The sequence below is a fragment of the Micromonospora sp. NPDC005257 genome (genome assembly GCF_042872445.1).
Classification (GTDB): domain Bacteria; phylum Actinomycetota; class Actinomycetes; order Mycobacteriales; family Micromonosporaceae; genus Micromonospora.
Genome location: NZ_JBIAKL010000015.1, coordinates 1 through 114,723 on the forward strand (window position 1 = coordinate 1; position 114,723 = coordinate 114,723).

The 114,723-nt window shown below is 72.5% G+C and carries 97 protein-coding genes and 1 riboswitch (1 of these 98 only partly in view); of the genes, 60 read left to right on the top strand and 37 right to left on the bottom strand.

All coding sequences use genetic code 11. From position 1 onward, the window contains the following. The first annotated feature begins 110 nt into the window (after positions 1–110). The 7 genes from ACFYO8_RS26280 to ACFYO8_RS26310 all read left to right on the top strand — a co-directional run bounded on the left by ACFYO8_RS26280 (position 111) and on the right by ACFYO8_RS26310 (position 9,295). Positions 111–1,187 (top strand): MBL fold metallo-hydrolase, encoded by a 1,077-nt coding sequence (locus ACFYO8_RS26280; protein ID WP_387257690.1) that lies wholly within the window; start codon positions 111–113, stop codon positions 1,185–1,187. Between the two features lie 210 nt (positions 1,188–1,397). After that, positions 1,398–1,691 carry a DUF1330 domain-containing protein gene (locus ACFYO8_RS26285; RefSeq protein WP_354872856.1) on the top strand — a complete coding sequence of 98 codons (294 nt, stop codon included), beginning with the start codon at positions 1,398–1,400 and terminating at the stop codon, positions 1,689–1,691. 781 nt (positions 1,692–2,472) lie between these two features. Further along, complete coding sequence (locus ACFYO8_RS26290) at positions 2,473–3,729, top strand: ABC transporter substrate-binding protein (RefSeq protein ID WP_354872858.1); 1,257 nt, start codon at positions 2,473–2,475, stop codon at positions 3,727–3,729. A 71-nt stretch (positions 3,730–3,800) separates the two neighbouring features. After that, positions 3,801–4,754 carry a sugar ABC transporter permease gene (locus tag ACFYO8_RS26295; protein ID WP_354873116.1) on the top strand — a complete coding sequence of 318 codons (954 nt, stop codon included), beginning with the start codon at positions 3,801–3,803 and terminating at the stop codon, positions 4,752–4,754. Then, complete coding sequence (locus ACFYO8_RS26300) at positions 4,751–5,620, top strand: carbohydrate ABC transporter permease (RefSeq protein WP_354872860.1); 870 nt, start codon at positions 4,751–4,753, stop codon at positions 5,618–5,620. The genes ACFYO8_RS26295 and ACFYO8_RS26300 overlap by 4 nt, the downstream gene beginning before the upstream one ends. After that, positions 5,617–7,233 carry a CocE/NonD family hydrolase gene (locus ACFYO8_RS26305; RefSeq protein WP_355094500.1) on the top strand — a complete coding sequence of 539 codons (1,617 nt, stop codon included), beginning with the start codon at positions 5,617–5,619 and terminating at the stop codon, positions 7,231–7,233. The genes ACFYO8_RS26300 and ACFYO8_RS26305 overlap by 4 nt, the downstream gene beginning before the upstream one ends. Positions 7,234–7,330: 97 nt before the next feature. Next, a complete protein-coding gene (locus ACFYO8_RS26310; RefSeq protein ID WP_354872865.1) occupies positions 7,331–9,295 on the top strand; it encodes a right-handed parallel beta-helix repeat-containing protein in 1,965 nt (654 codons plus the stop codon). Positions 9,296–9,406: 111 nt separating this feature from the next. On the opposite strand, the gene ACFYO8_RS26315 is transcribed toward ACFYO8_RS26310, so the two are convergent. The 8 genes from ACFYO8_RS26315 to ACFYO8_RS26350 all read right to left on the bottom strand — a co-directional run bounded on the left by ACFYO8_RS26315 (position 9,407) and on the right by ACFYO8_RS26350 (position 19,796). Beyond that, a complete protein-coding gene (locus tag ACFYO8_RS26315) occupies positions 9,407–11,809 on the bottom strand; it encodes a phosphoketolase family protein (RefSeq protein WP_354872867.1) in 2,403 nt (800 codons plus the stop codon). Positions 11,810–12,130: 321 nt separating this feature from the next. Next, on the bottom strand, positions 12,131–13,081 hold the full coding sequence (locus tag ACFYO8_RS26320) for an Acg family FMN-binding oxidoreductase (RefSeq protein ID WP_354872869.1): 951 nt from the start codon (positions 13,079–13,081) through the stop codon (positions 12,131–12,133). Then, a complete protein-coding gene (locus tag ACFYO8_RS26325) occupies positions 13,078–13,647 on the bottom strand; it encodes an SRPBCC family protein (RefSeq protein WP_354872871.1) in 570 nt (189 codons plus the stop codon). Before ACFYO8_RS26325 ends, ACFYO8_RS26320 begins: the two co-directional genes overlap by 4 nt. A 39-nt stretch (positions 13,648–13,686) precedes the next feature. After that, on the bottom strand, positions 13,687–16,320 hold the full coding sequence (adhE, locus tag ACFYO8_RS26330; protein WP_354873118.1) for a bifunctional acetaldehyde-CoA/alcohol dehydrogenase: 2,634 nt from the start codon (positions 16,318–16,320) through the stop codon (positions 13,687–13,689). A 106-nt stretch (positions 16,321–16,426) separates the two neighbouring features. After that, the gene (locus ACFYO8_RS26335; protein ID WP_354872873.1) at positions 16,427–17,239 is read right to left on the bottom strand and encodes an ABC transporter ATP-binding protein; all 813 of its coding nucleotides are present in this window, start codon (positions 17,237–17,239) and stop codon (positions 16,427–16,429) included. Further along, on the bottom strand, positions 17,232–18,047 hold the full coding sequence (locus ACFYO8_RS26340) for an ABC transporter permease (RefSeq protein ID WP_355094498.1): 816 nt from the start codon (positions 18,045–18,047) through the stop codon (positions 17,232–17,234). The genes ACFYO8_RS26335 and ACFYO8_RS26340 overlap by 8 nt, the downstream gene beginning before the upstream one ends. Next, positions 18,044–18,814, bottom strand: a complete 771-nt coding sequence (locus tag ACFYO8_RS26345) for an ABC transporter permease (RefSeq protein ID WP_355094496.1) — start codon at positions 18,812–18,814, stop codon at positions 18,044–18,046. The genes ACFYO8_RS26340 and ACFYO8_RS26345 overlap by 4 nt, the downstream gene beginning before the upstream one ends. Before the next feature lie 7 nt (positions 18,815–18,821). After that, a complete protein-coding gene (locus tag ACFYO8_RS26350; RefSeq protein WP_354872879.1) occupies positions 18,822–19,796 on the bottom strand; it encodes an ABC transporter substrate-binding protein in 975 nt (324 codons plus the stop codon). Positions 19,797–20,044: 248 nt separating this feature from the next. Here ACFYO8_RS26350 and ACFYO8_RS26355 point away from each other — a divergent pair, with 248 nt between their 5' ends. From ACFYO8_RS26355 to ACFYO8_RS26365, 3 genes are read left to right on the top strand one after another with little or no spacing between them, the layout of a single operon-like run. Beyond that, positions 20,045–21,274: a flavin-dependent oxidoreductase gene (locus tag ACFYO8_RS26355; protein ID WP_355094502.1), complete on the top strand. Its 1,230-nt coding sequence runs from the start codon at positions 20,045–20,047 to the stop codon at positions 21,272–21,274. Beyond that, entirely contained in the window at positions 21,271–21,738 is a 468-nt protein-coding gene (locus ACFYO8_RS26360) for a MarR family transcriptional regulator (protein WP_355094494.1), read from the top strand. The genes ACFYO8_RS26355 and ACFYO8_RS26360 overlap by 4 nt, the downstream gene beginning before the upstream one ends. Continuing rightward, a complete protein-coding gene (locus tag ACFYO8_RS26365; protein ID WP_354872885.1) occupies positions 21,735–22,232 on the top strand; it encodes a DUF3237 domain-containing protein in 498 nt (165 codons plus the stop codon). Before ACFYO8_RS26360 ends, ACFYO8_RS26365 begins: the two co-directional genes overlap by 4 nt. A gap of 17 nt (positions 22,233–22,249) precedes the next feature. Here the strand turns inward: ACFYO8_RS26365 and ACFYO8_RS26370 are convergent, their stop codons facing one another. The 3 genes from ACFYO8_RS26370 to ACFYO8_RS26380 are packed head-to-tail and all read right to left on the bottom strand — an operon-like array spanning position 22,250 to position 25,647. Beyond that, a complete protein-coding gene (locus ACFYO8_RS26370; RefSeq protein WP_354872887.1) occupies positions 22,250–22,666 on the bottom strand; it encodes a hypothetical protein in 417 nt (138 codons plus the stop codon). A gap of 13 nt (positions 22,667–22,679) precedes the next feature. Then, complete coding sequence (locus tag ACFYO8_RS26375; protein WP_355015264.1) at positions 22,680–24,113, bottom strand: fatty acid--CoA ligase family protein; 1,434 nt, start codon at positions 24,111–24,113, stop codon at positions 22,680–22,682. Further along, complete coding sequence (locus ACFYO8_RS26380; protein WP_355097343.1) at positions 24,103–25,647, bottom strand: NAD(P)-binding domain-containing protein; 1,545 nt, start codon at positions 25,645–25,647, stop codon at positions 24,103–24,105. The genes ACFYO8_RS26375 and ACFYO8_RS26380 overlap by 11 nt, the downstream gene beginning before the upstream one ends. Before the next feature lie 63 nt (positions 25,648–25,710). On the opposite strand from ACFYO8_RS26380, the gene ACFYO8_RS26385 reads away from it, so the two are divergent. The 8 genes from ACFYO8_RS26385 to ACFYO8_RS26420 all read left to right on the top strand — a co-directional run bounded on the left by ACFYO8_RS26385 (position 25,711) and on the right by ACFYO8_RS26420 (position 35,566). Then, positions 25,711–27,198: an aromatic amino acid ammonia-lyase gene (locus ACFYO8_RS26385; protein ID WP_354872895.1), complete on the top strand. Its 1,488-nt coding sequence runs from the start codon at positions 25,711–25,713 to the stop codon at positions 27,196–27,198. A 9-nt stretch (positions 27,199–27,207) separates the two neighbouring features. Beyond that, positions 27,208–28,773 carry an NAD(P)-binding domain-containing protein gene (locus tag ACFYO8_RS26390; protein WP_387189177.1) on the top strand — a complete coding sequence of 522 codons (1,566 nt, stop codon included), beginning with the start codon at positions 27,208–27,210 and terminating at the stop codon, positions 28,771–28,773. Position 28,774: 1 nt separating this feature from the next. Further along, complete coding sequence (locus ACFYO8_RS26395) at positions 28,775–29,881, top strand: alpha-hydroxy acid oxidase (protein ID WP_357710357.1); 1,107 nt, start codon at positions 28,775–28,777, stop codon at positions 29,879–29,881. Beyond that, positions 29,878–31,212, top strand: coding sequence for a cytochrome P450 (locus tag ACFYO8_RS26400; RefSeq protein ID WP_355096062.1), 1,335 nt, complete (start codon positions 29,878–29,880; stop codon positions 31,210–31,212). Before ACFYO8_RS26395 ends, ACFYO8_RS26400 begins: the two co-directional genes overlap by 4 nt. Continuing rightward, positions 31,209–32,477, top strand: coding sequence for a cation:proton antiporter (locus tag ACFYO8_RS26405; RefSeq protein WP_354872905.1), 1,269 nt, complete (start codon positions 31,209–31,211; stop codon positions 32,475–32,477). Before ACFYO8_RS26400 ends, ACFYO8_RS26405 begins: the two co-directional genes overlap by 4 nt. Positions 32,478–32,529: 52 nt before the next feature. Then, positions 32,530–33,201, top strand: coding sequence for a response regulator transcription factor (locus ACFYO8_RS26410; RefSeq protein WP_354872908.1), 672 nt, complete (start codon positions 32,530–32,532; stop codon positions 33,199–33,201). Then, on the top strand, positions 33,201–34,481 hold the full coding sequence (locus tag ACFYO8_RS26415) for a HAMP domain-containing sensor histidine kinase (protein ID WP_354872911.1): 1,281 nt from the start codon (positions 33,201–33,203) through the stop codon (positions 34,479–34,481). Before ACFYO8_RS26410 ends, ACFYO8_RS26415 begins: the two co-directional genes overlap by 1 nt. Positions 34,482–35,236: 755 nt before the next feature. Beyond that, the gene (locus ACFYO8_RS26420; protein WP_354872913.1) at positions 35,237–35,566 is read left to right on the top strand and encodes a hypothetical protein; all 330 of its coding nucleotides are present in this window, start codon (positions 35,237–35,239) and stop codon (positions 35,564–35,566) included. Between the two features lie 121 nt (positions 35,567–35,687). Here ACFYO8_RS26420 and ACFYO8_RS26425 read toward each other — a convergent pair whose 3' ends face one another. Continuing rightward, a complete protein-coding gene (locus ACFYO8_RS26425; RefSeq protein ID WP_354872916.1) occupies positions 35,688–36,794 on the bottom strand; it encodes a carboxypeptidase-like regulatory domain-containing protein in 1,107 nt (368 codons plus the stop codon). A gap of 215 nt (positions 36,795–37,009) precedes the next feature. Here ACFYO8_RS26425 and ACFYO8_RS26430 point away from each other — a divergent pair, with 215 nt between their 5' ends. The 8 genes from ACFYO8_RS26430 (at position 37,010) to ACFYO8_RS26465 (ending at position 46,471) form a co-directional block, all read left to right on the top strand. Next, positions 37,010–37,825, top strand: coding sequence for a TIGR02452 family protein (locus tag ACFYO8_RS26430; RefSeq protein ID WP_354872919.1), 816 nt, complete (start codon positions 37,010–37,012; stop codon positions 37,823–37,825). Further along, entirely contained in the window at positions 37,818–38,273 is a 456-nt protein-coding gene (locus ACFYO8_RS26435) for an OsmC family protein (protein ID WP_354872921.1), read from the top strand. Before ACFYO8_RS26430 ends, ACFYO8_RS26435 begins: the two co-directional genes overlap by 8 nt. A gap of 173 nt (positions 38,274–38,446) precedes the next feature. Continuing rightward, on the top strand, positions 38,447–39,886 hold the full coding sequence (locus ACFYO8_RS26440) for a family 43 glycosylhydrolase (protein WP_354872924.1): 1,440 nt from the start codon (positions 38,447–38,449) through the stop codon (positions 39,884–39,886). 25 nt (positions 39,887–39,911) lie between these two features. Next, positions 39,912–41,420 (top strand): family 43 glycosylhydrolase, encoded by a 1,509-nt coding sequence (locus ACFYO8_RS26445; protein ID WP_354872926.1) that lies wholly within the window; start codon positions 39,912–39,914, stop codon positions 41,418–41,420. Between the two features lie 341 nt (positions 41,421–41,761). Continuing rightward, positions 41,762–43,717 (top strand): GTP-binding protein, encoded by a 1,956-nt coding sequence (locus ACFYO8_RS26450; RefSeq protein ID WP_387257693.1) that lies wholly within the window; start codon positions 41,762–41,764, stop codon positions 43,715–43,717. A gap of 122 nt (positions 43,718–43,839) precedes the next feature. Continuing rightward, positions 43,840–44,655 (top strand): endonuclease/exonuclease/phosphatase family protein, encoded by an 816-nt coding sequence (locus ACFYO8_RS26455; protein ID WP_354872932.1) that lies wholly within the window; start codon positions 43,840–43,842, stop codon positions 44,653–44,655. 96 nt (positions 44,656–44,751) lie between these two features. Continuing rightward, positions 44,752–45,285 carry a SigE family RNA polymerase sigma factor gene (locus ACFYO8_RS26460; protein WP_354872934.1) on the top strand — a complete coding sequence of 178 codons (534 nt, stop codon included), beginning with the start codon at positions 44,752–44,754 and terminating at the stop codon, positions 45,283–45,285. Then, entirely contained in the window at positions 45,272–46,471 is a 1,200-nt protein-coding gene (locus ACFYO8_RS26465) for a hypothetical protein (protein WP_354872937.1), read from the top strand. The genes ACFYO8_RS26460 and ACFYO8_RS26465 overlap by 14 nt, the downstream gene beginning before the upstream one ends. A gap of 67 nt (positions 46,472–46,538) precedes the next feature. On the opposite strand, the gene ACFYO8_RS26470 is transcribed toward ACFYO8_RS26465, so the two are convergent. From ACFYO8_RS26470 to ACFYO8_RS26480, 3 genes are all read right to left on the bottom strand, one after another. Further along, a complete protein-coding gene (locus ACFYO8_RS26470) occupies positions 46,539–49,292 on the bottom strand; it encodes a beta-L-arabinofuranosidase domain-containing protein (protein ID WP_354872940.1) in 2,754 nt (917 codons plus the stop codon). 54 nt (positions 49,293–49,346) lie between these two features. Then, complete coding sequence (locus ACFYO8_RS26475; protein WP_354872942.1) at positions 49,347–50,729, bottom strand: glycoside hydrolase family 43 protein; 1,383 nt, start codon at positions 50,727–50,729, stop codon at positions 49,347–49,349. A gap of 199 nt (positions 50,730–50,928) precedes the next feature. After that, the gene (locus ACFYO8_RS26480) at positions 50,929–51,141 is read right to left on the bottom strand and encodes a hypothetical protein (protein ID WP_354872945.1); all 213 of its coding nucleotides are present in this window, start codon (positions 51,139–51,141) and stop codon (positions 50,929–50,931) included. A 168-nt stretch (positions 51,142–51,309) separates the two neighbouring features. Between ACFYO8_RS26480 and ACFYO8_RS26485 the strand changes: the two genes are divergently transcribed. Next, positions 51,310–52,536 (top strand): sensor domain-containing protein, encoded by a 1,227-nt coding sequence (locus ACFYO8_RS26485; protein ID WP_354872947.1) that lies wholly within the window; start codon positions 51,310–51,312, stop codon positions 52,534–52,536. Beyond that, a complete protein-coding gene (locus tag ACFYO8_RS26490; protein ID WP_354872950.1) occupies positions 52,524–53,177 on the top strand; it encodes a response regulator transcription factor in 654 nt (217 codons plus the stop codon). Before ACFYO8_RS26485 ends, ACFYO8_RS26490 begins: the two co-directional genes overlap by 13 nt. Positions 53,178–53,232: 55 nt before the next feature. Here the strand turns inward: ACFYO8_RS26490 and ACFYO8_RS26495 are convergent, their stop codons facing one another. Beyond that, positions 53,233–54,402: a serine hydrolase domain-containing protein gene (locus tag ACFYO8_RS26495; RefSeq protein WP_387257696.1), complete on the bottom strand. Its 1,170-nt coding sequence runs from the start codon at positions 54,400–54,402 to the stop codon at positions 53,233–53,235. Positions 54,403–54,634: 232 nt separating this feature from the next. On the opposite strand from ACFYO8_RS26495, the gene ACFYO8_RS26500 reads away from it, so the two are divergent. The 6 genes from ACFYO8_RS26500 (at position 54,635) to ACFYO8_RS26525 (ending at position 62,031) form a co-directional block, all read left to right on the top strand. Continuing rightward, positions 54,635–55,105 carry a hemerythrin domain-containing protein gene (locus ACFYO8_RS26500; protein ID WP_354872955.1) on the top strand — a complete coding sequence of 157 codons (471 nt, stop codon included), beginning with the start codon at positions 54,635–54,637 and terminating at the stop codon, positions 55,103–55,105. Positions 55,106–55,373: 268 nt separating this feature from the next. Continuing rightward, complete coding sequence (locus ACFYO8_RS26505; RefSeq protein ID WP_354872958.1) at positions 55,374–56,993, top strand: cellulose-binding domain-containing protein; 1,620 nt, start codon at positions 55,374–55,376, stop codon at positions 56,991–56,993. A gap of 155 nt (positions 56,994–57,148) precedes the next feature. Continuing rightward, positions 57,149–57,958 carry an ABC transporter ATP-binding protein gene (locus ACFYO8_RS26510; protein WP_387257708.1) on the top strand — a complete coding sequence of 270 codons (810 nt, stop codon included), beginning with the start codon at positions 57,149–57,151 and terminating at the stop codon, positions 57,956–57,958. Between the two features lie 27 nt (positions 57,959–57,985). After that, the gene (locus tag ACFYO8_RS26515; protein WP_357710335.1) at positions 57,986–58,975 is read left to right on the top strand and encodes an iron-siderophore ABC transporter substrate-binding protein; all 990 of its coding nucleotides are present in this window, start codon (positions 57,986–57,988) and stop codon (positions 58,973–58,975) included. Positions 58,976–58,980: 5 nt separating this feature from the next. Beyond that, entirely contained in the window at positions 58,981–61,083 is a 2,103-nt protein-coding gene (locus tag ACFYO8_RS26520; RefSeq protein WP_354873123.1) for an iron ABC transporter permease, read from the top strand. A gap of 45 nt (positions 61,084–61,128) precedes the next feature. Beyond that, complete coding sequence (locus tag ACFYO8_RS26525; protein ID WP_354872963.1) at positions 61,129–62,031, top strand: siderophore-interacting protein; 903 nt, start codon at positions 61,129–61,131, stop codon at positions 62,029–62,031. Positions 62,032–62,085: 54 nt separating this feature from the next. On the opposite strand, the gene ACFYO8_RS26530 is transcribed toward ACFYO8_RS26525, so the two are convergent. The 4 genes from ACFYO8_RS26530 to ACFYO8_RS26545 are packed head-to-tail and all read right to left on the bottom strand — an operon-like array spanning position 62,086 to position 67,308. Next, the gene (locus ACFYO8_RS26530; protein WP_355095465.1) at positions 62,086–63,870 is read right to left on the bottom strand and encodes an IucA/IucC family siderophore biosynthesis protein; all 1,785 of its coding nucleotides are present in this window, start codon (positions 63,868–63,870) and stop codon (positions 62,086–62,088) included. Further along, a complete protein-coding gene (locus ACFYO8_RS26535; protein WP_354873125.1) occupies positions 63,867–64,451 on the bottom strand; it encodes a GNAT family N-acetyltransferase in 585 nt (194 codons plus the stop codon). Before ACFYO8_RS26535 ends, ACFYO8_RS26530 begins: the two co-directional genes overlap by 4 nt. Before the next feature lie 17 nt (positions 64,452–64,468). Further along, a complete protein-coding gene (locus tag ACFYO8_RS26540; RefSeq protein ID WP_354872968.1) occupies positions 64,469–65,743 on the bottom strand; it encodes a lysine N(6)-hydroxylase/L-ornithine N(5)-oxygenase family protein in 1,275 nt (424 codons plus the stop codon). 23 nt (positions 65,744–65,766) lie between these two features. Next, on the bottom strand, positions 65,767–67,308 hold the full coding sequence (locus ACFYO8_RS26545) for an aspartate aminotransferase family protein (RefSeq protein WP_354872970.1): 1,542 nt from the start codon (positions 67,306–67,308) through the stop codon (positions 65,767–65,769). A gap of 225 nt (positions 67,309–67,533) precedes the next feature. Here ACFYO8_RS26545 and ACFYO8_RS26550 point away from each other — a divergent pair, with 225 nt between their 5' ends. The 3 genes from ACFYO8_RS26550 to ACFYO8_RS26560 are packed head-to-tail and all read left to right on the top strand — an operon-like array spanning position 67,534 to position 72,130. Beyond that, complete coding sequence (locus ACFYO8_RS26550) at positions 67,534–69,576, top strand: penicillin acylase family protein (RefSeq protein WP_355095467.1); 2,043 nt, start codon at positions 67,534–67,536, stop codon at positions 69,574–69,576. Next, positions 69,573–70,130, top strand: coding sequence for a GNAT family N-acetyltransferase (locus ACFYO8_RS26555; protein WP_354872974.1), 558 nt, complete (start codon positions 69,573–69,575; stop codon positions 70,128–70,130). The genes ACFYO8_RS26550 and ACFYO8_RS26555 overlap by 4 nt, the downstream gene beginning before the upstream one ends. After that, positions 70,127–72,130: a collagen-binding domain-containing protein gene (locus ACFYO8_RS26560; protein ID WP_387257697.1), complete on the top strand. Its 2,004-nt coding sequence runs from the start codon at positions 70,127–70,129 to the stop codon at positions 72,128–72,130. The genes ACFYO8_RS26555 and ACFYO8_RS26560 overlap by 4 nt, the downstream gene beginning before the upstream one ends. A 45-nt stretch (positions 72,131–72,175) precedes the next feature. Here the strand turns inward: ACFYO8_RS26560 and ACFYO8_RS26565 are convergent, their stop codons facing one another. Both ACFYO8_RS26565 and ACFYO8_RS26570 read right to left on the bottom strand, forming a co-directional pair. Continuing rightward, positions 72,176–73,141, bottom strand: coding sequence for an N-acetylmuramoyl-L-alanine amidase (locus tag ACFYO8_RS26565; RefSeq protein WP_354872977.1), 966 nt, complete (start codon positions 73,139–73,141; stop codon positions 72,176–72,178). Next, entirely contained in the window at positions 73,141–73,293 is a 153-nt protein-coding gene (locus ACFYO8_RS26570) for a hypothetical protein (RefSeq protein ID WP_354872980.1), read from the bottom strand. Before ACFYO8_RS26570 ends, ACFYO8_RS26565 begins: the two co-directional genes overlap by 1 nt. A 210-nt stretch (positions 73,294–73,503) precedes the next feature. Here ACFYO8_RS26570 and ACFYO8_RS26575 point away from each other — a divergent pair, with 210 nt between their 5' ends. Next, positions 73,504–74,763, top strand: coding sequence for a glycoside hydrolase domain-containing protein (locus ACFYO8_RS26575; RefSeq protein ID WP_387257699.1), 1,260 nt, complete (start codon positions 73,504–73,506; stop codon positions 74,761–74,763). A 56-nt stretch (positions 74,764–74,819) separates the two neighbouring features. Here the strand turns inward: ACFYO8_RS26575 and ACFYO8_RS26580 are convergent, their stop codons facing one another. Then, the gene (locus tag ACFYO8_RS26580) at positions 74,820–75,710 is read right to left on the bottom strand and encodes an SGNH/GDSL hydrolase family protein (RefSeq protein ID WP_387257700.1); all 891 of its coding nucleotides are present in this window, start codon (positions 75,708–75,710) and stop codon (positions 74,820–74,822) included. A 409-nt stretch (positions 75,711–76,119) separates the two neighbouring features. Between ACFYO8_RS26580 and ACFYO8_RS26585 the strand changes: the two genes are divergently transcribed. Beyond that, positions 76,120–77,151 (top strand): hypothetical protein, encoded by a 1,032-nt coding sequence (locus tag ACFYO8_RS26585; protein ID WP_387257702.1) that lies wholly within the window; start codon positions 76,120–76,122, stop codon positions 77,149–77,151. A 70-nt stretch (positions 77,152–77,221) separates the two neighbouring features. On the opposite strand, the gene ACFYO8_RS26590 is transcribed toward ACFYO8_RS26585, so the two are convergent. Together ACFYO8_RS26590 and ACFYO8_RS26595 are read right to left on the bottom strand one after the other, a co-directional pair. Then, a complete protein-coding gene (locus ACFYO8_RS26590; RefSeq protein WP_355097270.1) occupies positions 77,222–78,250 on the bottom strand; it encodes a ribonucleotide-diphosphate reductase subunit beta in 1,029 nt (342 codons plus the stop codon). Then, on the bottom strand, positions 78,241–80,637 hold the full coding sequence (locus ACFYO8_RS26595) for a ribonucleoside-diphosphate reductase subunit alpha (RefSeq protein ID WP_387188565.1): 2,397 nt from the start codon (positions 80,635–80,637) through the stop codon (positions 78,241–78,243). The genes ACFYO8_RS26590 and ACFYO8_RS26595 overlap by 10 nt, the downstream gene beginning before the upstream one ends. 112 nt (positions 80,638–80,749) lie before the next feature. Further along, positions 80,750–80,966, bottom strand: a riboswitch (cobalamin riboswitch). 121 nt (positions 80,967–81,087) lie between these two features. Here ACFYO8_RS26595 and ACFYO8_RS26600 point away from each other — a divergent pair. After that, positions 81,088–81,903, top strand: coding sequence for a PrsW family glutamic-type intramembrane protease (locus ACFYO8_RS26600; RefSeq protein WP_355047379.1), 816 nt, complete (start codon positions 81,088–81,090; stop codon positions 81,901–81,903). A gap of 166 nt (positions 81,904–82,069) precedes the next feature. Here ACFYO8_RS26600 and ACFYO8_RS26605 read toward each other — a convergent pair whose 3' ends face one another. Beyond that, entirely contained in the window at positions 82,070–82,657 is a 588-nt protein-coding gene (locus ACFYO8_RS26605; RefSeq protein WP_354872995.1) for a DM13 domain-containing protein, read from the bottom strand. 101 nt (positions 82,658–82,758) lie between these two features. Here ACFYO8_RS26605 and ACFYO8_RS26610 point away from each other — a divergent pair, with 101 nt between their 5' ends. After that, the gene (locus tag ACFYO8_RS26610; RefSeq protein WP_354872998.1) at positions 82,759–83,457 is read left to right on the top strand and encodes a response regulator transcription factor; all 699 of its coding nucleotides are present in this window, start codon (positions 82,759–82,761) and stop codon (positions 83,455–83,457) included. Then, positions 83,454–84,482, top strand: coding sequence for a HAMP domain-containing sensor histidine kinase (locus ACFYO8_RS26615; RefSeq protein ID WP_354873001.1), 1,029 nt, complete (start codon positions 83,454–83,456; stop codon positions 84,480–84,482). The genes ACFYO8_RS26610 and ACFYO8_RS26615 overlap by 4 nt, the downstream gene beginning before the upstream one ends. Before the next feature lie 14 nt (positions 84,483–84,496). Here the strand turns inward: ACFYO8_RS26615 and ACFYO8_RS26620 are convergent, their stop codons facing one another. Then, complete coding sequence (locus ACFYO8_RS26620) at positions 84,497–86,134, bottom strand: ABC-F family ATP-binding cassette domain-containing protein (RefSeq protein ID WP_354873003.1); 1,638 nt, start codon at positions 86,132–86,134, stop codon at positions 84,497–84,499. Between the two features lie 453 nt (positions 86,135–86,587). Between ACFYO8_RS26620 and ACFYO8_RS26625 the strand changes: the two genes are divergently transcribed. After that, positions 86,588–87,811: a multidrug effflux MFS transporter gene (locus ACFYO8_RS26625; protein WP_354873006.1), complete on the top strand. Its 1,224-nt coding sequence runs from the start codon at positions 86,588–86,590 to the stop codon at positions 87,809–87,811. 49 nt (positions 87,812–87,860) lie between these two features. Continuing rightward, entirely contained in the window at positions 87,861–88,418 is a 558-nt protein-coding gene (locus ACFYO8_RS26630) for an adenylate kinase (RefSeq protein WP_354873009.1), read from the top strand. Here the strand turns inward: ACFYO8_RS26630 and ACFYO8_RS26635 are convergent. The 3 genes from ACFYO8_RS26635 to ACFYO8_RS26645 are packed head-to-tail and all read right to left on the bottom strand — an operon-like array spanning position 88,415 to position 90,580. Further along, positions 88,415–89,374: an acyltransferase domain-containing protein gene (locus ACFYO8_RS26635; RefSeq protein WP_354873012.1), complete on the bottom strand. Its 960-nt coding sequence runs from the start codon at positions 89,372–89,374 to the stop codon at positions 88,415–88,417. The two genes, ACFYO8_RS26630 and ACFYO8_RS26635, sit on opposite strands and share 4 nt — an antisense overlap. A gap of 49 nt (positions 89,375–89,423) precedes the next feature. Further along, a complete protein-coding gene (locus ACFYO8_RS26640; RefSeq protein ID WP_354873014.1) occupies positions 89,424–89,738 on the bottom strand; it encodes a TraR/DksA family transcriptional regulator in 315 nt (104 codons plus the stop codon). Then, positions 89,735–90,580 carry a cell shape-determining protein MreB gene (locus tag ACFYO8_RS26645; protein ID WP_354873016.1) on the bottom strand — a complete coding sequence of 282 codons (846 nt, stop codon included), beginning with the start codon at positions 90,578–90,580 and terminating at the stop codon, positions 89,735–89,737. The genes ACFYO8_RS26640 and ACFYO8_RS26645 overlap by 4 nt, the downstream gene beginning before the upstream one ends. 448 nt (positions 90,581–91,028) lie before the next feature. Here ACFYO8_RS26645 and ACFYO8_RS26650 point away from each other — a divergent pair, with 448 nt between their 5' ends. Next, positions 91,029–91,259 carry a potassium transporter TrkA gene (locus ACFYO8_RS26650; protein ID WP_354873019.1) on the top strand — a complete coding sequence of 77 codons (231 nt, stop codon included), beginning with the start codon at positions 91,029–91,031 and terminating at the stop codon, positions 91,257–91,259. Positions 91,260–91,266: 7 nt separating this feature from the next. Here the strand turns inward: ACFYO8_RS26650 and ACFYO8_RS26655 are convergent, their stop codons facing one another. After that, positions 91,267–92,493 (bottom strand): helix-turn-helix domain-containing protein, encoded by a 1,227-nt coding sequence (locus ACFYO8_RS26655; RefSeq protein ID WP_354873022.1) that lies wholly within the window; start codon positions 92,491–92,493, stop codon positions 91,267–91,269. 115 nt (positions 92,494–92,608) lie between these two features. Continuing rightward, positions 92,609–93,568: a hypothetical protein gene (locus ACFYO8_RS26660; RefSeq protein WP_354873025.1), complete on the bottom strand. Its 960-nt coding sequence runs from the start codon at positions 93,566–93,568 to the stop codon at positions 92,609–92,611. A 182-nt stretch (positions 93,569–93,750) separates the two neighbouring features. On the opposite strand from ACFYO8_RS26660, the gene ACFYO8_RS26665 reads away from it, so the two are divergent. Genes ACFYO8_RS26665 through ACFYO8_RS26695 form a run of 7 tightly spaced genes read left to right on the top strand, consistent with a single transcriptional unit; the run spans position 93,751 to position 101,481 of the window. Then, positions 93,751–96,585: a Na+/H+ antiporter subunit A gene (locus ACFYO8_RS26665; RefSeq protein WP_387189184.1), complete on the top strand. Its 2,835-nt coding sequence runs from the start codon at positions 93,751–93,753 to the stop codon at positions 96,583–96,585. After that, entirely contained in the window at positions 96,582–97,040 is a 459-nt protein-coding gene (locus ACFYO8_RS26670) for a Na(+)/H(+) antiporter subunit C (RefSeq protein ID WP_354873030.1), read from the top strand. The genes ACFYO8_RS26665 and ACFYO8_RS26670 overlap by 4 nt, the downstream gene beginning before the upstream one ends. Continuing rightward, complete coding sequence (locus ACFYO8_RS26675) at positions 97,037–98,608, top strand: Na+/H+ antiporter subunit D (protein ID WP_354873033.1); 1,572 nt, start codon at positions 97,037–97,039, stop codon at positions 98,606–98,608. Before ACFYO8_RS26670 ends, ACFYO8_RS26675 begins: the two co-directional genes overlap by 4 nt. Further along, positions 98,605–99,207, top strand: coding sequence for a Na+/H+ antiporter subunit E (locus tag ACFYO8_RS26680; protein ID WP_354873036.1), 603 nt, complete (start codon positions 98,605–98,607; stop codon positions 99,205–99,207). The genes ACFYO8_RS26675 and ACFYO8_RS26680 overlap by 4 nt, the downstream gene beginning before the upstream one ends. Then, complete coding sequence (locus ACFYO8_RS26685) at positions 99,204–99,467, top strand: monovalent cation/H+ antiporter complex subunit F (protein WP_354873039.1); 264 nt, start codon at positions 99,204–99,206, stop codon at positions 99,465–99,467. Before ACFYO8_RS26680 ends, ACFYO8_RS26685 begins: the two co-directional genes overlap by 4 nt. Continuing rightward, positions 99,464–99,862 carry a monovalent cation/H(+) antiporter subunit G gene (mnhG, locus tag ACFYO8_RS26690; RefSeq protein ID WP_354873042.1) on the top strand — a complete coding sequence of 133 codons (399 nt, stop codon included), beginning with the start codon at positions 99,464–99,466 and terminating at the stop codon, positions 99,860–99,862. The genes ACFYO8_RS26685 and mnhG overlap by 4 nt, the downstream gene beginning before the upstream one ends. A gap of 29 nt (positions 99,863–99,891) precedes the next feature. Beyond that, positions 99,892–101,481, top strand: coding sequence for an amidohydrolase (locus ACFYO8_RS26695; protein WP_354873045.1), 1,590 nt, complete (start codon positions 99,892–99,894; stop codon positions 101,479–101,481). Positions 101,482–101,674: 193 nt separating this feature from the next. Here the strand turns inward: ACFYO8_RS26695 and ACFYO8_RS26700 are convergent, their stop codons facing one another. From ACFYO8_RS26700 to ACFYO8_RS26715, 4 genes are all read right to left on the bottom strand, one after another. Further along, the gene (locus ACFYO8_RS26700) at positions 101,675–102,673 is read right to left on the bottom strand and encodes a winged helix-turn-helix domain-containing protein (protein ID WP_354873048.1); all 999 of its coding nucleotides are present in this window, start codon (positions 102,671–102,673) and stop codon (positions 101,675–101,677) included. 114 nt (positions 102,674–102,787) lie between these two features. Continuing rightward, entirely contained in the window at positions 102,788–103,282 is a 495-nt protein-coding gene (locus ACFYO8_RS26705) for a hypothetical protein (protein ID WP_354873051.1), read from the bottom strand. A 59-nt stretch (positions 103,283–103,341) separates the two neighbouring features. After that, positions 103,342–104,304 (bottom strand): hypothetical protein, encoded by a 963-nt coding sequence (locus tag ACFYO8_RS26710; RefSeq protein ID WP_354873053.1) that lies wholly within the window; start codon positions 104,302–104,304, stop codon positions 103,342–103,344. Positions 104,305–104,427: 123 nt separating this feature from the next. After that, a complete protein-coding gene (locus ACFYO8_RS26715) occupies positions 104,428–105,159 on the bottom strand; it encodes an FCD domain-containing protein (RefSeq protein WP_354873056.1) in 732 nt (243 codons plus the stop codon). Between the two features lie 138 nt (positions 105,160–105,297). Between ACFYO8_RS26715 and ACFYO8_RS26720 the strand changes: the two genes are divergently transcribed. From ACFYO8_RS26720 to ACFYO8_RS26755, 8 genes are all read left to right on the top strand, one after another. After that, a complete protein-coding gene (locus ACFYO8_RS26720) occupies positions 105,298–106,923 on the top strand; it encodes an ABC transporter substrate-binding protein (protein WP_354873059.1) in 1,626 nt (541 codons plus the stop codon). A 102-nt stretch (positions 106,924–107,025) separates the two neighbouring features. Next, entirely contained in the window at positions 107,026–107,982 is a 957-nt protein-coding gene (locus tag ACFYO8_RS26725) for an ABC transporter permease (RefSeq protein WP_387257704.1), read from the top strand. Then, positions 107,982–109,940 carry a dipeptide/oligopeptide/nickel ABC transporter permease/ATP-binding protein gene (locus ACFYO8_RS26730; RefSeq protein WP_354873065.1) on the top strand — a complete coding sequence of 653 codons (1,959 nt, stop codon included), beginning with the start codon at positions 107,982–107,984 and terminating at the stop codon, positions 109,938–109,940. Before ACFYO8_RS26725 ends, ACFYO8_RS26730 begins: the two co-directional genes overlap by 1 nt. Continuing rightward, the gene (locus ACFYO8_RS26735) at positions 109,937–111,004 is read left to right on the top strand and encodes an ABC transporter ATP-binding protein (protein ID WP_354873068.1); all 1,068 of its coding nucleotides are present in this window, start codon (positions 109,937–109,939) and stop codon (positions 111,002–111,004) included. The genes ACFYO8_RS26730 and ACFYO8_RS26735 overlap by 4 nt, the downstream gene beginning before the upstream one ends. Further along, the gene (locus tag ACFYO8_RS26740; RefSeq protein WP_354873070.1) at positions 111,001–111,939 is read left to right on the top strand and encodes a dihydrodipicolinate synthase family protein; all 939 of its coding nucleotides are present in this window, start codon (positions 111,001–111,003) and stop codon (positions 111,937–111,939) included. Before ACFYO8_RS26735 ends, ACFYO8_RS26740 begins: the two co-directional genes overlap by 4 nt. A 2-nt stretch (positions 111,940–111,941) precedes the next feature. Beyond that, a complete protein-coding gene (locus tag ACFYO8_RS26745) occupies positions 111,942–112,871 on the top strand; it encodes an ROK family protein (protein WP_354873072.1) in 930 nt (309 codons plus the stop codon). Beyond that, complete coding sequence (locus ACFYO8_RS26750; protein ID WP_354873074.1) at positions 112,868–113,557, top strand: N-acetylmannosamine-6-phosphate 2-epimerase; 690 nt, start codon at positions 112,868–112,870, stop codon at positions 113,555–113,557. The genes ACFYO8_RS26745 and ACFYO8_RS26750 overlap by 4 nt, the downstream gene beginning before the upstream one ends. Beyond that, the gene (locus ACFYO8_RS26755) at positions 113,548–114,519 is read left to right on the top strand and encodes an acetylxylan esterase (RefSeq protein ID WP_354873076.1); all 972 of its coding nucleotides are present in this window, start codon (positions 113,548–113,550) and stop codon (positions 114,517–114,519) included. Before ACFYO8_RS26750 ends, ACFYO8_RS26755 begins: the two co-directional genes overlap by 10 nt. On the opposite strand, the gene ACFYO8_RS26760 is transcribed toward ACFYO8_RS26755, so the two are convergent. Then, positions 114,516–114,723, bottom strand: the 3' end of a protein-coding gene (locus ACFYO8_RS26760) for a polyprenyl synthetase family protein (RefSeq protein WP_354873078.1). Its footprint extends 836 nt past the window's final position; 208 of the gene's 1,044 nt are visible here — the last part of the coding sequence; its start codon lies off the right edge, out of view; it ends in the stop codon at positions 114,516–114,518. The two genes, ACFYO8_RS26755 and ACFYO8_RS26760, sit on opposite strands and share 4 nt — an antisense overlap.

Below are 114,723 nucleotides of genomic sequence, written 5' to 3' on the forward strand. Positions count from 1 at the left end.
AAGCGCCGATCTTCGAACTGGCCGACTACGGCGTGGTCGGCGACCTGTTCAAGATCGTCCCGCAGGCCGCCGAGGAGATCCGCAAGCGCAAGTGACTACTCTCGGCGATCATGCTCTGGATGGGAGGACGGCGGATGGTGGGTGCAGCAGCGATGCGGGTCGAGCCCGATGATGTGACGTCGGACTGGACGCGTCCGGGCGTGTTCGAGGTGGCCACCGGGGTGTATCGCATTCCGCTGCCGCTACCGCAGGACGGTCTGCGATCGGTGAACGTGTACGCCCTGGCGGGTGACGACGGCCTCGTGCTGGTCGACTCGGGCTGGGCCATCACGGCGGCCCGACAGGCATTGGATGCGGCCCTGGCTGCCCTGGGCGCGAGCCTTGCAGATGTACGTCGGTTTCTCGTGACGCATGTGCACCGCGACCACTACGCGATGGCGGTGGCCGTACGACGCGAGTTCGGCACGACAGTGAGCCTCGGCGAGGGCGAGGAACCCGCTATCCGCGCGCTGTCGACCCCCGGTCGTCGACCGATGTCCGAACACTGGCAGGCGCTGATCCGATGCGGCGCGGGCGAGATCGTCGAAGCGCTGCGCGCGCGGGCCGAGTCGGCGCCGCATGATCCGACGGACTGGGCGGCGCCGGACGACTGGTTGGCCGGGGGGACCGATGTCGTCCTACCGACCAGGACCCTGCGGGTGGTGGCGACCCCTGGACACACCCGTGGGCACGTCGTCTTCGTCGATCGCGACGCGCAGCTGATGTTCACCGGCGACCACGTTCTTCCCCAGATCACACCGTCCATCGGCTTCGAGGCGGTGGCCGCGGCACTGCCACTCGGGGATTACCTGGATTCGTTGCGGTTGGTCCGGTCCCTGCCCGACCAGCGGCTGCTGCCAGCGCACGGCCCGGTCGGCCCGAGTGTCCACGCGCGCGTCGACGAACTCCTGCACCATCATGCGAAGCGACTCGACCAGGCGTGCGGGGTCGTGCGTGACGCGATGACGGCTTACGAGGCGGCGGGTCGACTGACCTGGACCAGGCGTGAGCGTGCCTTTGCCGACCTGGACCTGTTCAACCAGATGCTCGCCGTCACCGAGACGGCCGCCCACCTCGACCTGCTCGTGGCGCAGGGGCGGCTGAAGGCTGCCGACGTCGATGGAGTGCGCCGCTACGCCCCGGCGTGACCGACGGGGACCTTCCGGTCGAAGCCGACCGTGGTATCCCGGAGCCCGGTCGTTGATCGAGGGGGTCTGCTGCACCGACAGGTGAGATCGTTGACCCCCGTGGAATTCGAGACCATCATGCACCCACCGGCCCGTCAGGCCGCGTGACTACACCTGTCACCTGCCGGTGCAGCAGACCCGTCGGCTTAGAGAAGGCTCACTGGAGGTTCCATGCCCAAGGGCTACTGGGTCAGCGTCTACCGCACCATTTCAGACCCGGAAAGGCTGGCTGCCTACAACAAGCTGGCCGCTGCGGCGGTCAAGGCCGCGGGCGGTCGGATCCTCGTCCGTGGCGGCCGGGTCGTGGCGCATGACGCCGGAATCGCCGAGCGCACCGTCCTGGTCGAGTTCGACAGCTTCGAGCAGGCCGTCGCGGCGCGCGAGAGTGAGGCCTACCAGGAGGCGTTGGTGGCCCTCTCCGACGGCGTCGAGCGCGACTTCCGCATCATCGAAGGCATCGACTGACCGACGTCCGGTCGGATCTTCACGGGGCCTCTTCGTCCTGCGTGGCGGTTGGCTTCGACGTGGTGCGGGACGCGGATGGCCTGCGCGATAGCGGTGGCGTGACCTGCAGGGCGATCTGCTCCAGCCGGTGAACCGGCGCGCTCCGGGGTGCTGCGCGGGTTCGGTTTCTCCTGCCCGCGAGGACGTTTCCTCACTCGACGGACGCTGTCATGCCGATGCGTCTCCCCGGTGCGGGCCAACCTCAGCGGCGCGGCCTCCCAGCCGGCCGCCGCCCACCGGGGACGCCTCTTGCCCGGCTCCGCCACGGCTCGAAACTCGGCTCCGCGCGGCTCCCATGGCATCCGCGTCTCCGCTCCCGTCCGACGCGCCGCCGGGACGGCGTTGACGCCGCCCATGCCAGGCCGAAACGCCGGCCTCAGGCCGCGGTCCGGGGAGGGGGTGAGCGGGCCGCCGGTGAGTGCCTTCTCGCGGAATCGCGCTCCTTGCTCCGAAACTTTCGGTGCCCTGTGAGTCAGGAAGCTCCCCTCCCGTTCGGTGATCTCCCTGGCAGCGATGTTGTTGACGGATGACGGGGCGCTTAGTAGCCTCAGCGCACTGGATCGTGACATGTAAATATCCCGATAAGTTTCGGGGGTGACGACCTCACCGTCGACGGGGCTACAGCTGACTCGTCGGTGAGGGCGCTCGTCGGCTTCTACCTGCGCGTCCCCGCTGGTGAACCGTCGCCCGGCTTGCCGCGGTCACTCGACCACCGCCGCTCACGATCACCGATGGAGGGCCGTTGAAACGCGTCCGGACCACCGCAGCCGTCATCGCCACCGTCGCGCTCCTCGTTGCCGGCTGTGGCGGATCAGATGGCAAGTCCGACTCGAAGACCTTCGAGTTCTGGTCGTTTGCCAACATCAACCAGAAGGGCGACGTCGACGTCTACACCAAGGCGCACCCGGATGTGCGCGTCAAGCTCACCGAGGTGGGCACCACGACCGAGACCGCGCAGGCGCTCACCGCCGCGCTGGCCGGTGGCAAGGTGCCCGACCTGGTGCTGATCCAGGCCGACGACCTGCCGAAGTTCATGCAGTCCCCGGACAACTTCGTCGACCTCACCACGCTGGGCGCGAACGACATCAAGGGGAACTACCTCGACTGGGTGATGGCGCAGTCGACGACCAAGGACAGCAAGATCATCGGTGTGCCGACCGACGTCGGCGGCCTGGCGGTGGCCTACCGCACGGATCTGTTCAAGGCTGCCGGCCTGCCCACCGACCGGGACGAGGTCTCCAAGCTCTGGCCGACGTGGGACGAGTTCATCAACGTCGGTAAGCAGTACGTCCAGAAGACCGGGAAGCCGTTCGTGGACAACACGCCGACCAGCGTGTTCTTCCAGGCGGTCAACCAGGGCAGTCAGCGCTACTACGACGCCGACCGCAAGCTGGACTACGACAACGAGCAGGTCAAGGCGGCGTTCGACGTGACGCTGAAGGCTTTCGACGCGGGCATCTCCGCCAAGCAGGGGTCGTTCTCGTCCGGCTGGACCGCGGCGATGAAGAAGGGCGACTACGCGGTGGTGTGCTCGCCGTCCTGGATGCTCAGCCAGATGAAGACGAACGCCCCCGAGACGAACGGCAAGTGGGACATCGCCACCATCCCCGGTCGCTCGGGGAACTGGGGCGGCAGCTTCCTCGCCATCCCCAAGCGCGCCAAGAACGCGAAGGCGGCGTGGAACTACATCTCCGAGATGCAGTCGCCGAAGGGGCAGCTGGACCACTTCCTGATGCAGGGGTCGCTGCCCACCACACCCTCGGTCTACACGGACCCGCAGCTGGTCGGAAAGACCGACCCGTTCTTCAGCAACGCGCCGATCGGCAAGATCTACACCCAGTCGGTGGTGGGGATCAAGCCCTTCTACTTCGGTCCGCAGGACGGACCCGTCGGCACCGAGTTCCTCAACACGCTCACCAGCGTCGAGCAGGGCAAGGTGAATCCGGCGAATGCCTGGGACACCGCGCTGAAAAACGTCAAGAACGCCGTACGCGAATGACGGAGGGCTGATGCGCGGCGGCCGGGCACCGCCCGGCCGCCGCCCATCGGAAGGGTGACGCTTTGACCACCATGCTCGGCCCGGCCACCGCCCCACCGGACATCCGGGGGCCCGTTCGCAACCGGCGGATCCGGCAGGGCGTACGGGAGTTCCTGGCGCCGTACGCGTACATCTCGCCGTTCTTCGTGCTGTTCCTGATCTTCGGCCTCTTCCCGTTGCTGTTCACCTTCTACATCTCCCTTTTCGACTGGGACCCCATCGGCGAGCACCGCTTCGTGGGGCTGGACAACTTCTCCGAACTCCTGCACGACCCGCGATTCTGGGGGGCGCTGCGGAACACGTTCAGCATCTGGGTGATGTCGACGGTGCCGCAGTTGCTCCTGGCGCTGGGCCTGGCGCACCTGCTCAACCACGCGCGGCTGCGGCTGGCCGGGTTGTTCCGGATGTCGGTGCTCGTTCCCTACGTCACCTCGGTGGCGGCCACGACCATCGTCTTCGCCCAGATGTTCGACCGGGACTACGGCATGATCAACTGGTTTCTCGGGTTGCTGGGCTTCGCGCACATCGACTTCACGGCGTCGCTGTGGGGCAGCCACATCATGATCGCCACGATGATCGCCTGGCGCTGGACCGGATACAACACACTGCTGTACCTCGCCGCGCTGCAGGCGGTTCCCCGGGAACTGTACGAGGCCGCCGCCGCCGACGGTGCGAACGGCTGGAGACAGTTCCTGCACATCAGCATCCCCTCGCTACGGCCGATCATCGCGTTCACCGTCGTGACGTCGACCATCGGCGGGCTGCAGGTCTTCACCGAGCCGCTGTTGGCCAACCCGGTGGGCGGACTCACCTGCGGGGCGGCACGGCAGTGCCAGACCGTCACCCTCTACCTCTACGAGCAGTCCTTCGGGCAGTTCCACTTCGGCTACGGCGCAGCGGTCGGCGTCGCGCTCTTCGTCATCGTGGTGGCCTTCTCCGGACTCAACTATCTGCTGACCACCCGCATCCGTTCGGAGCGCCCATGAAGCCCGTACCCCCGACCGCCGCGCCCAGGCGGGCCAGGCGGCGCCAGGCCAACCGCGTCCCGTTCCCGGTGTACGCGCTGCTGACGTTCATGGCCCTCGTCAGCGTCTTCCCGCTCTACTGGATGTTCGTGGTGGCGACGACGGACTCCGCCACCGCGACGACCCTCCCGCCGACGATCACCCCCGGCGGCAACTTCCTGCACCTGGCGGAGCTGGTCTTCACCATCGTGCCGTTCGTGCAGTCCCTGCTCAACAGCGTCATCGTCGCCACCACGATCGCCGTGGGCCAGGCGGTGCTCTGCGCGCTGGCCGGCTTCGCCTTCGCCAAGCTGTCCTTCCCCGGCCGCAACACGCTGTTCCTCATCGTCGTGCTGACCATGACGGTGCCGGCGCAGTTGGCCGTGGTGCCGCAGTACCTGATCATGTCCCAGTTGAACTGGGTGGACACTCTTCAGGCGGTGATCGTTCCCGGACTGGTCAGCGCGTTCGGCATCTTCTGGATGCGCCAGCACATCGGCAGCGTGATCAACGACGAGCTGATGCAGGCGGCGCGGGTGGACGGCGCGACCACCTGGCAGATCTTCTGGCGGATCGCCTTCCCGCTGGTCCGCCCGGCGGCATACGTGCTGGGGCTGTTCACGTTCGTCTACGCGTGGAACGACTTCCTGTGGCCGTTCATCGTCCTGAAGTCGCCGGAGAACTACACCGTCCAGATCGCCATCAAGGCGCTGCAGCAGAACCGGGACATCGATCTGGGCCTGGCCATGTCCGGCTCCTTCCTGGCCACCATTCCGCTGCTGGTGTTGTTCGTCTTCGTCGGGCGCCGTCTGGTGCAGGGGATCATGGAAGGCGCCTTCAAGGGGTGAGGTCCCCCCACGCGGCGCCGGTGCCCCCGTACGCCTTCGCGGTGCGGCGCGGGCTGCGCGTGCCGATGGACGACGGCGTCGAGCTGGTCGCCGACCTCTACCTGCCGGCCGGTCCGGTGGAGCCGCCGTTGCCCACGATCGTCGTCCGCTCGCCGTACGGCCGGCACGGCTCGCTCACCCACGCGCCGGCGCTGGCCGGCGAGGGGTTCACGGTGCTGGTGCAGAGCTGCCGTGGTACCGGTGGCTCCGGTGGCACCTTCCGACCTCAGCTCGACGAGCAGCGCGACGGCATGGCCACCCACCGGTGGGTACGCCGCCAGCAGTGGTTCACCGGCGCGGTCGCGACGTACGGGGAGAGCTACCTCGGCTACGCCCAGTGGGCCGTGGCGGGGCGGATGTGCCGTGACGATCCCGCCAACGCCCCCGACGCCCTGTGCCTGAACGTCACGATGGCCGACTTCGGCGCGGTCACCTGGAACAACGGCGTCTTCTCGCTGGGCGGCTCGCTCGGCTGGTCGCGCCTGATGGCCCTACGCGGCATGCGTGGCGTCCTGACCAGAGCGTGGCTCGCGCGGCGGCCGGACCGGAAGCTGGCCGAAGCCCTCGACGTCCTGCCGCTGTCCGCCGGCGACACCGCCGTGGCGGGCCACCCGATCAGCTGGTATCAGGACTGGCTGGCCCACGAGAGGCTCACCGACGACTACTGGACCCGGCAGTCGCACACCGCCTCGGTGCCCGACGTCACCGCGCCCGTGTACATGGCCACCGGCTGGTACGACATCTTCCTTCCCTGGCAGCTGCGCAACTACGCCCAACTCGCCGCGGCCGGTCGCCCGCCCCGGCTGACCATCGGCCCGTGGGGCCACCGCAGCGATCAGAGCCCGTTTCTCGCCGAGTCGATCGCGTTCCTCAAGGAACACTTCGCCGGCGCGCCCGCGGATCGGCCGGCGCCGGTGCGCGCCTTCCTCACCGGCGCGCAGCAGTGGCACGATCTGTCCGCGTGGCCCCCGCCGGACACCACTACGCGGCGGTGGCGCCTGTACCCCGCCGCTCCCGACGCGGGCACCACCCGCTACACCTACGATCCGAACCGGCCCACACCCGCGCTCGGTGGTCCCGGCCTGGGCCCGTCCTGCGGGCCGGTCGACAACGGCGCCCACGAACGCCGTACGGACGTGGCCGTCTTCCGCAGTGCGCCGCTGGAGCGCGCTGTCGTCCTCGCCGGGGAGCCGACCGCCCACATCCGGTTCCGCTCGACGGCAGCCAGCGCCGACGTCTTCGTCCGGATCTGCGACGTGCACCCCGACGGCCGCTCCATGAGTGTGTGCGACGGCATCCGCCGCATCGGCGGCGTCGGCACCGCGGCCACCGACCCGCTGCCCGACGAGGACGGTTTCGTCGAGCTGGAGGTGCCGCTGTGGCCCGCGTTCCACCGCTTCGCCGCCGGCCACCGCGTCGCCGTGCACGTCAGCTCCGGAGCGCATCCGCGCTACGCCCGTAATCCCGGCAGCGGCGAACCCGCAGTCACCGCGACCACCACCGTAAGGGCGCGGCAGGAGATCTCCCACGACGGCGCCCAGCCGTCCCGGATCGACCTGCCGGTGTGGACGTGAACGGCGCGAACGCGCCGGCCACCGCGGCGAGCGCCATCTACGCACATCCCCGTACACGTGCGGTCATCGGAACCGCTTGTCCAGGAGGGCTCCCCGGATGGCATCCGTATTCCATGTGGCGACAGGCGGTTCGGATCGCGCCGACGGCTGCGCCGAGCGGCCCTTCCGGACGATCAACCGGGCCGCGGGCGTCGCGCAGCCCGGTGACACGGTGGTGGTGCACGCGGGGGAGTACCGCGAGTGGGTGAAGCCACGCCACGGCGGTCTCAGCGACTCCCGCCGCATCACCTACGAGGCGGCGCCCGGCGAGCACGTGGTGATCAAAGGATCGGAACGCGTCACCGGATGGACGTCGCTCGGCGGGACGGTATGGCAGGCGGTCGTCGACAACGCGCTGTTCGGCTCGTTCAACCCGTACGCCGAGGAGGTGACCGGCGACTGGATCGTCTACCGCGAGGGCGCGCCACGCCGGCACCTCGGCGACGTCTATCTGAACGGGTTGAGTTTCTTCGAGGTGGGGAGCCGGGCAGAGGTCGACGATCCGCCCCGGCGCACCGAGGTCGTCGACGACTGGACCCGGGTGACCCGTCCGGTCGGTAATCCCGACCAGACCCGGCTCGTCTGGTACGCCGAGGTCGGCGAGCAGACGACGATCTGGGCCAACTTCCAGGGCGCCGACCCGAACGCGGAGCTGGTGGAGATCAACGTACGCCGCAGCGTCTTCTACCCGGCGCAGCCCCACCTGGACTACATCACCGTCCGTGGCTTCGAGCTGGCCCACGCGGCCAGCCCGTGGGCGCCGCCGACCGCCGACCAGCCGGGCCTGATCGGACCCGGCTGGGCGAAGGGGTGGGTCATCGAGGACAACGTGATCCATGACGCCAAGTGCTCGGCGATCTCGATCGGGAAGGAGGGCTCGACCGGGCAGAACTTCTCGGCTCTGCGCGGCGACAAGCCGGGCTACCAGTACCAGCTGGAGTCGGTCTTCGCGGCCCGCCAGATCGGGTGGGACCGGGAGCACATCGGCTCGCACGTGATCCGCCGCAACACGATCTACGACTGCGGCCAGAACGCGATCGTGGGTCACCTCGGGTGCGCGTTCTCCACGATCGAGGACAACCACATCCACCACGTCGGCGTGAAGCGTGAGTTCTACGGGTACGAGATCGCCGGCATCAAGCTGCACGCCGCCATCGACGTGGTGATCCGGCACAACCGGATCCACGGCTGCTCGCTCGGCACCTGGCTGGACTGGCAGGCGCAGGGCACCCGGCTCTCCCGCAACGTCTACCACGACAACTGCCGGGACCTCTTCGTCGAGGTCAGCCACGGCCCCTACCTGGTCGAGCACAACATCTTCGGCTCACCCGCCGCGCTGGAGCTGTTCAGCCAGGGCGGCGCCTTCGTCAACAACCTGGTCTGCGGCACGGTGCGGCTGGAGCCGGTGCTGGACCGCGCCACGCCGTACCACCGGCCGCACAGCACCCAGGTCGCCGGGTACGCGGTGATCTACGGCGGTGACGACAGGTACGTGGGCAACCTCTTCCTGGGCGGCGACCCGGGCGCGGCCTACGGCGCGGGCGCGGAGGGCGAGGGCCCGCCGCGAGCCGGCACCGCCGGATACGACGGCCATCCCGCGTCGTTCGCGGAGTACCTGGCCCGTCTCGACGACCAGCCGCCCAGCGACCAGCAGAAGTACGTCGACGTGAAGCAACCGGTGTACGCCCGCGCGAACGCCTACGCCGCGGGCGCCCGGCCGTTCGAGGGTGAGCGTGAGCCACGGGTGCTGGGTGCCGCGACGGCGGCGATTGTCGACGAGGGCGATGCGGTCTGGCTCGTCACCGACCTCCCCGAGGCGTTCGACGGGGCCCGTATCGGTCTCGTCACCGGCCGGGACCTGGAACGGGTCCGCTGCGCCGACGCGGAGTTCGAGGAGGCGGACGGCAGCCCCGCCGTCATGGCCGTCGACCTTACGGGCCAGCCCCGGCAGCCGGGACGAGAGGGCGCCGTCGGCCCGATCGCCGGCCTCCCATCCGGGGCGCAGCGTACGCGCGTCTTCTGACGGCGGACCCGTGCGTACGGCGCGATTACTCTGCCGGCCGCGGCGCGCGGCCGCCGTCCGAAGCGATGAGACGGTGGCGCCGACCGGCCGGCGCCACCGTCTCCGTCGCCCTCAGCCGCGTGCGGCCCAGTCGCCGAGGGTCCAGTCGCGGACCTCGGGCATGTCCTCCAGGTGCTCCACCACGTACGTCTCGTGGCGGTCGAGCTGGCTGCGGCACCACGCCTTGAGGTCCGCCGCCCCGCGCGGCAGGCGCTTGGCGTTGTTGATGGCGTCCATCACGAGGTGGTACCGGGACGCCTTGTTGCGCACCGTCATGTCGAACGGCGTGGTGGTCGTGCCCTGCTCGATGAAGCCGCGCACGCGGAACCGGTCCGCGTCCGGGCGGCCGTGCACGAGCTGGTGGATCGCGCCCGGGTAGCCGTGGAAGGAGAAGACCACGTCGACGTCGTCGGTGAACAGCTCGGTGAACAGGGTCTCGCTCATGCCGTGCGGGTGGTCCTTGGGCCGGACCAGGGTCATCAGGTTGACCACGTTGACCACGCGGACCTTCAGGCCGGGCAGCCGGTCGCGCAGGATCTGCGCCGCCGCGACCGTCTCCATGGTGACGACGTCGCCGGCGCAGGCGAGGACGATGTCGGGGTCGCTGGTGCCGTCGTCGGTGCCGGCCCACTGCCAGATCCCCGCGCCGCGGGCGCAGTGTTCGATCGCCTCGTCCATGGAGAGGTACTGCAGCTGCGGCTGCTTGTCGATGACGATCAGGTTGATGTACGAGCGCGACCGGAAGCAGTGGTCGGCCACCGACAGCAGGGTGTTGGCGTCCGGCGGCAGGTAGACCCGGGCGACGTCGCCGCGCTGGGTGAGCACCACCTGGATCAGGCCGGGACCCTGGTGGGAGAAGCCGTTGTGGTCGTTGCGCCACGCCGTCGAGGTCAGCAGGACGTTGAGGCTCGGCACCTTCGCGCGCCACGGCAGGTGCTTGGCCTCCTGCAACCACTTGCCGTGCTGCACGGTCTGCGAGGCGCTGACCATGGCGAACGCCTCGTACGTGGCGAACATGCCGTGCCGGCCGGTCAGGTTGTAGCCCTCCAGCCAACCGTGGCAGTTGTGCTCGCTGAGCACCTCCATGACCCGGCCGTCGCGGCTGATCGACACGTCCTCCGGTGTCACCCGCTCCATGAAGGCGCGGTCGGAGACGTCGAAGACGCTGCCGAGGCGGTTGCTGTTGGTCTCGTCCGGGCAGAACAACCGGAACCGGTCGGCGTTGCGGGTGTAGATGTCGCGCATCATCTCGCCCAGCTTGCGCGTCGACTCGGCCCGCTCCTGGGCCGGCTGCGGCACCTCGATCGCGTAGGAACGGAAGTCCGGCAGGTCCAGGTCCCGGGTCAGCAGCCCGCCGTTGGCGTGCGGGCTGGCGCTCATCCGCAGGTCGCCGTCGGGGGCCTGGTCCCGGATCAGCGCCACGGGCGCGCCGGCGGAATCGAACAGCTCCTCCGGACGGTACGACTTGAGCCAGCGCTCGAGCAGCGCGAGGTGCTCCGGGTTGTCCTTGACGCCGGACAGCGGCACCTGATGCGACCGCCAGGTCCCGGTGACGATGGTGCCGTCGACGGTGTCCGGGCCGGTCCAGCCCTTCGGCGACCGCAGGATGATCAGCGGCCAGGTCGGGCGGGTGCCGTCCCAGGAACCGTCACGGGCGGCGGTCTGGATGTCGCGGATCCTCGTCCAGGCGGTGGCCAGGGCGGCGGCGAAGCGGTGGTGCATGCCGGGCAGGTCGGAGCCCTCGACCTCGATGACGTCGTAACCGTGGCCGCGCAGGAGGTTGCGTACCTCCTCGGGGTCCTTGCGGCCCAGCACTGTGGGACCGGAGATCTTGGCGTCGTTGAGGTGCAGGATCGGCAGGACCGCGCCGTCGCGTGCGGGGTTGAGGAAGGACACGCCCTTCCAGGAGCCCTCCAGGGGCCCGGTCTCGGCCTCGCCGTCGCCCACCACGGCGATGGCCAGCAGGTCCGGGTTGTCCATCACCGCGCCGAACGCGTGGACCAGGACGTAGCCCAGCTCACCGCCCTCGTGGATGGAGCCGGGGGTGGTCACCGACACGTGCGACGGGATGCCGCCGGGGCTGGAGAACTGCCGGAACAGGCGCAGCATCCCGGCCTCGTCCTGGCTGACGTCCGGGTAGATCTCGCTGTAGGTGCCTTCCAGGTAACCGGCGGCCACCAGTGCCGGCCCGCCGTGACCCGGGCCGGCCAGGTAGATCGCCTGCTGGCCGGTGTGCCGGATCAGCCGGGAGGCGTGCGCGTAGATCAGCGACAGGCCGGGGCTGGTTCCCCAGTGGCCGAGCAGGCGCGGCTTGATGTGCTCAGCCGACAGCGGCTCGCGTAGCAGCGGATTGCCCTGCAGGTAGATCTGCCCGATGGTCAGGTAGTTGTTCGCCCGCCACCAGGCGTCCAGACGGGCTAGCTCGGCGTCGTCGAGCTCGGCGAGCGTGCGGAGTTCGGATACGACCGCGGTCACGGCGGTTCCTTTCACAGATCTCGTCTTGTCAGGACTTACGTTAGGCCCCGCCGCCGCCGACCGCCCGGGCCCGCAAGCCGCAAGCCACAGGACCTTCGGCCCTCGTACGCGGGAATCCGGTGCACCGGCGGTGGGTCGAAGATGCCGGAGTCGCGGCCGGGCGGCCCGTGCGTGGCGAGGCGTTCGCGCAGGACGGGCGCTCGTTCCGGCACGCCGACCTTGACCGGCCGGGCCGCCTCCGTCTGCCGGCCGGCATCAGGGCGGGATGCGCCGGGACGACCCTTCCGGCGCATCCGGAAGCGCGTCCGGATAGTGAGACGATCACCGGCCGCTGTCCAGGACTTCGGACAGCGGCCGGCGTGGCGTCACCGGAGCCTGCGGTGCGTGTCCGATCCGGATGATCATTTGTGCCTGGTGGCCCGCGGTGGTGCCGGCGAGCAGTTCCCGGGTCGCCGGCACCTCGATCGGTTGGCTGACGGGGGTGGTGGCCAGCCGCAGCCGGGTGGCCACCAGCAGGACGTGCTGCAACGCCTGGCCGGCGCGGACCCAGTCGTCCGGGCCGTCGCCGGGCGTCGCCAGCACGGCGATCGTCGGGTGCGCCTCGAGGAACTCGTTCGTCCGCCAGGGCTGCGGGTGGACGAGGCCGAAGTCCCGGACCGGCATCCGTTCGAGGGCGTCCCACGGTCCGACAGCGGCCGGCGGGATGCCGTCGTGCCGGCCCGGCGAGGGTCTCGTCCAGCGGTTCAGCTCGGCCCGGTAGCGGCCCTTCGTGCGCAGCTGGCGCTCGGCGTGGCGCCCGAGCTGCAGGATGGCGTTACGGGTGACCAGGCCGGCGATCGTGAGTACCGCCCCCTGGTCCGCGGCGGCCGATCCCAGCTCCTCGATCGCGTCGGCGGACACCACCGAATCGGTGAACGGCAACCGGTTGGTGTGGCGCCGGGCGATCGTTTCGGCCAGCGTCGTCACGGTTTCCGGTGGTGGATCCTCACGATCGAGCGTCACCCGGGCCACCAGGTCGGGCGACTCCGGTTCCGGGAGGACGGCGCACGTCGTCCGCCATCCCTGCGCACGCAGAGCCAGCCGCAGGGTGAACAGGGCCGCACCGACACTGATCAGGAGTTCGCGGCCGGACGCGTCCAGCGCGTCGAGCCGGCGGCTGTGGTCGGCGTACACCAGCACCTCGCGGCCGGTGATCCGGAAGCGCCACGGCTGGCTGTTGTGCAGCGAAGGGGCGAGCGTCGCCGCGGCCACGGCCCGGGTGAGCACGTTCATGACGCGCCCTCCGCCCGCTGCTTGATGCCCAGCAGCATCCGGCGCTCCATGATCAGACTGCCCGGTTCCATCACCAGGCGGTACGCGGCCCGGCCCGGCCCCGGGCGCGCCGCCAGGGCGATCCGGTTGCGGCTGATCAGCCGGGTGCCCGCGCCGTCCGGTCGCAGGTGGAAACCCCACACCCAGGCGCCGTCGGCGGACCGGAACACCAGCGTCCGCCGCGGGTCGAGGATCTCGACGCGCATGGCCGGCCCGCTCTTGCCGAGCGGCAGTTCGTCGCCGCCGGCGAGATGCTGGAACTGCGGCAGGATCTCGTCGGCGCTGTGCATGTCGAGCCCGAACAGGTTCTCGATCCAGTCGTAGGTGTAGGCGCCACCGCGACCGCTGCCCATCTGCACGAGCCAGGGCCAGACCGCCTCGGCTGGCGCGTCGACGGTGACCGCCCGGGTGGAGACGATGTCCGGATCGGCCAGGAACTCGTCACCGGGCAGCGTCGCGTCCACCTCGGCCGCCGTGGCTCCCCAGGTGAGCCACCGCCCGGGCCGTTGGAGCACTGTTCCCTGCATGACCTCTCCTTCCTGAGCGAAGCGGCGGTCCCCGCCGAGTCAGCCGGAGGTCGCCGTTCCGTAGTACGCGGCGCGCATCAGTTCCTGCATGTCGCCGAGCATCGGCATCCGGGGATTGGCCGGCGCGCACTGGTCCTCGTACGCGTTCAGCGCCTGTTGCGGCAGCGCCGCGAGGAAGGCCCGCTCGTCGACGCCGACGGCCGCGAATGACGGCTCGATGCCGACCTCGTCGCGCAGGCGTTCGATCGCCGTGGCCAGGGCTTCGACCGCTTCGGCGTCGGTCGCCGCGGGAAGCCCGAGGGTACGGGCGATGTCGGCGAAGCGTTGCGGAGCCCGGTACGTCTCGTACTTGGGCCAGCCGGTGAGCTTGCTCGGCACGGTGCCGTTGTACCGGATGACGTGCGGGAGCAGGATCGCGTTGGTGCGCCCGTGCGCGACGTGGAAGGTGGCACCCAGGGTGTGCGACATGGCGTGCACGATGCCGAGGAAGGCGCTGCCGAACGCCATGCCGGCGATCGTCCCGGCGTTGTGCATCTTCTCGCGGGCCACCGGGTCCGCGGCGCCCTGGTGGACGGCTCGGGCGAGGTTGCCGAAGATGAGCCGGACGGCGTGCAGGGCCAGACCGTCGGTGAAGTCGCTGGCGTAGACGGACACGTACGACTCGATCGCGTGGGTGAGCGCGTCGAAGCCGCTGTCCGCGGTGACCACCGCCGGCAGGTCGGCCGCCAGGACCGGGTCGACGATCGCCACGCTCGGCGTGAGGGCGTAGTCGGCGAGCGGGTACTTCTTGCCGGACGCGGTGTCGGTGATGACCGCGAACGGGGTGACCTCGGCCCCGGTGCCGGAGGTGGTCGGTATGCAGACGAGCTGGGCCAGCGCGCCGAGGGTGGGGAACTTGAAGGCGCGCTTGCGGATGTCGAAGAACTTCTCCCGGAGGTCGGCGAAGACCACCTCGGGGTGCTCGTAGCACAGCCACATCACCTTCGCCGCGTCCATCGCCGAACCGCCGCCCAGCGCGATGATGGTGTCCGGGCGGAACGAGCGCATCGACTCGGCGCCACGCTCGACGGTACGGACGCTGGGTTCCGGCTCGACGTCGTCGATGATCTGCAGGGCCACCTGCTCGCGGCGGCGGTGCAGCACGGAAAGGACGCGGTCCACGTACCCCAGCCTGGTCATGGTGTGGTCGGTCACCACCGTGACGCGGTGCACGTCGGGCATGTCGGCGAGGTAGCGGATCGCGTTCGGCTCGAAGTAGATCTTCGGCGGGACCTTGAACCACTGCAGATTGTTCGTACGCCGGGCGACCCGCTTGATGTTGACGAGGTCGACCGCCGTGACGTTGTGCGACACCGAGTTGTGGCCGTAGCTTCCGCAGCCCAGCGTCAGCGACGGCAGGAAGGCGTTGTACATGTCGCCGATGCCACCCTGCGAGGCCGGCGCGTTCCAGATGATCCGGACGGCCTTGATCCGGCGGCCGTACGCCTCGGCCAGATCGGCGTCCTGCGTGTGGATGACGGCGCTGTGGCCCAGACCGTCGAACTCGACCATCTGCTCGGCGTACCCGAAGGCCTGGTCGTGACCGGTGGCGGGCAACAGGGCGAGCACCGGGCAGAGCTTCTCCCGGGTCAGCGGCTCGGCCGGGCCGACCCGGTCGACCGGGACCAGGATGATCGAGGTGTCCGGGGCGACCGTGAAACCGGCGTGTTCGGCGATCCAGGCCACCGGCTGCCCGACCACGTCCGGGTTGAGCTTCCCGGAGCCGAAGAGCAGCTTCTCCAGCAGCGACTTCTCCTCCGGCGTCGCGATGTGGGCGTGCAGTCGCCGGAACTCGGCGAGGGCGGCCGGCCGGATCGCGTCGTCGATGATGACTGCCTGCTCGGAGGCGCAGATCATGCCGTTGTCGAACGACTTGGACAGCACCACGTCGTTGACCGCGCGGGCCACGTCGGCCGACGCCTCGACGTACGCGGGGACGTTGCCGGCGCCGACGCCGAGCGCCGGTTTGCCGGTGGAGTAGGCGGCCCGGACCATGGCGTTGCCGCCGGTCGCCAGGACCACCGAGACATCGGGATGCCGCATCAGCTCGTTCGTCGCGGCCACCGACGGCTCGTCGATCCACTGGATGCAGTGCTCCGGCGCGCCGGCGGCGACGGCGGCGTCGCGGACCGTGCGGGCCGCCTCCTCGCTGCAGCGTTGCGCCGACGGGTGGAAGGCGAAGATCACCGGGTTGCGGGTCTTGAGGGCCAGCAGCGCCTTGAAGACGGTGGTCGACGTCGGGTTCGTCACCGGCGTCACCGCGGCCACCACCCCCACCGGCTCGGCGATCTGCGTGATGCCCGTGATGTCGTCCTGGGCGATCACCCCGACCGTGCGGACGTCGGCCATGTGGTTTGTGACGTGCTCACAGGCGAAGATGTTCTTCACCGCCTTGTCCTCGAACACGCCGCGGCCGGTCTCCTCGACCGCCAGCATGGCGAGTTCGGCGTGTCGGCCGAGCGCGGCCACCGACGCCTTCTTCACGATGCCGTCGATCTGGTCCTGGCCGTAGGAGTCGTAGTCGGCCAACGCCTTGAGACCGTTCTCCACCAGGGTTCCGATCATGGCTTCCGCCCTCCATCGGTCCGTCGCCTCGACCGTAGATCCGCGGCGATCGATGCGGGCACGGCCGATGGACCCGTGAGGACGGGACCACCGGCCCGCACCCGTACGTCGCCGGTGGTGGGACGTGGGCGTGCCGGTGGCTACGTGATCCGTTGCCGGGGCCGGTGAGGTGCGGTCACGGCGCCGGGTGGGGCGCCGCGGCCGTCCCTCGCTTGGCCCGCTGGATCTGCTCGTAGACGTGGGTCCGCAGTTCGGTGAACCGGGGCAGGGCCCGGGTGGTGAGCTGGTCGCGTTCCCGCGGGAGGTCGACCACGAGGTCCTCCTGCACCCGGGTCGGTGCGTTCGACAGGACGAGGACGCGCTGGCCCAGATAGACCGACTCGTCGATGTCGTGCGTCACGAAGACGGTGGAGATCCCGCGGGTCAGGTGCAGGTCACGGACGAGATCCTCCAGGTCGGCGCGGGTCTGCGCATCCACCGCGGCGAACGGCTCGTCCATGATCAGCACTTCCGGCTGGTACGCGATGGCGCGTGCGATGGCCACCCGCTGCTGCATCCCGCCGGAGAGCTGCCACGGATGGCTCCGCGCCGACTGCGGCAGTCCGACCGCGTCGAGGGCGTCGGCGACCAACCGGCCGCGTGCGGCGCGGGAGAGTTTCTTGTGGCGAAGCGGGAGCTCCACGTTGCCCCGGACCGTCAGCCACGGGTAGAGGCTGCGGCCGTACTCCTGGAAGACCACCGCCATCGCCGGGCTCGGGCCCGTCACCGGTGATCCCTCCATCTCGACCAGGCCGCTGGTGGGCCGGAGCAACCCGGCCAGGCACTTCAGGAGGGTGGTCTTCCCGCAGCCAGAGGGACCGACGACGCACAGCAGCTCGCCGGCATCCATGGTGAAGCTGAGATCCCCGATCGCCTCGACCTCGCCCCGGCCGGAGGCGTAGACCTTCCGCAGGTGCTCGACCCGCAGCAGAGGGCTCCCGTCAGGCACGGGTGACCTCCTTCATTCCGTGGTACCAGCGCAGGACGCGGCGTTCGACGACACCGAAGACCACGGCGAGGACGACGCCGATGAGGCCGAGCAGGAGGATGCCGCTCCACATCTCGGCGATGAGGTAGTTCCGCTGGAAGTAGGCGATCCGGTATCCGAGGCCGGCGGACGACGCGAACATCTCCGAGATGACCATGAGGATCAGGGCCACCGAGAGCGCCTGCCGTACGCCGGTCATGACGCGCGGACTCGCCGCCGGGAGGATCAGCAGCCAGAGCCGGTCCCACCGGGAGATCCGGAAGGAGTACGCGGTCTCCAGCATCACGCTGTCGGTCGCCCGGACGCCCTCGATCGTGTTCAGCAGGATCGGCCAGATCGCGCCGGACACGATGACGACGACCTTCATGGTGTCGGTGATGCCGAGCAGGAGCATCGCGACCGGAATCAGCACGGGTGGCGGGATCGCGCGGAAGAACTCCAGCAGTGGTTCGAGGATCTCGCGTAGCGGGCGGAACCGGCCGATGACGACGCCGGCGGCGACGCCGAGGAGGACCGACGCGATCAGGCCGATCAGCAGCCGGTACACGCTCGGCAGCACGTCGTCGACGAACGCCGGGCCGATCCAGGTCTGCCGGAACGCGTCGAGGAGCGTCCGGGGGCCGACGAGGAACCGGTTCGTCGACCGGGTGGACCAGACGGCCCAGAGCCCCACGGCCAGGACGGGAAGCCCGACCGCGAACAGGACGTTCTGGGCGACCCGGACGCCGAGGCCGCGAGGGCCGGCCCTGCCCGCGCCGAGGGCGGTCATCGGGTTGCCTCGTCCGCGAGCACCGACTGGTGCCAGGCCATCGAGCGGCGTTCGGCGAAGCGGAACACGACGTTCACCAGCAGGCCGAGGAGCCCGGTGACCACGACGAGTCCGTACAGGCCGACGGCGTCCCCGGCGGAGCGGGACAGCTCGATCATGCGCCCGAGGCCGGGGTTGCCGATCACCATCTCCGCGGTGACGGCCAGGATGAGCGCGACGGCCGCGCCGAGACGCAGGCCGGTCATCAGGTACGGCAGAGCGGTCGGAAGGACGAGATACCGCAGCTGCTCGCGGCGGGTGAGGCCGAAGCTTCGCGCGGTGTCCCGGGCGACTGTGTCGACGTCGGCGACGCCGTAGATGACCTGCACGAACACCTGCCAGAACGCCGCGTAGACGATGATGACGAGCGCGGCGCGCATCTGCAGGCCGAACATCAGCACGGCGAGGGGGATCAGCGCGACCGACGGCACCGGCCGCAGGAACTCGACGGTCGTGTGCGTCGCGCGACGCAGGAACGGCACCAGCCCGACCACCGTCCCCAACGCGACCGCGGCGAGCGTCGCCACCGTCAGGCCGATCGCCCACGACGTCATGGTGAGCCGGAGCCGCCGCCAGAAGGCCAGGTCGCGGACCTCCTGGAACAGCCGCCCGAACACGTCTGTGGCGTACGGCAGGTAGTGCGGGTCGACCAGTCCCAGTGTCGGGAGCAGCTGCCAGACGGCGAGGAACCCCAGAAGGCCGGCGGCACCCAGCAGGACCTTGCGCATCGGCCGGCTACTGCTGCTGGACGAGGCGGTCGAAGTCGGGCCGCCGGTCGAGTACGCGGTACTTCTGGGCGAGCGTCGCCAGTTGCTCCAGGCCGGCCCGGTCGAGCTCCCACCCGAACGCCGGAAGCCGCACGGAGTCCGCCACCGCGTCCGGTAGTTCGAGGTTGTCCTTGATGGCCTGCCGCAGGGCCGTCTCGTTCGCCGGGTCCTTGGCCCAGGTGAGCGTCTTCTTCATCGCCGAGGAGAAGTCCGCGACCAGCGCGGCGTCGGAGTCCTTCAGCTTGCTCGACGTGATCGTGGTCAGGGTGGCGAGACCGGGGACCGTGGCCTGATACGGGGCGACCACGAGAACGTCACCGCGCTTGCGCATCTGGGTGATGAACGGTTCTGTCACCCAGGCGGCGTCGATGTTGCCGCCCTGGAGCTGCGCCGGGGCGTCCGGGAAGGCCACCTCGACGAACTTGACCTTGGTGGGATCGCCGCCGTCCTTCTCGACCGCCGCCATGATCGTGACATCGCCGGCGGCGCCCAGGCTGTTCACCGAGACCTTGCGCCCCGCGAGCTGGGCCGGCCGGGTGATGCCGGACTTCGCGGACGCCACGACCGCGTTGATGTCGTCACCGTCGGCGTAGGACGACGCGTAGTTTCCGATGATCGTCACACCGAGGTTCTGCAGATCGGCCCGGAACGGGCCGAACGGCTGCCCGATGGCGAAGTCGATGTCGCCGTTGATCAGGGCCGGGATGGCCTGTGCGCCACCCTGTGCGGGCACGACCTCCACATCGAGCCCCTGCTCCCGGAAGATGCCCGCCTTGATGCCGCCCCACAGCGCGGCGGTCTCGCTGATCGGCAGCGCCGCCACGCGGACCTTCCGCAGGTCGCCGCTCGCCCCGGGGGACGGATCGGTGGCATCGGAATCCGTGCAGCCGGTCAGGGCGATCACGACGCCGGCGAGGACAGCGAGGGCGGTGGCCTTCTTCATGGACGAGCCCTTCCGTGCGCAGCGCTTGTGCAACGTCGGGAGTGGGGCCGGTGGAGTGGGGTGAAGCATCCGACCGCGCCGATCAGCGTCATGCAGAAGCGATTGATTGTCAAGAATTCCGATAAGGCGGATCGCAAAGCGATCCGGGTAGCCCGGCACCGATGTGAATGCGTCTTGACGAGCGACGATTTTGTGACCAAACTGTGCGGTTGGTGGTGCGGCGGCGGAGGAGCGACTACTTGGCGATCGTGATCGTGGGCGCTGGGATCGGTGGCCTCACCACCGCGCTCAGCCTGCATCGGGCCGGCTTCCGTGAGATCACCCTCTACGAGCGCGCCGCCACGCTGCATCCGCTCGGCGTCGGGATCAATCTGCTCCCGCACGCCGTTCGTGAACTGACCGAACTGGGCCTCGGCGAACGCGTGGAAAGGCTGGGCGCCGCGCCTGGCACACTGGCCTACTACAACCGGCACGGTCAGCAGATCTGGAGCGAGCCGCGCGGGCTGGACGCCGGATATCGCTGGCCGCAGCTTTCCGTGCACCGCGGCCGGTTCCAGATGGAACTGCTCACCGTGGTGCGGGAACGGCTGGGGGCCGACGCCGTGCGCACCGGGCACCGGCTCGTCGACGTCCGCGACGGCGTCGCGCGCTTCGCGACGGCGGCGGGGGAGGTGAACGTCGCGGGCGACCTGATCGTCGGAGCGGACGGCATCCATTCCGCGCTGCGCCGCCAGCATCAGTCCCGCGAGGGAGCGCCGCTCTGGAACGGGCTGACGCTGTGGCGGGGGACGGCACGGGCACCCGGATTCCTGGACGGGCGGACCATGATCATGGCCGGGGACGCGGAACAGAAGTTCGTCGCGTACCCGATCGGCGCCGGCCTGATCAACGTCGTCGCCGAGCGGCGCGGGCCCGGTTTCGCCGGGCCGAACGCGGACTGGAACCGGGCGGTCGACCCCGCGCCGGTCGTCGCGCTCTTCGCGGACTGGCGCTTCCCGTGGCTCGACGTGCCGGAGCTGCTGGCCGCCGCGGACGAGATCCTCGAATACCCCATGGTGGACCGCGACCCGATCGACACGTGGACCCACGGGAACACGACTCTGCTCGGCGACGCCGCGCACCCGATGTATCCGAACGGTTCCAACGGGGCGTCGCAGGCGATCCTGGACGCACGTACCCTCGCCTTCCATCTTGCCAGCGAGCGGACGGTGCGGGCGGCGCTGGACGCCTACGAGGCGGACCGGCGGCCGGCGACCACCGCGCTCGTGCTGAGCAACCGGCGGCAGGGCCCGGAACAGGTGATGGTGCTCGCCCGCGAGCGCGCGCCGGGCGGATTCGCGCACATCCACGACGTCATCCCGCCGGAGGAGCTGACCGAGATCGCCACCGGGTACAAGAAGGCGGCCGGCTTCCTGCCCGCCGACCTCAACGAACGGGCCTCCCTGACGCCGACGGTCTTCTCGGGCGTTCTGCCGTGACCGGCCCGGAGACGACCGAGCTGGACGCGGCGCGACTGGCGTCGGTGATCTCACCGCTGCGCCGCATGCTGCTCGCCGCCGCTCGGGCCGCCGAGCACCTGCCGGAGATCCCGGACGCGCAGATCGAGATCGTGCGGGCGCTGCCCCGGGGCACGGTGGCCGGTCCGGGTGAGCTGGCCGAGCGGCTCCGTCTGAGCCGATCCACGGTCAGCAACCTGCTCACCACCATGGAGGGTAACGGTCTCGTCGAGCGCTGCCCCCGCCCCGGCAACCACCGCCACGTCGACGTCCTCGCCACCCCGAAGGCCCTCGACCTGTTCGACCGCTTCGACCTCGCGAGCGGAGACCTGGTCGCCCGCGCCGCGGCCACCCTGCCGGCGGCGGACCAGGCGGCCCTCGCCGCCGCGGTGCCCGCGTTGGAGCGCCTCCGCGACGCCCTCGCGCAGGACAAGGACACCCCATGAGTACGCGCCCGCCCGCCGGTCCGGGCTCGATGAGCGCCCTGCCGGTTCCCGGCCTGGAGGCCGCGTTCGAGGTGGAGGCCCGGCTCGGCGTGCTGGAGGACCACGGGGTGACCCGCGCCGGTCACCGCCGCGTCGTGCCGGTCGTCGGCGGCCGGGTCACCGGCCTCTTCGAGGCGGACATTCTGCCCGGCGGCGCCGACTGGCAGGTGGTCCGCCCCGACGGCGCGATCGAGATCGACACCCGCTATTCGGCGCGCACCGCGGACGGCGGCCACGTCTACCTCCGCACGTTCGGCGTCCGCAGTGGTCCTCCGGCGGTCCTCGAAGCGTTGCTGCGCGGCGACGCGGTCGACCCCGCCGCGTACTACTTCCGCCTGGGCGTACGACTGGAGACGTCGGTGCCCGCGCTGGCCGTGCTGGAGCAGTGCGTCTTCGTGGCGTCGGCGATCCGCGAGGCCGATCGGGTGCGCTACACCGCCTACCGCGTCACGTAGGTGTTCCCGGAGGGGCCTCAGGACTGCACGCCCGCGTAGATCCAGGGCACGATCAGCGCGTACACGAGGACAAGCGCGGCGACGGTGACGAATGGGGTGCTGACGAGCACCACGGCCGATGCCACGCGGACGCGGGTCCGCAGTCCCTCGTGCATCTCGGGGGTGCGCGCCAGCACGAGCAGCGCGGTGATCCACGTGGCGAGACCGACCGTGGCGACGATGCCGAGCCACGACAGCAGCACCGTGACGTTGGTGCCGAACCGGTCACCCCCGTCGCTGCCGTACTGCAGCAGGTACGGCCTGTTCCGCAGCCCGATCCAGAGGTTGACGCTCACGAACGCGGTGAGGGCGACGGACCACAGGGCGGCGAATCCGGCGGCGGTGCCCCGCAGGCGGGTACGGGTACGCTGCGCTGCCTCGTCGAGTACGGTCATGCACGGATGCTAGTCACCTGATCGCCGTGCGCTCCAGGGCGCGCTTGTCCGGCTTGCCGCTGGGCGCCACCGGCACCCGGTCGATCCACTGGATCGTCCGCGGGGCCGACGCTTCCCCCAGCGCCTCCGCGACCAGGGCACGCAGCCGTACGGCGTCCGGCACGCGACCCGCGGCCGGCACCACGTACGCGTGCACCGCCTCCCCGGTCACGTCGTCGGGATGGCCCACGACGTACGCCTCGGCGACGGCGGGATCCGCGGCGAGGACCCGCTCGATCGGGCCGGCGTACACCAGGTTGGCCTGCACGATGATGACGTCCCGGATCCGGCCGAGCAGGTGCAGGTAGCCGTCGGCGTCCAGGCGGGCCAGGTCACGGGTGCGGACCCAGCCGTCGACGAAGGTCTCGGCGGTCTCGACGGGATCGCTCCAGTAGGCGGCGGCCTGTGCCGGGGTCCGGACGAACAGTTCCCCCTCGGTGGCGGGACGGCCGTCGGCGTCCCGGATGGACAGCGTGGTCACCGGGGGAGGCCGGCCGACCGAGGCGAGCGCGGCCGGGTGTGCCAGCATCTCGGCCGGCGTCACCATCGTGATCATGCCGGTCTCGGTCTGGCCGTAGCCGTGGAAGACGACGGGCCCGAGCACGTCGAGCGCCTCGGTGAGCCGGCCGGGGGCGAGCGGCGAGCCGGAGACCAGCAGGGCCCGCAGGCTGCTCAGGTCGGCCGGGTCGGCGCGCTGGTCCTGTACGAGCTGGTTCAGCTTGCCCACCGTGATCACGCTCGCGGTCGCCCGGTGCCGGGCGATCATGCCGGGAAAACCCGGAGGCTGCGCCGCCACCAGGGTGCCGCCCGCGGCCAGGGTGAGGATGCCGTACTCCAGCATCACCTGGCTGCTCAGCGAACCGAAGACGAGATACCGCTGGAGCCGGGTGGCGAGATCGGCGATCGCCGGGGGCCAGCGGGCCGGATACGGCGCCCAGGCCGCGCTCATCGCCGCGTACGTCTGCGCGCAGCCCTTCGGGCTGCCGGTGCTGCCGCTGGTCCAGATGATCCGGGCGACGTCGTCCGGGCGTCCGGCGGCGATCAACCGCCTTCCGTCGTCCGGGGTGCGCGCCAGTTCGGCGACCCGGGCGTCGTCGAGCAGCAGCGTGTTCTCGCCGAGCTGCCAGGCGCGGTGCGCCGGGCTCAGGTCGGGGCGGACCCCGGAGACCCGGGCGCCCACCGCGAACGCCGCGATGATCGCCGCGAACGCCTCCGCTGTGACACCGAGGCGCAGGGCCACCCCGACGCCGGGGCCCGCCCCGGCGGCGCGCAGCCCGGCGGCGATGCGGCGCACCATCCGGTACATCTGGGCGGTGGTGACGGTCCGCTCACCCTCCTCGAAGGCGGGCCGGCCGTCGCCGGTGGCGATCAGGTCCAGTAAGGGCTGCGGCCAGACCTCAGCCGGCATCGGAGAGCACGCCCTTGAGGAAGAGGACGAGCGGCTGATGGTGCACGTCCGGCAGATTCCAGTGGTTCTCCAGGTTCTCTGCGAGGTGGTGCGCCGCGACGACCCGGCCGCCACTGTGGACCCGGACGACCGGGTGCAGGTAGCTGGCGTCGTGCGCGTGCGCGGCGTCGTTCTCGGCGATCCGCGGCACCGTGATGTCGAACGGGTCGACCTGGTCGTGGTCCGGCCCGTACTCCAACGTGACCACGAACGCGAACGGCTCCGGCCCCAGGCCGCCGTCGTGCAGGTACGCGACCGGCACCTCCTCGTGGTAGCGCGCGGTGTCGCCGGAGACCACGACGACGTCGCCGAGGACGGCGAACTGCTGCCACAGCGCCGAGGTGCGGTTGATCCGGGCGATGATCGCTTCGGCGATCGCCTCCGGGGTGACCTCCAGCGGTGTCCCCGGCCACGGCGTGCGGTGGTGGCGGGCGTCGAGGATCCGGTGCAGGGCCCGCACGCCGTACCGGAAACCGTGGATGAACCCGTTCGTGGAGCGCTTGAAGTCGCGCTGCTGGGTGAGCGTGCCGGCGAAGTACAGGCCGGGCACGTTCACCGACTCGTACGCGGAGGTCTGCTCGGGGAAGCGGTCGTCGATGACGAGCCGTGGCCGCGCGGACGGGTCGAAGATGCTCGCGTCGAACCGGAACCCGGTGCAGAGGATGATCCGGTCGTAGTCGATCCGCCGGGTCGCCTCGACGGTGCGGGCGTACCGGAAGTCGATCCGGTAGCCGCCGTCCTCGCGCCGGACGATCCGCTCGACGGTGCCGTCGAGGACCGCGTTCTGCGACTTGAGCTGGTACGTGTCGAGGAAGTTGTTGTTCACCGCACGCAGGTGCCCGACGTAGTGCGACTGCCACGCCAGCTTGATCGAGTGCGGGCCGGCGACGTGGATGACGGCTGCCGTCTCGACGAGCGCGTCGGCGGTCTCGAAGGCCGAGTTGCCCTTGCCGATGATGAGCACGCGCTGATCGGTGAAGTCGTCCGGGTCGACGCTGACCGTGTCGTACCGTTCGGCCAGCTCGGCGCCCTCGATCGGCGGGACGTACAGCTGGGACACGCCGGTGGCGACCACCACCCGCCGGGCGGTGACTGTGTCGTCGCCGGCGCGCACGGTGAACAGGTCGCCGTCACGGGCGACGCCGGTGACCCGGGTGTCGTATCTGACGCGCAGGCCGCGGGCGAAGTCGGCCAGGTAGCGCACCAGGTCCGCGGCGTCGGGGAAGTAGCGCCGGCTGTAGTTCTTGAACAGCAGCGCAGGATCGTCGGTCAGCAGTGAGTTCCAGTCCGCACGCAGGTTGAACTCCGGATCGTCGGAGCCGGTCCAGACCTTGTTGATCGAGATGAGCTGCCGGTGCCGGGGATAGGTGGTGAAGAACGTGCCCGGCGCCGGGCCGGCCTCCAGGACCAGATAGTCGCGCCCGTCGCGATCGAGCAGGTGAGCGAGCTGCAACCCGGCCGGTCCGGCTCCGATGATCAGATAGTCGAGCGTCATGCGACGCAACGTATCGACCCGATCTCAGAGCGCTCTGAGAACCCTTCTCTAGGGTCCGATCGCATGACGACAGAGGTCGACCTCGGGGTTCCACTTCGGATCGCCGACCTGCGCGCCGCCCGCGACCCGATCAAGGTCGTGGTCGGGCCGCAGGTCCGCGATCGGGTCACGGCCGCCCGTACCTTCCTGGCCACGGTGCTCGGCGACGACCGCGCGGTGTACGGCGCCACGACCGGCTTCGGCGCGCTCGTCGGGTACGCGGGCCGCGCCGACCTGCGCGACCAGGCCGACAACACGCTCGCCCACCTCGGCGCGGGCCAGGGCCCGGACCTCGATCCGGAGGTGGTCCGCGCGACCCTGCTGCTGCGGACCGCGTCGCTGGCCCGGGGCGCGTCGGGGGTCTCCCCGCACGTGATCGACGCCCTCGCGGCGATGCTCGCCACCACGTTCGTCCCCGCGATGCCCCGGCTGGGGTCGGTCGGCGCCAGCGGCGACCTGATTCCGCTGGGCGCGGCCGCGCAGGCGCTACGCGGCCGGGGCGACGCCTATCTGGACGGGGTACGCCTGCCGGCGGCCGAGGCGCTGAAGCGGGCCGGCCTGGAACCCCTGCCGCTGGACGGCCGGGACGCCCTCGCCCTGGTCAACGGCACCTCGCTGACCACCGCGGCGACGGCGCTGGCGCTGGACGCGGCCCGTGCCGCGCACCTGGCGGTCCAGGTGCTCACCTGCCTGCTCGCCGACCTGCTCGGCAGTGGCACGCAGTTCCTCGACGCCCGGCTGCTGCGCGCGTACGGGCATCCGGGCGCGATCGACGTGGGCGCACGGATGCGGCGGGTCGGCGCCGGACTCGTCGCGTCCGGCGCACGTCCGCTGCAGGAGCCGTACAGCATCCGGTGCACGCCGCAGCTGCTCGGCGCCGCCGAGGACGCCCTGCGCTACGTCGACGCCGTCGTGGCGGCCGACCTCGGGAGCGTCACCGACAATCCGCTGTTCTTTCCCGACGACGACCTCGTCGTGCACGGCGGCAACTTCTTCGGGCAGCCGGCCGCGTTCGCCGCCGACGTGCTGTCGATGGTCGTGGCGCAGGTCGGCAACCTCGCCGAACGGCAACTCGACCTGCTCGTCGACCCGAACCGCAACGGCGGCCTGCCGCCGATGCTGGCCGCCGGTCCGGGACAGCAGCACGGGCTCCAGGGCGTGCAACTGGCGGCGACCGCGTTGATCACCGAGATCCGGCGCGACGCCATGCCGGCGAGCATCCAGAGCGTGCCGACGAACCTGCACAACCAGGACGTCATCCCGCTCGGCACCCAGGCGGCGCTGCGGGTGCTGGACCAGGCCCGGCTGCTGCATCTCATCGTCGGGTCGCTCGCGTTGGGGCTGCGCCAGGCCGCGTACGTGGGTGCGCGTGCGCCGACCGCGCCCGGCTGCGCCGAGGTGCTGGCCGCGCTGGCCGCGGCCGTACCCCCGGTCGACCCGGACCGGCCGCTCGACGGTGACGTGCGGCGCGCGGCCGACGTGATCGCGGATCTCTCCGTTTCTCTTTCCTGAGGTGGACACATGACGCTTGACTACCTGATCGTGGGCGCCGGACCGGCCGGCCTGCAACTAGCAGCGCTGCTGGAGGCCGACGGCAGGCGCGACTATCTGGTCCTGGAACAGGCGGAGATCCCGGGGGCGTTCTTCGCCACCCATCCCCGCCACCGGCAACTGATCTCCATAAACAAGCCGCACACCGGCTCGGACGACCCGGAGCTGAACCTGCGGCTGGACTGGAACTCGCTGCTCAGCGACGACCCGGCGCTGCGGTTCACCGGCTACACCGAACGGTACTTCCCCGACGCCGACGTGATGGTCCGCTACCTGGCGGACTTCGCCGCGAAGACGGGGGCGCGCGTGCGGTACGGCGCCCGGGTGACGTCGGTCCGCAAGTCCGACGGCCTGTTCGAGGTCGACGCGGGGGAGGAGGTCTTCCGGGCGCGACGGCTGATCGTCGCCACCGGGGTCTCCCGGCCTTACCTGCCGGCGATCCCGGGGCTGGAACTGGCCGAGCAGTACGCGGACATGTCCGTCGACCCGCGCGACTACCTCGACCAGAAGGTGCTGATCATCGGCAAGGGGAACTCCGCGTTCGAGACGGCGGACAACCTGACGGAGACCACCACGCTGATCCACGTCGCCGGGCCGAGTTCGGTCCGGATGGCCTGGCGTACGCACTACGTGGGACACCTGCGCGCGGTGAACAACAACTTCCTGGACACCTACCAGCTGAAGTCGGCGAACGCGATCCTGGACGGCGACGTCAAGCGCATCGAACGCGACGGCGCCGGTTTCACCGTGACGTTCTCGTTCTCCCGCGCGAACGAGGTGGTCAAGGAGCTGTGGTACGACCGGGTGCTCGTCTGCACCGGGTTCGCCTTCGACGCGTCCATCTTCGACGACACGTGCCGCCCGGCGCTCGCGATCAGGGACCGCTTCCCGGCGCAGACCCCGGAGTGGGAATCGGTGAACGTCCCCGGCCTGTTCTTCGCCGGCACCATCAGCCAGGAACGGGACTTCAAGCGCTCGACGAGCGGCTTCATCCACGGCTTCCGGTACGGCGTGCGGGCGCTGCACCGGATCCTGGAGCGACGGTACGGGGACACGCCGTGGCCGGCGGAGAAGCTGGACGCCACAGCGGAGTCGATCGCCGACGCCGTCATCGCGCGGGTCAACCGCAGCTCCGCCCTGTGGCAGCAGTTCGGCTTCCTCGGTGACGTGGTCACGGTGGCCGGGTCCGACGCGCGCTACTACGACGAGGTGCCGGTCGAGTACTTCACCGGCACCGGCCTGCGCACCGCCGACCACGACTACACGGACGCGTTCGTCGTCACCCTGGAGTACGGCCCCGAGCACGACCGGGTGGACCCGTTCGACATCACCGTCAACCGGGTCGCCCAGGACGTGCCCGGCCAGGCCCACGACGCCGCGTACCTGCATCCGGTGGTCCGTCACCACCGGGCGGGCCGAGTCACCGCCACCCACCACCTGGCGGAGAACCTGGAGAACCGGTGGGACCGGCCGCAGACGCACGTCGCGCCGCTCGTCGCGTTCCTCGACCGCTGCCTGAGCAGTGCCGGGCGTTGAGATGCGCCGGCCGGAGGGCGCGGCGCCGCCCGGAACCGCGCTGGGCGGCGCCGCGCTGGACGGCCCGGCGCTGAACCTGGCCGAGCTGGCCGCCGACGCCCGGGCCCGCCTGGACCCGGTGCGCTGGGACTTCTTCTCCGGTGGGGCCGGCGAGGAGCGTACGGTCCGCGCCAACGAGGCGGCGTTCGGCAGGCGCTACCTGGTGCCCCGCGTCCTGCGCGGCGCGGGCCGGCGCGACCTGCGGATCTCGCTGCTCGGCAGCCGGATCTCGATGCCGGTGCTGATCGCGCCGACCGCGTTCCACCGGCTGGCCCACCCCGAGGGCGAGGTGGCCACCGCACGCGCCGCCGCCGAGGCGGGCACGGTGATGGTGGTCAGCATGGCCGCCACCCGGCCGGTCGAGGAGATCGCCGCGGCAGGCGGGCCGCTCTGGTTCCAGCTCTACCCGCAGGCGGACCTCGACTTCACCGCGTCAGTGGTACGGCGGGCGGAGAAGGCCGGCTGCACCGCCCTGGTCGTCACAGTCGACTCGCCCGTGTTCGGCCGGCGGGAACGCGATCTGCGGCACGGCTTCGTCGACCTGCCGCCCGGGCTGGTCTGCGAGAACATGCGCGACGCGACCGGCCGGGTGCGCGACATCGGCATGGACGCCGGGCTGGACTGGGAGCGGATCGCCTGGCTGCGCGGGATCACCACGCTGCCGATCCTGCTCAAGGGGGTGCTGCATCCGGCGGACGCGGCGCTGGCCGTCTCGTACGGCGTCGACGGTCTGCTGGTCTCCAACCACGGCGGCCGGCAGCTCGACGGCGCGCTCGCCACCCTCGACGCGTTGCCCGCCGTCGTCGAGGCCGTCGCGGGGCGGCTGCCGGTGCTGCTCGACGGCGGCGTCCGCCGGGGGACCGACGTGCTGGTGGCGCTGGCGCTCGGCGCGAGCGCGGTGCTGGTCGGCCGCCCGGTGCTCTGGGGGCTCGCGGTGGGCGGCGCCGCCGGGGTACGGCACGTGCTCGACCTGCTGCACGCCGACCTCGACCGGGCGCTGGCGCTGGTCGGCGCCATCGGGCCGGCGGACCTGTGCGGTGACCTGGTCGCCACGGTGGCAGCCGGATGAGCGGCCTGATCGTCCTGCCCGTCCTGGCGGGGATCGCGTGGACCGTTCCGTACTGGCTGCCCCGGACGGTGGTCCGCCTGCGCGAGTGGGTGTTCGTCACCGTCAACGGCGCCGAGGGCGTCCCGGTGCCGGGTCCGACCGTCGGCATGGAGCACTTCGAGCGGGTGTACTCCGATCCGGCGGCGGACGGGCGCAGCCGGGGCGCCGGGTTGTCGGACCTGTTCTGGTACTGGCTGGCGCCCGGGCCGCACATGCACCAGGAGCATCTGGAGCCGGGCGACCGCTACCGAACGGTGGCCGCCACCACCCGGCGGGTGCTCGCGGTACGCCGCCGGCGCTGCGACGACCTCGCGACCGCCGCCACCCGGCGGGTGCTCGACCGGTTACCGGCCGGCCGGACCAGCCACGTACGGCTGCGCGACCTGATGATGCCGGTCTGGGCCGAGGTCTACTACGAACTCGTCTTCGGCGAGGCGTGCCCCCCTGATGCCCGGGCGTTGATCGTCGCCAACGCCGACGACGTGGTCAACGGGCTCAAGTGCACCGGCCTGCGGCACATGCGGCGGCGCGACCGGCTGACCGGGTATCTGCACGACCGGATCGAGGCGGGGACCTGCCCGGTGACGCTGCCGCCGCCGTTCACCGCCCGGGAGACGGCCTGGTATCTCCAGGGCGCCTTCTTCAACACCGCCGTGGTGCAGATGTCCGAGGCGATGGCGCACGTGCTGCTCGCCCTCGCCACACGTCCCGACCTCCAGCGAGGACTCGACGACGACGAGGCGCTGGACCGGGTGATCGACGAGACGCTGCGGGTTCATCCGCTCTTCGGCGTGGCGCACCGGATCACGTCGGCGCCGATCACGCTGCCCACCGGCGTGTCCCTGCCGGCCGGAACGGTACTGCTCTTCAACTACCTGGCGTTCCACCGCGGCGGAGCCGCCGGCGACGACCGGTTCGACCCGGACCGGTGGCTGACGCTCAAGCGTGGCGACGCGCACTTCATCCCGTACGGGGTCACCGCGAACCGGGCCTGCCCGGCCCGCGGCGTCGCGCCGGTGATGATGCGTGCCGCGACCCGCGAGGTGCTGCGCCGGTACGTCCTGACCTCCTCGGCCTCACACACCCGCTCGCTGCCCAGCCGGGGCCCGGCGTATCTGACTCCGGCCGGGTGCACCGGCCCGGGGCGGCTGCGGCTGGCCGCGATGCGGTCGCGGGACCGGTGGGCCGACGTGGGCCGCAGCGTCCGGCAACTGGTGTTCGGCACCTGGATGGTGATCGACGCCCGCCGGCAGCGGTTGTGCACCGACTACTTCGAGAGGGCTGTCCGATGACACCAACGGAGCTGGCGCCACGCTTCTTCATCGCGGTCACGGTGATCCTGATCTTCTGCAAAGGGGTCGCCTGGCTGCTCGGCAAGGCGGGACAGCCGGCAGTGGTCAGCGAGATGCTCGCCGGCGTACTCCTCGGCCCGTCGCTGCTCGGGCTCCTCCTGCCGGACGTTCAGGACGCCCTGTTCCCGGCCCCCCTGCTGCCGGTCCTCTACGTCGTGGGTCAGGTCGGCCTGGTGCTGTTCATGTTCCAGGCCGGGTATGCGTTCAGCGCCCACCGGGTCACCGGGCTCGCCGGCACCGCCGGCGTGATCTCCCTGGCCGGGGTCACCGCGCCACTCCTCCTGGGGGTGCTGCTGGTCCCGGTGGCCGCCGGTGCCGTGCCGATCCAGGCCGAGGGGACGTCGCTCGGGGTCTCGGCCGCGTTCGTCGGCGTCGCCCTGGCCATCACCGCGTTCCCGATGCTGGCCCGGATCATCACCGAGCACGGGCACGCCGGCACCCGGCACGGCACCCTCTCCCTGGCCAGCGGCGCGATCGACGACGTTGTCGCCTGGATCATGCTGGCCGCCGTGCTGGCCTTCGCCTCCGGCCGGGCCGGTCCCGCGATCGTCACCGCGGGCGGGGCGATCCTCTTCGCCCTGGTGCTCTGGTTCGGCGGGCGTACGGTCACCTCCGCGCTGATGACCCACCGCGCCCTCAACGACCGCGCCCGGCTGCTCGGCACCGTGGCCCTGCTGTTCCTGGTCGCCTGGTACACCGACGAGATCGGGCTGTACGCGGTCTTCGGCGCGTTCGCGGTCGGCGTGGTGATGCCCCGCACCGACAACACCGACCGGGTCGTGGACACGCTCACCCCGGTCGCCGCGACGCTGTTCCTGCCGTTGTTCTTCACCTACTCGGGTCTGCGCACGGAGTTCGGGTTGCTCGGTTCCCTGCCGGTGCTGCTGTTCGCGCTGGCCTGTGTGGCGGTGGCGATCGCCGGCAAGTTCGGTGCCTGCTGGGCGGCGGCGAGGCTCCGCGGCGAGCCGCCGGGTGTGGCGCTGCGGGTCGGCGCGCTGATGAACGCCCGCGGCCTGATGCAGCTCATCGCGCTGAACGTGGGACTGGAGGCGGGCATCGTGAACCCGTCCCTGTTCACCGTGCTGGTGCTGGTCGCGCTGGTCACCACGCTGATGACGACGCCGGCGCTGAGCTGGATCGAGCGCCGGGAGGCGCAACGGCCCGACGACGTCCGCACGCCCGCGCTGGCGGTTTCAGATAGTTGAAGATGCAAATACCGATACTTCCATCGGTCGCCATCTATGGGATCGTTAACATATGCGGGGCGGAAGATCGAACCGGCTGCTGCTGGTCGAGGACGACGCGGATCTGACCGAGATGCTCACCGAGACGCTGGGTCACGAAGGCTACCTGGTCGACCGGGCCTTCGACGGCCAGCGCGGGCTGCATCTCGGGCTGACCCGCTCGTACGACGTGATGGTCATCGACCGGATGCTGCCGGCGCTCGACGGCCTCGACCTGGTCGCCCGGCTGCGCGCCCGGGCGGTCCCGTCCCGGACCCTGATGCTCACCGCGCTCGGCACCGTCGACGACCGGATCGCCGGGCTGGACGCGGGCGCCGACGACTACCTGGTCAAGCCCTTCGACCTCGACGAACTGAGCGCCCGGGTCCGGGCGCTGTGCCGGCGCACGTCCGAGTCGACGGACGTGCTGCCGATCGGCGCCGGGCAGCTCGACCTGGGGCAGCGGGACGCGGTGCTGGCCGACGGCACCCGCGTGGCGCTGTCCACGCGCGAATTCGAGCTGCTGCGGGTGCTGGCGGCCCGGCCGAGCACCGTGCATCCCCGGGCCGCGCTGCGTCAGAGGGTCTTCGCGGAGGCGGCGGGGGCGTCGGTGGTGGACACCTACGTCTACTACCTCCGCCGCAAGCTCGGCCGGTCGGTGGTACGCACCGTGCACGGGCTCGGCTACCGCCTGGGGACGCTCTGATGGAGGCGGCAGAGCAGGCGGTCCTCCGCCGGACCCGGCTGCGCATCGGCCTGCTCGTCGGCCTGACCATCGGCGCCCTGTTGCTGCTGGCCGGCGGCATCTCGTACACGCTCCTGGTCCGCAGCCAGGAGGCGCAGATCCAGCGCGAGCTGGAGTGGGGCACGGAACACGGCGCGATCGCCGGCCCGCCCGCGTGCAGTTGGATCTTCCTGTACGACGGCGTCACGGTGCGCACCGGCACGAACCCGCCGCCCCCGGGCTTCCCGTTGCGCGGGGCGCTGGACACCGTGGCGGCCACCCGGAACGCGGAGATCACTACCATCACGCGTAACGGCACCACCTATCACGTGCGCACCGAGGCGCGCGGCGACGAGGTGGTCCAGGCGGTGTTCGACGCCCGGTTCCAGCTGTCCGACCGCCGGCACCTGCTGCTCGCGTTCAGCCTCGCCGCGGCAGCCGGGCTGCTCGCCGCCATGCTCACCGGTGTGCTCGTCGGCCGCCGGGCCGTCGCACCGCTCGCGGAGGCGCTGACCCGGCAGCGCCGCTTCGTCGCGGACGCCAGCCACGAACTGCGCACCCCGATCGCCCAGGTGCACACCCGCGCACAGCTGATGGCGCGGCGGGCGCGCCATGACGGCGCCGTCACGAACCTGGAGGACCTGGACCGACTGGTCGGCACCACCCGCCGGCTCGGCGAGATCGTCGACGACCTGCTGCTCTCGGCCCGTCTCGCCGCCGCTCCAGCCGACCGGGAACCGGACCCGCCGGTCGACCTCACCTCGCTGATCGGCGCGACGCTCGCCGCCGAGGCCGAACGCGCCGCCGAGCGCCAGGTCACCCTCACCCTGGACACCCCCGCCGCCCCGCTGCCGGTGCCGGGTGTCGAATCGGCACTGCGCCGGGTCGTCGGTGAACTGCTCGCGAACGCCCTGGCCCACACCCCCGCGGGCGGCCGGATCGACGTGACGCTCCGGGCGGTCGAGAACGTCGCCGAGATCGTCATCGCCGACACCGGGAAGGGCTTCGACCAGGCGGACGCGCGGCGGATCTTCGACCGGTTCCACCGTGGCGCGGGCGCCGGCGACCGCCGCTTCGGCCTGGGACTGGCCCTGCTCCAGGAGGTCGTGACGAGTCACCACGGCACGATCGAGGCCGAGGGCCGGACAGGGCGGGGAGCCCGCTTCACGGTGCGCCTTCCCATGACACGGTCGCCGGGCCTGACGGGCAGGGCCGCGTGGATCGGGCACCGTCGGATGCGGCAACTCGGAGCCGGTACGTGAGCGCGGGCCCGCTGGGCCGTTGCCGCTGTCGTTCGTGAACCGGGCCCGGCGGTCCTGGTCAGCGCACCGCCGGACCGGCGACGGGCCGTCGTCGGTCTGCCCGGCGCCGTCGTCCTGCCTGGCGTCGTCGGCCCGGCCGGCGCCGTCGATGTGGTGGCGGACCACGAAGCTCAGCGCCCCCGCCGTCAGCAGAGTGGCCGCGATGAGGGTGAGCGCGCGCGGCAGGCCGAAGCCGTCGGCCAGGAAGCCGATCGTCGGGGGCGCCATCAGAATGCCGGCGTAGCCGAGGGTGGACGCCAGGGCGATGCCGTCCGGGCCGCCCTTCGCCCCGGCCAGCGCAAGGGCCGACGGAAAGATGTTGGACAACCCCAGTCCGGTGACGACCAGGCCGGCGAAGACCAGCCACAGCACCGGGGACAACGCCATCACCAGCCGCCCAGATCTCCGCCTCGAGGTCTCCGTACGCCCCGGTCGGCTGGTAGAAGACCTCCAGCCGGTCGTACTTGCCGAGAAGCTCCGAGCAGTGACGGAGCGGATCGTCGGTCACCTGCCGCAGCAGCGTGGGATTGGTCGTGAAACCTCTGATGAGACCGTCCTCGGCGGCTACCCGTATCTGCTCGGAGTCGCCGGAATCCATATAGACAGACGTCAAAGCACTATCTTTCCGATAGGAGGGTATTCGTCGACAGGATTTCAGCCCGAGGCTGCGATCAGTAGAGCATGTGGCCGGAGGGCCTGCAACGTTTCATCGGCGCATGCTGATCTTCAAAGATGTGAACCGGCGGCGTGAGTGCGAGCTGTTAACAGATCCGAAACCCGGTTTTACGTCCCAGGTCGCCTGGACGGTAAAAGCGGCGCTGAACAGGCATCGGGCCAGCGAGGAGGTGTGTCGCCCGGCGGTGTCGATCGGCTCGGAAAGCGCGGGCCGCCGGGTCGCTCGGTTAAAATTGCGTAAACGATCATCGGCGCGTCAGGAGGTCACGGAATTGACGGGAGAGCCTTGTGGCCATGGAGCGCGCGGAATCGCGGATCGCCATTATCGGAGGTTGGCCGTCGCTGGGATCGATGTGGCGACGGCTCCGTGAGAGGGCTCATCGGAGGAGGCTTCTCAACGAGAATGGGCAGGCTCCTGGACCGGTATAGACCGAGCCTACTCGACCGGTACAGTGGCCGCCACCGGAGCGAGTCCCCGGCCGGCGACGATCTTCAGCCTCGGTAGCCGTGCTGGTGGCCGCCGCCCTGCGGGGACGTGCCGTACGAGTGCGGGGAGCCGCCGGCGGCCGGCCCGGTGTGCAGGATCGCCGTCGGAGCATCGGCCATGCTCCCCGCGGGCGGCGCCGGCAGCCAGGCCGCCGGGGGAGCGGCCGCCTCCGCCACCGCACTCGGTGCGTTCCTCCGTCGCACCAGCACCAGTGCGAGCGCGCCCAGGCCCGCGGCGACCAGCAGGCCGCCCAGGAGGAACATCGAGGTGCTGCCGCCCTCGTCACTGGCGGCCGTGAACGCGGGTGGCGTCGCCGCGGGAACCGCGTCCTCGGCTGCCGCGGCGAGAGGGCTCGCCTCCGTGGTGGGCGACGGCGGGGTCGTGGTGGGCGATGCCACCGCGGCGAGGGTCAGTCGCACCGTCGCGACGTCACCGGCACCGGCACGCACGGTCGCGCGGGCGGTGCGGTAGCCGTCCATGGACGCGCGGACCGTGATGGATCCCTCGGCGATCGTCCGGCCGGCCTTGGAGGTGATCGAGAACTGGCCGCTGCGGTTGCTGGTCGTCCGGTACTCGTGACCGGCGCTGTCCCGGATGGTCAGGTCCGCGCCGCCGATCGCCTTTCCGTCGGCGTCGCGGACCCGGCCGGAGACCCCACTCACCCCGGCCGCCGGTGCGGCCCCGCCGGTGGGCGAGGCACCCGGCCCGTGGACGTAGACCATCTTGTAGGCGTAGCTGTTCTGCCCGGCGAGCCGCACACCGATCGAGATGTTGAGACCGGTGGTCTCGCCCGGGCGGGCCTCCGGGGCGACGAGCGTCGCGTCGAAGGTCTGGCTCCGGCCCGGCCCGAGCTTCGGCTCCGCCCGGCAGCCGGCGGTGCACCGCAGGCCGCCGCCGACCACCACGATGGCCGTCTCGGCCCGGCCGCCGTTGTTGGTGACGCGGAACCGCACGCGCACCACCTCGCGGGGTTTCACGTTCTCCGCGGACACGCTCAGGATGCTCACCGTCTCCGGCGCGGCGGTCGCCGGTGCCGCCACCGCGAGCGTCCCTCCGGCCAGCGTGGCCAGTACGGCCGCCCGGGCCCATCGGACACGTGAGCGCGTCGTCACTTCCACCACCTTCGCCGAGAGCGGGCACCATCGGTCGATGGAGCCGCGGGCCACTATGCCCTGTGCGGGACGGGTTGCGCGACCCGCTCCGCTCGCAGCGTCTCGGGCGGACCCGGTCGACGCCCGTGGGCTCGGCCGGCGGCCACTAATCGGTTGCCCGCCGCGGCGGGTCTGCCTAGATTGCCGGTCATGCACGACACCGACGGGTGCGCCGGATGAGCAGCCGCCTGCGCGAGATCGCCCGGCGGACCGTCGAGATCGCCGAAGCCGGACGCTATCGCAACGACGCCGGTGACGACGTCGAGATCGGGGCGGCGGTACGCGCCGCGGTCGCCGGCACCCGTCACCACCCGCCGGACGAGATGCTCCCGTCGAGAGACGCGGAGCCGGGTGCCGGCGCCGTGGAGGTGACGTACGAGTCGACGTTGCAGGCCGCCCACCGGCTCGGGTCCGGTGCGGCGTGCCTGGTGTTCGCGTCGGCGAAGAACCCGGGTGGCGGGTTCCTGGGCGGGGCGCAGGCGCAGGAGGAGAGCATCGCCCGCTCGTCGGCGCTCTACCCGTGCCTGCTCGCGGCGCCGGACTTCTACGCCTTCCACCGGGCGCAGCGGGACCTGCGGTACAGCGACCGAGTCGTCTACTCCCCGGGCGTGCCGGTGTTCCGCGACGACAAGGGCCATCTGCTCGACCGGCCGTACGACGCGTCCTTCCTGACCGCGGCGGCGCCCAACCTGGGCGCGATCCTGCGCAACCAGCCGGACCACGCCGCCGATGTGCCGGCGGTGCTGGCGCGGCGTGCCCGGCGGGTGCTGGAGATCGCGGCCGCGTACGGGCACCGGACCCTGGTGCTGGGCGCCTGGGGGTGCGGGGTGTTCCGGAACGACCCGGCCGCCGTGGCGGGCGCGTTCGCCGGCGCGCTCCGGGTGGTCGACCGGTTCGACCTCGTGGTGTTCGCCGTTCGCGACGGGCTGCCGGGCACACCGGTGTACCGCACGTTCGCGGAACGCTTTTCGGTAGGTTTGTCGCATGAGTGACGACACCTTCCGGTCGGTGGAGATCGAGCGAACCAGCGTGGGCAGATACGTCGCGCGCAACCCCCGTGGCGGCGAGCTGCAGATGGGTGCGGGGGAGGACGGGACCTTCACGCCGGTGGAACTGCTGCTCGCAGCGCTCGGTGGCTGCAGCGCGGTGGACGTCGACCACGTGACGAGCCGGCGTGCCGAACCGACCCGGTTCGACGTCACGGTGAGCGGCGACAAGATCCGTGACCCGGAGGCGGGGAACCGGATGGAGAACCTCACCGTCACGTTCGCGGTGACGTTCCCGGACGGCGCCGGCGGTGACCGGGCCCGCGAGGTGCTGCCACGCTCGCTGCGGCAGTCGCACGACCGGCTCTGCACCGTGTCCCGGACGGTGGAGCTGGGCAGTCCCGTCTCCATCGTGGACGCGACGGCCGCCCCGGACTCGACCGAACCGCGCTGAGTGGTGGAGGAGGTGCCCGCCGGACGCGGCTGCCAGCCTCCCGATTACCTTGACACCCGTCTATGTTAACGAGAACATTGCCGTAACTTGACGGTAATGCCGTTGCCACGAGCGTCACGGGTGAGGCGAGCAGCCGCGGCCGGCCGGTGACGACCAGGCGCAGGAGGTTCTCGGTGACAGCGACCGCTCGGAGGACGCGTACGGCGGCGGTAGTGGTCCCGGCGGCACTGGTCCTCGCCGCGGGGGTGGTGGCCGGGATGCCCCCGGCGTCGGCGGCGACGGTGGACACGTCCGCGTCGTACGTGGTCGTCAACCGGCACAGCGGCAAGGCGATGGACCTGTACGACTGGTCGACGGCGGAGAACGCGCCGGTGAACCAGTGGACACGCAACGACCTCGCGGTGCAGCAGTGGCAGTTCCTGGACGCCGGTGGCGGGTTCTACAAGGTGCGGTCCCGGCACAGCGGGAAGGTGCTGGAGTTGCCGAGCGGCGGCGACGGCACCCAGCTCGTGCAGAGCACCGACCGGTCGTCGGCCACGCAGCAGTTCCGGTTGCAGGACTCCGCGGGCGGGTTCGTGCGGTTCGTGAACCGGCAGTGGGGCAAGGCCGTCGACGTGTGGCAGTGGTCGACCGCGGACGGAGGGCGGCTGGCCGGCTACGCCGATCTGGACGGCGCCAACCAGCAGTGGCAGCTGATCCGCCTGGGCGGCGGAACGCCGACCACCCCGGCGCCTGCCTACCCGCAGCCCGGCCGGGTGACCGGTGACGTCGGCGTCCACGACCCCACTGTGGTCAAGCGACCCGACGGCGCCTACCTCGTCGCGCACACCGGCGACGGCATCGCGCTGAAGACCTCCACCGACCGGGTCGCCTTCCGTAACGCGGGCGCCGTCTTCCCCGGCGGCGCGCCGTGGACCACCACGTACACCGGGGGAGCGCGCAACCTCTGGGCGCCGGACCTGTCGTACCGCAACGGGCGCTTCTACCTCTACTACTCGGCGTCGACGTTCGGCTCCAACCGCTCGGCGATCTTCCTGGCCACCAGCACCACCGGGACCTCCGGGAGCTGGACCCACGAGGGACTGGTCGTCGAGTCGCGGACCTCGGACGACGTCAACGCCATCGACCCGAACCTCACAGTCGACGACCAGGGCCGCTGGTGGCTCACCTTCGGCTCGTTCTGGTCCGGCATCAAGATGATCCCGATCGACCCGGCCACCGGACGCCGGCTCGGCACCGCCACGTACGCGCTCGCGAACTACGGCCCCGGCATCGAGGCGCCCGTCCTGGTCAAGCGCGGCGCCTGGTACTACCTGTACGTCTCGTTCGACCGCTGCTGCCAGGGCGCCGCCAGCACGTACCGGATCATGGTCGGTCGTTCGGCGAGCCCCACCGGGCCGTTCGTGGACCGCACGGGCCGGGACATGCTCGCCGGGGGCGGCACGCAGATCCTGGCCTCGCACGGCAGCGTGCACGGCCCCGGCCACCAGGCGGTCCTCGCCGACACCGACGGCGACGTCCTCTTCTACCACTACTACGCCGACGACGGCGCGTCGCTGCTCGGCGTCAACCGCATCGGCTACGACGCCGCGGCCTGGCCCTACGTCTACTGATCCCCGGCCACCAGGGAGGGCGCGCATGTCGCCTCGGCACCTACTCCGCCCGGCCCGCCGTACCGTCGAACCGGCCCGCACCGTCGAACCGGCCCGCCGGCGCCTGCGGCCGATCCTGGCCGCGGCGCTCGCGCTGCTCACCACCTCGGCCGGCCTCGCCGTGCCCGGCCCCGCGCAGGCGGCGCCCGCGGTGAACTACACCAACCCGCTGGTGAACCAGCGGGCCGACCCGCACATCGTCCGGCACACCGACGGCTACTACTACATGACCGCGACGGTGCCGCAGTACGACCGGATCGTGCTCCGGCGGGCCACCACGCTCCAAGGGCTGGCCACCGCCACCGAGACGACGATCTGGCGCCGGCACGCCAGCGGTGAGATGGGCGCCCACATCTGGGCCCCGGAGATCCATTTCATAAACGGCAAGTGGTACGTCTACTTCGCCGCCGGGCGGACCGACGACGTGTGGCGGATCCGGATGTACGTGCTGGAGAACTCCAGCGCGAACCCGCTGACGGGCTCGTGGACCGAACGCGGCCGGATCACCACGCCGTGGGACACCTTCAGCCTGGACGCCTCGACGTTCGTGGTGAACGGGGCGCGCTACCTGACCTGGGCCCAGCAGGAGCCGGGCATCTCCACCAACTCCAACGTCTACCTGGCCCGGATGGGTGCCGAACCGTGGCAGATCACCGGTCCGGTGGCCCGGCTGGTCGTGCCGACGTACGACTGGGAGACCCGCGGTTACCGGGTGGCCGAGGGACCGACGGTGATCCAGCGCAACGGCCGGGTCTTCCTCACGTACTCGGCCAGCGCCACCGACGCGAACTACTGCCTCGGCATGCTCACTGCGTCGGCCGGCGCGAACCTGCTCGACCCCGCCGCCTGGAGCAAGAGCCCGGCCCCGGTGTTCACCACTAACGCCGCGACCGGCCAGTACGGCCCCGGCCACAACTCCTTCACCGTCTCCGAGGACGGGCAGAGCGACATCCTGGTCTACCACGACCGCAACTACCGGGACATCAGCGGCGACCCGCTCGACGACCCGAACCGGCGGACCCGGATCCAGAAGCTGTACTGGAACGCCGACGGCACCCCGAACCTCGGCATCCCCGTGCCCGACGGAGCCACACCGGTCCGGCTGCGCTCGCACGACCTGACCGCGAGCTACGTCCGGCACTACGACTACCGGGCCCGGGTCGAACCGAACGTCACCAACCTCGCCGACTCGCAGTTCCGCGTCGTCCCCGGCCTCGCCGGCGCCGGATCGGTGTCCCTGGAGTCGACCAACTTCCCCGGCTACTACCTGCGGCACCGGGCTTTCGCCCTCTACGTCGAACGCGACGACGGCTCGGCCCTGTTCGACGGCGACGCGAGCTTCCAGCGCCGCACCGGCCTGGCCGCGGCCGACGGGCTCTCGCTCGAATCACAGAACTATCCCGGCCGGTACGTCCGCCACCGGGACGGACTGCTCCAACTCGAAACGGTGAGTACGAGCGCCGACCGGGCGGCGGCCACCTTCCACCTGGAGTAGGCGCCCCGACAACCGCTGCGCGGCACCCAGCCGGTCAGTCGCGGGGTAGCACGCCACGAGGTCAAGGGTCACCCTCGGCTGGTCACCTCCAGCCCGCAGTCGTACGAGGTAGCCGTCCAGCAGCGGCTCTGGGCCGTGTCCGAGGACCTCACCGGGGTGCGGTTCCCCGTCCGGCCCGGGCAGCGCCCGGTACCCGAATTCGGTGGCGGCGATCGTGGCGGACGGGCAAGGTAGGACTGCACACCGGCGGCGAGCGCCGCCGTGACGACGACGACCAGGAGAGACAATGCGAGCAGCTTCCACGCTTCGGACCCTTGCCCGTCCTACCGTGGAGCTCCGCCTTGACCCTGTTGAACCTCGGAATCGTCGCGCATGTTGACGCCGGAAAGACCAGCCTGACCGAACGCCTGCTCTACGAGGCGGGCGCGGTGGCCGAGCCGGGCAGCGTCGACGCCGGCACGACGCGGACCGACTCGATGGAGCTGGAACGCCGCCGCGGCATCACCATCCGGGCGGCCGTCACGTCGATCACCATCGGCGACCTGAGCATCAACCTGCTGGACACCCCCGGCCACCCCGACTTCATCGCGGAGGTCGAGCGTTCCCTCGCCGTGCTGGACGCCGCCGTGCTCGTGGTGTCCAGCGTGGAAGGCGTCCAGCCGCAGACCGTCGCCATCTGGCGGGCTCTGCGCCGCATCGGCGTACCGACGGTGTTCTTCTTCAACAAGGTCGACCGCGGCGGTGCCGACGTCGACCGGGTGGCGGCCCAGGTGCGGCAGCGGCTCGGGGCGCGGCCGGTCCTGCTCACCACGATTTCCGGCCAGGGCACACGCGAGGCCCGGGCGCGGGCCGTGGACCTGAACGCCGAGCCCGTGGTGGCGGAGGTGGCGGAGGTCGACGACGCGGTGGCGGCGCGCTGGCTGACCGACCGGCCGGTCCGCGTCCGCGACGTCCGGCGGGCGATCCGGCGCGCGGTGCGCCACGCGGACCTGATCCCGGCCGTGTGCGGTTCGGCGATCACCGGCACCGGGGTACGGCAGTTGTGCGACGTCCTGGCCGACCTGCTGCCGTACGGCGAGGCGGCGGACGGCCCGCCTTCGGGCACCGTCTTCGCCGTCGACCGGGACGGGCACGGCCGGCGCGTCTGGCTGCGGTTGTGGTCCGGGCGCCTACGGGTGCGGGACCGGGTGCGGCTCGACGGCGGCCGCCCGGAGCCGGTGACCGAGATCGCCGTCATCGAGCCCACCGGTGTGCTGGTGCGCCCGTCGGTCTCCGGCGGCCAGATCGCGGCGGTACGCGGGGTGCCGGCCCGGATCGGCCAGCACATCGGCGACCCGCCGCGGCGGGTCGGCTACCGGTTCCCGCCGCCGACCCGGCAGTCGGTCGTCGAACCGGTCGACCCGGGGCAGCGCCTGGCGATGTTCGCCGGACTGGCCGAACTGGCCGACGAGGACCCGCTCGTGGACCTGCGCCTCGACGAGCAGCAGGCGGAGGCGGTGATCCGCCTGCACGGCGAGGTCCAGAAGGAGGTGCTGGCCGCCCTGATGGAGGACCGGTACGGCGTCCGGGTGCGGTTCTCCGGCACGCTCACCGCCTGCATCGAACGGGTCGCCGGCACCGGCGCCGCCGAGGAGCGGATGCGGGAGCGCGGTAACCCGTACCTGGCCGGGCTGGGGTTGCGCATCGAGGCCGCGCCGACCGGGCACGGCATCGAGTTCCGTCCCGGGATCGAGCCGGGACGGCTGCCACCGGCCTTCGTCGCCGCCACCGAGGAGGGCGTACGGGCTGCGCTGCGGCAGGGCCGGCACGGCTGGCCGGTCACCGACTGCACGGTCACCATGACGGCGTCCCGGTACGCACCCCGGCAGAGCCGGCCGCACCAGAAGTTCGACAAGTCGATCTCGACGGTGGCGGCGGACTTCCGCAACCTCGCCCCGGTCGTGTTCGCCGCCGCGCTGCGGCAGGCCGGCACGCGGGTGTGCCAGCCGATCGAGCGGTTCGACGTCAACCTGCCCCGGCACGCGGTGGAGACGGTGCTGGCGCTGCTCGGCCGGCTCGGCGCGGTCGTCCACGACACCGCCGTCGTCGGCGGCTACCTGGAGGTGAGCGGCACCCTGCCGTCCGCCCGGGTGCCGCGGGTCGTCGCCGCCCTGCCCGACCTCACCGGCGGCGAGGCGGTCCTGACCACCACCTTCGACCACTACGCGCCGGTCACCGGCGAGGAACCGCCGACGCTGCCCCGGCGCGGACCCGACCCGGACGACCGGGAGGCGTGGTTCCGGGCCGTACCGAGGTAGGCGGCGGCCGGGCGGCGACGGGCACTCTCCGGCTAGGATCACCGCGCCCGCCGCCGCCCGCATCCGCTGGAGCCCCGCTGTCCCCGCAGCCGGCCACTCACCTCACCCGGCGAGTCCGCCGGGTGCTGGCAGTGGTGTGCCTGCTCGTCGTGGCCGGGCTACCCGCCGGGTCGGCGGCGGCCGGCGACACCGGGCCGGGAACGCTGCGGGTGCTTCAGATGAATCTCTGCAACAGCGGCCGGGCCGGCTGCTACACCGGCCGGGCCGTCCCGCGGGCCGCCGAGGTGATCGCCGCGGAACTGCCCGACGTGGTCACGCTCAACGAGGTCTGCCGCGACGACGTGGTGACGCTCGGGCGTACGCTGCGGGCCGCCCGTGCCGGCGGCACGATGGTGTCCGCGTTCCAGGCCGCCGGTGACCGCCCCGCCGGCGGCCCCACCCGGTGCGACAACGGCGAGCCGTACGGGATCGGGTTGCTGGCCCGCCTCGACGCCCGCGACGCGCGGCCGTCGGTGCACCGGGGGACCTATCCGGCGCAGGACCTGACCGATCCCGAGGAGCGGGTCTGGCTCTGCGTCCGGGCCGACGGGCTGCACGCCTGCACCACGCACCTGGCGAACACCAGCGGCCAGGTGGCGCTGGCCCAGTGCGGTGAGTTGCTCGGCGCGGTGGTGCCGGAGACCCGGGGCGACGGGGACGCGCCGACCGTTCTCGGCGGTGACCTCAACCTGCGGGCCGGTGGCATGCCGGACGTGCGGTCGTGCGTGCCGGTGGGCTACCGGCGGATCGACGACGGGGCCCGGCAGCAGATCCTGGCGTCGAGCGGCGTGACGATCTGCTGCCGCCGCTCGGTGGACATGCGCGGGACGACCGACCATCCGGCGCTGGTGGCGACCATGATCCGCTCCTGGCCGGTGCCGCCACCGGGGCGGTACTGACCGAGGTCCGCGGACGCGCGGCGGAATTTGTCCGCCGGCCGTGCAACGTCCCGGGCGGGCGTGGCCGTTCTACCTCCGTCACGAGGAGGCAGTCGATTGAAAGCCGAAGACGAGCAAGCGTTCCGCGAGTTCGTGACGTCACAGATGGCGTCCCTGCGCAAGCTGGCGTACATGACCTGCGGCGACTGGCACACCGCGGAGGACGCCGTGGCCAATGCGCTGGTCAAGCTCTATCCACGCTGGCGGAAGCTGGAGCGGCCCGACCTCTACGTCAAGACCATGGTCTACCGGGCCGCGATCGACGAGACCCGCCGGCCCTGGCGGCGCGAGCGATCGGCCGGCGACGCCATGCCGGACGTCACGGTGCGGGACACGGCGGCGGTGACGGACGAGCGGATGCGCCTGCGGGCAGCGCTCGAAGCCGTCCCGGCGCGGCAACGGGCCGCCGTCGTGCTCCGGCACTACATGGACCTGAGCCTGGAGGACACCGCCGCCGTCCTCGACTGCACGGTCGGCACGGCCAAGAGCCAGGTCTCCCGTGGGCTGGCGAAGCTGCGCGAGTCACTCGGCGGCGAACACCTCAATCTCACCGGCATGCCGATGGAGGAGTGGACAAATGCAGTTGCGTGAACTGGTGGACGCCGTGACCGGCGACGAGCCGCCGATGGGCCGTACCGTCGACGACATCGTCGCGGCCGGCCGGCACGCCGAACGGCGCCGCCGGACCCGGTTCGCGACAGTCGGCGCCGCGGCCCTCGTCGCGGTGGCGGTCGCCGGCGCGATCACCGTGCCGATCCTGGGTGCGAGGCGTACCGCCGGGGAGAACTCGGCGCTGTCCGGTGCGCCTCGTCCGGGCGTCAGCCCCTGGCCCGACGCCTCGCCGTTCACCTTCACCTTCACCGGGTACGACGCCGGCACGCTGCACGTGCAGGACCCGATCGTCGTGTCGACCGCATACCAGATCGCCTCCGTCTACTCCGACCGTCACACCTCGAACGACAGGCCCGTCAGCAGGGACGAGGCCGAGGCGATCGAGCAGGAGAAGAGGGCCGCCGGGGCGAAGCCTGCGCTCTGGGCCTACCTGACCGTCTACCGGCCCGGCGCCTTCGACCCGGCAGCGATCAAGGCCGCGCGGAACGTCACGGTGGCCGGACGCAAGGCGGTGCAGGGGAGGCTGCCGGTCGGCCTCGACCCGAGGAACCCGCTGGATCCGGGCAACAAGCTGTTCGCCTGGGAGTACGCCCACAACGCCTGGGCGGCCGTCACGTCGATCTCCGACGACCCGGCGACGCCGAGCTTCGAGGATCTGAGCGGCCTGGTCGCGGGTCTGAAGCCGGCCGGGCCGACGCCGGCTCCGCTGCCGTTCACTGTGGGCTACGTGCCGAAGGGTTACGTGCCGTTGCAGGTCGGCACGCACGCCATGCCCGGCCTGAGCGGCATCGCCACCGCCCGCGCCGGTGACTACGGCGGCGCGACGTACACCAGGCCCATGCGCCCCTCGGGCCTGACCGCGCCGTTCGACTCGGTCGAGGGCGCCGTCAGGGACGGGTTCCACATCTTCGTCACGCCGAGCACCAGCTCCAACCAGTCACCGGAGCCCGGTGCGACGAGGTGCTACCCGGTGCCGGGCGCCGGTGGCGGGTTCTGCAACATCTGGAGCGCCGACGGCACAGTCGTCGTCCAGGTCAGCTCCCAGGGCCTCGGCGGCCGGCTGCCCCAGGCCGAGCTGCTGAAGATCGCCGAGGGGATCACCGTCGCCGACGACGTGCGGGACGAGGCGACCTGGACGCCCGCCCTGGACGCCCTGACGCCCTGACACCCGCCGGCACTGAACGATCGCGGTGACGGTGGGAGCGGCGACCGCTCCCACCGTCACCACGGGATCAGAGGAACCGCCAGCGCTGGTGCGCGGCCCCGGTGTCGTCGGCGAGGACGGCCTGCGCGCCCTGGGCGCCGGAACCGCCGCTGAGCCCGAGCACCCGGCCCCCGTTCGCACACTGGATCCGGAACCAGCCGCCTCCGCCGAACCGCAGCCGCCACCTGTGGTCGGCGGTGCCGTTGTCGGCCCACTGGACGATCCGGGCGCCCGCCGCGCTCGAACCGCCCTCGACGCCCAGCACCTTGCCGCTGTTGCCGTTGCGCAGTCGCAGGTAGCCACCGGTGTCCACCAGGGCGGTCCAGAGGTGGTCGGCGGTGCCGGTGTCGCCCCACTGGATGACCGGCCCGCCGTCGGCGGTGGACATGTCCTGCACGCCGAGCACCAGACCGCTGCCGAGGTTCTGGATCCGCCGCGCCCCGTTGGGCAGGAACCGCCACTGGTTGTCCAGGCTGCCGTTGTCCGGGTCCTGCACGGCGAACGCGCCCTGGGCGGTCGAGCCGCCGGAGATGCCGAGCAGCTTGCCGGTGTGGACGTTGCGCAGCTTGTGGCTGCCGTCGCCGACGTCGACCACCGTCCACAGGTGGTCGGCGGTGCCGTTGTCGGCCCACTGGAGGATCCGGGCGCCGTCGGCGGTGGACATGTTCTCCACACCCAGCACCTTGCCGCTGTTGACGTTGCGCAGGCGCAGCGCCGAACCGTCGACCACCGGCTGCCAGTCGTGGTCGGCGGTGCCGGTGTCGCCCCACTGCAGGGCGAGCCCGCCGTCGGCGGTGGACATGTTCTGGATGCCGAGCACAAGCCCGCTGGCGGCGTTGGCCAGCCGGAAGCTCGCCTCACCGCCGCCACCGCCCGCGCCGACCCGCCAGTAGACCGTGTAGTTGTGCCCGTGGGCGTCGTAGAACGGGCCGAGGTTGACCGTGGCGCCGTCGGCCCGGGCGGTGAACGCGAGGCTGCCCGCGCCGGTGCGGGTGACCGAGGCGGGGTCCAGCGTCGGTAGGGCGCTCAACGTGGTGTTGCCGTAGTTGCCGGAGAGCACCACGGGTCCGTACGTGACGGCCTGCACCGCGGCGTCGTCGTTGGCGGCGACGGTGACCACCCGCATCGGCAGCCGGACCGTCACCGTGTCGCCGGAGGTCCAGGCGCGGGTCAGCACGGCGTAGGTGCCCGGCGTGGCGGCGATGCCCGCCGCGACGCCGTTGACGCTGACGCTCGCCCCACTGGTCCACGCCGGGATCCGGATCCGCATGCTCCACGACCCGTCCACCGAGCCGGTGACGGTGAGCGTGGTGGTGTCGCCGACCGGGTACGAGGTGGCCTGGGTGACGGTGATGCCGCGCTGGCTCCAGGTGAGCACCGACGGGGCGAACAGGTTGACCGTCAACGTGGTGCCGTTGTGGAAGTAGATCGCGTCCGCGAGCGTGGTGTTGGTCTCCAGCCCGGTGCCCTGGCAGCACCAGAAGGAGTTGTAGTCGGTGCTCCAGGTGCCCCCGCCCCACGCCGGGCCGACACCGCGCCGCCCGCCCGGGTTGAGCGGGGTGAAGTAGGTGACGTGGCCGTGCGCGTCGGCCGGGTTCTGCTGGCCGATCATGTGGTTGAGCAGCGCGCGCTCGTAGAAGTCGGCGTACGCGACCCGGTCCGGGTCGAGCTGCCACAGCTCCCGGGTCAGCTTGAGCATGTTGTACGTGTTGCACGCCTCGCAGGTGTCGTTGCGCAGGTAGGCGGCGATCGCGTTCGGGGCGCGGAAGTGCTCGGCCTGGCTGTTGCCGCCGATGGCGTACGTGTGGGCGCCCACAGTGATGGCCCACGCGTTGGCGGCGATGTCGCGGTAGCGGGTGACGCCGGTGGCCTTGTACTCCCGGGCCGCGCCGATCCACTTGGGCACCTGCGTGTTGGCGTGCAGCCCGTTGAGCTGGTCGGAGTTCGCGGCGAGCGGGTTGAACACCGCGGCGTGGTCGAACCGCTGCGCGACGGTGAGCCAGCGCGCGTCGCCGGTCTGCTGGTAGAGGTCGGTCAGCACCGCGTTCATGCCGCCGAACTCGGTGCCGAGCATGGCCTGCATCTGCGACGAGGTGAGCCGGCCGGTGCGCTGGTCGACCCAGCCGGCCAGCGCCAGCAGCACGTCCCGCGCCTGGGTGCTGCCGATCAGCCGCCACACGTCGAGCAGCCCGGCCAGCGTCTTGTGGATGCAGTAGTACGGGACGTTGCCGTTGCTGAGCGTCCGCGCCTCCAGCGCGGTGAAGTCGGACTCCGGGAAGCCGGACAGGTAGCCGGCGCTGAACCCGGCCGCGCCGTTGTTGGCCTGGCAGCGGGCCAGCTCGGCGACCATGGTGAGCGCCTTGTCCCGGCAGGTGGTGTCGCCGAGCACCGCCCACGCCTGCGCCCAGGCGGTCAGGAAGTGCCCCTGCACGTGGGTGCGGAACGGGAAGTTCGGCGCGTCCCAGCCACCGTTGGCGGCGGCACCGCCGGTGGACAGGCGGTGGTTGGCCCGGAAGTTGTAGAGCAGCCGGTTCACGTCGACGAAGCGCAGGTAGGCGACCGTGCGGTTCTGGTTGTCCTGCCAGCGGCCGGCGGTCAGGCGTACCTGGCCGGGGTCGAACGCGTACGCGGACACGCCGATGTCGGGGCGGACCGGTGGCAGCGCGGCGTGCGCCGTACCCCCGGAGACGACGGATCCGGCGGCGGCGCCGGCGGTGGCCGCGACGGCGGTGGCGCCGGTGGCGCGGAGCAGGAAGCGGCGGTTCACCAGGGGAGCGGGCATGACGGCCTCCGTGGCGGGGGACGGTGGGTGGGGGACGGTGGTGGCGGGGGACGGTTACGCGGTGACCCGGAACGTGGCGTCCTGCCGGTCGAGCGCGGGGGAGCCGGCGTCGAGCGGGTCGATGCGCAGCCGGTAGTCGTAGTGCCGCAGGTAGCGGGTGGGGAAGTTGTGCGAGCGGAACGACGACCAGGTGCTGTCCGCCAGGCCGGCGGTGCGGTGGAAGGTGGCGTCGGCGCGGAACGTGGCGGTGCCGTCGTTCGGGTCCAGCCGGACCGCGTAGTCGTAGTGCCGCAGGTAGTTGCCGGGATAGTTGACCGACTCGAACGAGACGCCGGCGGAGTCGGCCAGGCCGGGGACCATGCGCCACATCTGGTCCTGGTAGGGGTCGAACGGGTACGCGTCGACGCGGGCGATCCGGTCGGCGTGCCGGACGTAGCGGTCGGGCAGGTTCGACGACTTGAGCCGGATCCAGTTGGGCGCGCCCCAGCGGTTGACCATCCCGGCGTACTCGGCGTCGGTGATGCCGATCATCGAGCCGTGCTTGGAGTTCAGCGGCGGGGTGTAGTCACGCTGGTTCAGCGGCGTCCACGAGTTGCCGGAGATGTTCGTCGTGGACCAGGCGTAGTAGTCGTTGTTGACCGGGCTGAACGAGTCGCCCCACAGCCGCCAGCCGCCCTCGTTCGTGCGCAGCAGCAGCGGCGCCTCGATCGCGTTGCCCTGCCGCAGCCCGCTGGTGTACGTGGTGAAGCTGTTCGGCGCGGCGGTGGTGGAGCGGGCGCCGTAGAGGTACTCGTCGTTGAGGTTCTTGTAGTAGAGGTACGTGGTGCCGCCGTCGACCACCACGTCGCCGTCGAGCACGCCGAAGCTCGGGCTGAAGTAGACCTGCGGGGCGCTGACGGTGCGGAAGTCGTTCGTGTAGTTGACCAGGAACACGTCCCGGCCGTTGTTCGCGGAGTAGACGACGGCGTACTGGCCCCGGGCGGCGTCCCAGAACGCGGTCGGCGCCCACGTGTGGGTGTCGAGCGTGTGCATCCGGATGCGCCGGTAGCCGGTGAACGCGGTCAGGTCGGCCGAGTCCCACACGTGCAGGTACTGACTGGTCAGCCCCCAGTTGGTGCCCTTGAGGTCGGTGGCCAGCACCACGAAGGTCCCGTCGGTCTTGCGAAGCACGAACGGGTCGCGCAGGCCGAGTTGCCCGGCGGTCGGGGTGACCACCGGGTTGTTCTGGTTCAGCGGCGTCCAGTTCAGGGCGTCCCGGCTGACGGCCAGGTGCAGGCCGTAGTCGGCGCCGAGGCCGTTCGGCGTCTCGGTGAAGTAGGCCATCGCGTAGGCGGTGTTCGCCGCCGCGAGCGCGCGGCGCGGCAGGCTGAGCGCGCCGGAGGCGGTGGCGGCGGCGGACAGGGCGCCGACCGTGAACGCACGTCGGGTCAGGGGCACGACGGGGGCCTTTCTCTGTGGTGGAGATGACGGCCGCGTTAACGCTAACAACGTCCCTTAGCCTGGCGTTCACATAGCTTGCTGTCAATGGATTCGTTAGCGTTCCCGCCGGCCGGCGCCGGGAACGCCGCAGGGCGGGCCGCCGACGCGGCCCGCCCTGCGCTGTCACCCTCCTCCCGGCGTCCGGCCGGGAGGAGGATCAGCGGTTGCGGTAGTGGTTCATGGCCAGGGTCACCCCGCTCGCCAGCGCCAGCGCGCCGAAGGCCGAACCGGCCCACGGGTTGTCCAGGACGCTCGACAGCGTCACGTTCGCCGCCACGCTGACGATGAGCACCAGCCACAGCAGCGGGCGCATCCGGGTGACGGGCGTCGTCGGGGCGGTGGTCTCGGCGGTACGGTCCAGGTCGTTCACGGCTGCCTCCTCGGGTGACGTCCTTGCCCCGTCGACGCTAGGCGCGCGGACGGCCGGCAACGATCCCGCCAGCACGACAGCCGAGGTACAGCAGGCTGTACTTTCCGTGCCCGGCCCTGCCGGGCGGCGACGGTGGTGACCTATCGTGGCGCCCGGGGGTGGGCCGGGATGGAGTACGTGCGCAGGCGGTTCCGCGCCTCGGTGGACGCGCTGGAACACCTGGTCGGCGGGCTGGGCACGGCCGTGCTGGCACTGGGCGCGTTGTTCGGGGTGATCGTCGTGGCGGCCGCCTGCGTCGGCGGGGTGGGGCTGCTGCTCGTACCCGGGATGCTGCGGGCGGTGCGGTCGGTGGCCGACCGCGAACGCGCCCGGCTGTCCCGGTGGGGACCGCCGATCCCGGCGCCCGGACCGGTGCCGGCCGGGCTGCGCTCGGCGCTGCGCGACCCGTTCGTCCGGCGGGAGCTGCGCTGGGTGGCCACCCACGGAACCGTCGGCTTCGGCGCCGGGCTGATCGCGCTCACGCTGCCGATCCACGCGGCGCAGGACATGACGTTCCCGCTGTGGTACCGGCTGGTGCCGCCGGAGGCCGGCGCTCCCGGGATCGGCTGGTGGCGCATCGACGGGCTCGGGGACGCGCTCGCGGTCGGCCTGCTCGGGATCGGGTGGCTGGTCCTCGCCGTCGCGGCCGGCCCGGCGCTGGCCCGGATCCAGGCCCGGCCGGGTCGTCGGCTGCTGCCCCCGCCACCCGGGTTCGACCTGTCGCTGCGGGTCGCCGAGCTGACCGCCACCCGGGCCGCCGCGCTCGACGCCCACGCGGTGGAGCTGCGCCGGATCGAACGCTCGTTGCACGACGGCACCCAGAACCGGCTGGTCGCGGTGAACGTGCTGCTAGGTGCCGCCCGGCGGGCGGTACGCCGTGACCCCGCCCGCGCCGACGAGATCCTGGAACGCGCCCAGAGCGCGGCCGAGCAGGCGCTCAGCGAGCTGCGTACGGTGGTGCGCGGCATCCTGCCGCCGGTGCTCGGCGACCGGGGCCTGGCCGGGGCGCTCACCGGACTCGCCGCGGAGTGCCCGGTGCCGTGCCGCCTGTCGGTGGACGTCGACGTGCGCTGCGCGGCGGCGGTCGAGGCCACCGCCTACTTCGTGGTGGCCGAGGCGCTGACGAACGTGGTCCGGCACAGTGGCGCCGACGGCGTGGAGGTCGCCGTGCGCCGCGCGGGGAACCGGCTGCTCGTGACGGTCACCGACGACGGGCGCGGGGACGCCGACGAGACGCGCGGCTCGGGCCTGACCGGCATCCGCCGCCGGGTCGAGGCGTACGACGGGCGGATGACGCTGACCAGTCCAGCGGGAGGACCGACGAGGATGCACGTGGAGCTGCCATGCGGATCGTGATCGCCGAGGACGACGCGCTGCTGCGCGAAGGGCTGGCGCTGCTGCTGCGCGCCGAGGACCTGGACGTGGTCGCGACCGCCGGCACGCCGGAGGAGTTCCTGACCGCCGTGGACGAGCACCGGCCGGACGTGGCGATCGTCGACGTGCGGATGCCGCCCACGCACACCGACGAGGGCATCGTCGCCGCGGTCGAGGCCCGCCGCCGCCTGCCGGGCCTCGCGGTGCTGGTCCTGTCCGCGTACGTCGAGCAGGCGTTCGCCACCGAGCTGTTCTCGGTCGGTGGCTCCGGGCTCGGCTACCTGCTCAAGGAGCGGGTGGGCCGGGTCGAGGAGTTCCTCGCCGCGCTGCAGCGCGTCGCGGCCGGCGGCAGCGTGATCGACCCCGAGGTGGTCGGGCAGCTGCTCGCCCGCAACCGACGGCCGGACACCGCGCTGGCCGAGCTGTCGCCGCGTGAGCACGAGGTGCTGGCGCTGATGGCCGAAGGGCTGGGCAACGGCGCGATCGCGGAACGGCTGTTCGTCACCGAGGGCGCCGTGCACAAGCACATCCGCAACATCTTCGCGAAGCTGAGCCTGCCGCCTGACGACCGCGCCGACCGCCGGGTCACCGCCGTGCTGCGCTACCTCGACGGCCGGCGGTAGGCGTGCGCACGCGCGCCGCCTCGCGGGGAGGCGGCGCGCGTGCGGATGACCCGGATCAGCGGCGGGTGCCGCACAGGGCCGCGTCGACGGTGCTGGTGACCGCCTCCAGCATCTCCAGGCCGGTCGGCAGCGCGGTCACCGTGACCACGGCGCTGCGCCCGTCCGTGGTGGACAGGTTGCGCGTCTCGAAGCCCTGGATGTCGCCGCCGTGTCCCCAGGCGTGACCGCCGCAGGGCAGCTCGTGCCGGGCGATGCCCAGGCCGTACTCCCAGACGCCGGTGGGCTCGAAATCGGGCGCCGGCACGGTGCGCGTCAGGGCCGCCTGCTGCGCCGGCTTGAGCAGCTTGCCCGCCAGCAGCGCCTCGAAGAACGCGCGCAGGTCAGACGGTGTCGAGACGAGCTGACCGGCGGCCCAGCCCAGCGACGGGTCCATCCGGGTCACGTCGACCCATGGTGCGCCGGGCTCCACCGCCACGTAGCCGCGCGGCAGCCGGCCGGGCAGGTCCTGCTCGCCGGTCTGCGGCCAGTACGTGTCGCGCAGCCGCAGCGGCTCGATGATCCGCCGGGTGATCTCCTCACCGACCGGGCGCTGGGTGACCCGCTCGACGATCAGCCCCGCCAGGACGAAGTTGGTGTTGCTGTACTCCCACCTCTCGCCGGGCGGGAAGCGCCGGGACTGGGTGAGCGCCTCGTCCACCAGCCGGCGCGGGTCGAAGTAGTCGCTGCGGCGGTCCACCAGGTCCTGCGTCTTGTCGAACACCACCTCGTCGTAGTCGGGCAGGCCGCTGGTCTGCTGCAGCAACTGGCGTACGGTGATCCGCCGCCCGTCGTTGCCGTTGGCGCGCACCACGCCGGGCAGGTAGCGCTCCACCGGGGCGTCCAGGTCGATCCGGCCCTCGCCGACGAGCTGGAGGACGACCACGGCGGTGAACGTCTTGGTGTTGCTGCCCACGCGCACCCGGGCGTCGCGCGGGATGCCGGCGCCGGTGCGCAGGTCACCGACACCGGCTGTGTAGTCGCGCACCCGGCCGCCGCTGCGTACGGAGGCCAGCGCCCCGGGGAAGCCGTGCTCGGTGACCAGGCCGTCCAGTCGCTGCTGGACGGCGTCGGCGGCGGGACGCCGGGTGTCGTTGGTGGTGGCGGACGCGGCGGGCACACCGAGCGCGGTGACGGTGAGCAGGGCCGTGGCGCCGACGGCGACCGGGCGGAAGGTACGGCGGGTCATGGGAACTCCTCGACGGGGTGAACGGGTACGGCTCAAGCCTCGAAGAATCGGGCTTTCCGCTCCATCCCGCCTGCTGCCGAACCGGGGTAGCGCTGGCACCACTTGAAGGCGCCCGCGCCACCGGTTAGGCTCCGCGCAGCGTCGCGTGCCGGTGGCAGACCGTGTCAGGCATGGAGGCGCCGGACCGAAGGGAGCACGACGATGACACTCGTCGTCCCTTCGCCCTCGCCTCGTGGCTGAGGGCGAACAGACCAGGCTGGTGGCCTGGAGCCGGGAGATGCGCGCCGTTCACGGACGGCTGCGCGAGGCGCTGGAGGTGACCCGGCTGGCGCTCGCCGACGGTGAGCCGGCCCGCCCGGCGGCGCGTGACCTGCTGTTGTTCTGTCACGGATTCTGCGCGGCGCTGACCGCGCACCACGAGGGTGAGGACCGGGATCTCTTCCCGGCGATCGTGGCGCGGCATCCGGAGTTGCGCGACACGATCGACCGGCTGCGGCAGGACCACTCGATGATCGGGTACCTGCTGACCGGGCTGAGCGCGGCGTTGGCCCGCGACGCCCCACCCGGGGAACTGGCCCGGCATCTGGAGGGCGTATCGGCGGTCATGGAGTCGCACTTCCGGTACGAGGAGCGGCGACTGCTCACCGTGCTGGAGACGCTGACGCTGGACGCCGACCCGGCCGACGTGTTCGGGCCGTTGTGACACGGTCGCGGCCCGGCGGGATGCGCACCGCGGTTCCGGTCGATGTTCCGGTCGGCAGTGGATACGGGCGGCGCGGCGGGATCGTTCGGTGCGCGCGAAGGTTTGACCATATCGACGTGCGTCGTTAGGCTGCGCTGAAAGCGCTTACTGCGCGAGAGGCGTGAGCGTACGGCGTGGCACGAACGTCCGGGTATCAAGGCCCGTCCCCGACACCGACCGGGCATCGGTGCCGACGCGGGCACGGCACCACCACCCGCAGGAGACCACCATGATCAACCGACACCGCCGTACGGTGTTGTGGACGTCCGCCGCGGCGACGGCCGCGATCGCCGCGTCCGGCCTGGCCGTCGGCGCGACCGCCGCCCAGGCGGCCGCCGGCTGCCGCGTCGACTACGCCGTCACCGCGCAGTGGGGCGGCGGCTTCACCGCGAACGTCAACCTGACGAACCTCGGCGACCCGCTCAACGGCTGGGCCGTCACCTGGACCTTCGGCGCCGGGCAGACGGTCACCCAGTCCTGGGGCGCCGACATCACCGCCAGCGGCGCGTCGGTGCGCGCCGCCAACGTCAGCTACAACGGCAGCCTGGGCGCCAACGCGAGCACGTCGTTCGGCTTCAACGGCACCTGGAACGACAGCAGCAACCCGGTGCCGTCCACCTTCGCGGTGAACGGCGTCGCCTGCACCGGCGGCGTCACGCCGACCACCGGCACGCCACCGACCAGCACCCCGCCGCCCAGCAGTCCGCCCCCGAGCACGCCGCCCCCGAGCACGCCGCCCCCGAGCACGCCGCCCCCGACCGGCGGAGCGATCTACGCGGCGCCGAACGGCGCCGCCGGGGCGGCCGGCACCCAGGCCAGCCCCACCACGATCGCCGCGGCGCTCACCCGCGTCGGCGCGGGCGGCACGATCTACCTGCGCGGCGGCACGTACAACCTGTCCCAGACGGTCACCGTCGCCGCCGGCAACAACGGCACGTCGAGCGCCCGCAAGAACCTGTACGCCTACCCGGGCGAGACGCCGATCCTGAACTTCTCCGCGATGAGCGAGGACCCGGCCAACCGGGGACTGGCGCTCAACGCCTCGTACTGGCACGTGCGCGGGCTCGTGGTGGAGCGGGCCGGTGACAACGGCATCTTCGTGGGCGGCAGCAACAACATCATCGAGCGGACGGTGACCCGCTTCAACCGCGACACCGGGCTGCAACTGTCCCGCATCGCCTCCAGCACGCCGCGCGACCAGTGGCCCGCGAACAACCTCATGGTCAGCGTGGAGTCGCACGACAACGCCGACTCCGACGGCGAGGACGCCGACGGATTCGCGGCCAAGCTCACCGTCGGCAGTGGAAACGTCTTCCGGTACGCGGTGTCGCACCACAACATCGACGACGGCTGGGACCTCTACACCAAGTCGGACACCGGCGCGATCGGTCCGGTGACCATCGAGGACTCCGTCGCGTACAGCAACGGCACGCTGAGCAACGGCACGCAGAACGGCAACGGCGACCGCAACGGCTTCAAGCTCGGCGGCGAGGACATCGCGGTGAACCACACCGTCCGGCGCACCATCGCGTACCGCAACGGCAAGCACGGGTTCACGTACAACCGCAACCCGGGCACCATGACGATCTCGAACAACCTGAGCATCGACAACACCGAGCGCAACTTCTCGTTCGACGCCGGCACCTCGGCCTTCCGGAGCAACACCTCCTGCCGCTTCGCCGGCAGCGGCTCCAACGACAAGACGGTCGGCAACGTGGACGGCTCGAACCAGTTCTGGTCCGGCTCGAACGGTTCCCGCTGCGCCACGTACTCCGGCGCCCTGGCCTGGTCCTTCGCCGCCGACGGCCGCCTCGCGGTGACCCTGGGCGGTCGCGCCGTCTCCCTCTGACAGCCACCCGCCGAAGTCGATCATGAGGTTGGCGGCCGGATCGGAGATCGACGCCGCCGTCAACTTCATGATCGGCCGGCGGAGGTTTGACTGGGGAGCGGGTTGACAGGGTGATCGTTGATTAGGTTAGCCTAACCTCCGTGACGAGCGGAACGGTGCGGGCCGACGGCCTGCGGGGCAGTGAGCTGCGGCTGGGTTACCACGGCAAGACGGTGGTGCACGACGCCGCCATCACGCTGCGGCCCGCGGCCGTTACCGCGTTGGTCGGCCCGAACGGCAGCGGCAAGTCGACGCTGCTGCGCGGGCTGGCTCGTCTGCACCCGCTGGAGCACGGCGAGATCGTGCTCGCCGACGGCACCCCGGCGCGGGCGCTGGCCGCCCGGGACTTCGCCCGCCGGGTGACGCTGCTGGCGCAGAGCCGCCCCACCCCGAGCGGGGTGACGGTACGGGACGTGGTCGGCTACGGCCGGCACCCGTACCGGCAGCGGTGGCGCGCGAACGACCCCGACGGGCCGGCCGCGATCGACCACGCCATGCGGGTGACGGGCGTCGACGTCATGGCCGGCCGGCCGGTCGACGAGCTGTCCGGCGGTGAGCTGCAACGGGTGTGGCTGGCCACCTGCCTGGCCCAGGACACCGCGATCCTGCTGCTGGACGAGCCGACCACGTTCCTGGACCTGCGCTACCAGGTGGAGATCCTCGACCTGATGCGCGAACTCGCCGACACCGCCGGCGTCGCCGTCGGTGTGGTGCTGCACGACCTCAACCAGGCGGCCGCCGTAGCCGACCAGGTCGTGCTCCTGCACGAAGGCCGGGTACGCGGTGCCGGCACGCCGCACGAGGTGTTCACCGAGGCGGCGCTCACCGAGGCGTACGGCATCCGCGTCGAGGTGACAGTCGACCCGGTCACCAACCTGCTCTCCACCCGCCCTGTCGGCCGGCACACGACCCGCGTCTGCGCCTGACCGATCCCTGCCCACAGAAGAGAAACGATGTTGCGCACCCGTCTGACCCTGCTCGCCGCCGCCGCGGCGAGCGCGCTGCTGATCGCCGGCTGCGGCACCACCGAGGAGCCCGCCGCCGCACCGTCCCCCTCCGACGCCGCGCCCGCCGGCCCGGTCACCGTCACCGACAGCCGGGGCAAGACCATCACCCTCAAGAGCCCCGCCACGAAGGTCGTCGGCCTGGAGTGGGGCGAGGTGGAGATGCTCGTCGGCCTCGGCGTGATGCCGGTCGGTGTGGCCGACCCCAAGGGGTACGCCACCTGGGTGACCGCCGCCCCGCTCGACCCGGGCGTCAAGGACGTCGGCACCCGGGGTGAGCCGAGCGTCGACTCCATCGTCGCCCTCCAGCCGGACCTCGTGGTGATGGAGGCCGAGCGCGGCTCCGCCGTCGTCACCCAGCTCGAGAAGTACGTCCCGGTGCTGGTCACCAAGGGCAGCGACGCCTCCGACAACATCGGCCGGATGCGCTCGGACCTGAAGCTGATCGCCACCGCCACCGGTCGCACCGCGCAGGCGGACAAGCTGCTCGCCGACTTCGACGCCGCCCTGGCCGACGGCAAGAAGAAGATCGCCGACGCCGGCGCGGCCGGCAAGCAGTTCGCCTTCGCCGACGGCTGGAAGGAGGGCAGCACCGTCTCGATCCGCATGTTCGGCCAGGGCGCGCTCGTCTCCCAGCTCGGCATCCAGCTCGGTCTCAAGAACGCCTGGACCGGCAAGACCGACGAGATGTGGGGCCTGGGCCAGACCGACGTCGAGGGCATGACCGCCCTCAAGGGCCAGGACCTGCACTTCTTCTACAACGCCTCGGACGGCACCGACGTGTTCGCCGACGGCCTCGCCGGCAACGCGATCTGGCGCTCCCTGCCGTTCGTCCAGCAGAACAAGCTGCACAAGATGCCCAACGGCATCTGGACGTTCGGCGGCCCGCTGTCCGCCAAGCAGTACATCGACGAGCTGGTCAAGGTCTACACGGCTTGAGCGCGATGACCGCCCCCGCCCCGCCGGGGCCGGCCACCCGGCCGGCCCCGGACGGGCCGCCGCCCGCCCGGCGAAGCCGGGTGGCCGGCGCGTTCGCCCTCGCCGCCGGGCTGCTCGTCGCGATCACCGCGGTGCACCTCACCCAGGGCACGTCGTCGGTCGGAGCGCTGGACCTGCTCCGGCTGCTCACCGGCGGCGACGACGAGACCGCCCGGGTGCTCGTCGCCTCCCGCCTGCCCCGGCTGCTCACCGGCCTGGCCGTCGGCGTCGCGCTCGGCTTCGCGGGCGCGGCGTTGCAGTCGACCACCCGCAACCCGCTCGCCTCGCCGGACACGCTCGCCGTCAACGCGGGCGCGCACCTGGCGATCGTCGCCGCCGCCGCGTTCGGGATCGCGCTACCGGCGCTGCCCGCGGGCGGGCTGGCGTTCTGCGGTGGCCTCGCCGCCGCCTCCCTGGTCATGCTGCTCTCGGCCGGCGGCCAGGCGGCCACCACCCGGCTCATCCTCGCCGGCTCGGCCACCGCGATGGCGCTCTCTTCGGTGACCATGCTGCTCCTGCTGCTCTTCGAACAGTCCACCATCGGCCTGTTCGCCTGGGGCAACGGCTCGCTCGTGCAGGGCGACCTGGTCGCGTTCACCCAGCTCGCCCCCGTGATCGGGGTCGCCGCGCTGCTGCTCGTGGCCTTCGGGCACCGGCTGGACCTGCTCGCCCTCGGCGACGACACCGCCACCGTGCTCGGGCTCAACGTGCGCCGTACCCGGCTGGCAGTGGTGCTGCTCGCCGTGCTGCTCTCCGCCGCGGCGGTCACCATGGCCGGGCCGATCGGCTTCGTCGGCCTCGGCGCGCCGGTGATCGTCCGGCTGCTCGGCCGCTGGGTGCCCGAGGTGCACCGGCACCGCATCCTGATGCCGCTGGCCGGCATCGTGGGCGTGATCATCGTGCTCGGCTCCGACGTGCTGCTGCGCGCCGTGCTCGGCGGGCAGGCCGGAGTCGACGTGCCGACCGGCGTGGTGACCACGCTCTTCGGCGCGGTGCTGCTGGTCTGGCTGGCCCGCCGCCACCGCGACGCCGGACCGACCCGGCAGGCGCCGGGCGGCCACGCGGCGGTCCGCTCCCGCGCCTTCGTCACCTCCGTGATCGCGGTCTGCGCGGTCGTCGCCACCGCCGCGCTGGTGCTCGGCATGCTCGCCGGGGACACCTGGGTGCTGCTCGGCGACATCGTCAACTGGGTGCAGGGCCGCACCGGGCCGGCGTACACCTTCGTGCTGGACGCCCGGTGGCCGCGCGTCGCCGCGGCGCTGCTGGCCGGCGCGGCGCTGGCCCTGGCCGGCACCACTGTGCAGGCGGTCTGCCGCAACCCGCTCGCCGAACCGGGCATCCTCGGCATCACCGGCGGCGCCGGCATCGGCGCGGTGTCGCTGCTGACATTCGCGCCGATGGCCGGCGTGCTGGCCCTGTCCGGCGCGGCCGGTCTCGGCGCGGTCGCCGCGTTCGCGCTGGTCTACGGCCTGGCGCGGCGGCACGGGCTCAACTCCGACCGGCTGGTGCTGATCGGGTTCGCGGTCTGGCAGGGCGGTACGGCGATCATCACGTTCATCGTGGTCTCGTCCGACCCCTGGAACACCGGCAAGGCGCTGACCTGGCTGTCCGGCTCCACCTACGGGCGTACCGCCCCGCAGGTGCTGCCGGTGGTGATCGCGCTGCTGATCGCCCTGCCGGTGGTGGTCGCGGTACGCCGCGAACTGGACCTGCTCGCGCTCGACGACGACACCCCCCGGGTGCTCGGCGTCCGGCTGGAACGCGCCCGCCTAGTCGCGCTCGGCCTGGCGGCGCTGCTCACCGCCACGGCCGTGTCGGCGGTCGGCGTGATCGGCTTCGTCGGCCTGGTCGCGCCGCACGCCGCCCGCGCGCTCGTCGGCGGGCGGCACACCCGCGTGCTGCCGGTCGCGGTGCTGCTCGGCGCCACGTTGGTCAGCCTCGCCGACACGCTCGGCCGCAGTGTCATCGCACCCGCCCAGGTCCCCGCCGGCCTGGTCACCGCGATGATCGGCACCCCGTACTTCGTCTGGCTGCTGTGGCGTTCCCGCGCCGCGGCCGCCGCCCGTTGACCCGTTCGCCCACGCACCACCCACCGGCCGTGAGAGGAATGACGAATGACCAGCACCCTGGCCGTCGCGCCCTGGCGAGTCTTCACCGTCGAGGTCCGCGCGCTACGGCGGCTCGGCCCGTCGTTCCTGCGGGTGACGCTCACCGGGCCGGACCTGGACCGGTTCGCCGACAACGGGTACGACCAGCGGATCAAGCTGGCCCTGCCGCCTGTCGACGGGGCGCCGGGGGAGCTGCCGGGCGGGCCGGACTGGTTCCCGCGGTGGCGCGAGCTGCCGGACGGGCTGCGCAGCCCGATCCGCACGTACACGGTCCGCGCCGTGCGGCCGGAGGCGTACGAGGTGGACGTGGACATGGCGCTGCACGGTGACGGTGGCCCGGCCACCCGCTGGGCGCGGCGCGCCCGCCTCGGTGACCGGATCGCCGTGGTCGGCCCCGACGCCGGGTGGGACGGCCCGCACGGCGGCGTCGAGTTCTCACCGCCCGCCGGGGCGACGCTGCTGCTGGCCGGCGACGAGACCGCCGCGCCGGCGATCTGCGCGATCCTGGAGCGGCTGCCCGCCGACACGCGCGGGCACGCGCTGGTGGAGGTGCCGGAGACCGGTGACGAGCTGCCCTGCCGGGCACCGGCCGGCGTGACGGTGACCTGGCTGCCCCGCGACGGCGCCCCGCACGGCAGCCGGCTCACCCCGGCCGTGACGAGCGTGGCCGGCCGGCTGGTGCCGGTACCGGTCGCGGCGGGCGCCGCGCCGCTGGCCGAGGTGGACGTGGACCGGGACATCCTCTGGGAGGTGCCGGAGCGCCCCGAGGGCGCCGCGCTCTACGCCTGGCTGGCCGGGGAGGCCGCGATGATTCGCGGCCTGCGCCGCCACCTGGTCACCGAGCGGGGCATGGACCGGCGCGCGGTGGCGTTCATGGGCTACTGGCGGGCCGGTCGCGCGGAGAACTGATCGTCCCCCACCGCCGGTGGAGCGGGCCGGCGCATGACGCGCCGGCCCGCTTCGTCATCCGCGCGGCGCGTACGGGGCGAGCGGGTTGACCAGCGTGCCGGCGAACTGCAACGCGGCCGACGGGTCGGACAGGTCCACCATCTGCTGGTTGTTGCGCAACTGGAGCCGGTTGAGGCAGGAGAGCGTGAACTCCGGCGCGAACAGGTCGTGCCGGCGCATCCGGTCGGCCAGGTGCGGCACCGTCGCGGCGTAGTCGGCGGCGCACTCGGCGACGGTGCGCCAGAACGCGTCCTGCTCCAGCACGCCCCGGGTGTGCAGCGTGGCGCTCAGGTGCCGCAGGAAGCAGTCGAACACGTCGGTGAAGATGGACAGGATCTTCTCGTCCTCCGGGATGGCGGCCCGGATCCGCCGTACCCGCTCGGGCAGGTCCGCGTCCGGGTCCATCACCACGATCTCCTCGGCGATGTCCTTGAAGACGACCCGCTCGACCACGCCGCCGTCCAGCACCAGGATGACGTTCTCGCCGTGCGGCATGAACGCCAGGGCGTGGGCGTACAGGCTGTGCAGCAGCGGCACCAGGTAGGCGTCCAGGTAGCGGCGCAGCCAGCCGGCCGGCGCCAGCCCCGACTCGTCGATCAGCGCCGCGGCCAGCGAGCGGCCGTCGGAGTCCAGGTGCAGCAGCGAGGCCATGGTGGCCAGCCGCCGCCCGGGCTCCAGCCCGGGTAGCGGGCTCTCCCGCCAGAGCGCCGCCAGCATCTTCCGGTACGGCGAATAGCGATCGGTGGCCGCCTCGTACTGCCGGTGCCGGTAGCCGATCGCGGCCCGCTCCCGGATGATCGACAGGCCGGTGCGCTTGAGCACCGGGTCGCCCTCGATGAGCCCGGCCAGCCAGTCGTTGATCGCCGGCGTCGCCTCCATGTACGCGGCCGACAGCCCGCGCATGAAACCCATGTTCAGCACCGACAGCGCGGTCTTCACGTAGTGCTTGGCCGGGTCGGTGACGTTGAAGAAGGTGCGGATGGACTGCTGCGCCAGGTATTCGTCGGGTCCCTCGCCGAGGCAGACCAGCCGGCGCGCGGCCACCTCACCGGCGAACGTCACGGCGAGCTTGTTCCACCACTGCCACGGGTGCACCGGAACGAACAGGTAGTCGGCCGGGTCCAGGCCCAGCCCGGTGAGCACGGCGGTGAACCCGGCCTGCGTCCGCTCGCCCAGCTCGGCCCGGACCAGCGTGTCGTAGTCCAGGTCGCCGGCGCAGGTGAACGTGGTGTGGTCGCGGTGCGCGGCGAGCCAGAGCAGCCGTACCGGCGCGGCGGCCTCCGGGGCGTACGCGTGGTACTCGTGCACGCCGAAGCCGATGCGGCCGTTGTTCGCCACGAAGCAGGGATGCCCCTCGGTCATGCCGGTCTCGATCGCCTGGAAGCCGGCGGCGGCCAGCTCGGCGGCGCTCAGCGCGGGCTTGGCGAGCTTGTACGCGGTCCCGGCCAGCGTGGAGGTGATCTCCTCCAGGTAGACCGGCAGGATCGCGTCGGTGAGGCCGAGCGCGCCGCGCAGCTCCACGCAGAGGTCGACGGCGTCGGGCGGCAGCTCCACGCCGTCGCGGCGGCGCACGATGCTGTCCGCGTCGACCTGCCAGTGATCAAGCGCCAGCCGCTGCGCGGCGAACCGGTATTCCACGGCGCCGTCGTCGCTGCGGACCAGCCACCGCCCGGGGCCGGCGGGCTCGGGGGTGATCAAGCGCTCGTGGGCGAACTCGGCGAGCGCCTTGCGCACCAGCAGCCGGTTGGCCGTCGCCCATGCCTCGGGGGTCAGGTGATCCACTGATGCGCTGGCGTTCACGCCGGTGCCCCTCTCTCGGTGTCGGGCGCAGCGGTGGCGGCCCGGAACTGGTCCCGGGTGCAGACGCTCAGCAGCGCCTCCTTCTCGGGCTTGCGGATCGGGCCGACGACGGTGAAGCCGACGGCGGCGTTGAGCGCGTGCACGGCGGTGTTGCGCACGTCCGGCTCCACCACCACCCGGCGCGTCGCGGGGTCGGCGAACAGCCAGGCCATCACGGTGGTGATGACGGCCCGGGCGAAGCCGTGCACCGGTGTGTCGGCGGGCGCGCAGAGGAAGTGCATGCCCACGTCGCCGGGCTCCGGGTCGTACAGGCCGGCCAGCTCGACCCGGGCCGGGTCGTACCGCTCGGCCAGGAACGCCGGGGCGCCGCGCCACGATCCCAGGTACGCGTCGTGGTGCGGGTGGTCGGCGATGCGCCGGTACTCGGCGGCGACCGCGGCCACGTCGGCGTCCTGCATCAGCCAGAACGCGGACTTGGGATGGGTGACCCAGCGGTGCAGCAGCGCGGCGTCGGCGTCCGGGTCGACCGGGCGCAGCGTGAACTCGCCCAGCGCGGCGTCGACGCGGGTGAAGGTGGTCATGCGCTCGCGGCCCTCGCTCATGCGGGCGCTCCGAACTCCTGGAACGCGATCGCCTTCTCGATCGGGTAGTGCTCCCGGCCGGTCATCTCCCGGATCAGCCACGAGTTGCGGTACGGGCCCATGCCCAGGTCGGGTGAAGTGATGCTGTGCGTGTGCGTGCCGCCGTTCTGCAGGAACACGCCCCGGCCGGTCTGGTCGACGCTGTAGTTGCGGGCCACGTCGAAGCGGCCGTGCGTGTCGAAGCGCAGCCGGTCGCGTACCGGCGCGAGGAACTCCGGCACCCGGTAGTGGTAGCCGGTGGCCAGCACGAGCCCTTCCGTGTCCAGCGTGAACGCGCGGTCCTGCTCGGTGTGGCGCAGCCCGAGCCGGTAGCGGCCGTCGGCGTACGCCGCCTCGACCAGTTCGGTGTTCGTCAGCAGGCGGGTCGGCGCCGGTCCGTGCAGGCTCTTGGCGTACAACAGGTCGTAGATGTCGTTGATCAGATCGGCGTTGATGCCCTTGAACAGGGGCTTCTGCGCGGCCTCCAGCGCGTAGCGGGTCGGCTCGGGCAGCGCGTGGAAGTAGTCCACGTAGTCCGGCGAGGTCATCTCCAGCGTCAGCTTGGTGTACTCCAGCGGGAAGAACCGGGGCGAGCGGGTCACCCAGGTGAGCTGGTAGCCGTACGTGTCGATGTCGCCGAGCAGGTCGTGGTAGATCTCGGCGGCGCTCTGCCCGCTGCCGACGATCGTGATGCTGTCCTTGGCCCGCAGCGCCTCCCGGTGCTCCAGGTAGCGCGAGTTGTGGATCAGGTCGCCGCCCAGTCCGGCGCAGGCCGGCGGCAGGTACGGCGGGGTGCCGGTGCCGAGGACGAGGTGCCGGGCCCGGTGGGTGACCGGCCCGTCCGGCGTGTCGGCGTGCACCACGTACCGGTCGTCGGCCTCGTCGTGCTCGACAGCGGTGACGGTGTGCCGGAAGCGCAGGTTCGGCAGCTTGGCGGCGGCCCAGCGGCAGTAGTCGTTGTATTCGGCGCGCAGCGGGAAGAAGCTCTCCCGGATGTAGAACGGGTAGAGCCGGCCGGTCTCCTTGAGATAGCTCAGGAACGAGAACGGCGAGGTGGGGTCCGCGAGCGTCACCAGGTCCGCGATGAACGGCGTCTGGAGCCGGGTCGATTCGAGCAGCATGCCGGGATGCCAGTCGAAGCTGCCGCGGGCCTCCAGGAACAGCCCGTCGAGGTCGTCGATCGGTGCGGTGAGGCAGGCCAGCCCGAGGTTGTAGGGGCCCAGCCCCACGGCGATGAACTCGTGGGTCGACATGTTCTCGTTCTCCTCGGCGGGGGTCAGCCGACCGGGCAGGACAGCTCGGCGGCGGTCGCGGTCCGGGCGTACCAGGCGGCATGGTCGGCGATGAGATCCAGCACGTGAGCGACATCGTCCACAGTGGTCTCCGGGTTGAGCAGGGTGAGCTTGAGGTGGTGGGCGCCGTCGACCTTGGTGCCGGCGACCAGCGCCGCGCCGGAGGCGGCGAGCGCGTCGCGGGCGTGCAGGTTGGCCTCGTCGGCCACGTCGGGGGCGAGGCCGGGCGGCCGGTACCGGAAGACCACGGTGCTCAGCTGCGACGGCGCGGCCACCTCGAAGCGCGGGTCGGCGTCGAGCCGCCGCCACGTCTCGGCCGCGAGGTCGACGACCTGGTCGAACAGCGCGCCGATCGCGTCCGGACCCATGATCCGCAGGGTCAGCCAGAGCTTGCAGGCGTCGAACCGGCGGGTGGTCTGGATGCTCTTGTCGACCTGGTTCGGGATGCCCTGCTCGACCGCGCGGGCCGGATTGAGGTAGTCGGCGTGCCAGGTGGCGTGGCGCAGCGTCCGCGCGTCGCGGACCAGCAGCGCGCTGGAGCTGACCGGCTGGAAGAACGACTTGTGGTAGTCGACGGTCACCGACGCGGCCCGTTCGATGCCGTCGAGCAGGTGCCGGCGGGTGGGGGAGACCAGCAGCCCGCAGCCGTACGCGGCGTCGACGTGCAGCCAGATCCCGGTGGCATCGCAGATGTCGGCGATCTCCGGCAGCGGGTCGATGGTGCCGAAGTCGGTGGTGCCGGCGGTGGCGACGACGGCCATCACCACCTGGCCGTCGCGGTGGCAGCGGTCGACCGCGCGGGTCAGCTCGTCGGTGCGCATCCGCCGGTCGCCGTCGGTGGGCACGGTGAGCACCGCGTCGGCGGCCAGGCCGAGCAGCTTGGCGGCCTTCTGCACGCTGAAGTGCCCGGCCGCCGAGGTGATGACGCGCAGCCGGGACAGCACCTGCGGGCGGTCCGGCCGGCCGGCGACGCCACCCACCACCCGGCGGTACGCCTCCTCGCGCGCCAGCAGCAGCGCCTGCAGGTTCGACTGGGTGCCGCCGCTGGTGAAGACCCCGTCGGCGCCGGTGCCGAGCCCGATGCGCCCGGCCGTCCACTCGATCAGGCGCCGCTCCATCAGCGTCGCGCCCGCGCTCTGGTCCCACGTGTCCAGCGAGGAGTTGACGGCGCTGAGCACCGCCTCGCCGAGCAGGGCCGGGATGACCACCGGGCAGTTCAGGTGAGCCAGGTAGCGCGGGTGGTGGAACCACACCGCGTCGCGCAGCCACACGTCGTGCAGCTCGTCCAGGGCGGCGTCGGTGTCGCCGAGCGGCCGGTCCAGGTCGATGGCGCCGATGAGCGGCGCCAGCTCGTCGGGCGTGACGCCGGTGAACGGCCGGTCCGCCTCGCCCACCCGGCGGGCGACCCGGTCGACGCCGCGCGCCAGCACGTCCCGGTACCGCCCGAGCGAGCCGGCATTGAACAGGTGGACGCGTGCCGTGTCGGCGGCGCGGCCGGCGTCGGTCGGGCTCCCGATCGAACTCATGCGACATCCCAGCGGTCGTACGGACAGGGCGCGGCTGGAGCCGCGGCGATCAGGTTAGGTTAGGCTGCCCTTACTATCAAGCGCGACTTGGGGAGCTTTGTCGTGGATCTACCGCTGTTGGCGTCCGACCCTCGTCGCGGTAGGGTCACCGTCGGTTAGGGGAGGGTATCCTAAGTTGACACTCGAATGGAATCACCGCCCGGCGTGCCGGCAGAGGCAGGCGCGATGACACGCGTCGATCGCGACCGGTGGGGCGTGCCGCAGTTGTGGGCCGCCGACGTCGACGCGCTCGCGCGCCTGCAGGGCCGTGTCGCCGCGCTCGACCGGGCCTGGCAGATCAGCGTCGAACGATGGCGTGCCGAGGGCCGGCTGGCCGCCCACGTCGGCCCGGCCGAGCTGGCGTGGGACCGGTTCGCCAGGCGCGTACGGCTGGACGACACCGCCCGGCGCTGCTACGAACGGCTGGACCCGGACACGCGGCGGTGGGTCGAGGCGTACGTCGACGGGGTCAACGCCGGACTCGCCGAGGGTGCCGCCGGCGCACCGGAGTTCGCCGCCACCGCCAGCGCGCCCGAACCCTGGCAGCCCTGGTCCCCGCTGGGTGTCTTCCTCGTCCAGCACGTGCTCTTCTCCACGTTCCCGAACAAGCTGTGGCACGCGCACGTGGCCCGCACGCTCGGCCCCGACGCGGCCGGGCTGTTCGCGGTCGAGGGACCGGCGTCCTCGGGCAGCAACGCCTGGGCGCTGCCCGCCGACCCGGCCACCGGGCGTGGCCCGATGATCGCCGGTGACCCGCACCGGCTGCTCGAACTCCCCGGCGTCTACCAGCAGGTCCGGCTGGCGTGCCCGGAGTTCGACGTGGTCGGGCTCGCCTTCCCCGGCGTGCCCGGACTGCCGCACTTCGGCCACACCGGCCACGTGGCCTGGGCCGTCACCAACGCGATGGCCGACTACCAGGACGTGTACCGCGAGCGGCTGCGCCGCGACGGCGACCGGGTGCTGGTCCGCGACGCCGACGGCTGGACGCCCGCCGCCCGCCACGTCGAGGAGATCGAGGTGCGCGGCGGCGTCCCGGAGACGGTCGAGGTGATCGAGACGCCCCGCGGGCCGGTGATCGACCACGACCGGGTCACCGGCGAGGCGATCGCCCTGCGCACCCCGAGCCGGGTCGAGGCCCGCCTCGGCTTCGCGGCGCTGCTGCCCTTGCTGCGCGCCCGGCGTACCGGTGACGTGGCCGACGCGCTGCGCCACTGGGTCGAGCCGGTGAACAGCGTGCTCGCCGCCGACACCGGGGGAGGCGTCCGCCGCCTGGTCGCCGGCCTGGTGCCGGTACGCGACGAGCGGTGCCGCCGGGAACCGGTGCCGGCCTGGGAACCGGCCTACCGATGGCGGGGCGACTACCTGCCGCTGGTGGACGAGCCGGTCGACGGCGTGGCGGTGTGCGCCAACGACCGCCGTGACGACGTGGCCGCGCACGGCGCCGACTTCGCCCCGCCGCACCGGGCCCGCCGGATCCGGGCTCTGCTCGCCGAGGGCGCGGAACCGTCCACCGTGCACACCGACGACCGGCTCCCGGCCGGCCCGCTGCACCGGCTGCTCGGCCGGCTCGACCCCGGCCGGCTCGACGAACCCGCCCGCGCGCTGCTGCTGCGGCTGCGCGCCTGGGACCGGACGATGGCGGCCGGCTCGGCCGGGGCCGGCGCGTACGCGGCGTGGCGGGCGGCGCTCGCCCGGCGGTTGCGCGTACACCCGAGGTTGCGTGCCCTCGACGAACCGTGCGGGTTCGACGAGCTGTTCGCCCCCTGGACCGACCCGGCCGCCCGGATCGGCCTGGCGCTGGACCGCCTGGCGGCCGAGTTCGGCGCGGACCTCGCGGAACCGGCAGCCGAGGCGCTGGCCGAGGTGGCCACCGGGGCGGCGCCCGGTGAGTGGGGGAGCCGCCACCTCCTGCACCCGGTGCACCTGGGCGTCGCCCCCGCGATCACCGACGCGGTGACGGCGATGCGGCGACGGGTGGCGCTGTCCGGTGACACCGACTGCGTGCTGGCCACCTCCAGCGTGCCGGGCGTCTCCGACGCCTGCTGGCGCGGCCCGGTGGCCCGCTACGTGTGGGACCTGACCGACCGGGCGGCCAGCCGCTGGATCGTCCCGTTCGGCGCCTCCGGGCGCCCCGGCGACCCGCACTTCGCCGACCAACTGACCCACTGGGCCGCCGGGGCGCTCATCCCGGTGCCCGCCGGCCCACTGACGGGAGACGAGACGACGTGATCCACCTGGAACGGATCCCCGGCCTCGGCGAGCTGGCGCTGGAGCCGGTACGCCCCGACCGGCACGCCGACCTGCTGCACGGCTGGGTGATCCGGCCCCGCAACCGGTTCTGGGGCATGGGCGCGCACACGGTCGACGAGGTACGCGAGATCTACGCGTTCGTCGACGGCCTGGACACCCACCACGCGTACCTGATCCGGGTCGACGGCGAGCCGATCGGCCTGTTCCAGACCTACCAGCCGGAGGCGGACCCGGTCGGCGAGCGCTACCCGGTGCGACCCGGCGACGTGGGGCTGCACCTGTTGCTCGACGCGCCCCGGCCGTATCCGGGGTCGTTGACCGGAGCGGTGTTCCCGGCGCTGGTCCGGTTCCTGTTGCGCGACCCGGCCGCGTGCCGGGTGGTGGCCGAGCCGGACGTGCGCAACGGCGCGATGCTGCGGCGGCTGCGGATCGAGGGCTTCACGTTCGGCGACGAGATCGACATGCCGGACAAGCGGGCGCGGCTGGCGTTCCTGACCCGGGAACGGTTCGAGGCGGGCCGCCCGACGGCGTGACGCCGATCCGCGTCACGTCCGGCGGCGCGGAGTCGGCCGACTGGGCACGGAGCGTCAAATCGGCCGCTAAGTCGACCACACCGTTGCTGATCAACGTGGACACCTCTGGTGTCGGCGACGCGCTGGACTGGAACGCGCCAAACTTCTCCGGCATCGGCGGCGAGGAGGCGCGGTACATCCTGCTCAACTTCCCGACCGCGAACCGGCTCACGCTCACCGCCGCGGCGCGCACCGTGGAGGGCAGCATCTACGCCCCCAACGCCGCGTTCTCCGACCGGTCCGCCGCCAACACCGAAGGCAGCGTCATCACCCGGACGCTCGACCACCAGGGTGGAGAGATCCACTACTTTCCGTTCAGCGCCTCGCTGACCTGCAACGGCGGCGGCGACGCCGGCATCGCCGTGGTGAAGTCGTCGTCGACCGGGCTGATCAGCGCCGTCGGGCAGCAGGTGCCGTACTTCTTCGAGGTGGTGAACACCGGCGGCGTCCGCCTTACCGACGTCAGCGTCCTCGACGTGCAGACGCCCCCGTCGTCCAACGCCGGCCTCGGCCCGATCACGTGCCCGGCCACGGTGCTCGACCCGGGAGCCTCCATCACCTGCACCGCGACGTACACGGTCACCCAGGCCGACCTCGACAACGGCGGCGTGACGGACACCGCTACCGCCCGGGGTTTCCCGGCCGGCAGCCAGACGCCGATCCTGTCCGAGCCGGATTCGCTGACGATCCCCGCCGACCAGCCGGAGGCCGGCATCAGCGTGGTCAAGTCCTCGACCACAGTCGCGATCACGCGGGTCGGCCAGGAGGTCTCCTACCGCTACGAGGCCGTCAACACCGGCGGGGTCACGCTCACCGGGGTCACGATCAACGACACGCTCCTGCCGCCGGCCAGCCGGAGCAACCTCACCGCCATCACCTGTGGACCGGGCGACGTGCCGAACGGCAGCGTCACCCTGGCGCCGGGGGAGTCGGTCGAGTGCCGGGCCACCTACACCGTGCCCGCGGCGGACTTCGCCGAGGCGGTGCTGCTCGACGTGGCGACCGCCACCGGCACCCCGCCGAGCGGGCCGCCGGTCGTCTCCGGCCCGTCCGCGCAGGAGGTCCCGATCCTGCACCCGGCGGTCGCGATCACCAAGGCCGCGACGCCGACGACGGTGTCCGCCGCCGGTGAGGTCGTCACGTACCGGTTCACCGTCACCGACACCGGCAACACCGAGCTGACCGGCGTCACAGTCGAGGAGACCGCCTTCTCCGGCAGCGGGCGGCCGTCGGCGATCACCTGCGACGCCACGGCGCTCGCGCCGGGGGAGAGCGCCACCTGCACCGCGACCTACACGGTGACCGAGGCCGACGTCGCGGCCGGGCGGATCACCAACACGGCTGTCGCGGTCGGCACCCCGCCCACCGTACCCGGGCAGCCGGCGCCGGGCCCGGTACGCTCCGAACCCGCCTCCGCCGCGGTGACCGTGCGCGGGAACGGGGCGATCGTCATCGAGAAGTCCGCCGAGCCGGCGGAGGTGCACCGGGTCGGCCAGCAGGTGCGGTACCTGTTCCGGGTCACGAACACCGGCTCGGTCACCCTGACCGGCGTCACGGTGATCGACACGCTGGCGCCGCCGGCCGACCCGGCGCGCCTCGGGCCGATCACCTGCGGACCGGACGCCACGCCGAACGGCGGCGTCACGCTCGCCCCGGGGCGGAGCGTCACCTGCGCGGCGATCTACACGGTCGCGAAGGCCGACGCCGCCGGGGAGTGCCTCACCGACACCGCCACCGCGACCGGCACGCCACCGTCCGGGCCGGCGGTCGTCTCGCCGGAGGCGGCACTCTGCGTGCCGGTGCGGATCGAGCACGGTCCGAAACCGGGACCCGGGGGCCACGGCAGGCTTCCCGTCACCGGGTCCTCGTTCCTGCTCCCGTTCTCGGTCGCCGGCGGACTGGTGCTGCTGGCCGGAGCCGCGCTGGTCCTGCTCACCCGGCGTCGTCGCGCCGCCGGGTGACGCCGGTCCGGCTGACCGGCGCCACCCGCGCGCGGGAGGAAGGTCTCAGACCTCGGTCAGCCGGACGGCGTCGGCGATGACCAGGCCGGCGGCGGAGCTCCACCGGCTGACCGCGACCCGGTTGGCGTCCCCGGCGGGCAGCGCGAACGTGCCCAGCGTGCGCCACTGCCCGCCGGTCGCCCGCTGGTCGACGACCACCGTCCGGTTGCCGGTGGTCGTGGCGACGATGTACGGCGTGGCCGCGTTGTAGCCCGCGTTGGCCGGCCACCATGCCTCGACCCGGTAGTTCCCGGTGCGGGGGACGTTGAACTTGTACCAGGCCGCGTCGCTCGCGGCGACCGGGTCCGCGTAGCGGTAGTCGGCGCCGTAGCGCTGCCCGGAGTACGTCGAGGTGCCCCAGCTGGCGCTCGCGGTGAACCGGCCCGCCGTGGCGTTGTCCACGATCGACGTCCAGCCGGTACCGCCACCGGCCATCTTGGCGGCCACGTCGGCGCGCATCGTGTTCAGGTCGATGAAGGACGGGTCGATCTTGCCGGTGGTGCTGGTCTCCCGGTGCCCCCGGGCGTAGCTGGAGTCCCGGCCGAGCCGCTTGAGCACGGCCGCGGTGGCGGCGATGCTGGCGTTGTACTGGGCGGTGGTCATCCGCTGGTCGACACCGTTGTAGTCGATCTCCCACCCGATCATCAGGGTGTTGCCGTCCCCGGCGGGGATCGGGCCGCTGCCGCCGCTGGTGCCGGCGTGGTTGCACCGGCCGGCGGAGATCACGTGGAACACGCCGTTGTAGTCCACGAGCGCCTGGCAGAGCGGGCCGGCCAGGTCGGAGCGGCCGTTGATGCAGATGTTGAGCGCCGGGTGCGGGTTGCTGGCGCTGGAGGTGGCAGCGGTGTGGTGCCAGAGCACGCCGATCGGGTCGAACGAGCCGGGGCGCATCCGGTTGAGCCAGTCGCCCTCGACCACCACCTGCACGCCGGCCGCGCGCAGCACGTCCACGAGCCAGGGAATGGTCGCCATCACTGCGCTCCGAGCAGGTCGGCGAGGCACTCGGCCTTCGGCGCCGCGTGCGCCGCGCCGGGGCGGACGGCCACGCCGAGGGCGGCGGCCACCAGGGCGGGTACGCCGAGCAGACCTCGGCGTCGCAGACGGGGGGATCGTGACGTGGGCATGGCGCTCCTCGGGTGACGGCGCTGCGCTGATCGACGGATGTGAGTGCGGGCACGCTATACCGCCGCCGGGCCCTCTGTCGATACCCTTCAATGATCGTTTCTGACGTGAAAACTTTCGCCAGACCGTCTGTCGTCATCCGTCGATGCGTGATAGAAATCCTGCCCAGGTCTCGCCGTCCGGCGAGGAACCCTTCACAGGAGAGGGCGCCGATGAGAGCGATCGCCACGGCCCTGACGCTTCTCGCCGTGCTCGCGGCCGTCCCGGCGCCGGCTTCGGCCGCCCCGGCCCGGGCCGCGACAACTGCCGCCGCCGAGCCACCGGCCACCATGGCCGCCGTCGGCCCGCAGCCCGGCACCTTCACCGGCAAGGGCTTCGACACCTGCACCGCGCCGTCGCAGGCCGCGATGGACACCTGGCTGGCCGCCTCGCCGTACCGCGCGGTCGGCGTCTACATCAGCGGCGGCAGCCGGACGTGTGCCCAGCCCAACCTCACCGCCACCTGGGTCGCCGACCAGACCCGCAAGGGCTGGCGGCTCATCCCCATCGAACTGGGCTACCAGGCGCCGTGCGGCACCCGTACGCCGAAGATGTCCGCCGACCCGGCGACCGCCCGCGGGCAGGGCAGGTCCGCGGCGGACAGCGCGGCCGGGGCGGCGCAGGCGCTCGGCATCAGCGCCGGCAGCACGCTCTACAACGACATCGAGCAGTACCCGTCGACCACCGCCTGCCGGGCCGCCGTGCTCTCCTTCCTCTCCGGCTGGGTCGAGCGCCTGCACACGCGCGGCTACCTCGCCGGCATGTACTCCAGCGGCTCGTCCGGGATCAGGGACGTCTGCGACGCCTACCACGACACCCGGTACCTGCGCCTGGACCAGATCTGGATCGCCTGGTGGAACGGCGTCGCGGACACCGACGGGGGCACGTACTGCGCCGACGACCGCTACGCCGACCAGCAGCGCCTGCACCAGTACGCGGGGGACGTCACCGAGACGTGGGGCGGCGTGACCATGAAGATCGACCGCAACTACCTGGACGTACGGGCCGGCACGCCGCCCGCCTCCTGGAGCGTGACGGTCGACAACACCACGGCGGGCGGGTTCACCGCCGGCGCGGCCTGGGGCACCTCCGCGTACTCCGGGCAGCGCTACGGCGCCGACTACCGCTTCGCCGCTCCGGTGGCGTCGAGCGACGTGGCCTGGTTCCAGGCCACCCTGCCGGCGACCGGCGCCTACGAGGTCTCGGTCTGGTACCCGGCCGATCCCGGCTACAACGACCGCACCCCGTACCTGGTGGCCACCACGACCGGCAACCGGTCGGTGGTGGTCGACCAGCGCACCGGCGGTGGACGCTGGGTGTCCCTCGGTGTGTTCACGCTCGCCGCCGGCACCGGGGACAAGGTCGGGGTGAGCCGCTGGAGCGCCGGCACCGGCTACGTGGTCGCCGACGCGGTACGCCTCACCCGGGTCTGAGCGCGCCGGTCCGTGGGCCGGTCCCGCCTCGGCGGGACCGGCCCACGGCGTCCGGCTCAGCTCAGGTGCGCCAGCAGCGCGGTGGCCATGCCCTGCTCACCGCGGGCGTTCGGGTGGAACGGCGCGGCCGGGCTCTGCGGCACCAGCCCCTCCACCCAGCGGGTGCCGCTGCTCTTGCACGCGTCCCGGCCGATCGAGGGCGTGTAGACGTCGGCGTAGCTCGCGCCCCCCGCCGCCGCGGTGTCGGCGAGCATCGTGTTGAGCGCCTTCTGGACGCCGCGCAGGTACGGCACGTCCTGGTAGGCGATCGGCACGACCGGCCAGCAGCCGTACCCGCTGTCGGGCAGGATCGCCGGATACCCGAGCACCACCACGCGCGCGTTCGGCGCGGCCTGACGGACCGCCCGCAGCACGGCCGCCACCTTGGGCGCGGTGGCGGCGATCCGGGCCCGCAACTGGTCCGTGCCGCCGGCGGTGAACCGGTTCTTGCAGGGCGACCCGAGCGGGCTGCTGACGCTCGCCTCGGCGCAGTCGCCGATGATGGAGGCGAATCCGATGTCGTTGCCGCCGATCTGCACCGTCACCAGCGCCGTGTTCGAGGTGACGGCGCTGACCTGCGGCGGCAGCGCGATGCCCAGCGCGCCGTCGCCGCCGGACAGGATGTCCTCGGTGGTGGCCCCGGAGCAGCTCACGTCGGCGAACGACGAGGAACCGGCGGACGCCGCGACCAGGGACGGGTAGTTGCGGCTGGAACGCAGGCAGTTCAGGTCGATCTGGGTGGGCACGAGCGGGGCGGAGGTGTAGGAGTCGCCGAGCGCGACGTAGCGCCCGGTGGGCGCGGCGGCGACGGCGGGCGCGGCGGCGGTGAGCAGCACGCCGGTGACGGCCGCGACGAGCGCGGTCATCCGGCCGGCGGTCCGCAGGAGCGGCAGGCGGGGACGGTTCATGGGGCCCTCCCGGAGGGGTCCTGGTGGTGGTGCTGGGATTCTGTCCGCGCCCGCGATGCACGTCAATATAGCCAGGCATCACTGTCTGTTGTCCCGGGATGTGGTCCGCCGCCGCCCGGCAGAGGGCTTGTTGCCCGTCGTGATGTTGCGTACGTCACACTTTTCCATGACGCCGGCATCGGGTAGGGGGCGCGCGCCGAGCGCTCGTTTCGTTGTGTCGCAAGGTTCCCAGGCCCGGTCGCCCCTGGTGGGCGGCCCGGTGCCGGATTCGCGTACGCACGCACCGGAGCGACCCCGGTACGGGTGGTGAAGGACCGATCGAATGTCGGCGATCCTGGATTTGCGGGCGTCATTACGCTGCGAAGTGGTTGATCGCCGGAACCACGGACGACAGGTGGAAGAACCTCAGATGAGTGACAATCACCCTCCCTACGGAGGCTATCCGGACCCGAACGCCGGAGCGTGGGGCAACCAGCCCGACCCGAACGCCCCGTACGGCGCCCAGCCGGCCTCCGGCGCGCCCTACGGATCGCCACCGGCTTCGGGTGCGCCCTACGGTGCCCAGCCCGCGTCGGGCGCCCCGTACGGTGCCCAGCCCGCGTCGGGCGCCCCGTACGGCGCGCAGCCGGCGTCGGGCGCCCCCTACGGCGCGCAGCCCGCGGCGCCCTACCCGGGTCAGCCGGGCTACGCCGGGCAGCCGTACGCGCCCACGCCGCCCCCGAGCGGCGGCAAGAGCAAGGGCCTCATCGTCGGCCTCGCGGCCGGCGCGGTCACCCTGACGCTGCTGTGCTGCGGCGGTGGCCTCGCCTACGTCGCCTTCAACGGCGACGACGACGACCCGAAGCCGGCCGCCTCGGGCAGCGCCACCCCCGGGCCGGACAGCAGCCCGTCCGCGACCCCCAGCGCGGACGCGCCGGAGTCGAGCGGACCGGACGGCCCCTCCAACAACAACTCGATCACCGCGCGGTACTCCAGCGAGATGTCGGCGGTCTGCGACGGGGGAGCGATCCTCAACGCCGCGCCGTACACCGCGCCCGCGGGCGCGAAGGCGTACGTCTTCTCCAACTCCCCGGACCGGCCGTCGGTCTGGTCGCAGAAGACGGTCAGCTCGGACAAGCCCTACTACGCCAAGTCGGCGGACTTCGCCACGGTGTCCGTCATCGGCTGCCTCAAGATGGTCGAGGGCAGCGAGGGCACGCCGAAGAAGTGCCAGTACAAGAACAGCGAGGACAAGGTCGTCACCATCGACTACATCTCCTCGCGGTACACCCTGACCTTCCACGCCGCCAAGACCGGTGAGAAGGTCGGTGACGGTGGCACGGTGGCGGCGCCGGCCGCCCGCTGCCCGAGCTTCATCTCCTACAACAAGTCGACGATGAAGTCGTACGCGTCGCCGGACAGCGGCACCATCGAGGCCGCGCTCGACCGCTTCCTGCGGTAACCGACGCCGGTGTGTGGAGCCGGCAGGCCGGGAGTTCCCGGCCTGCCGGCTTCGTCGTGTCGCGGCCCGGTCAGAAGTCGTCGTCGAAGGTGACGCTGCCGGTCACCCCGACCTGGTACGCCGACACCCGGCGCTCGAAGAAGTTGGACAGTTCCTGCACGTCCTGCAACTCCATGAACGCGAACGGGTTGCCGCTGCCGAACACCGGCGCGATGCCGAGCGCCGTCAGTCGCCGGTCGGCCACGTGCTGGAGGTACTCGCGCATGTCGGCGAGCGACATCCCGGGCACGCCCTGACCGAGCAGGTCCGCGGCGAAGCTCACCTCGCACTCCACCGCCTCGGCCAGCATCTCCTTCACCTGCCGCTCCATCTCGCCGTCGAACAGGTCCGGCTCCTCGGCGCGTACGGTCTCCACCACGTCGAACGCGAACGCCATGTGCATCGACTCGTCCCGGAACACCCAGTTGGTGCCGGAGGCCAGCCCGTTGAGCAGGCCCCGGGACCGTAGGAAGTAGACGTAGGCGAACGCGCCGTAGAAGAACAGGCCCTCGATGCAGGCGGCGAAGCAGATCAGGTTGAGCAGGAACGCCCGCCGGTCGTCGCGGGTCCGGAGTTCCCGCAGCTCGAAGATCGAGTCGATCCACCGGAAGCAGAACTCGGCCTTGCGGGCGATCGACGGGATGTTCTCCACCGCGGCGAACGCGGCGAACCGTTCCTTCTCGTCCGGCACGTACGTGTCCAGCAGGTTCAGGTAGAACTGGACGTGCACCGCCTCCTCGAACAGCTGCCGGGACAGGTAGAGCCGGCCCTCGGGGGAGTTGACGTGCTGGTAGAGGTTGAGCACCAGGTTGTTGGCGACGATGGTGTCGCCGGTGGCGAAGAACGCCACCAGCCGCGACACCAGGTGCCGTTCGGCCGCCGACAGCTTCGCCAGGTCGGCGAGGTCCGCGTGCAGGTCCACCTCCTCGACCGTCCAGGTGTTCTTGATGGCGTCCTTGAACCGGTCGAAGAAGCGCGGGTAGCGCATCGGCCGCAGGGTCAGGTCCATGCCGGGGTCGAGCAGCGTGTGCCGGGTCGGCGCGGTGGTGGTCACTGGCATGCCTCGCAGCTCTCGGGGTTCTCCAGGGAACAGGCCAGCGCCTCGTCGTCGCTCACGGCGGAGACCACGCCGGAGACCGGGGCGAGCACCGGCGCGACGGTGGCCTGCTGGATGCGGGTGGCGGGACGGGAACGCAGGTAGTAGGTGGTCTTCAGCCCGGCCTTCCAGGCGTACAGGTACATCGAGGAGAGCTTGCCGATGGTCGGCGCGCTCAGGAACAGGTTCAGCGACTGGGACTGGTCGACGAAGGGCGCCCGCGCGGCGGCCAGGTCGATCAGCGCCCGCTGCGGCAGCTCCCAGGCGGTGCGGAACAGCTCCCGCACCGGCGCGGGCAGCTCGGTGATGTCCTGCACCGAGCCCTCGGCCCGCTTGATCCGGTCGCGGACCTGCGGCGTCCACAGCCCGCGGGCCTTCAGCTCCCGCACCAGGTACGTGTTGACCTGGAGGAACTCCCCGGACATGGTCTCGCGCTTGAACAGGTTGGACACCTGCGGCTCGACGCACTCGTAGCAGCCGGCGATGGAGGCGATGGTGGCGGTCGGCGCGATCGCCACCAGCAGCGAGTTGCGCAGCCCGTGCGCGGCGATCCGCTCGCGCAGCGCCGCCCACCGCTGCGTCTGCGCCGGCTCCGCGCCCCACAGGTCCGGGTGCAGGTCACCCTTGGCGGCCCGGGTCTGCGGGTACGCCGGATGCGGACCGAACCGCTCGGCCAGCTCGGCGGAGGTCTCCAGCGCGGTCAGCAGGATCTCCTCCTGCACCCGGGTGGACAGCTCCTTGGCCCGCGCCGAGTCGAACGGCAGGCGCAGCGTGAAGAACGCGTCCTGCAACCCCATCAGGCCGAGCCCGACCGGCCGCCAGCGCGGGTTCGACGCCGCCGCCTGCTCGGCCGGGTAGTAGTTGATGTCGATCACCCGGTCGAGGAAGACCACAGCCGTGCGTACGGTGGCGCGCAGCCGCTCCCAGGCCACGCCGTCGGCGGTGACGTGGGCACCGAGGTTCACCGAGCCGAGGTTGCACACGGCGGTCTCGGCGTCGTCGTTCACCTCCAGGATCTCGGTGCACAGGTTGGACAGGTGGATGACGTTGCCCGGCTCGCCGGTCTGGTTGGACAGCCGGTTGGCGGCGTCCTTGAACGTCATCCAGCCGTTTCCGGTCTGCGCGAGCGTGCGCATCATCCGCCCGTACAGGTCCCGGGCCTTCACCGTGCGCACCGCGTTCTTCTCGGCTGCCCGGTACGCGGCGTCGAACGCCTCGCCGTACAGGTCGGGCAGCTCCGGGGCGTCCGACGGGTCGACCAGCGACCACTCGCAGTCGGCCTCGACCCGGCGCATGAACTCGTCCGGGATCCAGTTGGCCAGGTTGAGGTTGTGCGTACGCCGGGACTCCTCGCCGGTGTTGTCCCGCAGCTCCAGGAACTCCTCCACGTCCGGGTGCCACGGCTCCAGGTAGACGCAGGCCGCGCCCTTGCGCCGGCCGCCCTGGTTGACCGCCGCCACCCCGGCGTCGAGCGTCTTGAGGAACGGCACGATGCCGTTGGACCGGCCGTTGGTGCCCCGGATGAGCGCGCCCCGGCCACGCACCCGTGACCAGGAGATGCCGATGCCGCCGGAGAACTTCGACAGCTTCGCCACCTGGTGGTACCGCTCGTAGATGGAGTCCAGCTCGTCGCGCGGCGAGTCGACCAGGAAGCACGACGACATCTGGGTGTGCCGGGTGCCGGAGTTGAACAGCGTGGGGGAGCTGGGCAGGTAGGCGAGGCTGGACATCAGCCGGTAGAAGCCGGCCGCCTCGCCCGGGGTGCGGGACAGCCCGCAGGCCACCCGCAGCAGCCAGTACTGCGGCGTCTCCACCACCAGCCGCGACTGCGGGTGCCGCAGCAGGTAGCGGTCCGCGACAGTGCGCAGTCCGAAGTACTCGAACCGCCTGTCGCCGTCCGGGTCCACGGCGCCGTCCAGCTTGCGGGCGTGCCGGGCCACGAACGCGGCCGTCTCGTCGCCGATCAGCCCCAGCCCGTGCGCGTACGCGATCGACTGGCTGAAGCTCGCCACGCCCTGACCGCGAACCTCCTTGTCCACGTACGCGGCCAGCAGCCGCGCCGCCAGCTTCGAGTACTGCGGCTCCTCGCCGACCAGCTCCGCCGCGGTCTGGATCGACAACCGGTCCAGCTCGGCGGTGGTCGCCCCGTCGTAGAGCCCGCTCATCGTCTTCGTGGCCACCCGCAGCGGGTCCACCTCGTCCAGGTCGGCGACCCAGCGTTCGACCGCCCGGACGATCTTGTTGACGTCCACCGGCTCGGTGTCGCCGTCCCGCTTGCGTACCCGCATCGCCGGCCGGCGGGCCTCGGATCCGCCGGTCCCGGACGGGGGACTCTCCTGTACGACAGTCATGACCTCTCCTCGCTGTCACCGTCTGGAGACGGCGGGAGACGCCAACGGGCGCGGCACGGCCGGCCCGGCTGCTGGCGTCGGTCGTCCCGCGCGACCTCCGACCGCCGTACGCGAAGGCGCACGGCGCGCTGGCAGGTCTTCGGACTCGCGGGCCCGACCGGGGTCGCCGGTCGCCTACTGGCCGTCGCTTCCCAGGCCGGTGGCCCAGTGCTGTTGACGGCTGTCGTTCCCACTCACCGCTGCGGGGCAGTCCCGGACTTCCACCGGGTTCCCTCTTGCCTCGGACGGACCAGTGAAGGCCCGGCCGAACCAGCTGCGAGGAACACCATATATGGCGGTGAGGGCTTCTTTGCAACACCAGATGTCGTGTCGGCGTGTCGGATCGATCTGACCGTCCACAGTGTCCACCCCCGATTCCGGCCCCACGCGGCGGGCGCGATACTCGGCGGTATGGGGAAAACCGGACGCCGCTGGGCGTGGGTGGCGGTCCTGCTCGTCGGCGTCGGGCTCCACCTGCTGGTGCTGGAGACACTCGCCGGCACCGGAGCCGTCACGTTCGTGCCGGCGCTGATCGTGCTGGGCGCGTCCGTCGCGCCCGCCACGTTCCTGGCCTTCGCCCAGGGGCGCCCGGCTCGCCGCCCGGTCCCCGGCTCCGTCGTCGGCGTCGCCGCGCTCCTCGGCGGCGTGATCGGCGTGGTCGCCGCCGGCTGGCTGGAGTACGGCACGCTGCACCGCCTCGGCGTCCTGCCGATGGCGCTCGTCGCGCTGGCCGAGGAGACCGCCAAGCTGATCGTGCCGGCCGGCCTCCTGCTGCTGTGGCGGCGACACCCGTCCCCGGCGCAGGGGCTGGTGATCGGCGTGGCCTCCGGCGCCGGGTTCGCCGCGCTGGAGACCATGGGCTACGCGTTCACCGCGTTCGTCGGGTCGCAGGGCAGCCTCGGCGCGGTCGAGCAGACGCTGCTCGTACGCGGCCTCACCGCGCCCGCCGCGCACCTGGCCTGGACGGGGCTGACCGCCGCCGCGCTGTTCCCGTTCGCCGCCGCGCCCGGTGGCCGGAAGCTGGCGGCGTTCCTGCTCACCTTCGCCGCCGCCGTCACGCTGCACACCTGCTGGGACACGTTCGGCACCCAGCCCGCGTACGTGTTCATCGGTGGCGTGTCACTGGCCTGGGTGCTGCTGCGCCTGCACCTGGACCGCGAGCGGCCGGCCGCATCCGGGACGCCGGCCGCGCCGGCACCCCGGGAGCCCGCGGCGCACCCCGGCTGAGCCGGGACGCCCGGCCCGCCCGTCAGCCGGCGGCCAGCCGGACGCCGAGTGCGACGAAGGCGACCGCGCAGAGCCGGTCGACGCGCCGTGACCAGCGGCTGTCACCCCACCGGCCGGTCGCGGGCGGCAACGCGTTGCGGCTGCTGGGCCGCGGCTGAGGCGCCGGTCAGGACGTCGTCGCTCCGGTCGCTGCGGCGGTCAGCGGCGCCGCCCCGAACGACACCGCGAACCGCTTGCACCAGATCGACACGCTGCGCAAACCGTCCAGGTCCACCGACGCGGGGATGTCGTACGCCTGATCGCCGATGTTGCCCTTGAGCCGGCCCAGTTCGACCCAGCGGCCGTCGTCGAACACCCGCCAGCCCGCCCGGCCGGACTGCACCTTCCGGTCGGTGAGCCAGACCCGCAGGTCGGGTCCGTCCGAGGTGTCCAGTCCGCGCAGGAGCAGCTGACGGCGGCCGTCGGCGAGGCGGACGAACTGCGCCCGGCCGGATGTGTCGTGCTCGTGGGTGACGAAGTCACCGGCGGCGAGCACCACGTCGGCGGGCGCGGCGCCGGTCGGCGACGGGCCGGCCGTGCCGGAAGCCGGCGGGCCGGTGGTGCCGGCCGGCTGCGGCTCCGCCACAGTGGGCAGCGTCTCGCGTACCTCGCGGTCGGTCGCCAGCCGCCACGGCTGGAACAGGTACAGGCTCACCCCGAGACCGGTGACGGCCACGACGGCCAGCACCGACAGCACCACACGTCTTCTGCCCATGCCGTGACGCTAGGCGCGTACCCGGGGGAAAGATCTTTCCGTCCGCTTACGGCTCGGCGCCGGGCCGCCGCACCTGGACGCCGATGGGTAGCGTCTGGCCCATGGGTCGCTACGTGCTCGTCGTCGACGACGACCGGACGGTCAGCGACGTCGTCCGGCGCTACCTGGAACAGGACGGCTGCCGGGTCCGGCTGTCCTTCGACGGGCCGGACGCGCTCGCCGCGGCCGAGGAGGAGCCGCCCGACCTGGTGGTCCTCGACCTGATGATGCCGGGCCTCGACGGCATCGAGGTGTGCCGGCGGTTGCGCCGCCGGCTTCCCGGCCTGCCCGTCGTCATGCTCACCGCGCTCGGGGACGAGGCCGACCGGGTCGCCGGGCTGGAGGTCGGCGCGGACGACTACGTGACCAAGCCGTTCTCGCCGCGCGAGCTGGTGCTGCGCATCAGGTCGGTGCTCCGGCGCGCGGCCCCGCAGGAACGGGAGCGGTCGGGGGTGCTGCGCGACGGCGACCTCACCGCGGACACCGACCGGCGGGTCGCCGAGCGCGGCGGGCAGCCGCTGGCGCTCACCGTACGGGAGTTCGACCTGCTCGCCTTCCTGCTGGCGAACCCGGGACGGGCCTGGTCGCGGGCCGAGTTGCTGGACCGCGTGTGGGGCTGGCGGTTCGGTGACCAGTCCACTGTCACAGTCCACGTCCGGCGGCTGCGGGAGAAGATCGAGGACCGGGCCGCGCAGCCCCGCCGCATCGTCACCGTGTGGGGCGTCGGCTACCGGTACGAGCCGCAGGACGCCCTCCGGTGAACGAGCTGCTGATCATCGGGTTCTACGCCCTCCTCGCCGGAGCGCTCGTCGGCGCGCTCGGCGCCGGCGCGCTGCGGCTGGTGCGCCACCGGTCGATCCTCGCGCACATCGCGGTGCTGCTCGCGGTCACCATCGCCTCGGTGACCGCGGGCGTCACCGCCGTCGCCCAGGCCATGTTCCTGTCCGCGCACGACCTCCAGGTCGTCCTCGTGACGGTCGCGGCGTCGGCGGCGGTCAGCCTGGCCGTCGGGGTGGCATTCGCCCGCCGGCTGGCGCAGGCCGCGGTCTGGGCCGACCAGGCCCGGCAGCGGGAGCGGCAGCTGGAGGCCGGCCGCCGCGAGCTCGTCGCCTGGGTCTCGCACGATCTGCGTACGCCGCTGGCGGGACTGCGGGCGATGGCGGAGGCGCTGGAGGACCGGGTGGTCGACGAGCCGGCGGCGGTGGCCGAGTACCACCACCGGATCCGGGTCGAGACGGACCGGATGACGCGCCTGGTGGACGACCTGTTCGAGCTGTCCCGGATCAACGCCGGAGCGCTGCGGCCCGCGCTGTCCCCGGTGCCGCTCGGCGATGTGGTCTCCGACGCGATCGCCGCCACCGCGCCGCTGGCCGCCGACCGGCGGGTCCGGGTGCTCGCCCCCGAGGCTGGCTGGCCGACGGTCCGGGCCGCCGAGGCCGAACTCGCCCGCGTCGTGACGAACCTGCTGGTCAACTCGGTGCGGTACACGCCGCCGGACGGCACGGTGCGTGTCGACGCCGGCCGGGAGGCCGACGACGCGTGGCTCGCCGTCTCCGACACCTGCGGCGGCATCCCCGAGGCGGACCTGCCGCGGGTGTTCGACGTGGCGTTCCGGGGAACCCGGGCCCGTACCCCGGCGCCGGCCGGCGACGACGAGGCGGCGCCGGCCGGTGGCGGGCTGGGCCTGGCGATCGTGCGTGGCCTGGTCGAGGCGCACGGTGGGCGGGTGCACGCGCACAACGTCACCGGCGGGTGCCGGTTCGTCGTCCGCCTTCCAGCCGCCTGACCGGGCCGGGCGGGTCAGACGGCGGCCGGGGGACCGGTCTCCGTCAGGCGCCCGCCGGCCAGGCGCAGCCAGCGGCCGACGTCGATCGCGGCGAGGAACCGCGCGTCGTGGCTGACCACCAGCAGCGCGCCCCGGTAGGCGTGGAGCGCGCTCTCCAACTGGCCGACGCTGACCAGGTCGAGGTTGTTCGTCGGCTCGTCGAGCAGGAGGAGCTGCGGCGCCGGTTCGGCGCCCAGCACGCACGCCAGGGTGGCGCGCAGCCGCTCACCGCCGGAGAGCACCCCGACCGGAAGGTGCGCTCGCGGGCCGCGGAACAGGAAGTGGGCGAGCAGGTTCATCCGCTGCGCGTCCGGTGCCTGCGGCGCGAACGCGGCGAGGTTCTCCGCCACGGTCCGGTCCAGGTCGAGTAGGTCCAGGCGCTGCGACAGGTACGCGATCCGGCCCTCGGCGCGCGTGATCCGGCCGTCCTCCGGTTCCAGGTCGCCGTCGATCAGGCGCAGCAGCGTGGACTTGCCCGCGCCGTTGGCGCCGAGCAGGGCGATCCGCTCCGGGCCCCGGATCGTCAGGTCGACACCGTCGGCGGCGAACAGCGGGCGGTCGCCGTGCCGCACCCGCACACCCTCGACGGTGAGCAGCGTGCGCCCGGCCGGCACGGTGGTGGCGGGCAACTCCACGGTTATCGTCCGCTCGTTGCGCAGCGCCCGCTCGGCCTCGTCCAGCCGCGCCCGGGCGTCGTCGACCCGGCCGGAGTGCATCTCGTTCGCCTTGCCCGCGGCCACCTGCGCGTCCCGCTTCATGCCACCGGCGACGATCCTCGGCAGGCCCGCGTTCTTCAGGTTGCGGGCCGCGTTCCCGGCCCGCCGGGCAGCCCGCTCGCGGGCCTCCTGCAACTCCCGCTTCTCGCGCTTGAGCTCCTGCTCGGCGCTGCGGACGTTCTTCTCCGCCACCTCCTGCGCGGCCCGCACGGCCGCCTCGTACGAGGTGAAGTTCCCGCCGTGGAGGCGCAGCTCACCGCGGTCGAGTTCGGCGATGCGGTCCATCCGGTCGAGCAGCGCCCGGTCGTGGCTGACCAGCAGCAGGCAGCCGTGCCACTGCTCCAGCACGTCGTGCAGCCGGTGCCGGGCGTCGAGGTCGAGGTTGTTTGTGGGTTCGTCCAGCAGCAGCACGTCGGGCTGCTTGAGCAGTTGCGCCGCCAGGCCGAGGGAGACCACCTGACCACCGCTGAGCGTGCCCAGGGGCCGGTCGAGGGCCAGGCCGCCGAGGCCGAGCCGGTCGAGTTGCGCGCGGGTGCGCTCCTCGATGTCCCAGTCGGCGCCGATCGTGGTGAAGTGCCTCTCGTCGGCGTCGCCGGCCTCGATGGCGTGCAGCGCCGCGATCAGCGGGGCGATCTCCAGCACCTCGGCCACGGTGAGGTCGGCGGCCAGCGGCAGGCTCTGCGGGAGGTAGCCCAGGACGCCGTCGACGGTCACCGACCCGGCTGCCGGGCGGTACTCGCCGGCGATCAGCCGGAGCAGCGTGCTCTTGCCGGCGCCGTTCGGCGCGACCAGGCCGGTCCGGCCGCCGCCGAGGGTGAAGGAGAGGTTCTGGAAGACCGGTGTGTCGTCCGGCCAGGAGAAGGTCAGGTTCGAGCAGACGACAAAGGAGTCGGACATCGGGAGACGACCTCGACGTACGGGCGGGCGGACCGGATCCGCCCGGCGGGGGACATGGTCACGAGGGAACGACGGGACGACCACGGCGCTCGCCTGCGGTCGGTCACGTCTCCGGGCTCACCCGGAGATGTCGTCGTCACCCGCCATGTCTGCTCTCCCTGTGCGGTCTGCGCGTCTCCGCTGCGGTCTGCGTCTCCGCTGTGCGGTCTGCGCTCGGATCGGCCGGGTTCACGGTAGCACCGGCCGTGCCCGCAGGCGGGTACGGCCCGTCGTCCGGCGGTGCCGGCGACGGCGTGACCTGCGTTACCTATCGTCGAGGCGGGAATGTGATCACCGGAGGCGCATTTGAATCAGGATGTGAGTGCCGCACCCTCTTCCGCCCGGGCGCAAGCCGACCGGGCGGAGATCCCCCAGACGACCGATGCCACCCCGACGTCCACACCGGGCGACCTGATGAGCCGCCGCCAGCGGCTCAAGCTCGTGCTGGTCCTCGGCTCGCTGATCGCTGTGGGTCCGCTGACGATCGACATGTACCTGCCCGCGCTGCCCGCCATCGTCACGGACTTCGCGACCACGTCGGCGGCGGTCCAGTTGACGCTCACCGGCACGCTCGCCGGGCTGGCCGTCGGGCAGTTGCTGATCGGCCCGCTGTCGGACGCGGTCGGGCGGCGCCGCCCGCTGATCGCCGGCCTCCTGCTGCACATCGTGGCGTCGGCGCTGTGCGTCGTCGCCCCGAACATCGCCGTCCTCGGCGTCCTGCGCGTCGTACAGGGTCTCGGTGTGGCCGCGACGGCCGTGGTGGCGATGGCGGTGGTGCGTGACCTGTTCAGCGGGACGGCGTTCGCCACCATGCTGTCCCGGCTGCTGCTGGTGATGGGCGCCGCGCCGGTCCTCGCCCCGACGCTCGGCGGCGGCGTGCTGCGGTGGACGGACTGGCGTGGCGTCTTCGTGGTCCTGGCCGTCTTCGGGGTGCTGCTCGTGGTGCTGGCCACGACCGCCCTGCCCGAGACGCTGCCGCCCGAGCGCCGCCAACGCGGTGGAGTCGTCGCGACCGTGATGACGTACGGCGGGCTGCTGCGGGACCGGGTCTTCGTCGGTCTGGTGCTGGTCGCCGGGCTGGCCATGGCGGCGCTGTTCGCGTACGTCGCGGGGTCGTCGTTCGTGCTGCAGGACGGGTACGGGCTCGACGAGCAGCAGTTCGGCCTGGCGTTCGGCGCGGGCGCGGTGGGCCTGATCGGCGCCACCCAGTACAACGTGCGGCTGCTGCGCCGCTATCCGTCGCAGTGGATCCTGCTGACCTCACTGGTGGCGGGCACGGTGGCCGGGCTCGCCCTGGTGGTGTTCGCCGCGACCGGCTTCGGCGGGCTGCCCGCCCTGCTGGGGTCGCTGTGGCTGGTGCTGGCGGCGGCGGGCCTGGCCATGCCGAACGCCCCGGCGCTGGCCCTGTCCCGCCACGGCGAGGCGGCCGGCACGGCGTCCGCCCTGCTCGGTGCCGTGCAGTTCGGCGTGGGCGCGGTGGCGGCGCCGCTGGTGGGTGTGCTCGGCACCGGCGCGGTGGCGATGGCCCTGGTGGTGGCCGGCGGAATGGTGGCGGCGTTGGTGGTGCTGCTGGTCGTCGTCCGGCCGTCCCGGCTCGCCGGACTGGAGGCGGCGCCGACGGTGGCTGTCGCGCACTGACCGGGCCGCCCGGATCGCGCCGGGTGCGCGTAGTGCCTACGCTGCTGCCATGAGCGCCCCGGCCCGCATCCTGGTCGAGGGGATCCACGGCTCCGGCAAGTCGACGCTCGCCGCGCATCTGGCGCAGCGGTTCGGCCTGCCCTGGTTTCCGGTCGACGACCTGCTGTGGGAGCCCGGCTGGGTCGAGGTGCCGGTGGCCGAGCAGCGACGCCGGATCGAGGCGATCTGCCGGGGCGACAGGTGGATTCTCGACGGCGCGTACCACGGGTGGCGGGACGTGGTCCTCGGTCGCGCCGACCTGGTGATCGGCCTGGACTATCCGCGTGGGGTCTCGTTCCGGCGGCTGGTGCGGCGGACGCTGCGGCGGCTGGCCGGCGGTGAACTGATCTGCAACGGCAACCGGGAGACGCTGCGCAGCGTGCTGTCCCGGGACTCGGTGCTGGTGTGGCACCTGACCGGGTTCGGCCGGGCGCGGCGGCGGATGCGGGCCTGGCAGGCCGACCCGTCCGGGCCGCCGGTGCTGCTGTTCGACGACCCGGGCGCCCTCGACGGCTGGCTGGCCCGGGGAGCGCCGACAGGACCGCACGCGCCGCGGGCCGGCGCCTAGTGCCGGGGAGACATCGGGAAGCGGCCCCGGCGCCACTGCCAGTGGCGGCCGGCCCGCAGGTGGTCGATCACCGCGCGTTGCAGCGCGGTGCGGCGCGGCAGCCGGTCCAGTGGCGTGTTCAGGGTGCGGAACACGAACCGCAGCACCTCGACGTCGCCGTCCAGCCCGGGCTGCTCCTGGTAGGGCTCCAGGGTGAACCGCTGCTGGAAGCGGACGATGTTGGAGTCCTCCGGCAGATATTCGCGCAGTTGCGGGTCGAGCAGCCAGGAGCCGCAGGCGAAGGCGGTGTAGCGCTCGTCGGGGAAGTGGCGCGGAAAGAACCCCCGGGCCCGCGAAAGCGACGCGTCGACCGCCTCCGGGGTCAGCGGTCCCGAGTCCGGGATGTGCAGGTCGATCGCCTCGGCGTCGCCGCGCTGGTGCTGGAGCCGGCCCATCTCGTAGAGGCCGCCGCGCGCGTGCAGCGTCAGCCAGCACTGCATGACCGGCCAGCCCTCACCGTTCATCCGCCGATCGACGGTGAGGTTCCTGCCCAGGTCGGCGAGCGTCGTCCAGGACACCTCGTCGGAAACGCCGTGGTCGCTGTGGTAGGCCCGGACGACGTCGACCAGTGCGAGGTACGCGTAGGCGTACAGGTGCCGCCAGGCCGGGCCCCGCTCGCGGGGCAGCGCCGGGCCCGGTGGCAGCCAGGCGAAGCCGCCGAGGTCGGCGCGGACCAGTGCGGTCGAGCGGTCGAGCAGCCAGCGCAGCTCCGGCGTCCACAGTGGCGATCCGGGCTCCGGCCAGCCCGCCAGGATCTCGGCGGCGTCGTCGGGACGGACCGCGAGCCGGTCCAGCAGCGCGGGCGCGTCCACCCGGGCGGGCAGCGGTGCGGAGGGCAGGTCGCCGGCGAGCCGGCGCACCCGGTCGATCTCCTCGGCGAGCACGCCGAGCCGGCCGGCGACGTCGTCGACATCCATGGCGACGACGCTACCGGCCGGTGCCCGCTCGGACAGCCCCGTGCGGTGCTCAGCGCCGTTGCTGGCACGGCACGCAGAAGCGGGCCGAGGGCAGGATCTCCAGGCGGGCGGTCGGGATGTCCTGCCCGCAGCGCTCGCAGATGCCGTACGTGCCATCGGACATCCGCTTGAGCGCCTGTGCGCTGTCCGCGACGCCCTGGCGTGCGACCTCGATCAGCCGGCGTAGCGTGTCCGGGTCGTGGCCACCGTGGTCGGGCTGCCGCGTGTGCAGCGTCAGCTCGGTGAGCTGGTCGGTGTACTCGCCGAACTGCCGGTCGAGCAGTTCGCGCAGCGTGTCGGTGCGGTCGTTCAGGGCGTGCGTCATGATGTGGCGCTCCTTTCCGGGCGGCGCTCGGTGTTGTGCGGGTGGCGCAGGGCCGAGATGGCGGCCATGCCGGCGCCGGTCAGCGCCGCGGTACGGGGTGACGCGGCGCGGTGGACCGTCGCGTCGAGCGTGGCCACCAGGCGGGCGGTCACGTCGGGCCGGGTGGCGCCGTCGCCGATGACGACCGGGCCACGGGCCAGCGCGGCGCGGACCAGGGGCCGCAGGGCGGCGTCCTGACGCAGCTCGCGTACCAGCCGGGCGGTGGTGTCGGCGAGCATGACGGCGGTCGTCGCGTGGTTCAGGTCCCGGGTGCCGACGTCGGCCCGCCGGGCGGCGACCACCCGCCCGTCCTCCAGCAGCGCCACCTCGGTGAGCTGGGCGCCGATGTCGGCGACCAGCAGCCTGCCGGCGGCGGCGCCGGCGCCGATGGCGCCCGCCCGGACGCTGTCGAGGAACAGCAGCCGGGACGGGGCCAGCACGGCGGTCAGCACCCGGCGCGTCGCCTCCTGCTCGGCCGGCACAGCGAGCACCGGACGGCAGGCCACGACCAGCGCGCCGACCGGGACCGGGGTGCGGTGGTCGCGCAGGATCCGGCGCAGCTCGGTGACGCAGGCCGGACCGTCGACGATCCGGCCGCGCCGGACGACCGGGCTGCGCAGGCCGTGCCCGACCGGGACGCTCAGCGTCCGGCCCGGACCGAGCCAGATCCGCAGCAGGCTGCTGCCGAGGTCGACGGCGATCGGCGCCGCGTCGACGGTCAGCGGCGGGCGGCTGCCGTGGGAACGGCCGATCAGCATGCCGGTACGGGCCGGCGGGCGAATGGCTGTGACAGGGTGCGGCATACCGACCTCTCTCGGATCAGGGTGCCCAACCGGGCGGCGGACGGTGCGGGGAAGGGGCGGGGCCGGGGCCGCGGGCGTCGGATCCACTCGACGACGCCGGTGGCCGAGGGCTCAGACGCGCTTCTGGTCGCCCCTCGCAGGTCGGGACGCGACGAGAACGGCGAACGCCGGTGGTGGAGCCCCCATCGACGTGCGGGTCATGCTCACCACCTCCTCGCTGCTCGGGTACCGCATCGGACCTCCAGCGTCGCCGGGAACGCCACGCGCGGCACTGCACGCCACCGGCCAACAACAAGCGCGATGATTGCCGGTCGCCGGAACCCGGATCCCCCGTCCCCCTGGCTATGGTTGACACATGGAGAACGCGAGCTCAGCTCGAACGTCTTCCGCGTCGCCCTAGCGCCGACCGGTTCCGGCGGGCGCGGCGACCGTGTCCGAAGGAGGTCCCGTGATCATCGAACGTATGACCCTTCCCGGCATCGGGGTCCGGCACACGCTGGTCACCGAGGAGGGCCGTCGCATCGGGGTGATCGACTACCAGGTGGGCGGCCGGCGCGACGTCGTCCACGACGACCCGGACGACCCGGACCGCATGGTCACGCTGACCCTCACCCGCGACGAGGCTTCGGCCCTGGCCAACCTGCTGGGCTTCCCGGAGCTGGTCGCCGTACCGGTATGACCCGGCCCTATGCCGGCAGCGGCCGGCGGGGCCAGTCCAGCCCTCGCGCCCCGAGCACGGCGGCGTGCAGCGTGAACCGGTCCCGCCCGTCGGCGGGGTCGTAGCCGCTCAACGCCCGGATCCGGGCCAGCCGGTAGGTGACGGTGCGCACCGACACGTGCAGCCGGCGGGCGGCCTCGGTGGCGACCTCGCCGCACGCGAAGTACTCGTTGAGCGTGTCCAGCAGCGGCTCGGCGCCGCCGCGCGCCTGGGCCAGCGGCGTCAGCACCGCCCGGACCAGGTCGACCATGGCGGGCTGGTCACGCAGCAGCACCCGGTAGATCAGCAGGTCGTGCGCGTCGATCACGGACGCCTCGCTGCGCAGGCGGCGTGCCGTGGTCAGCGCCTCCCGGGCCTCCTCGTACGAGCGGGCGATGCCGTAGACGCCGGGGTGCGGGCGGCCCACCGCCACCTGCCACGGCCGGCCCCGCACCAGGCGGTCCAGCTCGCCGTGCATCAACGTGCCCAGGTTCGCGGTCGGGCCGGCGTCGCGGCCCCGGTCGGCGGTCACCGGGTCCGCCGGGGCGATCACCACGAGCAGACCCTCCTTGGTCGCCACCAGCACGTCCCGGTCACCGAGCCGGTCGAAGATGACCCGCTCCAGCGCGCTGATCGCCTCCTCCGTGTCCGGCAGCCGGCGGCCGGGCGCGGCGAGCGCGACCTGGTGCACCCGGGCCAGGTCCAGGCCGAACGGCTCGGCCCGCTCCACCAGCCCGCCCAGGTCGGAGTCGCCGCGCAGCAGGTCGTCGACGAGTTCCCGGCGCAGCGACTCCTCGCGCCGGACGAGTTCCCGGCGGGCCACCGCGTACCCCTCGGCGAGCGTGGCCACCGCCGTGTCGACCACGTGCAGGACGGCGTCGGCGGCGGCGCGGACCGCCTCGCTGTCGTCGGACCGGTCCAGGTGCGGCAGCTGCCGCCAGACGCGCCGCGCCGCGGACAGGTAGAGGCGGACCGCGCGGCCGGCCGAGATCCCCTGCTCGGCCGCGCGCCGGCCCAGCGCGCCGACCGCGTCGAGTTCGGCGCGGCGCGGACGGCGGCCGGTCACCGCCGCGTCGGTCAGCAGCCGCAGGTAGTCACCGAGCAGCTCCACCGGCACGCCACCGGCGTCGGCGCCCGCCTCGCGGGCCACCGCGGCCAGCCACTGCTCGTCCTCGCCGGCCGCGACCGGACCCGGCCGGCGGACGCTGTCGGTCATCGCGATTCCTCCGTGCGGGGCCCGCGCCGGAGGCCGGCCCACCGCGCCCAGCGTAGGCCGCGGGTCCGGCGGCGGCGGGCGTGACCGGCCCGTTCGAGGGCGGGCGCGCCCGCCGTCATGACCGCGACTGCGGGCCGGGGTCGATCACCAGCGCCGGGCCGATCCGCCGCTCACCCCGGGGACCCCGGGTCAGCCGCCGCGCCGCGACCGCCGGGTCGTCGTCGGCGGCGGCCACCTGATCAGGTACGCGCACCCAGTGCTGGCGGTGCGCGTCGGCGTACGCGGCGCCGAGGACGGCGATCCGGTGGCCCTCGACCGGCGCCGGCATCGGGTCCCCGCCGGGGGCGGTGGCGCCGAGCGCCGGACCGGCCGGCCCCGCAACGAATGCGCCCCGGTCACCGGCGACGGTGATCAGATCGGGGGAGCCGCAGCGCACCGCCTCCACCGCGCCGGACCGGTCCACCCGCACGATCGTGGCGCGCAGGTGGCCCGCCGGGGCGAGATCGCGTACCGCCCGGTCGAGCACGCCGGCGAGGTCCGGCAGCGTGCGTCCCGGCCGGGCGTGGCGGCGGAAGGTCTGCTCGACGGCGCGGCGCCCGGCGGGGGTGTCCAGTGCCGCGCCGGTGATCGTGCCGATCAGGGCGAGCAGGCCGCCGCCGCGCAGCGGAACGGCGGCGCCGATCTCCCCCGGTGTGCCGCAGATCGCCAGCGCGGCGCTTCCCGGACCGGCCGGCACGGTGAACACCGCGACGTCCGGCGGCCCGGCGGCGCGCGCCACGGTCGCGGTCCGCGTCCGGCGGCGGGCCCAGGCCAGGGCCGGCACCGCGGCCAGGCTGACCGCCGAGGCGAGCAGAGCCTGCGGATCGCTGCGGTGGCCGGGGATCACCGGCACGACGACCGACAGCACGACCAGCACTCCCGCCCACGCCGACACCAGCGCCGCCACCCGGGGCCGGGCCGAGACGCCGAGCAGGCCCGGTAGGAGCACCCAGCCCAGCGGCGTGCTGACCTCGGCGACGCCCATCAGCATCGCGTTCCCGGTGGTGCCCGCCAGGGCGGCTCGGATCGGCAGCACGCCGACCACCCTATCGGGGTGTCCGCCGGACGCCGACCGGCGTACCGGGCAGACCAAATTCCACTCCTTACCCGAAGCAGAGCGGAGCTGACACGACACGTTCGCGTGATTCTCTCGACATACCGTCTTCCGGCCTGGCCAGTTAGGGTTGACGTACCGCAGGTCGATCTTGAGGAGTGTGTGTGCTGGTTCTGGTGGCGGTCCATGCGTTCGCAGCCGTGACCGCCCCCGTGCTGGTACGCCTCCTCGGTAGACGTGCGCTCTACCTGCTGGCCGCCGTCCCGGCGGCGGCGCTGGTCTGGGCGCTGACCCGGACCGAGGCGGTCCGCTCGGGCCGGCCGGTGGTCGAGACGGTCACCTGGGTGCCGCAGCTCGGGCTGGACCTCGCGCTGCGGATGGGCACGCTGTCCTGGCTGCTGGTGCTGCTCGTCGGCGGCGTCGGCGCGCTCGTGCTGGTCTACAGCGCGCGCTACTTCGACCCGGACGATCCCAGCCTCGGCCGCTTCGCCGCGGTGTTCGTCGCGTTCGCCGGCGCGATGCTCGGCCTGGTGGTCTCCGACGACCTGCTGCTGCTCTACGTGTTCTGGGAACTGACCACCGTCTTCTCGTACCTGCTGATCGGCAGCGATCCGACCAAGCGGGAGAGCCGGCGGGCCGCGATGCAGGCGCTGCTCGTGACCACGCTCGGCGGCCTGGCGATGCTCGCCGGGTTCGTGATGCTGGGCCAGCACGCCGGCTCGTACCGGTGGTCCGAGATCTCCGGGAACCTGCCCGAGGGCGGTTACCTCACCGTCGCGCTGGTGCTCGTCCTGCTGGGCGTGACCAGCAAGTCGGCGATCTTCCCGTTCAGCTTCTGGCTGCCGCGCGCGATGGCCGCGCCCACGCCGGTCAGCGCCTACCTGCACGCCGCCGCCATGGTCAAAGCGGGTGTGTTCCTGGCCGCGCTGATGGGCCCGGCGGTCGGCCAGGCCACCGTGTGGCGCGCGGTGCTGCTCGGCGGCGGCCTGATCACGTTGTTCCTCGGCGGGTGGACGGCGCTGCGGCAGGTCGACCTCAAGCTGCTGCTGGCGTACGGCACCGTGAGCCAGCTCGGCCTGCTCATGGTGATCCTCGGCGCGGGCACCCGCGACACCGCGCTGGCCGGCGCCGCGATGCTGCTGGCGCACGCCCTGTTCAAAGCCACCCTCTTCCTCGTCGTCGGCGTCGTCGACCACGTCACCGGCACCCGTGACCTGCGCGAACTGAGCGGCCTGGGCCGCCGGGCACCGGTGCTGGCGGCCGTCGCCGGCCTCGCCGCCGCCTCCATGGCGGGCCTGCCGCCGCTGTTCGGCTTCGTGGCCAAGGAGGCCGCGCTGGAGGCGTTCCTGCACGGCGGGACCGTCGAGCTGCTGGTGCTCGCCGGGGTGGTCGTCGGCTCGGCGCTGACCGTGGCGTACACGCTGCGCTTCCTCTGGGGCGCGTTCGCCGCCAAGCCCGGCGTGGCGGAGACCCGGCCGCACCGGATCGAGCCCGCCTTCATCGGCCCGGCGGCGGTGCTCGCCCTGGCCGGCCTCGCGGTCGGCATCGGCGCCCCGGCGGTGGACCGGGTGCTCGCCCCGTACGCCGACCAGTTCCCGACCGCCGACCCCGGCTACCACCTGGCGCTCTGGCACGGGCTGACGCCCGCCCTCGGCCTGTCGGCGCTCGCCGTCACCGGCGGCGTCGCGCTGTTCCTGCTGCTGCACCGCCGCCGTCCGTACCTGGCCCGGCTGCCCTTCGACGGCGCCACCGGCTACGACCGGCTGGCGAGCGCCGTCGACCGCGCGGCGGTGGAGCTGACCGGCGCCACCCAGCGCGGCTCCCTGCCGTTCTACCTCGGCGTGATCCTGCTGGTGCTGGTGATCATGCCGGGCGGCGCGCTGCTGGCCGGCGTGCCCTGGGTGCAGAAGTTCCAGCTGTGGGACACGCCGTTGCAGGCCGTCGCGGGCGCAGTGGTCGTCGTCGCCGCGCTGGTGGCCGCCCGCGCTCGCCGCCGGCTCACCGCGATGATCCTGGTCGGGGTGACCGGCTACGGCACGGCGCTGCTGTTCATCCTGCACGGCGCGCCGGACCTGGCGCTCACCCAGTTCCTGGTGGAGACCGTCACGATCGTGATGTTCGTGCTGGTGCTGCGCCGCCTGCCGCGCCGGTTCTCGGCCCGCCCGATCCGCGCCACCCGGCGGTTCCGCGTCGCGCTCGGCGTGGCCGTCGGCCTGGTCACCGCCGGCATGGCGTACGTCGCGGCGGGCAGCCGGACGGCCACGCCGATCTCGGCCGACTTCCCGGACGAGGCGGTGTCCTACGGCGGCGGCAAGAACGTGGTGAACGTGACGCTCGTCGACATCCGCGCCTGGGACACGATGGGCGAGATCGCGGTGCTGGTGGTGGCCGCCACCGGCGTGGCCAGCCTGATCTTCCGCGGCACCCGCGCGCTGGACCTGCGCAGCGGCATCCCCGGCGCCGGCCGGCAGCAGTCGTCGCGTCCGCGCTGGCTCACCACCGGCGCGACCTCCCGGCAGCAGTCGGTGATCCTCCAGGTCGTCACCCGGCTGCTCTTCCACGCCATCCTGCTGTTCGCCATCTACCTGCTCTTCTCCGGCCACAACGCACCGGGTGGCGGGTTCGCCGCCGGGCTGGTCGCCGGCCTCGGTCTCGCGGTGCGATACCTGGCGGGCGGGCGTACCGAACTCAACGGCGCCGCGCCGGTGGACGCCGGGTTCGTGCTCGGCGCGGGACTGTTCGTCGCGGTCGGCACCGGCGTCGCCGCGATGCTGCTGGGCGGCGAGTTCCTGCAGAGCGCGACGCTCGACTTCCACCTGCCGCTGCTGGGCCACGTCCACTTCGTCACGTCCGTGTTCTTCGACGTCGGCGTCTTCCTCATCGTGGTCGGCCTGGTGCTGGACATCCTGCGCAGCCTGGGCGCCGAGATGGACCGCCAGGAGGAGGACGACGAGCAGGAGAACGAACCGGCCGGCGTACGGGAAGAGGAGCTGGTGTGAGCCCGAACATCCCCAACCTGGTCTACATCCTGGTGATCGGCGTCCTGTTCGCCACCGGGGTCACGCTGCTGCTGGAACGCAGCCTCACCCGCGTCCTCATGGGGGTCATCCTGCTCGGCAACGGCGCGAACCTGCTGCTGCTCACCGGCGGCCGGGCGGGCGGCCCGCCGATCGTCGGCACCTCCGCCGAGGAGGACATGTCCGACCCGCTGCCCCAGGCGATGGTGCTGACCGCGATCGTCATCACGCTCGGCATGACCGCCTTCCTGCTCGCCCTGGCCTACCGCAGCTGGCACCTCAACGGCCACGACGAGGTGCAGGACGACGTCGAGGACCGCCGCATCATGGAGCTGGCCGACCGGGACGAGGGCCCCGGCACCGCGGACGCCGACATCGCCGACGGCAGTCCCGAGGCGCGGGTCCTGGCCGCCGCCGAGGCGGAGGGGGGCCGATGACCTGGCTCGTCCCGCTGCCGGTGGTGATGCCGCTGCTCGGCGCGGCCCTCACCCTGCTGCTCGCCCGCCGGGCCCGCATCCAGCGGTGGGTCAGCATCGTGGTGCTCGCCGCCACCGTCGCGGTCGCGGCGCTGCTGCTGGTCCGCTCGTCGCTGGACGGCCCGCTCGTGGTGGAGGTGGGCGGCTGGGCCGCGCCGATGGGCATCGTGCTCGTCGCCGACCAGCTCGCCGCGCTGATGCTCGTGGTCTCCGCCTCGGTGACGTTGTGCGTGCTCGTCTACTCCATCGGGCAGGGCATGGCCGACGGCAACGAGGAGACGCCGCTGTCGGTCTACCACCCGACCTACCTCGTGCTGACCGCCGGCGTGTGCAACGCGTTCCTCTCCGGCGACCTGTTCAACCTCTACGTCGGCTTCGAGATCCTGCTGGTGGCCAGCTACGTGCTGCTGACGCTGGGCAGCACGGAGACGCGGATCCGGGCCGGCACCACGTACGTCGTGGTCAGCCTGCTGTCGTCGCTGATCTTCCTGGTGGCGATCGGCCTGGTCTACTCCGCCACCGGCACGCTGAACCTGGCCCAGCTCGCCGACCGCCTGGACGCGCTCCCCGACGACCTGCGCCTGGTCCTGCAGGGCATGCTGTTGCTCGCGTTCGGGATCAAGGCGGCGGTGTTCCCGCTGTCGGCGTGGCTGCCGGACAGCTACCCGACCGCGCCCGCTCCGGTCACCGCGGTCTTCGCCGGTCTGCTCACCAAGGTCGGCGTGTACGCGATCATCCGTACCGAGACGCTGCTGTTCCCCGGCGGCCGCACCGCCGACCTGCTCATGGTGATAGCGGCGTTGACCATGGTGGTCGGCATCCTGGGCGCGGTGGCCCAGTCCGACATCAAACGGCTGCTGTCGTTCACGCTGGTCAGCCACATCGGCTACATGCTGTTCGGGGTCGGCCTGACCACCCCGCTCGGCCTGTCCGCGGCGATCTTCTACGTGGTGCACCACATCACCATCCAGACCACGCTGTTCCTCGCCGCCGGCCTGGTCGAACGGCGCGGGGGCAGCACCGCGCTGGACCGCCTCGGCGGGCTGGCCCGGTTGTCGCCGATGCTGGCGCTGCTGTTCTTCGTGCCCGCCCTCAACCTGGCCGGCATCCCACCGTTCTCCGGGTTCCTCGGCAAGCTCGGTCTCGTGCAGGCCGGCGTGGACGACGGCGGGGTCCTGGCCTGGGCGCTCGTCGCCGGTGGGCTGTTGACCAGCCTGCTCACCCTCTACGCCATCGCCCGGGTGTGGAACCTGGCGTTCTGGCGGGCCCCGCACCCGGACATGCCGGGGCCCGACGACGCCGACCGGGCGGCCCGGACCGAGGGCGCCGAGCAGCCACACGAGGGCGGCTCCCCGGCCGGCGCCGTGCTGCCCCGGTTGATGACCGTGTCGACCGCCGCCCTGGTGGTGCTCGGTCTGGCGCTGACCGTGGTGGCCGGGCCGCTGTTCGACATCAGCACCGACGCCGCCGACGACCTGTTGCGCCGTGCCCCGTACGTGGAGGCCGTGTTCCCGGAGGGACCGCCGTGATCCGTCAGCCGAAAGCGCCGCTGACCGCCCGTGACCGCTGGCGCAACCGGGCGATCGCCGTGACCGGTCTGGTCACCGTCTGGGTGCTGCTGTGGGGCACCTTCAGCTGGGCGAACGTGATAAGCGGACTGGTCGTCGCCGCAGTGCTGCTCGTGGTGTTCCCGCTGCCACCGGTGACGTTCGCCGGCCGGATCCGGCCGGTGCCGCTGCTGAGGTTCCTGGCGCGCTTCCTGCGCGACCTGGTCGTGGCGTCCGCGCAGATCGCGTGGCTGGCCGTCCGGTCCAACCACCCCCAGTCGGCGATCATCGGGGTGCCGCTGCGGGTGAACACCGACCTCAACCTGACCCTCAACGCTGAAGCCCTGTCGCTGGTGCCGGGCAGCCTGATCGTGGAGGCCGACCGGAGCACGGGCACGCTCTACGTGCACGTCATCGGCATCCGCAGCCGCGACGAGGTGGAGCGCTTCCGCCAGAGCGTGCTGGAACTGGAGCAGCGCATCGTGGCGGCCGTCGGCTCGCCCGAGGAGCTGGAGCTGGTCCGTCGATCCGCACCCACCGCCCCCCTCGGGTCGGTCGACCTGGAAGGAGCGCCGACGTGACAGTCGTCGCCGTGATCGTCACCCTGTTGCTCGTCGCGGCCGGTGGGCTCACCCTGGTCCGCATCATCCGCGGCCCGTCGATCCTCGACCGGGCCGTCGCCACCGACGTGCTGCTCGCCGTCGCGGTCGCGGCCATCGCGACCGAGGCGGCCTACAGCCGGGACGCCACCGCGCTGCCGGTGCTCGTGGTCCTGGCCCTGGTCGGTTTCGTCGGCTCGGTGAGCGTCGCCCGCTTCGCCGCGCGGAGGAACCCGAAATGAGCCTCGACACGGTCCTGGACACCGTCGCCGGTGTCTGCCTGATCGCGGGCGCGCTGCTCTGCCTCGCCGCCGGCATCGCGCTGGTCCGCTTCCCGGACGTGCTGTCGCGGATGCACGCCGCGGCCAAGCCGCAGGTGCTCGGACTGCTGCTGGTGCTGCTCGGCTGCGCGCTGCGGCTGCGTACCGGGGTGGACATCACCACGCTGGTGCTGGTCGGCCTGTTCCAGCTCGCCACCGCCCCGGTCGCCGCGCACATGGTCGGGCGGGCCGCGTACCCGCACGACGACATCCGGCGGGACCTGCTGATCACCGACGAGCTGGCCGACCACATCGAACGCATCCGCGCCGACCGGGCCGGTGAGCCGCAGGACACGTCGCCGGCCCGTACGTCCTGACGATCGCGAGCGCCGGAACAGGGGAGCCCATGAGCGGCACGGTCTACGAGAACGCCCGCATCCACACCCTCGACCCGGCCCGCCCGTACGCCGAGGCGATGCTGGTCCGCGGCGAGCGGATCGTCGCCGTCGGCGACCTCGCGGAGTGCCGGGACCGGGCCGGCGGGGCGGCGCGGCGGGTCGACCTCGGCGGGATGGCCGTGCTGCCCGGCCTGATCGACAGCCACATCCACGCGGCGTCCTACGTGCGCGGGCTGGACCAGGTGGACCTGCGGGGCACGGCGAGCCTCGACGAGGCGCTGACCCGGATCGCGGGACACGGCGCCACGCTGCCGCCGGACGCCTGGCTGCTCGGCGGCGGGTGGGACAGCAACAGATGGACCCGGCCGGTGCAGCCGGACCGTACCGACCTGGACCGGGTCTGCCCGGACCGCCCGGCGGCGCTGCCCAGCATCGACGGCCACACCATCTGGGTGAACAGCACGGCCCTGGCCCGGCTCGGCATCGACGCCGCCGTCCCCGACCCGCCGGGCGGGCAGATCGCGCGCGACGAGCACGGCGAGCCGACCGGCATCCTGCGCGAGGCGGCGGCGGACGCGGCGTACGCGGTGGTGCGCTCCCCGCACGCCGGTGACCTGGTCACGCAGTTGCGGACCTACCTGCCCCGGCTGCTCGCCGCCGGGCTGACCAGCATCCACGACCTGGACGGGCAGGACGCCCGCGCCGCCTACGAGACGCTGTACGCGCGGGGTGAGCTGCCGCTGCGGGTGCACAAGACGATCCCGGCCACGGCGCTGGACGAGGCGATCGAGCGCGGCTGGGCCACCGGGGACGGGGACCGGTGGCTGAGCACCGGCCCGGTGAAGATCTTCACCGACGGCGCGCTCGGCTCGCACACCTGCCTGATGACCGAGCCGTACGACGGCGAGCCCGGCAACCACGGCATCGCGGTCACCCCGGCCGAGGAGTTCGCGCGCCTGGTGGCGACCGCCGCCGGGGCCGGGATCGCGGTGGCGGCGCACGCGATCGGCGACGCGGCGAACCGGATGGTGCTGCGGGCGTACGCGCGCTGGCGCGAGTCGGCGGAACCCGCGGTGGCCCGGCTGCGGCACCGGATCGAGCACACCCAGCACCTGCTGCCCGAGGACGTGCCGCTGCTCGCCCGTCACCGGGTGATCGCCTCGATGCAGCCCACCCACTGCACCAGCGACATCCCGCTCACCACCCGGATGCTCGCCGGCCGGGGCCTGGCCTCGTACGCCTGGCGCAGCCTGCTCGACGCCGGCGCCACTGTGGCGTTCGGGTCGGACGCCCCGGTGGAGGACCCCGACCCGTTCTTCGGCATCCACGCGGCGGTGACCCGGCAGCAGCCCGACGGCACCCCGCCCGGCGGCGTCGACCCGCACGAGCGGCTCGACCTGGACGCCGCGCTGCGCTGCTTCACCGGGGCCGGCGCGTACGCCTCCTACGAGGAGCACCTGAAGGGCCGGCTGCGTCCGGGCATGCTCGCCGACTTCATCGTGCTGCCCACCGACCCGTACCGGGTGGAGGCGGAGCGGCTGCGGGACCTCACAGTGGTGCTGACAGTGGTCGGCGGCGTGGTCCGCTGGCAGCGCTGACCGGGTCCCGCCCGGACGCCGCTGTCCGGGCGGGACCCGGCGCTCAGGCGCCCTTGACCCAGTCGAGGCTGAACCGGGCGAAGTAGATGCCGCCGGTGTCGCCCACCTGACGTCCGATGTCTGCACGTCAGGCGGATCCGTCCCGGCCCGTCAAGGATCGGTTCCGGTCGACGTCCCGGTGCGGCTCGGGGCGTCAGTGGTCGCGCCCGGGCGCCTCGCCGAGCAGTGCCTCGCCCATCGCGGTGAGCCGGTGCAGCACCAGGTTGCCGTGCCGCTGGCTGACGATCAGGCCGGCCTCGCGCAGGATGGTGGTGTGATGGCTGGTGGTGGCCGGCGAGATGCGGGCACGCCGGGCCAGCTCGCCGGTGGTGGCGCCGCCGGCGGCGGCGCGCAGGACCGCCACCCGGGTGTGGCCGAGCAGCGGGCCGAGCCGGCGTTGCGGGCCGGTTGGCGGCGTCGGTTCCGCTCGTTGCCGGCATGCCGGATAGACAAGCGTCGGCGGCAGCTCCGGATCGGCCAGCGTGATCGGCGCGTGCCAGCAGAAGTACGACGGGATCAGCGTGATCCCCCGGCCGTCGAGACGCATGTCCCGGTCCTCCGGGTAGCCGTGCACGGACAGCACGGGCGGGTCCCAGGAGGTCTCTGGGCTCAGGTCGTCGAGGATCCGGCCGGCGCCGTCGTCGAGGATCCAGGCCCCGCGCAGGGCCCGGTCGCCGGAGACGGCGGAGGTGATCTGCGCCCAGTGCGGAGCGAGAGCGACCCGGAAGTAGGCGCGCAGCGCGTCACCGAGGCCGTGCCGGGCGGCGGGCCGGCCGGCGGCCAGGTCGACCAGCCAGGGGCTGTCGACGGGTGTCACCATCCGCCCCAGTTCGGTGCGGATCCGCCGGGTCGGGGTGTCGAGCACCCGGTCGATTGCCTCGTCGGGGTCGGTGACCGGGCCGGGGGTGAGGAAGTCCGGGAAGTACCGCTTGAGCGGCGCGATCGGTAGCAACCGCTCCCGGACGACCGGGACGAGGCCGGTTCGTTCCAGGTCGGGGCGCACCTGCCGGTGCCAGTGGGCGTAACCCGCGTAACCGGCCCGGGTCTGGAGGCGGTGCAGGCTGCAGATGATCTCCCACAGTGGATCCGGCCGGGCCGCCAGCCGGGTGCGGCTGAGGTCCCCGGCCGTGAAGTGGATGCGTAGCGTCCCCATGACGCACAGTGTTCCCGCGCCCGCCACCGCGCTCAGTCTTGTCCCTGACATTGACATAAGTCACTGAATGACGGCGGTGGGGCGGCAGCCGTGCGGCTGCCGCCCCCGGGTGTCTCAGCCCGCGCTGCAGGTCGACCGCCACCGGTGGGACGCGATGTTGTCGTTGGCGTTCGCCATGTAGCCGTCGCGGTTGGAGCCCCAGGTGAACCAGACCCCGGTGAGGTTGTCCCACGCGTCGCCGGCACCGAGACAGGCGTACGCGCCGGTGTAGTCGGTGTGGATGTAGAGGGCGACCGGCCGGCCGCTGTTCGAGTCGTTCCACGCCGACGACGCCAGGTTGCGCATGCTGGCCCGGTTGTTGTTGTCGCAGTTGGCGTTCTCCGCCGTGTTGATGGTGTCCCAGTTGTTGTCGGCGTTGTACCACCAGCACCACCGGCCCGCCCAGCCGGCGTCCTGGCTGACGTACAGGTACCCGCTGCCCGCGGCGGCGCGCTGCGCCGTGTCCGCGTGCGGGGTCGGCCGGGGCGCGGCCTGGGCGGCGGTGGCGGTGAAGGCCAGCGCGACTGCCGCCGCGACCACTGTGGCCAGCACGGACCGTACTGCTCTCATGGTGTTTCCCTCCGGTTGGGTCCTTCCGTGGCGGGCCGCCACGGACGTCGTGGGGTGGGTCAGCCGGCGGCCAGCACGGCACGGGCCAGCGGCAGCGCGGCGGCCTCCAGACGGAGCCGTTCGGCGACCTCGGTGTGGAACCGCCCGTCGATGGCCCGCCGGTGCTCGGCGTCGAGTCGCCGGGCGAGCCGGCCGAGCCCGGTGCGCGTGGCGCAGGTGGCCTCCGCCACCGCCAGCCTGATCTCGCCGGGCGTGACGGAGCCGGATGTGCCGGAGCCGGACGTCGGCTCCGGCGCCGACGCGCGGGCCGATGCCGGGTCGGCGACGTCGTGTCCGGCGGCGCGCATGCACCGCCGCCACGCCCGCACGCCGTCGGCGTAGCGGGGGTCGGCCAGCACCCGGCCGACGCGCAGTCCCGCGAGGTTGTCAGTGATCCTGGTGACGCGATACCAGCCGGGCAGGTCGCGATAGAGCTGCCGCTCCGCCTCGGACGTGCAGCTGTGACTGCTGCGGCGTACCACCCCGCCGGCCGGCAGCGTCGCGCGCAGGGCGTCGGGCTCGCCGGGGTCACCGTTGACCGCGCGCACGGCGGCGGCGCCGCGTTCCGGGGGCAGGTCCCGGACGTACCGCGCGTTCGGGTCGGCCGCCATCGCCTCTTGGAGGCGGCGTTCCAGGGCGCCGCCGTATCCGTGCCGGCGCGCGTAGGGCACGTCGTCCAGGACGTACGGGAACTCGCGCAGCTCCGGCACCGGCTGCCGGGGGACCGGCCAGTAGCGGAACCCGCGCCGCTGCATGCAGTCGCGGATCAGCACCTGCGTGGCGGCGTACAGCACTTCGGCGGCCGTGGCGGTGGCGGGCGGGACCGGCTCGGCGGCGGCACTCGCCGCGGGCGCGCGGTGACGCTGGGACGGCGGCGCGATGTCCGGCCGCGCGCTCAGTGCCCCGGCCGCCGCCGCCGCGAGGGCGGCGGGGACCGCGACGGCGTACCACCATGCCCGCGCTCGGCGCGACACCACCGCCATGACATGCACCTCGGCCGTCCGGGGCGCCCGATGCGCCCGTCAGAAGACAGCTTCGGCACGGTGCGTGCCCCGGGACAGAGACCTTCGATCAGGCTCGAACGACAGGTCCCGGCGTACGGCGGATCAGGGCTGCGCGGCGCGGGCGATGCTCGCCCGGATGGGCGCGTAGTGCTCGGCGACGGCCGAGCGCAGCGCCGCCGCGTCGGCGGCGGTGAGGGCGGCGACGATCGCCTGGTGCCGCTGGGCGGTGATCACCCGGTCCTCCGGCTCGGTCTGCAGGGTGGGCGCGACGATGGCCTGCACCTGCCAGAACGCCTCGGTCAGCTGGACCAGCAGATCGTTGCCGAGGGGTTCCATCAGCTTCAGGTGGAACGCGCGGTCGACATCGAGGAAGTCCTCGCCCCGGGCGGCCCGGCTGTGCATCTCGTCGGCGAGCGCGGACAGCTCCGACCGGTGCTGCTCGTCCAGCGCGTCGATGACGGTGGCGGCCAGGCCCTGCTCCAGCGTCTGGCGGACGTCGACGACCTGGCCCAGCACGTGGTGGTCGTCCTCGCCGCTGAGCAGGCCGCGGAACGTCAGGCTCTCCACCAGGGCGTTGAGGGACATGCGGCCGACGAACGTGCCGTGGCCGTGGCGCACCTCGACGATGTCGAGCGCGGAGAGGATCTTGACGGCCTCGCGGACGCTGGACCGGCTGGCGCCGACCGCCTCGCACAGTTCCGTCTCGGTGGGCAGGAGGTTTCCCGGCTTGAGGCGGTTGCGCAGGATGTACTCCTTGATCCTGGTGGCGACCTCCTGCCGGCGAGGGCTGGGCCGCTCGGTGCCGCGTAGCGGACTGGCGTCAATGGTCGTCATCTGCCCCTTGCCCTTCGTTCCCAAATCTGTCACTCTCACCCTACCGGCATCAGACGTCAGACGTCATACACCTTATGCTTCACATCCCCCAGCGCGAGCGGGCACGCGAGCGCATGAAGAGCCTATGGAGGCAGCTACGTGAGCACCACCGGTAAGCCGTCGAGGAGCCGGCCCGCCCTGCGAGGTCGCGCCCGCCCCCTGGCCGTCGCCTCCATCGCGGCGAGCCTCTCGATCGCGCTGGCGGCCTGCAGCGGCGGTCCCGCCTCGACAAACGCCGTGGGCAACGGAAAGGGGGGCACGTCGATCGAGGCCACGCTGGCCTTCACGCTCTCCAGCGGGTTCGACCCCGGCAACGCCTCCTCCGCCGTGGCGACCGCCGTCAACCAGCACGTCTTCGAGGGCCTCGTCGACCTCGACCCGATCACGCGGGAACCCTACAACGCCCTGGCCAAGAGCGACCCGACCCCCGGGGCCGACGGCCGGACCTACACCGTGACGCTGCGCGACGGGGCGAAGTTCTCCGACGGCACCCCGGTCACCGCCGAGGACGTGGCGTGGTCCTTCACCCGCGTGCTCAAGCCCGCGGACCCGAAGGCGCCGCCGCTGATGCAGGGCTTCGTGTCGTTCCTGGACACCGTCACCGCCAAGGACGCCACCACCGTCGAGTTCACGCTGAAGTACCCGTTCGCCCTGTTCAGCGAGCGGATCGCGGTTATCAAGATCGTCCCCAAGGCGAAGACCGGTGACGCGGCGGCGGCCAAGGCGTTCGACACCGCGCCGATCGGCTCCGGCCCGTTCAAGGTGGACAGCGCGTCCAAGGAATCCGGCGTCAAGCTGAGCAGGAACGCGAACTACAACGGCCCGCGCGCCGCCAAGGTCGAGACGATGACGTGGAACACCACCACCGAGGCGTCGGCCCGCGTGTCGGACCTGCAGGGCGGCCGGGTGCAGGCCATCGAGGCGGTGCCGTACCTGAACGTCGACTCGCTCAAGGACAAGTACACGATCGACGTGAAGCAGGCCTTCAACCAGGTCTTCCTCATGTTCAACAACTCCGCCGCGCCGTTCAGCGACAAGCGGGTGCGCCAGGCCCTGCACTACGCCATCGACAAGGAGGCGGTCATCAAGACCGCGCTCAACGGCTACGGCAGCCCGGCGACCAGCTACCTCGACGAGGGCAACAAGGCGTACCAGAAGGCCGCCACCGTCTACGACTACAACCCGGACAAGGCCAAGGCCCTGCTCCAGGAGGCCGGCGTCACCAACCTGTCGTTCCGGCTCGACACCACCGACAGCTCGGTGGTCAAGGACGTCGCCCCGCTGGTCATCGAGCAGTGGAAGAAGATCGGCGTCAACGCCACACTGAACACCGTGCCGTCGTCGGCCATCTACGGCGACATCGTCCCCAAGGACACCTTCCGGGTGCTCATGGCCACCGGTGACCCGAGTGTCTTCGGCGTCGACACCGACCTGCTGATGCGCTGGTACTACTACGGCGAGACCTGGCCGGGCCAGCGTTACCGCTGGAGCGACGCCGACCGCAAGGCCATGGGCGACCTGCTGGACAAGGCCGCGCAGACCTCCGACGAGGCGGTCCGCAAGGCGCTGTGGAAGCAGGCCCTGGACATGGCGGCGGACCAGGTGCCGCTCTACCCGATCCTGCACACCAAGGTCGTCACCGCGTACGACCCGGCCAAGGTGGACGGTTTCTCCGGCGCCTCCACCACCGGCCTGTACTTCCTGGGCACCGGCCGGAACGGCTGAGCCCACGCGCGGGGTTCCGGCCCCGCAGACGTCCCGCCCGGCCCACGTGACCCGTGCGGCCGGGCGGGCGTCCCGGCGCCCCCGCCACGAGAAAGAGAATCCATGCTGACCGTCCTGAACCTGGTCGCACGACGATTCCTGACGCTGATCCCCCTGGTGCTGGGCATCACGCTCTTCGTCTTCGTGATCATGCAGTTCTCCCCGATCGACCCGGCGTTGTCCGTCCTCGGCGACCAGGCCACGCCGGCGCAGGTCGAGGCGTTCCGCGCCGCCAACGGCCTCAACGATCCGCTGCCGCTGCGCTACCTGCACTTCCTCGGCGACCTCGTGCGCGGCGACCTCGGCGTGACGTTCCCGCCGTCGGTCCCGGTCGCCGAGAAGATCGCCATGGCGCTGCCGCTGACCATTCAGCTCACCGCGCTCGGTGTCATCGGCGCGCTGGTCATCGCGCTGTCCCTCGGCATCCCGGCCGCCCTGTACCGGGACCGCTGGCCCGACCAGGTCATCCGGATCGTCTCCATGGCCGGCATCGCCACGCCCTCGTTCTGGCTGGCCCTGCTGTTCATCCAGGAGTTCTCGGTCCGCCGCCCGATCTTCCCGACCGGCGGGTACGTCAACCCCGCCGACTCGGTCGGCCTCTGGCTGCAGTCGCTGGCCTTGCCCGCGCTGGCGCTTGCCGTGCCGGTCGGCTGCTCGCTGGCCCGCATCGTCCGCACGTCGATGGTCGAGGAACTCGACAAGGACTACGTCCGCACCGCTATCGGCGCCGGACTGCCGCCGCGCGTGGCGATCGGGCGCAACGTGCTGCGTAACGCCCTGGTCAACCCGCTCACCGCGCTCGGCCTGCGGATCGGCTACCTGATCGGCGGCACGGTGGTCATCGAGGCCATCTTCTCGCTGCCCGGCATGGGCACCCAGATCATGAGCGCCGTCCAGCAGAACGACACAGCGCTCGCCCAGGGCACCGTCCTGACCATCGCGCTCGGCTTCGTGCTGGTGAACCTGGTCGTCGACATCCTCTACCTCTTCGCCAACCCCCGACTGCGCGGAGGCCACTGATGCGCCGCTCCCTCGCCACGCGGCTGTCCCGCCCCGGCATGGCCTTCGCCCGGCTCGGTCTCGCGGCCCGGTTCGCGCTCGGTTTCGTCGCGCTCATCGTCGTGGTCGGCGTGCTCGCCCCGCTGCTGCTGCGCCACGACCCCACCCAGAGCGGGCTCGGGCCGGCGCTGACCGGCCCGAACGGCGACTTCTGGTTCGGCCTGGACAAGCTCGGCCGCGACGTCTTCTCCCGGCTGGTCGCCGGCACCCGCCGCTCGCTGATCGTCGGCTTCGGCGCGGCGGGCATCGCGCTGGTGCTCGGCGCGATCCTCGGCGCCGTCGCCGGAAGCAGCCGCACCGCCGTCGACGAGGTCATCATGCGGTGCCTCGACGTGGTCATGGCGTTCCCGGCGATCGTGCTCTCCGCGCTGCTGATCATCTCGTTCGGCAAGAACAGCCTGCTGGTCCTCGTGATCGCGATCGGCTTCGTGTTCACCCCGTCGGTCGCGCGCATCGTCCGCGCCAACGTGCTGTCCCAGTACGGCGAGGACTACGTGGCCGCCGAGCGCATCATCGGCGCCCGGCGACCGCACATCCTCTGGCGGCACGTCCTGCGCAACTGCGCCGCCCCGATCCTGGTCTTCGTCACCGTCATGGTCGCCGACGCGATCGTCTTCGAGGCGTCGCTGTCCTTTATCGGCGGCGGCCTCGCCCCGCAGGAGGCCGCCTCCTCGTGGGGCTCGGTGATCGCGTTCGGCAAGGAGATGGTGCAGATCGGCGGCTGGTGGGCCACGTTCTTCCCCGGCCTGCTGATCCTGCTCACGGTGCTGGCGCTCAACGTGCTCTCCGAGGGCATGTCCGACGCGTGGGCCGCCCCGGCCGCGCGCCGCGCCACGTCCACCACCAGCGGTGACGCGCTGGAGCAGGCGAAGCCCGGAACCGGTGAGGTGATCGAGCTCCCCGGTCTCGCCGAGGCGGCGCGGCGGCTGCGCGAACGAGCCCGCCCGCTGCCGCAGGGCAAGCCCGTCCTTCAGGTCAGCGACCTGTCCATCGGCTTCGCGGGCCGCCACCGCGGCGTGGACATCGTCGACGGCCTCTCCTTCGACGTCCGCCCCGGCGAGGTCGTCGGCCTGGTGGGGGAGTCCGGCTCGGGCAAGTCGCTCAGCGTCCTGGCAGTGATGGGCCTGCTGCCGCAGGGCGCCCGGGTGCGCGGCGAGATCCGCTTCCAGGAAACGGACCTGCTGAAGCTGAACGCCAAGGGCCGCCGGGCCCTGATGGGGCGCGAGATCGCCATGGTCTACCAGGACGCGCTGTCGGCGCTGAACCCGGCGCTCCGCGTCGGCGCCCAGCTCGCCCAGATGATCCGGCGCGGCGGCACCCGCTCGGCCGAGGAACTGATGCGGCTGGTCGGGCTGGACCCGCGGCGCACGCTCGCCGCGTACCCGCACGAGCTGTCCGGCGGCCAGCGCCAGCGAGTGGTGATCGCCATGGCGCTGTCCCGCGACCCGAAACTGATCATCGCCGACGAGCCGACCACAGCGCTCGACGTCACGGTGCAGGCCCAGGTGATGAAGCTGCTGCTCGACCTGCGCGAGCGGCTGGGCTTCGCGCTCATCCTGGTCAGCCACGACCTCGCCCTGGTCAGCGACGTCTGCGACCGGGTCGTGGTGATGTACGGCGGCCAGATCGTGGAGACCGGCGTGACCGCCGACGTGCTGGAGGCGCCCGCCCACCACTACGCCCGCGGGCTGCTCGGTTCCGTCCTGTCGCTGGAGACCGGGGCGCAACGACTCACCCAGATCCGTGGCGTGGTCCCGTCACCCGCCGACTTCCCGAAGGGCTGCCGGTTCTCCGACCGCTGTCCGATGGCGACCGAGGTCTGCCGCGACACCGCGCCCGCCCTGGAGGGCACGGACGGCCACGGGTACGCCTGCCACCACCCCGCCGTGACCGCCAGCGAGAAGGAGCCGGCCCGATGAGCGCCACCGCCGAGCACCGGCCGATCGCCGAGCTGAGCGACGTGCACGTGGTGCACGCCGCGCGCGGCGGCGGCATGTTCAGCCGGGAGAGGGTCTACGCGCTCACCGGCGCCGACCTGGTGATCCGGGCCGGCGAGACGGTCGGCATCGTGGGCGAGTCCGGCTGCGGCAAGTCCACGCTGGCGAAGGTGCTCGTCGGCCTGCAACGGCCGACCAGCGGCACCGTCTCCTTCGCCGGCAAGGACGTATGGTCGATGAGCGCCGCCGAGCGGCGCGAGCACATCGGTGCCGGCGTCGGCATGATCTTCCAGGACCCGGCCACGTCGCTGAACCGTCGCATGCCGGTACGCGACATCCTCCGCGATCCGCTCGACGTGCACCGCCGGGGCACCCGGCAGCAGCGCGAGCAGCGGGTGTCCGAGCTGATGGCCCTGGTGGGCCTGCCCCGCTCGGTCGCCGACGTGCTGCCCAGCCAGCTCTCCGGCGGCCAGCGCCAGCGGGTGTCCATCGCCCGCGCGCTGGCCCTGGAACCCGGGCTGGTCATCGCCGACGAGCCGACCAGCGCGCTCGACGTGTCGGTGCGGGCCCAGATCCTCAACCTGCTGCTGGACCTCAAGGACCGGCTCGGGCTGGCCATGGTGCTGGTGTCGCACGACATCCAGACCGTCAAGCGGGTCAGCGACCGGGTCATCACCATGTACCTCGGCCGGATCGTCGAGCAGACCCCCGCCGACCTGCTGCCCGAGGGCGGCCGGCACCCGTACACCCGGGCGTTGTTCTCGGCCACGCCGGGCCTGCTCTCCCCGATCGAGCCGATCCCGCTCGTCGGCCCGGTCCCGTCGGCCACCCGTCCGCCGAGCGGCTGCCCGTTCCGGACCCGCTGCTGGGCCGCCACCGACGGCTGCGCCGTGGACATGCCCGCGCCGCGCCCCGCCGAGGGCGCGGGCCACGAGTTCCGCTGCCACCACCCGGTGCCCGCCGGAACCGCCGACACCGAACTGGTCGCGTTCGCCACCTCGGCGACCGGCCGCACCACATCTGAGTCTGTCGAGGAGAACCTGTGACCACCCCAGCCCCGCGGTTCGCCGGAGTCGTGCCGCCGGCCGTGACGCCCCTGACCGAGGAGGGGGAGGTCGACGTCCGCTCCCTGGAACGGCTGGTCGAGTGGCTGCTCGACGCCGGCGTCGACGGCATCTTCGCCCTCGGCAGCTCCGGCGAGACGGTCTTCCTCACCGACCGGCAGCGGGACCTGGCCCTGGAGACGATCGTGAAGACCGCCGGCGGCGCCGTGCCGGTCATCGCCGGATGCATCGAACCCACCACCCGCCGGGTGGTGGAGCGGGCCGAGGCGTCCACCCGGCTGGGCGCGGACGGCCTGGTCGTGACCGCGCCGTTCTACGCCATCGTCGGCCCGCACGAGATCGAGCGGCACTTCCGCGCGGTCGCCGCGGCGGTCGAGCTTCCCCTGCTGGCGTACGACATTCCGGTCTGCGTGCACAGCAAGCTCTCCGTCGACCTGCTGACCCGGCTCGCCGCCGACGGCGTGCTGGCGGGCGTCAAGGACTCCAGCGGCGACGACGTCGCCTTCCGCCAGCTGGCGCTGGCCGTCGCCGAGCAGGCGCCGGAGCGCGACTTCAGCCTGCTCACCGGCCACGAGGTCGTGGTCGACGCGATGATGCTCGCGGGGGGCTCCGGCTCGGTGCCCGGACTGGGCAACGTGGACCCGGCCGGGTACGTGCGGCTGCACCGCGCCTGCGTGGCCGGCGACTGGGCCGCCGCCCGCCGGGAGCAGGACCGCCTGACCCGGCTGTTCCGCATCGTCGACGCGGCCGACCCGGCCACCTCGGCGGGCGCCACGCGGGGCGTCGGCGCGTTCAAGACCGCGCTGTCCCTGCTCGGCGTCATCGCCGGCAACACGGTGTCGCTGCCGCTGCGGCCGCTGGACGCCGTCGAGACGGGCCGGGTGCGTACCCACCTGGAACTGGCCGGGCTGCTCTGACCATGCGTGAGGTGAGCACGACCGGTCTGGTCGCCGCGCTCGACATCGGCGGCACCAAGACCACCGCCGCCCTGGTCACCGCCTCCGGAGAGGTCGTCGGGCGGCGCACCGCGCCGACGCCGGGCCGCTGCGGCGCCTCGGCGGTGCTCGACACCGCCGCCGGCCTGGTGGAGAAGCTGCGGGCGGACGCGCCGGGTGCGGTACGGGCGCTCGGCGTCGGCAGCGCCGGAGTCATCGACAGCGGCTCCGGCCTGGTGCTGTCCGCCACCGACGTGCTGACCGGGTGGGCCGGCACGGACCTGCGCGGCGACCTGAGCCGGCGTCTGGGCGTGCCGGTCACCGTGATCAACGACGTGCACGCCCACGCGCTGGGCGAAGCGCGTCACGGCGTCGCGGCCGGGTACGGCACGGTGCTCTACGTCGCCGTCGGCACCGGCGTCGGCGCGTCGTTCGTCCTCGGCGACACGGTGCTCGCCGGTGCGCACAGCGCCGCCGGGCACGCCGGGCACCAGCCGTCCCCGTACGCCGGAACGCTCGCCTGCACCTGCGGCGGGCGCGGACACCTGGAGGCGATCGCCGCCGGGCCGGCGCTCACCGCCGAGTACGTCCAGCGTACCGGCCGGCCGGTGACCGACCTGCGAGCCGTCGCCGCGCTCGCCGCGGGCGGCGACGAGACCGCCCGGGAGGTGGTCCGGCTGGGTGGTACGGCTGTCGGTTCCGCGGTCGGCGGCCTGGTCAACGTGCTCGACCCCGCCGCCGTGGTGGTCGGCGGCGGCGTGACCGGCCTCGGTGAGTCGTGGTGGTCGGCGCTGCGCGAGGCGGTGCCAGCCGAGACGCTGCCCGCCCTGGCCGACGTGCCGGTCCTCGCCTCCACCCTCGGCTCGGACGCGCCGCTGCTCGGTGCCGCCTCGCTCGCCTGGAAGGTCTCATGAACGCGCTCGTCGACCAGCTCCGTCACCGTCTGGTGGTCTCCTGCCAGGCGTACCCGGGTGAGCCGATGCGTGACCCGGACACCATGCGCCGGGTCGCGCTCGCCACCGCCCGCGGCGGCGCCGCGGGCATCCGCGCCCAGGGACTGGCGGACATCGCCGCGATCCGCGCGGCAGTGGACCTGCCGCTGATCGGGCTCTGGAAGGACGGTGACGACGACGTGTTCATCACCCCGACGCTGGAGCACGCGCTCGCCGTCGCCGGCGCCGGTGCGCACGTCGTCGCGCTCGACGGCACGTCCCGGCCACGGCCCGACGGCCGGACGCTCGCCGAGACGATCGCCGCCGTGCACGAGCGCACCGGCGCGCTGGTGATGGCCGACTGCTCCACGCTGGACGAGGGCATCACCGCCGCCGCCGCGGGCGCCGACCTGGTCGGCACCACGCTGGCCGGCTACACCGCGTACACCACGAAGGGCGACGGGCCGGACCTGGACCTGGTCGCCCGGCTGGCCGCCGCCGTCGACGTGCCGGTGGTCGCCGAGGGACGCGTCCACACCCCGGAGCAGGCCGCGCGGGCGCTGCGGGCGGGCGCGTGGACGGTGGTGGTGGGCACCGCCATCACCCACCCGAGCACCATCACCGGCTGGTTCGCCGCCGCCGTCGAGGAGGCCGCGTCGTGCCGCTGACCGACCTCGACCTGGCCGGCTGTCTCGCGTACCGGCCGGAGCTGGACGTGCCGGCGGACCTGGACGCGTTCTGGGCGCGCACGCTCGACGGTGGCGGTGAGCCGGAGGCGGCGGTCTACGAGCCGGTCGACACCGGCCTGACCCAGATCCGCACGTACGCCGTCACGATCCCCGGGTTCGGCGGCGAGCCGGTACGCGGATGGCTGCACCTGCCCGCCGGGACCGACGGTCCGCTGCCCTGCGTGGTCGAGTACCTCGGCTACGGCCGGGGCCGCGGCCTGGCGCACGAGAAGCTGTTCTGGGCCGCTGCCGGCTTCGCGCACCTGATCATGGACAGCCGGGGGCAGGGGTGGAGCGCCGCCACCGGCGGTACCCCCGACCCGCACCCGTATCCGGCCGGTACCGTGCCCGGCTTCCTCACCCGGGGTGTCGACGACCCGGCCGAGCACTACTACCGGCGGCTGATCACCGACGCGGTGCGCTTCGCCGAGGCCGCCCGGCGGCACCCGTCCGTCGATCCCGCGCGGGTGGCGGTGACCGGGTTCAGCCAGGGCGGCGGCCTGGCCCTGGCGGCGGGCGCGTTGTGCCCGGACGTCGTGGCCGTCCTGCCGGACGTGCCGTTCCTGTGCGACATCCGCCGGGGCGTGCGCGTCGCCGGCCCGGACAGCCCGTACGCCGAGGTCGTCGAGTACCTCGCGCTGCACCGCGACCGCGCCGACCGGGTGTTCCGCACGTTGTCCTATCTGGACGCCGCGGTGCTCGCGCCGCGCGCCACCGCGCCGGCGCTGTTCTCCATCGCCCTGCGCGACCAGGTCTGCCCGCCGTCCACCTGCTTCGCCGCCTACCACCGCTACGGCGGCGCCAAGGACGTGCGGGTGTACGAGTTCAACGACCACGAGTGCGGCGAGGCGGAACACCAGCGCGAACAGCTCACCTGGCTGCGCGGGATCCTGGGCGCCTAACTGGCGCGTTCCACCACGTAGTCGGTCAGCTCCAGCAGGAAACGGCCGTCCTCGGTGTCGGCGGCGGCGCCCAGCGCCCGCTCACCCTCGCGGCGGGCGGCCAGCGCGAGATCCCGCGCGCCGCGCCGCGCCGACTCCACGCAGTCGTACGCGAGCAGCCGCCCGTGCAGCCAGCGCACCTCGGCGTCGGTGCGCTGCGCCCGG

Coding starts and splice junctions, on each gene's coding strand:
- ACFYO8_RS26605 (WP_354872995.1), bottom strand. CDS start 82,657: ATGGGCAGAAGACGTGTGGTGCTGTCGGTGCTGGCCGTCGTGGCCGTC.
- ACFYO8_RS26495 (WP_387257696.1), bottom strand. CDS start 54,402: ATGACCCGCCGTACCTTCCGCCCGGTCGCCGTCGGCGCCACGGCCCTG.
- ACFYO8_RS26695 (WP_354873045.1), top strand. CDS start 99,892: ATGAGCGGCACGGTCTACGAGAACGCCCGCATCCACACCCTCGACCCG.
- ACFYO8_RS26445 (WP_354872926.1), top strand. CDS start 39,912: ATGTCGCCTCGGCACCTACTCCGCCCGGCCCGCCGTACCGTCGAACCG.
- ACFYO8_RS26435 (WP_354872921.1), top strand. CDS start 37,818: ATGAGTGACGACACCTTCCGGTCGGTGGAGATCGAGCGAACCAGCGTG.
- ACFYO8_RS26320 (WP_354872869.1), bottom strand. CDS start 13,081: ATGAACGTGCTCACCCGGGCCGTGGCCGCGGCGACGCTCGCCCCTTCG.
- ACFYO8_RS26745 (WP_354873072.1), top strand. CDS start 111,942: ATGCGTGAGGTGAGCACGACCGGTCTGGTCGCCGCGCTCGACATCGGC.
- ACFYO8_RS26545 (WP_354872970.1), bottom strand. CDS start 67,308: ATGAGTTCGATCGGGAGCCCGACCGACGCCGGCCGCGCCGCCGACACG.
- ACFYO8_RS26390 (WP_387189177.1), top strand. CDS start 27,208: ATGACGCTTGACTACCTGATCGTGGGCGCCGGACCGGCCGGCCTGCAA.
- ACFYO8_RS26430 (WP_354872919.1), top strand. CDS start 37,010: ATGAGCAGCCGCCTGCGCGAGATCGCCCGGCGGACCGTCGAGATCGCC.
- ACFYO8_RS26375 (WP_355015264.1), bottom strand. CDS start 24,113: ATGCCGGCTGAGGTCTGGCCGCAGCCCTTACTGGACCTGATCGCCACC.
- ACFYO8_RS26570 (WP_354872980.1), bottom strand. CDS start 73,293: ATGCCCACGTCACGATCCCCCCGTCTGCGACGCCGAGGTCTGCTCGGC.
- ACFYO8_RS26505 (WP_354872958.1), top strand. CDS start 55,374: ATGATCAACCGACACCGCCGTACGGTGTTGTGGACGTCCGCCGCGGCG.
- ACFYO8_RS26280 (WP_387257690.1), top strand. CDS start 111: ATGCTCTGGATGGGAGGACGGCGGATGGTGGGTGCAGCAGCGATGCGG.
- ACFYO8_RS26710 (WP_354873053.1), bottom strand. CDS start 104,304: ATGGCGGTGGTGTCGCGCCGAGCGCGGGCATGGTGGTACGCCGTCGCG.
- ACFYO8_RS26590 (WP_355097270.1), bottom strand. CDS start 78,250: ATGCCAGTGACCACCACCGCGCCGACCCGGCACACGCTGCTCGACCCC.
- ACFYO8_RS26400 (WP_355096062.1), top strand. CDS start 29,878: ATGAGCGGCCTGATCGTCCTGCCCGTCCTGGCGGGGATCGCGTGGACC.
- ACFYO8_RS26365 (WP_354872885.1), top strand. CDS start 21,735: ATGAGTACGCGCCCGCCCGCCGGTCCGGGCTCGATGAGCGCCCTGCCG.
- ACFYO8_RS26640 (WP_354873014.1), bottom strand. CDS start 89,738: ATGACGCACGCCCTGAACGACCGCACCGACACGCTGCGCGAACTGCTC.
- ACFYO8_RS26415 (WP_354872911.1), top strand. CDS start 33,201: ATGGAGGCGGCAGAGCAGGCGGTCCTCCGCCGGACCCGGCTGCGCATC.
- ACFYO8_RS26610 (WP_354872998.1), top strand. CDS start 82,759: ATGGGTCGCTACGTGCTCGTCGTCGACGACGACCGGACGGTCAGCGAC.
- ACFYO8_RS26700 (WP_354873048.1), bottom strand. CDS start 102,673: ATGGGGACGCTACGCATCCACTTCACGGCCGGGGACCTCAGCCGCACC.
- ACFYO8_RS26735 (WP_354873068.1), top strand. CDS start 109,937: ATGAGCGCCACCGCCGAGCACCGGCCGATCGCCGAGCTGAGCGACGTG.
- ACFYO8_RS26750 (WP_354873074.1), top strand. CDS start 112,868: ATGAACGCGCTCGTCGACCAGCTCCGTCACCGTCTGGTGGTCTCCTGC.
- ACFYO8_RS26580 (WP_387257700.1), bottom strand. CDS start 75,710: ATGAACCGTCCCCGCCTGCCGCTCCTGCGGACCGCCGGCCGGATGACC.
- ACFYO8_RS26575 (WP_387257699.1), top strand. CDS start 73,504: ATGAGAGCGATCGCCACGGCCCTGACGCTTCTCGCCGTGCTCGCGGCC.
- ACFYO8_RS26410 (WP_354872908.1), top strand. CDS start 32,530: ATGCGGGGCGGAAGATCGAACCGGCTGCTGCTGGTCGAGGACGACGCG.
- ACFYO8_RS26325 (WP_354872871.1), bottom strand. CDS start 13,647: ATGCAGGGAACAGTGCTCCAACGGCCCGGGCGGTGGCTCACCTGGGGA.
- ACFYO8_RS26370 (WP_354872887.1), bottom strand. CDS start 22,666: ATGACCGTACTCGACGAGGCAGCGCAGCGTACCCGTACCCGCCTGCGG.
- ACFYO8_RS26625 (WP_354873006.1), top strand. CDS start 86,588: ATGAGCCGCCGCCAGCGGCTCAAGCTCGTGCTGGTCCTCGGCTCGCTG.
- ACFYO8_RS26620 (WP_354873003.1), bottom strand. CDS start 86,134: ATGTCCGACTCCTTTGTCGTCTGCTCGAACCTGACCTTCTCCTGGCCG.
- ACFYO8_RS26635 (WP_354873012.1), bottom strand. CDS start 89,374: ATGGATGTCGACGACGTCGCCGGCCGGCTCGGCGTGCTCGCCGAGGAG.
- ACFYO8_RS26675 (WP_354873033.1), top strand. CDS start 97,037: ATGACCTGGCTCGTCCCGCTGCCGGTGGTGATGCCGCTGCTCGGCGCG.
- ACFYO8_RS26540 (WP_354872968.1), bottom strand. CDS start 65,743: ATGTCGACCCACGAGTTCATCGCCGTGGGGCTGGGCCCCTACAACCTC.
- ACFYO8_RS26285 (WP_354872856.1), top strand. CDS start 1,398: ATGCCCAAGGGCTACTGGGTCAGCGTCTACCGCACCATTTCAGACCCG.
- ACFYO8_RS26420 (WP_354872913.1), top strand. CDS start 35,237: ATGCTGATCTTCAAAGATGTGAACCGGCGGCGTGAGTGCGAGCTGTTA.
- ACFYO8_RS26350 (WP_354872879.1), bottom strand. CDS start 19,796: ATGAAGAAGGCCACCGCCCTCGCTGTCCTCGCCGGCGTCGTGATCGCC.
- ACFYO8_RS26520 (WP_354873123.1), top strand. CDS start 58,981: ATGACCGCCCCCGCCCCGCCGGGGCCGGCCACCCGGCCGGCCCCGGAC.
- ACFYO8_RS26630 (WP_354873009.1), top strand. CDS start 87,861: ATGAGCGCCCCGGCCCGCATCCTGGTCGAGGGGATCCACGGCTCCGGC.
- ACFYO8_RS26345 (WP_355094496.1), bottom strand. CDS start 18,814: ATGCGCAAGGTCCTGCTGGGTGCCGCCGGCCTTCTGGGGTTCCTCGCC.
- ACFYO8_RS26655 (WP_354873022.1), bottom strand. CDS start 92,493: ATGACCGACAGCGTCCGCCGGCCGGGTCCGGTCGCGGCCGGCGAGGAC.
- ACFYO8_RS26515 (WP_357710335.1), top strand. CDS start 57,986: ATGTTGCGCACCCGTCTGACCCTGCTCGCCGCCGCCGCGGCGAGCGCG.
- ACFYO8_RS26565 (WP_354872977.1), bottom strand. CDS start 73,141: ATGGCGACCATTCCCTGGCTCGTGGACGTGCTGCGCGCGGCCGGCGTG.
- ACFYO8_RS26340 (WP_355094498.1), bottom strand. CDS start 18,047: ATGACCGCCCTCGGCGCGGGCAGGGCCGGCCCTCGCGGCCTCGGCGTC.
- ACFYO8_RS26490 (WP_354872950.1), top strand. CDS start 52,524: ATGCGGATCGTGATCGCCGAGGACGACGCGCTGCTGCGCGAAGGGCTG.
- ACFYO8_RS26465 (WP_354872937.1), top strand. CDS start 45,272: ATGCAGTTGCGTGAACTGGTGGACGCCGTGACCGGCGACGAGCCGCCG.
- ACFYO8_RS26715 (WP_354873056.1), bottom strand. CDS start 105,159: ATGACGACCATTGACGCCAGTCCGCTACGCGGCACCGAGCGGCCCAGC.
- ACFYO8_RS26535 (WP_354873125.1), bottom strand. CDS start 64,451: ATGACCACCTTCACCCGCGTCGACGCCGCGCTGGGCGAGTTCACGCTG.
- ACFYO8_RS26385 (WP_354872895.1), top strand. CDS start 25,711: ATGACGACAGAGGTCGACCTCGGGGTTCCACTTCGGATCGCCGACCTG.
- ACFYO8_RS26395 (WP_357710357.1), top strand. CDS start 28,775: ATGCGCCGGCCGGAGGGCGCGGCGCCGCCCGGAACCGCGCTGGGCGGC.
- ACFYO8_RS26470 (WP_354872940.1), bottom strand. CDS start 49,292: ATGCCCGCTCCCCTGGTGAACCGCCGCTTCCTGCTCCGCGCCACCGGC.
- ACFYO8_RS26595 (WP_387188565.1), bottom strand. CDS start 80,637: ATGACTGTCGTACAGGAGAGTCCCCCGTCCGGGACCGGCGGATCCGAG.
- ACFYO8_RS26525 (WP_354872963.1), top strand. CDS start 61,129: ATGACCAGCACCCTGGCCGTCGCGCCCTGGCGAGTCTTCACCGTCGAG.
- ACFYO8_RS26310 (WP_354872865.1), top strand. CDS start 7,331: ATGGCATCCGTATTCCATGTGGCGACAGGCGGTTCGGATCGCGCCGAC.
- mnhG (WP_354873042.1), top strand. CDS start 99,464: ATGAGCCTCGACACGGTCCTGGACACCGTCGCCGGTGTCTGCCTGATC.
- ACFYO8_RS26380 (WP_355097343.1), bottom strand. CDS start 25,647: ATGACGCTCGACTATCTGATCATCGGAGCCGGACCGGCCGGGTTGCAG.
- ACFYO8_RS26705 (WP_354873051.1), bottom strand. CDS start 103,282: ATGAGAGCAGTACGGTCCGTGCTGGCCACAGTGGTCGCGGCGGCAGTC.
- ACFYO8_RS26295 (WP_354873116.1), top strand. CDS start 3,801: ATGCTCGGCCCGGCCACCGCCCCACCGGACATCCGGGGGCCCGTTCGC.
- ACFYO8_RS26730 (WP_354873065.1), top strand. CDS start 107,982: ATGCGCCGCTCCCTCGCCACGCGGCTGTCCCGCCCCGGCATGGCCTTC.
- ACFYO8_RS26600 (WP_355047379.1), top strand. CDS start 81,088: ATGGGGAAAACCGGACGCCGCTGGGCGTGGGTGGCGGTCCTGCTCGTC.
- ACFYO8_RS26485 (WP_354872947.1), top strand. CDS start 51,310: ATGGAGTACGTGCGCAGGCGGTTCCGCGCCTCGGTGGACGCGCTGGAA.
- ACFYO8_RS26550 (WP_355095467.1), top strand. CDS start 67,534: ATGACACGCGTCGATCGCGACCGGTGGGGCGTGCCGCAGTTGTGGGCC.
- ACFYO8_RS26300 (WP_354872860.1), top strand. CDS start 4,751: ATGAAGCCCGTACCCCCGACCGCCGCGCCCAGGCGGGCCAGGCGGCGC.
- ACFYO8_RS26645 (WP_354873016.1), bottom strand. CDS start 90,580: ATGCCGCACCCTGTCACAGCCATTCGCCCGCCGGCCCGTACCGGCATG.
- ACFYO8_RS26405 (WP_354872905.1), top strand. CDS start 31,209: ATGACACCAACGGAGCTGGCGCCACGCTTCTTCATCGCGGTCACGGTG.
- ACFYO8_RS26585 (WP_387257702.1), top strand. CDS start 76,120: ATGAGTGACAATCACCCTCCCTACGGAGGCTATCCGGACCCGAACGCC.
- ACFYO8_RS26725 (WP_387257704.1), top strand. CDS start 107,026: ATGCTGACCGTCCTGAACCTGGTCGCACGACGATTCCTGACGCTGATC.